The sequence below is a fragment of the Pseudomonas azerbaijanoccidentalis genome (assembly GCF_019145495.1).
GTDB classification, from domain to species: Bacteria; Pseudomonadota; Gammaproteobacteria; order Pseudomonadales; family Pseudomonadaceae; genus Aquipseudomonas; species Aquipseudomonas azerbaijanoccidentalis.
Map to the genome: position 1 here is coordinate 56,253 of NZ_JAHSTU010000007.1, position 112,833 is coordinate 169,085.

At 58.7% G+C, this 112,833-nt stretch carries 112 protein-coding genes, 1 tRNA gene and 3 pseudogenes (2 of these 116 running past the window's edge); 55 read left to right on the forward strand and 61 right to left on the reverse strand.

What is annotated here, in order from left to right:
• The 11 genes and pseudogenes from KVG88_RS21465 to KVG88_RS21515 form a co-directional block, all read left to right on the forward strand.
• Positions 1-1,100: the 3' portion of a hypothetical protein gene (locus KVG88_RS21465; RefSeq protein WP_217872700.1), read on the forward strand. The gene continues 754 nt to the left of window position 1, outside the view; the window shows 1,100 of its 1,854 coding nt (coding positions 755-1,854); its start codon lies beyond the left edge, outside the window; its stop codon occupies positions 1,098-1,100.
• Complete coding sequence (locus tag KVG88_RS21470) at positions 1,097-2,002, forward strand: hypothetical protein (protein WP_217872701.1); 906 nt, start codon at positions 1,097-1,099, stop codon at positions 2,000-2,002. The genes KVG88_RS21465 and KVG88_RS21470 overlap by 4 nt, the downstream gene beginning before the upstream one ends.
• A complete protein-coding gene (locus KVG88_RS21475; protein ID WP_217872702.1) occupies positions 1,999-2,793 on the forward strand; it encodes a DUF6339 family protein in 795 nt (264 codons plus the stop codon). Before KVG88_RS21470 ends, KVG88_RS21475 begins: the two co-directional genes overlap by 4 nt.
• Positions 2,794-3,365: 572 nt before the next feature.
• The gene (locus KVG88_RS21480; RefSeq protein ID WP_217872703.1) at positions 3,366-3,875 is read left to right on the forward strand and encodes a BRO-N domain-containing protein; all 510 of its coding nucleotides are present in this window, start codon (positions 3,366-3,368) and stop codon (positions 3,873-3,875) included.
• A gap of 290 nt (positions 3,876-4,165) precedes the next feature.
• Positions 4,166-5,358, forward strand: a pseudogene (locus tag KVG88_RS21485) (S-type pyocin domain-containing protein).
• Positions 5,359-5,368: 10 nt separating this feature from the next.
• Complete coding sequence (locus KVG88_RS21490; RefSeq protein WP_217872704.1) at positions 5,369-5,620, forward strand: pyocin S6 family toxin immunity protein; 252 nt, start codon at positions 5,369-5,371, stop codon at positions 5,618-5,620.
• Between the two features lie 13 nt (positions 5,621-5,633).
• Positions 5,634-5,888, forward strand: a complete 255-nt coding sequence (locus tag KVG88_RS21495; RefSeq protein WP_217872705.1) for a colicin E3-like toxin immunity protein — start codon at positions 5,634-5,636, stop codon at positions 5,886-5,888.
• A gap of 250 nt (positions 5,889-6,138) precedes the next feature.
• Entirely contained in the window at positions 6,139-7,110 is a 972-nt protein-coding gene (locus KVG88_RS21500; protein ID WP_217872706.1) for a hypothetical protein, read from the forward strand.
• Positions 7,111-7,229: 119 nt separating this feature from the next.
• Entirely contained in the window at positions 7,230-7,547 is a 318-nt protein-coding gene (locus tag KVG88_RS21505) for a helix-turn-helix domain-containing protein (protein WP_217872707.1), read from the forward strand.
• Between the two features lie 46 nt (positions 7,548-7,593).
• Positions 7,594-7,956: a type II toxin-antitoxin system RelE/ParE family toxin gene (locus KVG88_RS21510; protein ID WP_264084142.1), complete on the forward strand. Its 363-nt coding sequence runs from the start codon at positions 7,594-7,596 to the stop codon at positions 7,954-7,956.
• Positions 7,949-8,269, forward strand: a complete 321-nt coding sequence (locus tag KVG88_RS21515; RefSeq protein WP_217872709.1) for a helix-turn-helix domain-containing protein — start codon at positions 7,949-7,951, stop codon at positions 8,267-8,269. The genes KVG88_RS21510 and KVG88_RS21515 overlap by 8 nt, the downstream gene beginning before the upstream one ends.
• A gap of 23 nt (positions 8,270-8,292) precedes the next feature.
• On the opposite strand, the gene KVG88_RS21520 is transcribed toward KVG88_RS21515, so the two are convergent.
• On the reverse strand, positions 8,293-9,348 hold the full coding sequence (locus KVG88_RS21520; protein WP_217872710.1) for an MBL fold metallo-hydrolase: 1,056 nt from the start codon (positions 9,346-9,348) through the stop codon (positions 8,293-8,295).
• A 215-nt stretch (positions 9,349-9,563) separates the two neighbouring features.
• Between KVG88_RS21520 and KVG88_RS21525 the strand changes: the two genes are divergently transcribed.
• Together KVG88_RS21525 and KVG88_RS21530 are read left to right on the forward strand one after the other, a co-directional pair.
• Positions 9,564-10,172 (forward strand): TetR/AcrR family transcriptional regulator, encoded by a 609-nt coding sequence (locus tag KVG88_RS21525; protein WP_217872711.1) that lies wholly within the window; start codon positions 9,564-9,566, stop codon positions 10,170-10,172.
• A 158-nt stretch (positions 10,173-10,330) separates the two neighbouring features.
• Positions 10,331-11,407 carry a diguanylate cyclase gene (locus KVG88_RS21530; RefSeq protein WP_217872712.1) on the forward strand — a complete coding sequence of 359 codons (1,077 nt, stop codon included), beginning with the start codon at positions 10,331-10,333 and terminating at the stop codon, positions 11,405-11,407.
• Between the two features lie 26 nt (positions 11,408-11,433).
• Here the strand turns inward: KVG88_RS21530 and KVG88_RS21535 are convergent, their stop codons facing one another.
• Positions 11,434-11,760, reverse strand: a complete 327-nt coding sequence (locus KVG88_RS21535) for a DUF2025 family protein (protein WP_150703119.1) — start codon at positions 11,758-11,760, stop codon at positions 11,434-11,436.
• Positions 11,761-11,972: 212 nt separating this feature from the next.
• Here KVG88_RS21535 and KVG88_RS21540 point away from each other — a divergent pair, with 212 nt between their 5' ends.
• Both KVG88_RS21540 and KVG88_RS21545 read left to right on the forward strand, forming a co-directional pair.
• Positions 11,973-13,100 (forward strand): glycerophosphodiester phosphodiesterase, encoded by a 1,128-nt coding sequence (locus KVG88_RS21540; RefSeq protein ID WP_217872713.1) that lies wholly within the window; start codon positions 11,973-11,975, stop codon positions 13,098-13,100.
• A 239-nt stretch (positions 13,101-13,339) separates the two neighbouring features.
• Positions 13,340-13,645, forward strand: a complete 306-nt coding sequence (locus KVG88_RS21545) for a PepSY domain-containing protein (protein WP_150703117.1) — start codon at positions 13,340-13,342, stop codon at positions 13,643-13,645.
• A gap of 63 nt (positions 13,646-13,708) precedes the next feature.
• Here the strand turns inward: KVG88_RS21545 and KVG88_RS21550 are convergent, their stop codons facing one another.
• Complete coding sequence (locus KVG88_RS21550) at positions 13,709-14,146, reverse strand: hypothetical protein (protein ID WP_217872714.1); 438 nt, start codon at positions 14,144-14,146, stop codon at positions 13,709-13,711.
• A 349-nt stretch (positions 14,147-14,495) separates the two neighbouring features.
• Here KVG88_RS21550 and KVG88_RS21555 point away from each other — a divergent pair, with 349 nt between their 5' ends.
• The gene (locus tag KVG88_RS21555) at positions 14,496-15,518 is read left to right on the forward strand and encodes a transporter (protein WP_217872715.1); all 1,023 of its coding nucleotides are present in this window, start codon (positions 14,496-14,498) and stop codon (positions 15,516-15,518) included.
• Positions 15,519-15,713: 195 nt separating this feature from the next.
• Complete coding sequence (locus KVG88_RS21560) at positions 15,714-17,327, forward strand: inorganic phosphate transporter (protein ID WP_217872716.1); 1,614 nt, start codon at positions 15,714-15,716, stop codon at positions 17,325-17,327.
• A 36-nt stretch (positions 17,328-17,363) separates the two neighbouring features.
• Here the strand turns inward: KVG88_RS21560 and KVG88_RS21565 are convergent, their stop codons facing one another.
• Positions 17,364-18,266: a LysR family transcriptional regulator gene (locus tag KVG88_RS21565; protein WP_217872717.1), complete on the reverse strand. Its 903-nt coding sequence runs from the start codon at positions 18,264-18,266 to the stop codon at positions 17,364-17,366.
• 121 nt (positions 18,267-18,387) lie between these two features.
• On the opposite strand from KVG88_RS21565, the gene KVG88_RS21570 reads away from it, so the two are divergent.
• Positions 18,388-19,146, forward strand: a complete 759-nt coding sequence (locus KVG88_RS21570; RefSeq protein WP_150703112.1) for an SDR family NAD(P)-dependent oxidoreductase — start codon at positions 18,388-18,390, stop codon at positions 19,144-19,146.
• A gap of 105 nt (positions 19,147-19,251) precedes the next feature.
• Here KVG88_RS21570 and KVG88_RS21575 read toward each other — a convergent pair whose 3' ends face one another.
• Positions 19,252-19,689 carry a multidrug/biocide efflux PACE transporter gene (locus tag KVG88_RS21575; protein WP_217872718.1) on the reverse strand — a complete coding sequence of 146 codons (438 nt, stop codon included), beginning with the start codon at positions 19,687-19,689 and terminating at the stop codon, positions 19,252-19,254.
• Between the two features lie 90 nt (positions 19,690-19,779).
• Between KVG88_RS21575 and KVG88_RS21580 the strand changes: the two genes are divergently transcribed.
• Positions 19,780-20,634, forward strand: coding sequence for a LysR family transcriptional regulator (locus KVG88_RS21580; protein ID WP_150703110.1), 855 nt, complete (start codon positions 19,780-19,782; stop codon positions 20,632-20,634).
• A 116-nt stretch (positions 20,635-20,750) separates the two neighbouring features.
• On the opposite strand, the gene KVG88_RS21585 is transcribed toward KVG88_RS21580, so the two are convergent.
• The 3 genes from KVG88_RS21585 to KVG88_RS21595 all read right to left on the reverse strand — a co-directional run bounded on the left by KVG88_RS21585 (position 20,751) and on the right by KVG88_RS21595 (position 22,824).
• Positions 20,751-21,986 carry an RNA polymerase sigma factor gene (locus KVG88_RS21585; RefSeq protein WP_217872829.1) on the reverse strand — a complete coding sequence of 412 codons (1,236 nt, stop codon included), beginning with the start codon at positions 21,984-21,986 and terminating at the stop codon, positions 20,751-20,753.
• Positions 21,987-21,989: 3 nt separating this feature from the next.
• Positions 21,990-22,334 (reverse strand): YciI family protein, encoded by a 345-nt coding sequence (locus KVG88_RS21590; RefSeq protein ID WP_075945375.1) that lies wholly within the window; start codon positions 22,332-22,334, stop codon positions 21,990-21,992.
• Between the two features lie 64 nt (positions 22,335-22,398).
• Complete coding sequence (locus KVG88_RS21595; protein WP_217872719.1) at positions 22,399-22,824, reverse strand: YybH family protein; 426 nt, start codon at positions 22,822-22,824, stop codon at positions 22,399-22,401.
• Positions 22,825-22,965: 141 nt separating this feature from the next.
• Between KVG88_RS21595 and KVG88_RS21600 the strand changes: the two genes are divergently transcribed.
• Complete coding sequence (locus tag KVG88_RS21600) at positions 22,966-23,451, forward strand: GNAT family N-acetyltransferase (RefSeq protein WP_150703108.1); 486 nt, start codon at positions 22,966-22,968, stop codon at positions 23,449-23,451.
• Between the two features lie 121 nt (positions 23,452-23,572).
• Here KVG88_RS21600 and KVG88_RS21605 read toward each other — a convergent pair whose 3' ends face one another.
• The 3 genes from KVG88_RS21605 to KVG88_RS21615 form a co-directional block, all read right to left on the reverse strand.
• Positions 23,573-24,061: a GNAT family N-acetyltransferase gene (locus KVG88_RS21605; protein WP_217872720.1), complete on the reverse strand. Its 489-nt coding sequence runs from the start codon at positions 24,059-24,061 to the stop codon at positions 23,573-23,575.
• 99 nt (positions 24,062-24,160) lie between these two features.
• Complete coding sequence (locus KVG88_RS21610; RefSeq protein WP_150703106.1) at positions 24,161-24,646, reverse strand: GyrI-like domain-containing protein; 486 nt, start codon at positions 24,644-24,646, stop codon at positions 24,161-24,163.
• A 67-nt stretch (positions 24,647-24,713) separates the two neighbouring features.
• Positions 24,714-25,376 carry a LysE family translocator gene (locus KVG88_RS21615; protein WP_217872721.1) on the reverse strand — a complete coding sequence of 221 codons (663 nt, stop codon included), beginning with the start codon at positions 25,374-25,376 and terminating at the stop codon, positions 24,714-24,716.
• Between the two features lie 139 nt (positions 25,377-25,515).
• On the opposite strand from KVG88_RS21615, the gene alaC reads away from it, so the two are divergent.
• Positions 25,516-26,724: an alanine transaminase gene (gene alaC / locus KVG88_RS21620; RefSeq protein ID WP_150703104.1), complete on the forward strand. Its 1,209-nt coding sequence runs from the start codon at positions 25,516-25,518 to the stop codon at positions 26,722-26,724.
• Between the two features lie 158 nt (positions 26,725-26,882).
• Here alaC and KVG88_RS21625 read toward each other — a convergent pair whose 3' ends face one another.
• Both KVG88_RS21625 and KVG88_RS21630 read right to left on the reverse strand, forming a co-directional pair.
• A complete protein-coding gene (locus KVG88_RS21625; protein WP_007974485.1) occupies positions 26,883-28,235 on the reverse strand; it encodes a GntP family permease in 1,353 nt (450 codons plus the stop codon).
• A gap of 81 nt (positions 28,236-28,316) precedes the next feature.
• Complete coding sequence (locus KVG88_RS21630) at positions 28,317-28,850, reverse strand: gluconokinase (RefSeq protein WP_150703103.1); 534 nt, start codon at positions 28,848-28,850, stop codon at positions 28,317-28,319.
• A gap of 216 nt (positions 28,851-29,066) precedes the next feature.
• Here KVG88_RS21630 and gntR point away from each other — a divergent pair, with 216 nt between their 5' ends.
• The 4 genes from gntR to KVG88_RS21650 all read left to right on the forward strand — a co-directional run bounded on the left by gntR (position 29,067) and on the right by KVG88_RS21650 (position 33,164).
• The gene (gene gntR / locus KVG88_RS21635; protein WP_150703102.1) at positions 29,067-30,098 is read left to right on the forward strand and encodes an HTH-type transcriptional regulator GntR; all 1,032 of its coding nucleotides are present in this window, start codon (positions 29,067-29,069) and stop codon (positions 30,096-30,098) included.
• 134 nt (positions 30,099-30,232) lie between these two features.
• A complete protein-coding gene (locus tag KVG88_RS21640) occupies positions 30,233-30,868 on the forward strand; it encodes a glutathione S-transferase family protein (protein ID WP_150703101.1) in 636 nt (211 codons plus the stop codon).
• A gap of 141 nt (positions 30,869-31,009) precedes the next feature.
• The gene (locus KVG88_RS21645) at positions 31,010-32,434 is read left to right on the forward strand and encodes an MFS transporter (protein ID WP_217872722.1); all 1,425 of its coding nucleotides are present in this window, start codon (positions 31,010-31,012) and stop codon (positions 32,432-32,434) included.
• A gap of 166 nt (positions 32,435-32,600) precedes the next feature.
• Positions 32,601-33,164, forward strand: a complete 564-nt coding sequence (locus KVG88_RS21650) for a hypothetical protein (protein ID WP_150703099.1) — start codon at positions 32,601-32,603, stop codon at positions 33,162-33,164.
• Positions 33,165-33,221: 57 nt separating this feature from the next.
• Here the strand turns inward: KVG88_RS21650 and KVG88_RS31410 are convergent, their stop codons facing one another.
• The 7 genes and pseudogenes from KVG88_RS31410 to KVG88_RS21680 form a co-directional block, all read right to left on the reverse strand.
• On the reverse strand, positions 33,222-33,761 hold the full coding sequence (locus KVG88_RS31410; RefSeq protein WP_412071935.1) for a methyl-accepting chemotaxis protein: 540 nt from the start codon (positions 33,759-33,761) through the stop codon (positions 33,222-33,224).
• Between the two features lie 3 nt (positions 33,762-33,764).
• Positions 33,765-34,541: pseudogene (locus tag KVG88_RS31415) on the reverse strand (PAS domain-containing protein); the annotation flags it as partial.
• Positions 34,542-34,942: 401 nt separating this feature from the next.
• The gene (locus tag KVG88_RS21660; protein ID WP_217872724.1) at positions 34,943-35,590 is read right to left on the reverse strand and encodes a peptidase inhibitor family I36 protein; all 648 of its coding nucleotides are present in this window, start codon (positions 35,588-35,590) and stop codon (positions 34,943-34,945) included.
• Between the two features lie 114 nt (positions 35,591-35,704).
• Positions 35,705-36,718 (reverse strand): ABC transporter substrate-binding protein, encoded by a 1,014-nt coding sequence (locus tag KVG88_RS21665; RefSeq protein ID WP_217872725.1) that lies wholly within the window; start codon positions 36,716-36,718, stop codon positions 35,705-35,707.
• Positions 36,715-37,257 carry a sigma-70 family RNA polymerase sigma factor gene (locus tag KVG88_RS21670; RefSeq protein WP_150703095.1) on the reverse strand — a complete coding sequence of 181 codons (543 nt, stop codon included), beginning with the start codon at positions 37,255-37,257 and terminating at the stop codon, positions 36,715-36,717. Before KVG88_RS21670 ends, KVG88_RS21665 begins: the two co-directional genes overlap by 4 nt.
• A gap of 117 nt (positions 37,258-37,374) precedes the next feature.
• Positions 37,375-38,166 carry a phosphate/phosphite/phosphonate ABC transporter substrate-binding protein gene (locus KVG88_RS21675; RefSeq protein ID WP_217872726.1) on the reverse strand — a complete coding sequence of 264 codons (792 nt, stop codon included), beginning with the start codon at positions 38,164-38,166 and terminating at the stop codon, positions 37,375-37,377.
• Positions 38,167-38,218: 52 nt separating this feature from the next.
• Positions 38,219-39,160 carry a fatty acid desaturase gene (locus tag KVG88_RS21680; protein WP_217872727.1) on the reverse strand — a complete coding sequence of 314 codons (942 nt, stop codon included), beginning with the start codon at positions 39,158-39,160 and terminating at the stop codon, positions 38,219-38,221.
• Positions 39,161-39,487: 327 nt separating this feature from the next.
• Here KVG88_RS21680 and KVG88_RS21685 point away from each other — a divergent pair, with 327 nt between their 5' ends.
• Positions 39,488-39,925 carry a GNAT family N-acetyltransferase gene (locus KVG88_RS21685; protein WP_217872728.1) on the forward strand — a complete coding sequence of 146 codons (438 nt, stop codon included), beginning with the start codon at positions 39,488-39,490 and terminating at the stop codon, positions 39,923-39,925.
• A gap of 61 nt (positions 39,926-39,986) precedes the next feature.
• Complete coding sequence (locus KVG88_RS21690; RefSeq protein WP_217872729.1) at positions 39,987-40,805, forward strand: class I SAM-dependent methyltransferase; 819 nt, start codon at positions 39,987-39,989, stop codon at positions 40,803-40,805.
• Between the two features lie 86 nt (positions 40,806-40,891).
• Here KVG88_RS21690 and def read toward each other — a convergent pair whose 3' ends face one another.
• The 3 genes from def to KVG88_RS21705 form a co-directional block, all read right to left on the reverse strand.
• Positions 40,892-41,431 carry a peptide deformylase gene (gene def / locus KVG88_RS21695; protein ID WP_150703090.1) on the reverse strand — a complete coding sequence of 180 codons (540 nt, stop codon included), beginning with the start codon at positions 41,429-41,431 and terminating at the stop codon, positions 40,892-40,894.
• Between the two features lie 2 nt (positions 41,432-41,433).
• Positions 41,434-42,393, reverse strand: a complete 960-nt coding sequence (locus KVG88_RS21700; RefSeq protein WP_150703089.1) for a YihY/virulence factor BrkB family protein — start codon at positions 42,391-42,393, stop codon at positions 41,434-41,436.
• A 177-nt stretch (positions 42,394-42,570) separates the two neighbouring features.
• Positions 42,571-42,762, reverse strand: coding sequence for a CsbD family protein (locus KVG88_RS21705; RefSeq protein WP_046816634.1), 192 nt, complete (start codon positions 42,760-42,762; stop codon positions 42,571-42,573).
• Between the two features lie 203 nt (positions 42,763-42,965).
• Between KVG88_RS21705 and KVG88_RS21710 the strand changes: the two genes are divergently transcribed.
• On the forward strand, positions 42,966-43,343 hold the full coding sequence (locus tag KVG88_RS21710; RefSeq protein WP_150703088.1) for a hypothetical protein: 378 nt from the start codon (positions 42,966-42,968) through the stop codon (positions 43,341-43,343).
• A 120-nt stretch (positions 43,344-43,463) separates the two neighbouring features.
• Here KVG88_RS21710 and fadD1 read toward each other — a convergent pair whose 3' ends face one another.
• On the reverse strand, positions 43,464-45,164 hold the full coding sequence (gene fadD1 / locus KVG88_RS21715; RefSeq protein ID WP_150703087.1) for a long-chain-fatty-acid--CoA ligase FadD1: 1,701 nt from the start codon (positions 45,162-45,164) through the stop codon (positions 43,464-43,466).
• A gap of 355 nt (positions 45,165-45,519) precedes the next feature.
• Positions 45,520-47,208 carry a long-chain-fatty-acid--CoA ligase FadD2 gene (gene fadD2 / locus KVG88_RS21720; RefSeq protein ID WP_217872730.1) on the reverse strand — a complete coding sequence of 563 codons (1,689 nt, stop codon included), beginning with the start codon at positions 47,206-47,208 and terminating at the stop codon, positions 45,520-45,522.
• A 254-nt stretch (positions 47,209-47,462) separates the two neighbouring features.
• Here fadD2 and KVG88_RS21725 point away from each other — a divergent pair, with 254 nt between their 5' ends.
• Together KVG88_RS21725 and KVG88_RS21730 are read left to right on the forward strand one after the other, a co-directional pair.
• Positions 47,463-48,407 carry an alpha/beta hydrolase gene (locus KVG88_RS21725; RefSeq protein WP_150703085.1) on the forward strand — a complete coding sequence of 315 codons (945 nt, stop codon included), beginning with the start codon at positions 47,463-47,465 and terminating at the stop codon, positions 48,405-48,407.
• A gap of 42 nt (positions 48,408-48,449) precedes the next feature.
• Positions 48,450-48,920 carry a MaoC family dehydratase gene (locus tag KVG88_RS21730; protein ID WP_056852612.1) on the forward strand — a complete coding sequence of 157 codons (471 nt, stop codon included), beginning with the start codon at positions 48,450-48,452 and terminating at the stop codon, positions 48,918-48,920.
• A gap of 77 nt (positions 48,921-48,997) precedes the next feature.
• Here the strand turns inward: KVG88_RS21730 and KVG88_RS21735 are convergent, their stop codons facing one another.
• The 4 genes from KVG88_RS21735 to KVG88_RS21750 all read right to left on the reverse strand — a co-directional run bounded on the left by KVG88_RS21735 (position 48,998) and on the right by KVG88_RS21750 (position 52,675).
• Entirely contained in the window at positions 48,998-49,858 is an 861-nt protein-coding gene (locus KVG88_RS21735; protein ID WP_150703084.1) for an efflux RND transporter periplasmic adaptor subunit, read from the reverse strand.
• Between the two features lie 10 nt (positions 49,859-49,868).
• The gene (locus KVG88_RS21740) at positions 49,869-50,075 is read right to left on the reverse strand and encodes a DUF1656 domain-containing protein (protein WP_056852614.1); all 207 of its coding nucleotides are present in this window, start codon (positions 50,073-50,075) and stop codon (positions 49,869-49,871) included.
• Positions 50,062-52,050, reverse strand: a complete 1,989-nt coding sequence (locus KVG88_RS21745; RefSeq protein WP_217872731.1) for an FUSC family protein — start codon at positions 52,048-52,050, stop codon at positions 50,062-50,064. The genes KVG88_RS21740 and KVG88_RS21745 overlap by 14 nt, the downstream gene beginning before the upstream one ends.
• Before the next feature lie 157 nt (positions 52,051-52,207).
• Entirely contained in the window at positions 52,208-52,675 is a 468-nt protein-coding gene (locus KVG88_RS21750; protein ID WP_150703082.1) for a ferritin-like domain-containing protein, read from the reverse strand.
• A gap of 206 nt (positions 52,676-52,881) precedes the next feature.
• Here KVG88_RS21750 and KVG88_RS21755 point away from each other — a divergent pair, with 206 nt between their 5' ends.
• Positions 52,882-53,118, forward strand: coding sequence for a DUF3820 family protein (locus KVG88_RS21755; RefSeq protein WP_003213031.1), 237 nt, complete (start codon positions 52,882-52,884; stop codon positions 53,116-53,118).
• A 31-nt stretch (positions 53,119-53,149) separates the two neighbouring features.
• Positions 53,150-54,331 carry an aminotransferase class V-fold PLP-dependent enzyme gene (locus KVG88_RS21760; protein ID WP_217872732.1) on the forward strand — a complete coding sequence of 394 codons (1,182 nt, stop codon included), beginning with the start codon at positions 53,150-53,152 and terminating at the stop codon, positions 54,329-54,331.
• 2 nt (positions 54,332-54,333) lie between these two features.
• Here KVG88_RS21760 and KVG88_RS21765 read toward each other — a convergent pair whose 3' ends face one another.
• The 4 genes from KVG88_RS21765 to zwf form a co-directional block, all read right to left on the reverse strand.
• Positions 54,334-55,050 carry an intradiol ring-cleavage dioxygenase gene (locus tag KVG88_RS21765; RefSeq protein WP_217872733.1) on the reverse strand — a complete coding sequence of 239 codons (717 nt, stop codon included), beginning with the start codon at positions 55,048-55,050 and terminating at the stop codon, positions 54,334-54,336.
• Positions 55,051-55,370: 320 nt separating this feature from the next.
• Entirely contained in the window at positions 55,371-56,036 is a 666-nt protein-coding gene (locus KVG88_RS21770; RefSeq protein ID WP_034150098.1) for a bifunctional 4-hydroxy-2-oxoglutarate aldolase/2-dehydro-3-deoxy-phosphogluconate aldolase, read from the reverse strand.
• Between the two features lie 17 nt (positions 56,037-56,053).
• Positions 56,054-56,767, reverse strand: coding sequence for a 6-phosphogluconolactonase (gene pgl, locus KVG88_RS21775; RefSeq protein ID WP_217872734.1), 714 nt, complete (start codon positions 56,765-56,767; stop codon positions 56,054-56,056).
• Complete coding sequence (zwf, locus tag KVG88_RS21780) at positions 56,754-58,223, reverse strand: glucose-6-phosphate dehydrogenase (protein WP_150703078.1); 1,470 nt, start codon at positions 58,221-58,223, stop codon at positions 56,754-56,756. Before zwf ends, pgl begins: the two co-directional genes overlap by 14 nt.
• A gap of 228 nt (positions 58,224-58,451) precedes the next feature.
• On the opposite strand from zwf, the gene KVG88_RS21785 reads away from it, so the two are divergent.
• Positions 58,452-59,312: a MurR/RpiR family transcriptional regulator gene (locus tag KVG88_RS21785; RefSeq protein ID WP_173668879.1), complete on the forward strand. Its 861-nt coding sequence runs from the start codon at positions 58,452-58,454 to the stop codon at positions 59,310-59,312.
• 108 nt (positions 59,313-59,420) lie between these two features.
• On the opposite strand, the gene KVG88_RS21790 is transcribed toward KVG88_RS21785, so the two are convergent.
• The 11 genes from KVG88_RS21790 to edd all read right to left on the reverse strand — a co-directional run bounded on the left by KVG88_RS21790 (position 59,421) and on the right by edd (position 72,998).
• Positions 59,421-60,275 (reverse strand): D-hexose-6-phosphate mutarotase, encoded by an 855-nt coding sequence (locus KVG88_RS21790; RefSeq protein WP_217872735.1) that lies wholly within the window; start codon positions 60,273-60,275, stop codon positions 59,421-59,423.
• A gap of 113 nt (positions 60,276-60,388) precedes the next feature.
• Positions 60,389-61,735 (reverse strand): carbohydrate porin, encoded by a 1,347-nt coding sequence (locus KVG88_RS21795; protein ID WP_217872736.1) that lies wholly within the window; start codon positions 61,733-61,735, stop codon positions 60,389-60,391.
• Positions 61,736-61,955: 220 nt separating this feature from the next.
• Positions 61,956-63,116, reverse strand: coding sequence for an ABC transporter ATP-binding protein (locus KVG88_RS21800; RefSeq protein ID WP_150703075.1), 1,161 nt, complete (start codon positions 63,114-63,116; stop codon positions 61,956-61,958).
• Between the two features lie 2 nt (positions 63,117-63,118).
• On the reverse strand, positions 63,119-63,964 hold the full coding sequence (locus KVG88_RS21805) for a carbohydrate ABC transporter permease (RefSeq protein ID WP_150703074.1): 846 nt from the start codon (positions 63,962-63,964) through the stop codon (positions 63,119-63,121).
• Positions 63,957-64,865 (reverse strand): carbohydrate ABC transporter permease, encoded by a 909-nt coding sequence (locus KVG88_RS21810; RefSeq protein ID WP_150703073.1) that lies wholly within the window; start codon positions 64,863-64,865, stop codon positions 63,957-63,959. Before KVG88_RS21810 ends, KVG88_RS21805 begins: the two co-directional genes overlap by 8 nt.
• Positions 64,866-65,009: 144 nt before the next feature.
• Positions 65,010-66,302 carry an ABC transporter substrate-binding protein gene (locus KVG88_RS21815; protein WP_150703072.1) on the reverse strand — a complete coding sequence of 431 codons (1,293 nt, stop codon included), beginning with the start codon at positions 66,300-66,302 and terminating at the stop codon, positions 65,010-65,012.
• A 117-nt stretch (positions 66,303-66,419) separates the two neighbouring features.
• On the reverse strand, positions 66,420-67,679 hold the full coding sequence (locus KVG88_RS21820) for a D-mannose isomerase (protein WP_217872737.1): 1,260 nt from the start codon (positions 67,677-67,679) through the stop codon (positions 66,420-66,422).
• A 188-nt stretch (positions 67,680-67,867) separates the two neighbouring features.
• Positions 67,868-69,295: an ATP-binding protein gene (locus KVG88_RS21825; RefSeq protein ID WP_217872830.1), complete on the reverse strand. Its 1,428-nt coding sequence runs from the start codon at positions 69,293-69,295 to the stop codon at positions 67,868-67,870.
• Positions 69,296-69,326: 31 nt separating this feature from the next.
• Positions 69,327-70,058: a response regulator gene (locus KVG88_RS21830; RefSeq protein WP_056852630.1), complete on the reverse strand. Its 732-nt coding sequence runs from the start codon at positions 70,056-70,058 to the stop codon at positions 69,327-69,329.
• 166 nt (positions 70,059-70,224) lie between these two features.
• Positions 70,225-71,175, reverse strand: coding sequence for a glucokinase (locus KVG88_RS21835; protein WP_150703069.1), 951 nt, complete (start codon positions 71,173-71,175; stop codon positions 70,225-70,227).
• Complete coding sequence (gene edd / locus KVG88_RS21840) at positions 71,172-72,998, reverse strand: phosphogluconate dehydratase (RefSeq protein ID WP_217872738.1); 1,827 nt, start codon at positions 72,996-72,998, stop codon at positions 71,172-71,174. The genes KVG88_RS21835 and edd overlap by 4 nt, the downstream gene beginning before the upstream one ends.
• A gap of 220 nt (positions 72,999-73,218) precedes the next feature.
• Between edd and gap the strand changes: the two genes are divergently transcribed.
• The 10 genes and pseudogenes from gap to KVG88_RS21885 all read left to right on the forward strand — a co-directional run bounded on the left by gap (position 73,219) and on the right by KVG88_RS21885 (position 84,250).
• Positions 73,219-74,220, forward strand: coding sequence for a type I glyceraldehyde-3-phosphate dehydrogenase (gene gap / locus KVG88_RS21845; RefSeq protein WP_217872739.1), 1,002 nt, complete (start codon positions 73,219-73,221; stop codon positions 74,218-74,220).
• Between the two features lie 130 nt (positions 74,221-74,350).
• The gene (locus tag KVG88_RS21850; RefSeq protein ID WP_217872740.1) at positions 74,351-74,815 is read left to right on the forward strand and encodes a methylglyoxal synthase; all 465 of its coding nucleotides are present in this window, start codon (positions 74,351-74,353) and stop codon (positions 74,813-74,815) included.
• A gap of 77 nt (positions 74,816-74,892) precedes the next feature.
• A complete protein-coding gene (locus KVG88_RS21855; protein ID WP_217872741.1) occupies positions 74,893-75,411 on the forward strand; it encodes an RNA polymerase sigma factor in 519 nt (172 codons plus the stop codon).
• Between the two features lie 103 nt (positions 75,412-75,514).
• Positions 75,515-76,480 (forward strand): FecR family protein, encoded by a 966-nt coding sequence (locus tag KVG88_RS21860; RefSeq protein ID WP_217872742.1) that lies wholly within the window; start codon positions 75,515-75,517, stop codon positions 76,478-76,480.
• 122 nt (positions 76,481-76,602) lie between these two features.
• A complete protein-coding gene (locus KVG88_RS21865) occupies positions 76,603-79,194 on the forward strand; it encodes a TonB-dependent receptor (RefSeq protein WP_217872743.1) in 2,592 nt (863 codons plus the stop codon).
• A 116-nt stretch (positions 79,195-79,310) separates the two neighbouring features.
• Positions 79,311-79,919, forward strand: coding sequence for a biliverdin-producing heme oxygenase (locus KVG88_RS21870; RefSeq protein ID WP_217872744.1), 609 nt, complete (start codon positions 79,311-79,313; stop codon positions 79,917-79,919).
• Between the two features lie 148 nt (positions 79,920-80,067).
• Positions 80,068-80,457, forward strand: coding sequence for a YbaN family protein (locus KVG88_RS21875; protein ID WP_150703061.1), 390 nt, complete (start codon positions 80,068-80,070; stop codon positions 80,455-80,457).
• A gap of 453 nt (positions 80,458-80,910) precedes the next feature.
• Positions 80,911-81,927, forward strand: a pseudogene (locus tag KVG88_RS31420) (methyl-accepting chemotaxis protein); the annotation flags it as partial.
• Between the two features lie 102 nt (positions 81,928-82,029).
• Positions 82,030-82,785, forward strand: coding sequence for a methyl-accepting chemotaxis protein (locus KVG88_RS31425; RefSeq protein ID WP_412071280.1), 756 nt, complete (start codon positions 82,030-82,032; stop codon positions 82,783-82,785).
• Between the two features lie 115 nt (positions 82,786-82,900).
• A complete protein-coding gene (locus KVG88_RS21885) occupies positions 82,901-84,250 on the forward strand; it encodes a CoA transferase (protein ID WP_217872746.1) in 1,350 nt (449 codons plus the stop codon).
• A gap of 74 nt (positions 84,251-84,324) precedes the next feature.
• Here the strand turns inward: KVG88_RS21885 and arcD (KVG88_RS21890) are convergent, their stop codons facing one another.
• Positions 84,325-85,752 carry an arginine-ornithine antiporter gene (gene arcD / locus KVG88_RS21890; protein WP_217872747.1) on the reverse strand — a complete coding sequence of 476 codons (1,428 nt, stop codon included), beginning with the start codon at positions 85,750-85,752 and terminating at the stop codon, positions 84,325-84,327.
• 423 nt (positions 85,753-86,175) lie between these two features.
• Between arcD (KVG88_RS21890) and arcD (KVG88_RS21895) the strand changes: the two genes are divergently transcribed.
• The 12 genes from arcD (KVG88_RS21895) to KVG88_RS21950 all read left to right on the forward strand — a co-directional run bounded on the left by arcD (KVG88_RS21895) (position 86,176) and on the right by KVG88_RS21950 (position 100,810).
• Complete coding sequence (arcD, locus tag KVG88_RS21895) at positions 86,176-87,603, forward strand: arginine-ornithine antiporter (protein WP_217872748.1); 1,428 nt, start codon at positions 86,176-86,178, stop codon at positions 87,601-87,603.
• A 33-nt stretch (positions 87,604-87,636) separates the two neighbouring features.
• Complete coding sequence (gene arcA / locus KVG88_RS21900) at positions 87,637-88,893, forward strand: arginine deiminase (protein WP_217872749.1); 1,257 nt, start codon at positions 87,637-87,639, stop codon at positions 88,891-88,893.
• 69 nt (positions 88,894-88,962) lie between these two features.
• Entirely contained in the window at positions 88,963-89,973 is a 1,011-nt protein-coding gene (locus KVG88_RS21905) for an ornithine carbamoyltransferase (protein WP_217872750.1), read from the forward strand.
• Between the two features lie 190 nt (positions 89,974-90,163).
• A complete protein-coding gene (arcC, locus tag KVG88_RS21910; RefSeq protein WP_150703054.1) occupies positions 90,164-91,093 on the forward strand; it encodes a carbamate kinase in 930 nt (309 codons plus the stop codon).
• Positions 91,094-91,105: 12 nt separating this feature from the next.
• Positions 91,106-91,468, forward strand: coding sequence for a DUF5064 family protein (locus tag KVG88_RS21915; protein ID WP_150703053.1), 363 nt, complete (start codon positions 91,106-91,108; stop codon positions 91,466-91,468).
• Positions 91,469-91,668: 200 nt separating this feature from the next.
• Complete coding sequence (gene gcsR / locus KVG88_RS21920) at positions 91,669-93,177, forward strand: transcriptional regulator GcsR (protein ID WP_217872751.1); 1,509 nt, start codon at positions 91,669-91,671, stop codon at positions 93,175-93,177.
• Between the two features lie 457 nt (positions 93,178-93,634).
• On the forward strand, positions 93,635-94,018 hold the full coding sequence (gene gcvH, locus KVG88_RS21925; protein ID WP_150703051.1) for a glycine cleavage system protein GcvH: 384 nt from the start codon (positions 93,635-93,637) through the stop codon (positions 94,016-94,018).
• 11 nt (positions 94,019-94,029) lie between these two features.
• Positions 94,030-96,882 carry an aminomethyl-transferring glycine dehydrogenase gene (gcvP, locus tag KVG88_RS21930; RefSeq protein ID WP_217872752.1) on the forward strand — a complete coding sequence of 951 codons (2,853 nt, stop codon included), beginning with the start codon at positions 94,030-94,032 and terminating at the stop codon, positions 96,880-96,882.
• A gap of 189 nt (positions 96,883-97,071) precedes the next feature.
• Positions 97,072-98,448 carry an L-serine ammonia-lyase gene (locus tag KVG88_RS21935; RefSeq protein ID WP_217872753.1) on the forward strand — a complete coding sequence of 459 codons (1,377 nt, stop codon included), beginning with the start codon at positions 97,072-97,074 and terminating at the stop codon, positions 98,446-98,448.
• A gap of 36 nt (positions 98,449-98,484) precedes the next feature.
• Positions 98,485-99,609 carry a glycine cleavage system aminomethyltransferase GcvT gene (gene gcvT / locus KVG88_RS21940; protein ID WP_150703048.1) on the forward strand — a complete coding sequence of 375 codons (1,125 nt, stop codon included), beginning with the start codon at positions 98,485-98,487 and terminating at the stop codon, positions 99,607-99,609.
• A 403-nt stretch (positions 99,610-100,012) separates the two neighbouring features.
• Positions 100,013-100,225 carry a cold-shock protein gene (locus tag KVG88_RS21945; protein WP_007977299.1) on the forward strand — a complete coding sequence of 71 codons (213 nt, stop codon included), beginning with the start codon at positions 100,013-100,015 and terminating at the stop codon, positions 100,223-100,225.
• Positions 100,226-100,321: 96 nt separating this feature from the next.
• A complete protein-coding gene (locus tag KVG88_RS21950; RefSeq protein WP_150703047.1) occupies positions 100,322-100,810 on the forward strand; it encodes an RDD family protein in 489 nt (162 codons plus the stop codon).
• 88 nt (positions 100,811-100,898) lie between these two features.
• On the opposite strand, the gene nadA is transcribed toward KVG88_RS21950, so the two are convergent.
• From nadA to aspS, 16 genes are all read right to left on the reverse strand, one after another.
• Positions 100,899-101,957 carry a quinolinate synthase NadA gene (gene nadA, locus KVG88_RS21955; RefSeq protein WP_150703046.1) on the reverse strand — a complete coding sequence of 353 codons (1,059 nt, stop codon included), beginning with the start codon at positions 101,955-101,957 and terminating at the stop codon, positions 100,899-100,901.
• Positions 101,958-102,229: 272 nt separating this feature from the next.
• Positions 102,230-102,305: transfer RNA gene (locus KVG88_RS21960), tRNA-Lys, on the reverse strand.
• 63 nt (positions 102,306-102,368) lie between these two features.
• Positions 102,369-103,061, reverse strand: coding sequence for a 7-cyano-7-deazaguanine synthase QueC (queC, locus tag KVG88_RS21965; protein ID WP_217872754.1), 693 nt, complete (start codon positions 103,059-103,061; stop codon positions 102,369-102,371).
• 1 nt (position 103,062) lies between these two features.
• A complete protein-coding gene (gene queE / locus KVG88_RS21970) occupies positions 103,063-103,710 on the reverse strand; it encodes a 7-carboxy-7-deazaguanine synthase QueE (RefSeq protein ID WP_150703044.1) in 648 nt (215 codons plus the stop codon).
• 166 nt (positions 103,711-103,876) lie between these two features.
• Positions 103,877-104,707 carry a tol-pal system protein YbgF gene (ybgF, locus tag KVG88_RS21975; RefSeq protein ID WP_217872755.1) on the reverse strand — a complete coding sequence of 277 codons (831 nt, stop codon included), beginning with the start codon at positions 104,705-104,707 and terminating at the stop codon, positions 103,877-103,879.
• Positions 104,708-104,713: 6 nt separating this feature from the next.
• Positions 104,714-105,211, reverse strand: a complete 498-nt coding sequence (pal, locus tag KVG88_RS21980) for a peptidoglycan-associated lipoprotein Pal (protein WP_003178634.1) — start codon at positions 105,209-105,211, stop codon at positions 104,714-104,716.
• 52 nt (positions 105,212-105,263) lie between these two features.
• A complete protein-coding gene (tolB, locus tag KVG88_RS21985; protein ID WP_225934111.1) occupies positions 105,264-106,544 on the reverse strand; it encodes a Tol-Pal system beta propeller repeat protein TolB in 1,281 nt (426 codons plus the stop codon).
• A 17-nt stretch (positions 106,545-106,561) separates the two neighbouring features.
• Positions 106,562-107,641: a cell envelope integrity protein TolA gene (gene tolA / locus KVG88_RS21990; RefSeq protein WP_150703041.1), complete on the reverse strand. Its 1,080-nt coding sequence runs from the start codon at positions 107,639-107,641 to the stop codon at positions 106,562-106,564.
• On the reverse strand, positions 107,641-108,093 hold the full coding sequence (gene tolR, locus KVG88_RS21995; protein ID WP_161806672.1) for a protein TolR: 453 nt from the start codon (positions 108,091-108,093) through the stop codon (positions 107,641-107,643). The genes tolA and tolR overlap by 1 nt, the downstream gene beginning before the upstream one ends.
• Positions 108,094-108,116: 23 nt before the next feature.
• Positions 108,117-108,812: a protein TolQ gene (gene tolQ / locus KVG88_RS22000; protein WP_075945442.1), complete on the reverse strand. Its 696-nt coding sequence runs from the start codon at positions 108,810-108,812 to the stop codon at positions 108,117-108,119.
• Positions 108,802-109,269, reverse strand: coding sequence for a tol-pal system-associated acyl-CoA thioesterase (gene ybgC / locus KVG88_RS22005; protein ID WP_150703040.1), 468 nt, complete (start codon positions 109,267-109,269; stop codon positions 108,802-108,804). The genes tolQ and ybgC overlap by 11 nt, the downstream gene beginning before the upstream one ends.
• 127 nt (positions 109,270-109,396) lie before the next feature.
• Positions 109,397-110,458: a Holliday junction branch migration DNA helicase RuvB gene (gene ruvB, locus KVG88_RS22010; RefSeq protein ID WP_056852660.1), complete on the reverse strand. Its 1,062-nt coding sequence runs from the start codon at positions 110,456-110,458 to the stop codon at positions 109,397-109,399.
• On the reverse strand, positions 110,459-111,067 hold the full coding sequence (gene ruvA, locus KVG88_RS22015; protein WP_075945444.1) for a Holliday junction branch migration protein RuvA: 609 nt from the start codon (positions 111,065-111,067) through the stop codon (positions 110,459-110,461).
• 113 nt (positions 111,068-111,180) lie between these two features.
• A complete protein-coding gene (gene ruvC, locus KVG88_RS22020; protein ID WP_150703039.1) occupies positions 111,181-111,705 on the reverse strand; it encodes a crossover junction endodeoxyribonuclease RuvC in 525 nt (174 codons plus the stop codon).
• A gap of 148 nt (positions 111,706-111,853) precedes the next feature.
• A complete protein-coding gene (locus KVG88_RS22025) occupies positions 111,854-112,600 on the reverse strand; it encodes a YebC/PmpR family DNA-binding transcriptional regulator (RefSeq protein WP_217872756.1) in 747 nt (248 codons plus the stop codon).
• A 128-nt stretch (positions 112,601-112,728) separates the two neighbouring features.
• Positions 112,729-112,833, reverse strand: partial view of an aspartate--tRNA ligase gene (aspS, locus tag KVG88_RS22030; RefSeq protein ID WP_150703037.1) — the final stretch only. It continues 1,671 nt past the right edge of the window; the window shows 105 of its 1,776 coding nt (coding positions 1,672-1,776); its start codon lies off the right edge, out of view; the stop codon is at positions 112,729-112,731.

Genomic DNA, 112,833 nt, shown 5'->3' on the forward strand with positions numbered 1-112,833 from the left:
CTTACATCGAGGAGGGAGAAGGCACTAGGTCGGTCGATAGCTATATCCAGGAAACGATTCTCTGGAACTTCTGGCCACGACTCACGGAATCAACTCCTGAAGAAAAGAAACTCACTATTCGTGTGGAAATTGAGGAGCAGGAAGTGGTGTTGCCGGTTCCGGATAACTTCCCCCCCTTTGATCTGTTCGCGTCAGCTATGAAGGCTTATAGAGACGACTCCGATGATGTGCAAATTATCAGAAGCGAGCGCCCAAGAATGGATCTGGGCAAGCTAATCATCAAGAAAGGGCTTTGCGCCGATCGCGTGGGCGCCGCTCTAGATGAGAATTCCGAAATACCCGAGCAGGCCTGTCATATCGCCCTAATGCGGCCTGTTGAGCTGGTCGTAAAATACATTGAGGGTACTCCCTTTGCCGATGCTCGCTTTGAGTGGGCTGGGGTATTTGTATGTTCGGATGAGGATGAGGTGGAATCCGTCTTTGCAATGTCCGAACCTCCTGCACATGACGATTGGATTCCTGACAATCTTCCCGACCGCAATGCGAGGACATATGTACGGGGGGCTCTCAGGCGAATCGAACACGCCGCCAATACTTTCGCAGCTCCAGTCATCTCGGTCGCAAAAGGGAGCAATGAGCGTGGCCCTTCGCTTGCAGGTACTGCTAGCCGGTTGGGGCGGCTGCTTGATTCAGTTTCGGGAACAGGTCCGGGCAGGCCAAAGCCCTCCCCCCGCTCACCATCCGCAAAACAGGAGCTTGTCATATCTCCAGCTCGGTTTATCCGGCTTGAAATTGATAATTCAAATAGACGTTGCGCCATTTTTGAAGCGGATCTTCAAAACGACGGGACGAATGCAGCACTTGAAATATCGGCTGTATCTCATCTAATTGCAGACGGTGCCTTAGCTGACAGCGAGGACTTGCCGGCAAGTTTTGAAACCCGAGTAATCGGAATGTCGTTTAATACCGCTGACGAATTCGCTGCGGGATCAACCATCAAGGTAGGTACTGAAAGCGGCACCATTAGCATTTCGGTTCTGAGCCCACCAGAAGCAGCCGTAGGTATCAGACTTCACTTTCTGAACGAAGGTAGAGAATGAGCCGTATAGCCCTCCCGTTTCTTACACTTCCGAATGAACTGGTCGACTTCAGCGGCTGGATGATCGGGCCTCCGGGTGAACCATTGTTCCCGGCTTCCGACATATTGGAAAATTGGGATTATGAACAAGACGTCCAAGTCAATATCCATGTCCATATAGATTTCACAGAAGCAGCAGATCGATTAGGAATAGATGCTGCGGATTTAAAACTGGCAGTAGTACTTGTGGCGGGCACCGGCTCTGGTAGCTTGCCTCGGCGAGTAGATCGCCTGAAGACTGCCGTAATAGATATCGACGAACCTGCAGTTACGCTCGAGGCAACCATCCCGGGACGTACCCTTTCAGGGCAGCTTCAGCTCAGCCTGAGAATCGTTCTTGCAGCCCCAGTTGACTCTGGGAGTCTGCTATCTCCAAAGCAGCAGGGCGCCCGCCTCTGGCAGCATCATAAAAATATCCTCATCGAAGACGGTGGCGATTCGAGATTTCCTATTGAACTTGCGAGCTTTTCAGAAAGCTTCAAAGCCAGGCCCGAGCAATATGCACCCTGGCTTGTCGATTGGAACCCGACAGCGCTTGATGCGGACTTCAGCGGTAATGTAAGGCTTTATGTCAATTCTGATATCGAACGCATTTGTTCAAGGTTCGTCGAAGGTGATGCGCTGACGCTTCAGGCAATGGTAGCTGACGTGATGACACAGATAATTGAAGCCGCTATCGACGTTGAGGATGCAGCCGAACTTTATAGATATGAGGAAGGTTCAATAGGTTATCAAGCGAGAGCGTGGATGGAGATGTCGTTTCCGGGACAAAGTATGGAGAACATTAGACAATTGCGGAGCTATGCACCTGGAAAGTTTAAAGCCTTGATTCTTGCGACAGCTGATTTTGGGGATAATAAATGAAGAGTGTTCCACTTCTTCCTCGTCTGAAAGCCCACGGTGTCGCCACAATCCTCGAAAAACTCAAGAGTGAGTCTCCGTCTGCCAGAGACAGCATCGACCGTTTGAGAGAATACTCGGCGTTGAAGACCAGCGCTTCGAGTGGCGGAACTAGAGCAGATAGCGTGGCCGTTAATATAACTGCTGAACTCAGAAGAATCGCTCAAAAAGCCGGGTTCCCCACCGCCAATACCCAAGTAGCCAGAGCTCAGTTCGACCAAGACGCAGCCATTTACCTTGGCCAATTGGAGGAGTTAAAAACTGGCGAAGCATTGCGTGATGACGTATGGGCGTTCATGACAACTGTATTGGCGCCTGACATCGTCGCATGGCGTTTCACTGATAAAAATCGCGAGCGGGTGGCGAGATTTGCAGGAGGTGTTCGCAACTCTTTCCAGCGGTTATGGGTGCGGGGTACAGTTCTGGATCGAAGAGACGGGCACTCGCAGCGCTGGGAGCTGATAAAACAACTGACCGAGGATGCAATGGTTCAGATTTTCGAGCGTGCATCAATTGGCGGGAACCCTCCCTTTGCCATGGCAATAGCTGAAGGCTGGCTCCGCACGTCAAATAAGGTCGGTCGAGGTCCAATGGAGGACGTTATGCGTTCTGCCACCAAAATTCTAAGAATGAAGAATCAGATCATCGATTTGGGATATCTAACTTCCGAGGAGCTGGAGGGCGTAGTCTCAGATACATTCAATACTGCGGCTCGTGCGGTTATTAAAACAGAGGAGCCTGAGCTTGCGACTTGAACGAGTGATCGAGTGATCGAGTGATCGAGTGATAGAGGAATAGATGCTGATTGAAACTGACCTCATCTATCGAATGGAACTTTACCCCGAGGAGAGCTGATTTTTTTCGGCAACCTTTCTTAGGCTTTCGGACTGTACGGTTTAGCTCGCATTGAAATCCAAATCCGCTCGGTTCAGATGGTTTGCCTAACATACTTTGCCTGGCAAATGATGACTGATCTGGCGGGTTGACCGTGCAGCGTTGACCTAATACGATCTCACCTCGGCGCCTAAGAAACGTCTAAACCAGAGCGGTCCTCCGCACCCGACAGTCATGCGGCTTTTTTTCGTCTGCGGTTTCTCTACGCCTACGAGAAAATCCCCGTTATGTCGGGAGTGGGCGAATACAAGACCCGAAAGGGGAATATGTCCGGCCCGTCTCTGGTGGGTTTCTTAGCTCCCGACACCCTTAACGAATGCCCTAAGAAAGCAGCCAGAGGTAAAGGAAATGCCTGACTATCCAACCTTCACGATGAAGGTGAATCGCCCTGCCCACAGATCCAACCACTTGCTTCCGCTTCAGGAGGCACACCATGCCTGAATCACTCAAACCCGCCCTTTTCACCCGTCACAATGTCCATTTGCATGCCCTTCTTTTGGAGAACCAGGCTTGGTTCTGCGCGCATGATCTAGGACGACTGATAGGTAAACACCTTGATGAACGCATGACGCGCAAGCTGGATGCAGACCAGAGGCAGATGATGCTCGTCGAGGCCTACGGCACCGCCAAAGAACGTTTGATGGTGAGCGAATCAGGTGCGTATGCGTTGTTGATTTATCACTACTGCCCTGAGAATCGGGTACTGCGGGAGTGGCTGACTCATCAAGTGGTGCCTGCGCTGCGTGATGCGCAGCCGTCGCGCTTAGTGGAGCGTCCGACGTTGAGTGTGCTCGATTGGCCGAAGATGTCGCTCTGCATGTTGCATTGGCAAGATGAACCGTGGATTCGGTTGCGGGATATGCCGTGCGTGCTGGCCGATGATCCTTTCAATCGACATGAATCCTGGTGGCGGAAGGCATCACGAGTAATGCGCGGATACTGATTGCTCGCCCCTACGATAATCCGCGGTCTGAAATACAGGCAGCGGATGTTTTTGTTTCTGAGTACGAACCGTCTAATCGCACGCGTCGGTTTGGCTGAAGCTCCACCAATTAAGGTTTTGGCGCCACTTCGTAGCCCAGCGGGAGCAAGCTCCCTCGCCACAATCCAGAGAAACAGAGACATTTCCTAAAGTCATTCAAGAACCATCCTACTGCCACGCCCCGTCCCGTTCGCTAACGTCGCGCAGCCCTTCTACAGGGTTGCCGATGGACGAACACACAAGGACAGTCAGTGGCTGGCAACAAAGACATTCCCAAGGTTAAAAACCCACCTTCCGGTGACGGCCATCACGTCACCTACCGCTTCATGACGCCCAGCGAACTGGCTGAGCGCGAAGCTCGGCAAAATGCCTACGAGGCCATGCTCGCCAGGCAAGACGAATACATGCGCAATCTCCAGGTTGCCGAGGTCGGACAGAAACCGGTTCAAGTCGGATGCGTCTTCGCCAAATCCTGCAAGCTGCCGGATGCGGTCATCAATTACTCCAATCCCTCGGGGATGGTGCCGACCGACAGCCTTCAGGACTACGGCGAGATCGCCTGGCTCGGCGCTCGGGAAGTGGACGATGGCGGTCTGTTAAATCTGCAGACGGTCAGCGGCTCTACCCTTTCCCTTGGCATCGGCCGACTTGCACTTCGCGCGCCGGCTGTTGCGGCGCCGGTGGTGAGCGCAGTCAGCGCGGCCGGTTCGACTGCTTTGGCTGCCATGGTCGCTGTGTTCTGGACACCCAGTCTTGGTGACAGCGCCCTCTATAGCGAAGACCAACTCCGTGCCCTTAAACAGGCCCGCACTCGCGTGCGCCTGCATATCGAACAGCAGGCCGACGGCACCCTCAAGGGTTACGGTTTCTACACCGGCAAGAACCGCGATTGGGAAATGGTCGATGTCGTGCAGATCGGTTTGCGCGACAGCCAATACGTCGCAGACCTGGGAGAAGGCATCGAACTAATTTGGACCCCGGCTGAAGACGGTTCCGACATTCTCGGCATCCCCAAACTGGAAGCTGCTCCGCAGGCGCCGCATATCTGGGTTTACCCGCCGACGAAACAGGCTGACAGCATCATCGTGAATCCGGTTTATCCGCCTGAGTACAAGGATTTCATTCTTGTGTTTCCGGTGGGGTCGGGGGTTAGGCCGGTTTATATCGTTGTCAGTCAAATGGGGGATCATTCGTATTATGACCACCCGAAATCGCTACCCGCTTTCCCCGATGCAGTTCGAGCAAAATCAAAGTCATCTGTTCAAGGAGGTGGAAGGAAGCGCGCCCGTTGGGTTGACCGTAAAGGACGAATTAATGAGTGGGACTACAAAAGTAATGCCGTGGAAAATACGACAAACTGGGGATTCACCTTGGTGAATACAATCACATTACCGGCGAGCAAACAAAACCAGCGAAACCGGGTAGGAAAACCTCAAGAAATTAAGGAGTAAAACATGCGCTACCTATTAATCACTGGCTTTTATCCGGACGATAAGAAGGACGATTCTTTACAATTCGAATTGGACATTGATGGCAGTGAACTCAATGAAAAAGTCGCTCAACTCATTGAATCCAAGCCACTTGCTGAAATGGAACCAGGCGAGTTACTTTTGAACGAGTCTCAAGTAACGGCACTGTCCGAAATTTTAGGCGTTAGATTTCCTGAGGGCTTGGAGTACTTCATAGGAACTTGTGCCAAGCAATGAAACAGGGTGAGCTATGGGGTTGAAAATAAGACTTGAGTGGTACGACAAGGAAACCGATCTAGGCGAAGGGGAGGAGCTGTCTCAAGATTTTGGCGATGATGACTCTGTGATCGAGGCGCTTGGTATGCCAATCGAAAACAATGTAAACAACGGTGGGTTTGACGTTGGTCCGCACTGGGTCAATACGCTTCAATCCCATTTCCTCCATGTCATTCGCTTGTCTACCTATGACTACCAAGTGGCGTTTATCTATCGGGACAAATGGTAAATCAGGATGATTGCCGGGCCCCACATCCGATGGTTTTTGGGGCTGCTGCGCAGCCCAGCGGGAGCAAGCTACCCTCGCCATAGTGTCGGTGCTCGACATGGATACTGTGTCGTTGATGGGAATCGCGAACAGGCTCGCTCCTACAGGTTTAGTGGGTTACTGGAAATTTGCGGTGTGTTAAAGACAGTGAGTGCAACTCGACTCGCCTCCCGCTATTAATACCCTTCCCCCTCAAGGACCCGAGCCTGCCATGAAATTCGACCTCGCCTACTGCCTAAGCCTCGACGACAAGTTGTCGATCTATGACGTGCGCGATTTGAATTTCGACGAAACCATGGCGTTCGATTCCGCGAAAGAGCATTTCCAGTGTCCCAACGATGCCTGTCGCTTGACCTTTGATGCGGCCAATGTGCTGGGAACGTTCAACGCCAAGAACGTGAATTACGTGCGCACGCCGCACTTCAAGAACCTGCCGAGTACCCGGCATGTCGAGGGTTGTCCTTATGTCAGCCTGAAGGCACCGGCGCCGGGTGTGGACGCTGATGGGGCGGAAACGGATGACAGTCGTGAGGAGCATTTTCCTTCAGAGTTGTTGCTGACTCGCCGTGCGTATGTGCGCAAATCATCCAGCCCGGTAGCGGGTGCGGATGTTCAACGCGACGAGCCACAAATCCCCTCGCAAACCAGCGGCACTGAGCAGCCAAGCCGCGATTCGGCACCCGACAAAACCAGCATCTTCGCCCACCCCGTCGAATGCTTCGTGTCGAATTTCGACGACAAGGATTTGCTCAAGCGCATGCCGCTGAAGATTGGCGAGCACACTGCGCCCTACGGATCGTTTTTCAAAAAGATCGAATATCTGCAGGACAACAAGGGCCTGATTTACTGGGGCAAGATCAAGGAGATCAAGGATTACACCCAGAGCTTTCGCATCGATTTCGAGAAAAAAGTCTGGCTGGAGAAGAAGCCGTATTCGGTCAACGTTTACCTCAGCAAAAAGCTGATCGACACCTACCGTAAGCGCAAGGCATTCCTGGAGGAGATCAAGCACGCCATCGAGAGCGGGCGGGAACTCTATTGTTTCTTTTATGGCGTGACGCCGGAGTTGAAGCAGGTGCCGAGCAAGAAAAAACCCGAGCAGACGTTCGGGGTGTTCAGCGCCAGCATCGAGAATCTGGATCACTTTATGGTGCGGGAGGCGCCGGGGTTGGCGGGTAAATAAATCGCGCGCCGTTCGTCTGGCCAAAAACACAAATCAAAAATTGCATTTGATCCCGGCTCAAAACAACTGTACAAAAACACAGTACATTTTGACTCAACACTCTCGAGCCGGAGAACACCATGGCCTCTCAAGCGATGAAAATCACCCTGGAACGTATCGCCCTTTTCCAATTCACCCCGGCCCACTGCGCCCAGGCCCGAGCGATGCTGGGCTGGAGTGTGGAAGAGTTGTCGCGGGAGGCTTCGGTGTCTGTCGAAGCCATTGAGCGCTTCGAGGCACAACAGGATGTGCTGGATGTCACGCGGTTGACGCTGGCTTATCGGTTTGAATCGGAAGGGTTGGTGTTTTTCCCGGGGTTTGCGCCGGGGCGTGGGATGAATTTGAGAGGGTCTACGCCGAATCCGGTGGGGCGGGCGGATTTTGCGATGGTGGAGTGAGCGAAGTCATCGATTGACGTTTATTCCCATTTAGGTATATTTTCGCATGAATACAAGGAAGCCACTCCTGTGGGTTAGCAGCAGTAAGAAAGATCTGAAGCAGATGCCCGCAGATGTACAGGATGTTTTTGGTCACGCTCTCGATCTGGCGCAAAGCGGCAAGAAACATCCAGCCGCAACGCCTCTCAAGGGTTTTGGAGGTGCGGGAGTCCTTGAGTTGATTGAGGACTTCGATACGAACACCTACCGCGCCGTTTATACAGTTCGTTTTGGTAGAGCAATTTATGTTCTGCACTGTTTTCAGAAAAAGTCGACTACGGGCATTAAAACCACTCAGTGCGACATCGATCTGATCAGAATGAGACTTCAAGCAGCGCAGGATCATGCGAAAGGATCAGAAAATGATTGAAATCGAAGAAAGCAGCGGCAATGTCTATGAAGACCTTGGGATTCCCAACTCCAATGAAATGCGAGTCAAATCCCAGTTGGCCGCTAAAATTGGTGAGATCATCAAGGCTCGTCATTTGACCCAAGTTCAGGCGTCGGAAATCTTGGGACTGTCGCAGCCCAAACTTTCTGAGATGTTGCGCGGAAAGTTTCGTGGGATTAGTGAAGCCAAGATGATGGAGTGTCTGTTGCTGCTCGGGCGTGACGTGCAAATCGTAGTCAAATCGGCCCCCCGATCACGCAAAGAAGGCCGACTTGAAGTGGTCTTTAGTTAAGTCGCGCGGTTCAAGAACTCAATTCACGCGCTCTGCACAGTCGCTCGCTCACTCTCCCCTTCCACCGCCAACCACCAAGCCTCACCACGCTGCGGATGCATCAGGTTGAACGCTTCGCCCATTTGCGGTGTGGTAATCGAAACGCTGCGTTCCCAGGCCAGGGCCAGGATGCGGTCGAAGGGTTCGTACCATGCGTGGGTCGACAGGTCGAAGGTGCCGTTGTGGATGGGTAGCAGCCAGCGGCCCTTGAGGTCGATGTGGGCTTGCAGGGTTTCTTCAGGTTGCATGTGCACGTGTGGCCAATCGACGTTATAGGCGCCGGTTTCCATCAGGGTCAGGTCGAACGGGCCGTATTGTTCGCCGATGCGCTTGAAGCCGTCGAAGTAACCGCTGTCGCCGCTGAAGAAGATGCGGGTGGCGGCGTCGATCATCACCCATGAGGCCCAGAGCGTGCTGTTGCCGTCGAACAGGCCACGGCCGGAGAAGTGTTGCGACGGGGTGGCGATGAACTGGATGCCGTCGACTTCCGTACCTTGCCACCAGTCCAGTTGGCGGATTTTGCTGGCGTCGATGCCCCACTTGATCAGGGTGTCGCCCACGCCCAACGGGGTGAGGAAGTACTTGGCCTTGTCGGCCAGTTTCAGTACGGCCTGATAGTCCAGGTGGTCGTAGTGATCGTGGGACAGGATCACGGCTTCAATCGGTGGCAACTGGTCGAGGCTGATCGGCGGTTGGTGAAAGCGCTTGGGGCCGGCCCATTGCACGGGTGAGGCACGTTCGGCAAAGACCGGGTCGGTGATCCAGAATTTGTCCCGCAGTTTGAGCAACAGTGTGGAATGGCCCAGGCGATACACGCTGTGGTTCGGCGCCGCCATGAGCGCCGCTTGGGTCAACGGCTGGACCGGGACCGGCGCGGTCGGGCGGGTGTCGCGCGGTTTGTGGAACATCGCGTTCCACAAGATGCGCAAGGTTTTGCCAACGCTTAAACGCTGAATCGGCGTGTGGTTTTGGAACTGCCCTTGAGCCTGTCGGGAGGCTTCAGGCACCGCGTTAATCGCCGGAGAAGTTGAATTGGCCATAGCTGAATGACTCCAGAAAAACCGCACGTTTTAGCGATTTTCCGCTTGGGACGATAAATGGCCAAAGCACGCACGCATCAGCCGAACACTCTATTTTTGCTGGGCAGGATTAACAAAACATTACACTGCACAGTGTAGTTTCAAGGTTGCATCAAAGCGGATCACAAGTAAACTGCTGAGTGTAGTTTTCCTTTCCACTCTGCCGAAGCGTATTTATGACAGCTCCACAGCGTCTCACCGACCGAAAACGCGAAGCCATCATTCAAGCGGCGATTGCCGAATTCCGCACCAACGGTTTCGACATCACCAGCATGGACAAGATTGCCGCGACCGCTGGCGTGTCGAAGCGCACGGTTTACAACCATTTCCCCAGCAAGGAAGAGTTGTTCGCCGAAATTCTCAACCAACTGTGGGATCGCGTGCTGGCAGAACAGGAAACGCCCTACAGCCCTGACCAGCCGTTGCGTGAGCAGTTGAAAAGGATTCTGTCGGTCAAGCTGGCGACGATGGGCGATGACAATTTTCTCGATCTGGCGCGGGTGGCCATTGCCGCGGCCATTCACTCACCCGAACGCGCCCAGAGCATGGTGGCCCGCATGGGTGAACGAGAGGAAGGCCTGACCGTGTGGATTCGTGCCGCGCAGGCCGATGGCCGCTTGAAAGTGGTTGCCCCTGACTTTGCCGCTCAACAGCTCCAGGGCATGCTCAAATCCTTCGCTTTCTGGCCCCAGATTTCCATGGGCCAACCGAGCCTTTCCCCGGCGATGCAGCGCACCGTCGTTGACTCTGCGCTGGACATGTTCTTGGCCTGCTACCGGCTCTAGATCACGCCACTGCTCCACCCTGCCGCGATTAAATGGCTCCGAAGGACACTGATTATTCCCGTTGGAATAAATGACAATGTCCGCCGTTTTAACCGATGAATGGTCACTCTGAATCTTACGCAGCAATGTGTTTCAGAATGAATCTGGCGCAGGGAACTATGGAAAATCATCGCGGCAAGGGCTTGTCATTCGCCAGACGCATCTACATGCCCAGAGCCATCGGCCTGGGCATCGGGTCTTTGTGCGTCGCCGTCGCGCTGTATCCCTTGAACATGCCGATGTGGGTCTGGGTGTTGATGCTACTCAATGCCTTTGTCTGGCCGCATGTGGCCTTTCAGCTGTCGCGCCGATCGACGTTTCCCTACAAGGCCGAACGCCGCAACCTGATTTACGATTCGCTGTGCGGTGGTTTCTGGGCCGCCACCATTCAGTTAAATCCCCTGACCACTGTGACCATTCTGTCGATGATGGCGATGAACAACGTCGCCACCGGTGGCTTGCGGCTGTTTGTGCTGGGCAGTTTGAGCCAGGTGGCGGGCGTGTTGACTTCGTGGCTGCTATTCGGCATGTCGTTCAACCCGACGACCACGCCCTTGCAGGTGTGGGCCTGCCTTCCGATTTTGACCCTCTATCCATGGGCCGTTGGCATGGTTTGCTATCGACTGGCGATCAAATTGTCGGAGCATAAACGCACCCTGAGTGCGTTGAGCCGCACCGACAGTTTGACCGGCCTGCTCAACCACGGGGCCTGGAAGGACTTGCTGCAGCTAAAGTTCCAGAACTGTCGCCAGCACCAGGCACCCGCCACCATTGCGCTAATCGACATCGACCACTTCAAGGCAATCAACGATACCTACGGCCACATCATCGGGGATTCGGTGCTGCGCCAGTTGAGTGTCGAGCTCAAACGCAACCTGCGCGACAGTGCCTTGGCCGGGCGCTACGGCGGTGACGAGTTTTGCGTGATTCTGCCGAGCATACCGCTGGATCAGGCTCGGGAAGTGATGGATCGCTTGCGCAAGGTGCTGCATGAATACCGACACCGGGAAGTGCCCGAACTGCGTGTCAGCCTGAGCATTGGCCTGGCGTGTTTTCACCCGTCGTATGCCGATTCGATTGCCTGGCTCGATGACGCCGATAAGGCCCTCTACCTTGCAAAAAATACCGGCCGCAACAAAGTCAGCGTCGCCGCGAGCAGCGCCGATCTCGACACGCCAAGCGCACTTGCGGTTTAGCGTGTCAACACGCGCCCCTGCCATATTCAACCCCGCAGCAAACTCCGCACCGCCGAAATCTCCGGCACATCCCGACGTTTCATGTACACCCGCAGCGGTTCGGTGATGTTGATGCGGTCGTCGATGTTCTGCTCCAGCAGCAGCTGGATCAACTCGCGCTTGAGGGTCATGGATTGCTCGGGTCCAGTGGCCCAGACGAATTCGCTGGTAGGGATGATGCCGTCGTCCGCCACGTCCATGCCGAAAGAGTCCTCGCTGAACCGCACGATGTAGTGGCCGGTCTTGCGGTTGAGGCCGACGAAGCCTTTGAGCTGGTCGGCGGCCTGGCAGATGAGCTGGGATGTGATGCGCATGGTAAACCTCACAGGGGTGATCGTTGGTTTACACGCAGGGCGAGCGTTTCCCTCTGCCGGGGAAATATCGCTCAAGCGTACTGCAAACAAACGCACAAAAACGCTGACCAAAATCAGCTTTACGCACGTTTATGTCGGTCTCGCGATAGCGCTGGCAGCGCTCAGTTGTTAAAAGGGACGTCTTTGAAAACCATCGCGAAAGGATCTCGAGCATGCCTGCAACCTTTACCAAGAGCGCCCTGCTGCTGAGTCTGTTGCTCGGCCTCGGTCAGGCCCAGGCCGCCAGCGAGTCCGGCCCCACTGCGCTGGCCACACACCTGGGCATCCCGCACCCGGCGGTGATTGCCCACCGTGGTGCCTCGTTCGATGCCCCGGAATCCACCGTTGCCGCGTACAAACTGGCCCGTGACCTGGGTGCCGATTACCTGGAGCTGGACCTGCAACGCAGCAAGGATGGCGTGCTGTTCGCCCTGCACGACAACAATCTGCAACGCACCACCGACGTCGCCAGCAAGTTCCCCGAGCGCAAGGACAGCCCGGCCAACGCGTTCACCATGGCCGAACTGAAAACCCTCGATGCCGGCACTTGGTTCAACACCGCGTACCCGGATCGCGCACGCCCTTCCTACGCGGGGCTGAAAATCCTGACCCTCGATGAGATCATCGATATCGCCCAGGGCAACCCGCTACACAAGCCTGGCCTGTACATCGAAACCAAGGAGCCCAAGCAGTTTCCCGGCATCGAGCGCGACCTCAAGGACAAACTCCATGACCGTGGCTGGCTGAGCCCGGCCGGTTCGAAACTGGCGAAAAGCGAACTGGCGGTCGGTCAGGGCAAAGGCAAGGTGATCTTGCAGACCTTCGAAAAAAGCAGCCTCGAACTGCTGCAAAAAGAGATGCCGCACGTCCCGAAAATCCTCCTGCTGTGGGTGGGCGAAGGCAATATCGAGCCGAAATCGAAAGTGACGTTTGCCGAATCCGGCGAACAGGATAAGGCCGCTTATTACGCCAAGCAGCAGCCGAAGGACAAAGCCGAATTCCAGCGCTGGGTCGACTACGCCAAGGCCCAGGGCGCGATCGGCACTGGTCCTTCGGCGGCGCTGACCAAGGGCGGTGATCAGAGTTATGCCGACCTCGTGCAACCGTGGATGAACCAGTACACCCACGATCAGGGGTTGCTGGTGCACGTCTACACCATCGACGAGGCGGTGGATTATCAGAAGGTGATGGAGGCGGGTGTCGATGGCATTTTCACCAACCGCGCCAGCGAGTTGTTGAAGTTCTATAAACGCCCGGCGGCGGCGAGTGTTGATCAGGTGTTGAGGAACAACGGGTACTGAGGAACGCACCGGGTAGCCGCTGGCGCAGCCTGCGTTCGGCTGCGAAGTAGTCGTCAAACCTGAGCGCGAGGTATTTCTGAAGTACCGCGTTCACCGATTTTGCGACTGCTGCGCAGCCGAACGCAGGCTTCGCCAGCTGCTACATTGTAGATGTCGCCATGATGGGGAATTTTAAGGGTGGATTAAGTTACAAAAGCTAACCTGATCTCACTTAAACAGCACACACAAGGAACGAACTCATGAAGACTCTGACTGCCCTGTTCACCGCTGCAGCCCTGACCCTAACCGCTGGTTTGGCCCAGGCTGATGTTCCTGTCGACCAGATTCCGCAGTTGGTCAAGGACGGGAAGATCAAGCCACTGGAAGAGCTGAACCAGATCGTTCTGAAGCTGCACCCGGGCGCGACGATTACCGACAGCGACCTGGATAACCACTTCAACGGCTACGAGTACGAAGTCGAGTTGCGCGATGCGCAAAACGTTGAATGGGACGTGGACTTGAACGCTGCCACCGGCGAAGTCCTGAAGAACAAAAAAGACGACTGATGCACACCGCCAAAAGCCGCATGATGTCACCATCGTGCGGCTTTTTTGTGCCTGAGTGTTTGATCAGGCCGAGGTGCTGACCAGCGTCCCCGACGTACCGGAGCCAGACTCCTGCAACGCCTGCAACAACGCCGCTGTCGCGGTTTGCAAAGACGCCGAAGTGGCTGCGATTTGCGATTGTGCGGCTGCCACTTCAGCCGCCTTGGCCTCGTCGCTTTGCTGCTTGGCCTGGGCCGCTTGCAGTTGCTGCATTTGCTCCTGCATCTGCTTTTGCAGTTCGGCGATTTGCTTGCGCAGCTCTTTCACCGCATCGGACTCTTCACTGCTACTGGCGCTGCTGTCACCCGTTGCGGGAGCACCGCCGGCAGTGACTTTGGTGCTGTCGGTAGAAGATGCAGTGGCTGTCGCTGCCGTGGTGTCCTCCATGTCCGCGCTGTTGGCGGTGGAAGGCGTGGTACTTAACGTCGTTTGGGGGATCGAAATATTGGTGATGCTGACCATTGAAGTTCTCCGTCATGGATGGGTTTAACCGGTCATCGACACCTCCTGCCTGCACTTGAGATCGACTGTGTAGCGACTGTGCCTCAATTCCGATACAAACCCGCGCCTGTCGCTGAATCGTCACCAATCCGTCATCCAGCCTTGCGATGATGCGGCTCAAGTGAACCAGCCGTACTTCCACACCCAGTAGCAGCTGGCGAAGCCTGCGTTCGACTGCGCAGCAGTCATCATCCGGAACACGCGTTTTTCCAATGGCAATGGATGGCCTGACTTCACGATTGCTGCGCAGCCGAACGCAGGCTTCGCCAGCTGCTACAGAAAGCTTCAGCGCCTCTCTTTGCGAGCTCTCATGAACCACAGCATCGATCAAAGCCATCGCGATCCGGATCTGTTCGGCCTGCTTTACGGTTTCAGTTTTCGTCCCGGCGAGCGTGGTCAGGAGATCGACTCGGCCAGAGCTTTGCGCTGCTTGCAGCAACCGGAAGACGACGAGCAATTTCTCTGGCTGCACTTGAACCTCGCCCACGCCGCGTGCGAGCGCTGGATGAAAAGCCATCTGGAGTTGCCCGACGAGTTTTTCGAAGCGCTGCATGAAGGCTCGCGCTCGACGCGCATCGAGCATGTCGACTCGGCATTGCTGGCGGTGGTCAACGATGTGGTGTTCAACCTCAGTAGCATGGTCTCGTCGGATGTTTCGACACTGTGGGTGTGCGCGCGCAGTCGGTTGATCATCAGTGCGCGTCTGCAACCGCTGCACTCGGTGGACAAGTTGCGTTCGTCGGTGAAGGCCGGTGAGTGCTTTCGCTCGCCGCTGGAATTGCTGGTGCATCTGTTGCGCGATCAGGGTGAAGTGCTGACGCAGATCGTGCGCAAGACCAGCCAGAGCGTTGATCAGATCGAGGATGAGTTGCTTTCTTCGCGCCTGTCGACCAACCGTGCCGAACTGGGCGCCAACCGCCGCGTGTTGGTGCGTTTGCAACGTTTGCTGGCGTTGGAACCGGGATCGTTGTTGCGCCTGCTCAATCGTCCGCCGCCATGGCTGCAAAAGGAGGACGTGAAAGAGCTGCGCAAATCCACCGAGGAGTTTGCGCTGATCATCAACGACCTGACTGCACTTGGTGAACGGATAAAACTGCTGCAGGAAGAAATCGCCGCCAACCTCAACGAACAGAGCAACCGCACGCTGTTCACCCTGACCGTGGTGACGGTGCTGGCGTTGCCGATCAACATCATTGCCGGTTTCTTCGGCATGAACGTGGGCGGAGTGCCGCTTTCCCAGGACCCGGAGGGGTTCTGGATTCTGGTGGCGCTGGTTGCGACGTTTACGGTGATTGCCGGGCGCTGGGCGTTTCGTAAGCGGCAGGATTATTGAGAACAAAAGATCGCAGCCTTCGGCAGCTCCTACCTTAAGGCGACTTCCTGTAGGAGCTGCCGAAGGCTGCGATCTTTTGATCATTTACGGATCAACGGTTCAACAAAAAACCGAACCCCTGATCCAGGGCAGTCTCTCTGTAACATTTGGCAACGATCATGACCGACACTCCTTCCCTCCTCAGGAATGTCCGGCATGGCTACCCCCTCCTTCACCGCCGCCCCGGCGCCCACCAGTAGCGCCAAACCGCAATTCGATAAAAAACCCGGCCTGATCACCATCGTAGTATTTGTTGCCGTGTTGGCCATCGGATTGCTGTTCACCGCCTACAGCCTGATGCATGACATGCACGAACTCGGCACGGTGGTGACCACCTGGACGCCGTTTTTGCTGTTGGGCGTGGCGTTGTTGATCGCCTTGGGCTTTGAGTTCGTCAACGGTTTCCACGACACCGCCAACGCGGTGGCCACGGTGATTTACACCCACTCGCTGCCGCCGAATTTCGCGGTGGTCTGGTCCGGGTTCTTCAACTTCCTCGGGGTGCTGCTGTCCAGTGGCGCGGTGGCGTTCGGCATCATCGCGTTGCTGCCGGTGGAATTGATTCTGCAAGTCGGTTCGTCCGCCGGTTTCGCCATGATCTTCGCCCTGTTGATCGCCGCGATCCTGTGGAATCTCGGCACCTGGTGGCTGGGGCTGCCGGCGTCTTCGTCGCACACCTTGATCGGTTCGATCATTGGTGTCGGCGTGGCCAACGCATTGATGCACGGCCGCGACGGCACCAGCGGCGTGGACTGGGCGCAGGCGACCAAGATTGGTTACGCGCTGCTGCTCTCGCCGCTGGTGGGCTTTGGCTGCGCCGCGTTGCTGCTGCTGGCCCTGCGCGCGTTCGTGAAAAACCGTGCGCTGTACAAGGAACCCAAAGGCAGCACGCCACCGCCGTGGTGGATTCGCGGGCTGTTGATCCTGACCTGCACCGGTGTGTCGTTCGCCCACGGTTCCAACGACGGGCAGAAAGGCATGGGCCTGATCATGTTGATTCTGGTCGGCACCCTGCCAATGGCCTACGCGCTGAACCGCACGATGCCGGCCGATCAGGCGTTGCAGTTCGCCGCCGTGGCCGAAGTCACCCAGCAAGCCTTGGTCAAAGCCGCGCCGCAACCGGCACCGGCCGATCCGCGTCCGATCCTGTCCGAGTACGTGCGCAGCAAGGAAGCGACACCGCAACTGGTGCCTGCGCTCGCCGCGCTCACCGGCAGCATCGGCGCCGAGGTCAAGGGTTATGGGTCGCTGTCGAAAGTGCCCGCCGAAGCCGTGGGCAACGTGCGGAACGACATGTACCTGACCAGCGAAACCATTCGCCTGATGGACAAGAACAAGGTCGGTAATTTCGACGCCGACACCAGCAGCAAGCTGCAACTGTTCAAGCAGCAGATCGACAATTCCACCCGCTTCATTCCGCTGTGGGTGAAAATCGCGGTGGCGATTGCGTTGGGGCTGGGCACCATGGTCGGCTGGAAGCGCATTGTGGTGACGGTCGGCGAGAAGATCGGCAAGACTCACCTGACTTACGCGCAAGGCGCCTCGGCAGAAACCGTGGCCATGCTGACCATCGGCGCCGCCGACATGTTTGGCTTGCCGGTGTCGACCACCCATGTACTGTCGTCAGGCGTGGCCGGGACAATGGTCGCCAACGGTGGCGGCTTGCAGATGAAGACCATCCGCAACTTGCTGATGGCCTGGGTACTGACCTTGCCGGCGGCGATTCTGTTGTCGGGCAGTTTGTATTGGTTGTTTACCCAACTGTTCTGATGCACTGCCTTAAAAACTGTAGGAGCGAGCCTGCTCCTACAGGTTATTCGCCGAGCGGATCACCTCGCCCAACCAATCCATGAACGCCCTCACCCGCAACGGCAAATGCCGTTGTCGGGCATAGAGCAGCGACACTTCCATGGACGGCGCGTTGAATTGCGGCAATACCGCGACCAGTTCACCACTGCTCAAGTGACGGTGCATGCCCATTCGCGGCGCCTGGATCAAACCAAAACCGCCCAGGCACGCCGATTCATAGGCATCGGTGCTGTTGACCGTGATGCTGCCCGTCATCGCCAGCCGCTGCACCTTGTCATCGACCTCATACACAAACCCTTCCGAACGGGCGCCCAAAACGCCGACGTAGTGCACCAGCCAATGTTGCGCCAGATCGTCCAGGCTTTGCGGCATGCCAAAGCGCTGCACGTATCCGGGGCTGACGCAGTTGACCATGGCGAAGTCGCACAGATGCCGCGCGACCACCGATTGATCCGGTTGCGCGCCCACTCGCAGCACGCAATCAAAACCCTCGCTGAGCAAGTCCACACGGCGGTCAGTGCTGCTGATTTCCAGTTCAAGCAGCGGGTGGCGCGCCATGAATTCCGGCAGGCGTGGCATCACCACGCGCCGGGCCAGAATGTTCGGCATGTCGACACGAATTCGCCCCACCAACGTGGCTTCGTCCTGGCGAAACAAGCCTTCGATTTCATCCATGTGCGACAGCAGATCCTTGCTGCGCTCGTACAACACCAGACCATCCTGAGTGGCCTGGACCTTGCGCGTGGTGCGTTGCAACAGGCGTGTACCGAGCAAGGCTTCCAGCGCCTGCACATGCTCGGACACCGTCGAGCGCGGCAGGCCCAGGCTTTCGCCAGCAAGGGTGAAACTCGACATCTCGCTGACCCGGACGAAGGTGCGCAGCAGTTCCAGTTTGTTCATGGGCCTGACCTTTATTGTTCGGATTCACCGACCAGTGATTCCGATTTAGCCATGTTTATCACTCCACAGCGGATAAATAAACTTCCTCACACCCACTGCCCACTGCACTTGAGGAAGCCCCATGAACCGTAAAATCGCACTGATCACCGGCGCCAGCCGCGGCCTTGGCAAAAACGCTGCCTTGCACCTGGTTGCCCAAGGCGTCGACATCATCGGCACCTACAACAGCCGTGCCGATGAGGCGCAGGCCCTGGTCGCGGAAATTGAAAGCCTCGGCGGCCGCGCCGCCATGCTGCAACTCGATGTCGGCCAGAGTGAGCATTTCGCCGCTTTTGCCTTTGAAGTGGCAAAGGTCTTGCGCAGCCAGTTTGACCGCGAGCATTTCGACTTTCTGATCAACAACGCCGGGATCGGGATGCATGCGAACTTCGTCGACACCACCGTTGAGCAGTTCGACTTGCTGGTGAATATCCATTTCAAGGGACCGTTTTTCCTCACGCAAAACCTGCTGCCATTGCTCAATGACGGCGGGCGCATCATCAACGTTTCCAGCGGGCTGGCCCGTTTCAGTTTGCCCGGTTACGGTGCCTATGCGGCCATGAAAGGTGCGATGGAAGTGCTGACGCGTTACCAGGCCAAAGAGCTGGGTGCGCGCAACATCAGCGTCAACATCCTCGCCCCCGGTGCGATCGAAACCGATTTCGGTGGGGGCACCGTCCGGGACAACGCCGAGGTCAACAAAATGGTCGCGGGCAACACCGCGCTGGGACGCGCCGGTCGTCCGGATGATATTGGCGCCGCGATTGCGCTGCTGGTGGCACCGGGTAGCCAGTGGATCAATGGGCAGCGGATTGAGGCGTCGGGCGGGATGTTTTTGTAAGACCTAAACATTAAAAGATCAAAAGATCGCAGCCTGCGGCAGCTCCTACATTGGACCGGTATACCCGATTCTGTAGGAGCTGCCGCAGGCTGCGATCTTTTTGTTTTACTGCACGCAGGTCTGACGCACCACCACCCGCTCCCGCACTACGTCATACACCCAGTGATAAACATAGGTGTACGGCAGGAAAAACAGCAGCACACCGATGTCCAGTAAGAACGCCTGCCACAGGCTGATATTCAGCCACCAGGCAATCAATGGCACGCCAAGCGCGACCAGTCCGCCTTCGAACAACAGCGCGTGCACCACGCGGACCCAAGCATTGTGAGCAATCGCGAAACGCTTGAGCAGCCGGTCGAACAGGCCGTTGAAGACCACGTTCCACGCCAGCGCCAACGCGGCAATGACCAACGTGACGACGCCCATTTCCAGCATCGGTTTGTCCATGATCCAGGCCAGCAACGGGGTACAGATCAGAATGGCCAGTAATTCGAAGCCGATGGCCTGGAAAATACGTTCGGTAATGGATTTGTTGGCGCTCATGGCCTGACTCCCTTGGGTGACAATGGTTGCCATGATCCGTCATCACACCGATACTTCATAACCAATAACCATCGATCAAGGCGATAGTTCATGGCCTCTCATGAAGTGCTGTTGGCGTTTGTCGAAGCCGCCACCCAAGGCTCGTTTTCCGCGGCGGCACGCAAACTGGGCCGCAGTCAGTCGACCATCAGCGCGGCCGTGGCCAGCCTGGAAATCGACCTGAACCTGACGTTGTTCGACCGCAGCAGCCGCAAACCCGGCCTGACCCCGGCCGGCCACGTGATGTTGCAACGTGCTGAAGACATCCTCGCCGCCACCAGTCGCCTGGAAATGACCGCCAGTCAGCTATCGAATGGCGTTGAAGCGAAGCTTACAGTGGCGCTGTCCGACACCTACCAATCCGACCGTTTCGAAGCATCGCTCAGTGCCTTTGAACAGCGCTATCCGGACTTGGAACTCGAATGCCTGATTGCTGAATGCGATGACTTGGTGGCGCTGGTGCAAAGTGGTCGAGCGCAAATTGCCTTCGCCGAAATGCAGGACAGCTATCCGCCGGACCTGGTCAATTCGACGGTGGACGAGCGCACGGAAATCGCCCTGTTCGTGTCGCCGGAACATCCGTTGGCATCGCTCGATCACATTGATCAGGACGTGCTGCAGCAACACCGCGAATTACGTCTGGCGACCATCGTCAACCCATATGAGAGCCGGGCGAAAGGCCGCGTCTGGTCGGCGCCGAGTTATTTGATGCTGCTGGAAATGGCCCAGGGCGGTTTCGGTTGGGCGCCGTTGCCGCGCTGGCTGGTGGCGCGATTTGGGCCAGGTACTTTGCAGGAGTTGCAGGTGCGAGGCTGGCCGAAAACGGTGTCGGTGGATGCGCTGTGGTCGAGGCAGAATCCGCCGGGGCCGGCGGGGAGTTGGTTGCTTGGCAAAATGCTTGAGTGAAGGTCCTGCGGACCTTATCGCGAGCAGGCTCACTCCCACATGTTGACCGTGTCCTCACAAACAACTCGGTCAACTGTGAGAGCCAGCCTGCTGGCGATGGGCCCAGAAAAACCACACTACTCCAACGCCTTGAGCCGGCCCTCAATAAACCGCCGCTCCGGCTCTTGCTGCGTTAACTCTAGCGCCCGCTGATACGCCGCCCGCGCCTGCTCCACCCGCCCCAACTGCCGACAAAATTCCGCCCGCGCCGAATGCGCCAAGTGGTAATCCAGCAGGTCACCGCGCGCCAAAATCGCCTCGACCAAGATCAACCCTGCCAACGGTCCATCCCGTTTGGAAATCGCCGCCGCCCGGTTCAACTCGACCACCGGCGAAGGCACGGCGCGCAGCAACACGTCGTACAGCCCAACGATCTGTTCCCAATCGGTTTCATCCACCGACGGCGCTTCGGCATGCACCGCCGCGATCGCCGCTTGCAGGCAATACGGGCCGAATCGGCGACTGCTCAGCGCCCTCTCGACCAAGCTGCAACCTTCGGCAATCATCTCGCCATTCCACAAACTGCGGTCTTGATCATCCAGCAGAATCAATTCGCCGCTGGGCGAGGTTCTGGCCACGCGTCGCGACTCGTGCAGCAGCATCATCGCCAGCAAGCCCATGACTTCCGGTTCCGGCAGCAATTCCATCAGCAAGCGGCCGAGACGAATCGCCTCGCGCGTCAGGTCTTCGCGGGTCAATTGCGCCCCGATGGACGCCGAATACCCCTCGTTGAACACCAGGTAAATCACCCGCAGCACGCTGTCGAGGCGCTCGGGCAATTCCGCCAGGGAAGGCACTTGATAAGGGATTTTTGCGTCGCGGATTTTCGCCTTGGCGCGCACGATGCGTTGGGCGATGGTGGCCGGCGCCGAGAGGAAGGCCCGGGCGATTTCTTCGGTGGTCAGGTCGCAGACTTCGCGCAGGGTCAACGGCACTTGCGCATCCGCCGCCAACGCCGGGTGGCAGCAGGTGAAGATCAGGCGCAGCCGATCGTCTTCCACGTCTTCGTCACTCCAGTCGGCCTGTTCCAGCGCTTCCAGTTGCGCCAGCAACAAGGGCCGCGAGGCATTGAACCGCGCACGCCGACGCAACACGTCGATGGCCTTGAACCGCCCGGTGGACACCAGCCAGGTGCGCGGGTTATCCGGCACGCCGTCCTGTTGCCAGCGCTCGACCGCGACGAAGAAAGCCTCGTGCAGGGCCTCTTCGGCGAGGTCGAAATCGCCGAGCAAGCGAATCAACGTCGCCAAAATGCGCCGCGACTCTTCACGATAAACCTGCTCGACCCGCGCCTTGACCGCCGCCGCCACCATCACTCAGGGATTCAACTGGCGCACAGGACGCACTTCAACACTGCCGACCCGCGCCGCCGGAATGTTCCCGGCGACCTGGATGGCTTCGTTGAGGTCCTTGGCATCGATCAAGTAGAACCCGGCCAACTGCTCCTTGGTTTCGGCGAACGGGCCGTCGGTGATCGACATTTTGCCGTTGCGCATGCGCACGGTGGTGGCGGTCTGCACTGACTCCAGCGCCTCGGCGGCGACCATGCGGCCACTGCCCTGGATCGATTCCGCATACGCCATGCACTCAGAATCGTGCGGGCTCTCCGGCAGCGAATGCAGTAACTGCTCATCGCTGTAGACCAGGCATAAATACTTCATCACGCTCTCCTTATCGAACGGATCAACTATGGCCGCAGATCGGCATGGCTGGCGAGAAAAAATCTCAAGGCTTCAGGTCGAACAGCGGTGCGCCAGTCTGCATATCGAACGGCGCCGACCAGTGTTCGTGAACGATCTGCCACAGCCCCGCTTCCTGTCGATAGCACTGCGAGACACGCATCCAGCAGGCCTGGGTTTCGCCCTTGTCATTGGTGCCGCCGCAATGGGCCAGCCAGTGGGCGAAGGCGATTTCCTGGGACGGTTCGATGCTGACTTCGTGAAACTCAAAGATGTGCGGGCCGGGGCACATCTGCATGCATTCCTGCCAATGGGCGCGATAGGCGGGCTTGCCCTTGAATTGCAACGCCTTCACCGCATCAAAAGAAACGATGTCATCGGCATACAACGCCATGACCTTCTCGACATCCTTGGTCATGACGGCCTGGCGATAGTTTTCGATCAGGTTCTGAATTTGGGGTTGCGAGTTCATGGTGGTTCTCCGTGGTTTTTATGGGAAGACACCCTTAGTCGTCTGGCGATCCGGTGAATCGACAGGTGAAATAAAAATAATCCACCCAGCCAGAATCGCTAGAATCGATGGCTCTATTGATGATGGAAAAAGGACCCTCCAGTGACAGCCCGACTCGTGCCATATGAAACCCTGAACGCGCAGCAGCGCCAGCAGGTGGAGGCCATTGAAGTCCATCCGGAGCAAGTCAAGTTCTCCGGTGACATCCACGGTGCTTTGCATACCCTGTTGTCCAAGCCTGGCCCAGGCGTCAAAGGATTTGCCCTGTTGGCCGAAGACATCCCCGTGGCCTTTTTGCTGCTCAAACGCCCGCCCGTTTTGCCGGCATGGGCCGATGAACACAGCGCCACACTGCATGCGCTGCAGGTCGACCAACGCGCGCAAGGCAAAGGTTATGGCAAGGCCTGTCTGCAAGCGCTGCCAGAAGCTGCGCGCCTGGCGTGGCCGGAGATCAAAGGGTTGGAATTGTCAGTGGATGCGGATAACGAATCGGCGATTGGTTTGTATGCCAAGTATGGGTTTGTCGACAGCGGCGAGGCGTACAAGGGGCGGATCGGGTATGAGCGGCGGATGGGGTTGAAATTCTGATCGCTGACACAACGCCCGATCCCTTGTAGGAGCTGCCGCAGGCTGCGATCTTTTGATCCTGTTTTTTACAAAGCAAAATCAAAAGATCGCAGCCTGCGGCAGCTCCTACAGGGAATATCTTTTACAGTTTCAGCACCATCTCATGCCACGCCATGCCGCCATGGTCGGACGCCGACGGTTTGATGTAGGCAAAACCGAACCCGGCGTACAGCGGAATATGCCGTTCTTTGCACATCAGGTTGATGGTGACTTTGCCCATCGCGCGCATGCGCGCAATGAACTCGCCCATCAAGCGCTTCGCCAGGCCTTGGCCCTGATAATCCGGGTGAACCACCACTGACATGATCACCACGTGCGACCCTTCCGGGTCGTGGCCGATCAGCTCCTTGAACGCTTCGTCCGACATCTCTACCTGAAATGCCGCACCGGAATTGATGAAACCGGCGACCACGCCGTCCACTTCCGCGACGATGAAACCCTCGGGCCAGGTGGCGATGCGCGTGGCGATTTTTTCGCGAGTCGCCGCTTCTTCGCCTTCGTAGGCAACGGTTTCGATGGCGTAGCAACGGTCCAGGTCAGCAGGCGTGACATTGCGAATGACGGTGTTCATGGCAACTCGGAATCAGCGGGGGGAAAGGCTGGAGATGATAAATCAGCCCAAGCGCGACATCGAGAGACGAATCGTCTGACTCGCCTCTCGAAGTCAGTGTCAGGGCTTGATTGGCAGCCAGATTTCCAGTTTGCCGGTGTTGAGCTTCGGGTTGAAGTCTTCGCTGTAGCGTTCGAATTCCGGTTCCGCCAATAGCTCGCGCCCGGATTGCGGCAGCCACGTTCCATGGATGTACTGAAAGGTTTGCGGCAGCGATTCCAGCGGCCCCTTGTGTTCAAACACCACGTATTGCTGGGGCTGAATTTCTACCCAGCGGTACGTTTCCGGCAAATCGTCGAGCTTGCTGATCTCGACCCCGGCGATGTAATCGAAGCCGCCCTTGCCGTCGAAATTACAGCAGACGCCGTAGGTCACTTCGCCTTTTTGCCCTGGGACATTGCCGATATGGGGAATGAATTTTTCCCAGAGTTCGGGAATGCCTTTTACGGTTTGCTGGGTAAATGTTCCGCCAAGCCCTGCAATCAGCAGGAAGTGTCCGTGTTCAAAGCGTGGTTCGGACACCTCGACGCGTGTTTGCTCATCCATGACTCGACTCCTGGGAGGGAAAAGTGGGTTCGGCTGGGAGTATAGAAGTCAAACCCGATTCGCCCAATTACAGGGCATGCAACTGCTCGACGGCGCCTGCACCGACAAACTCGTTGTAACCCGATAGGATCACGTAGACCGCGAAATAGCAGAAGATCGCTGCCGATGCCATGTAGGAATAGCGCAGCAATTTGTCACCCAGCAACTTGCCCCCGTGGCTCGCGGCGAAGCACAGGCCAGCGGACCACAGCAGCCCGGCACAGAGGAAACCGCCGAGGAACAGCGCCGAACTCAACGCACCGCCGCCACCGGAACGCGCGATCAACGTGCCACCCACCGCAGCGAACCAGAGAATGGCGCTGGGCGACGACATGGCGAGAAAAATCCCACGGAAGAATTCCTTGCGATGGGAGTTGTGGCCGACTTCGGCGGTCTCGGCCAGCAGCGCTTCATGGTGGATCGCCGAATAAATCATCTTCGCCGCGAAGTACACCAACAGCGCCGAACCGCCAATCCACAACACCCAGCGCACGGTTTCGTATTGCAGTAAAACAGTCATGCCGGCCAAGGCCAGCACAGCGTAGATCATGTCGCCGACGCAGGTGCCCAGCCCCAGCGCAAAGCCTTGAAAATAGCCGCGCTGCATGGCCAACGTGATCATCGCGATATTGGCCACGCCGATGTCCAGGCACAGCGAAAGGCTCAGCAAAAAGCCACTGGTAAATTCCATCGAACCCTTTCCTTCGGACAAATTTGTTTACATTGAGGCTGGACAGTCTGCCACAGCTGACCGTACATTCCGCCACAGGTCACCGCAGTGACCAGCGTCGCTCGGACGGTTCCGGGCGCTTACGTTATCCGAGGCAACAATGGCCGAACAAGGTTCGCCGCGCCGCTTTGCGCGCATAGATCGACTCCCCCCTTACGTTTTCAACATCACTGCCGAGCTGAAGATGGCCGCCCGTCGTCGTGGCGAAGACATCATCGACTTGAGCATGGGCAACCCCGACGGCGCCACGCCGCCGCACATCGTCGACAAACTTGTGCAGGTCGCCCAGCGCGAAGACACCCACGGTTATTCCACGTCCAAGGGTATCCCGCGCCTGCGCCGGGCGATTTCCAACTGGTACAAGGAACGCTACGAGGTCGACATCGACCCGGAAAGCGAAGCCATTGTCACCATCGGCTCCAAGGAAGGCCTGGCGCACTTGATGCTGGCCACCCTCGACCAAGGCGACACCGTACTGGTGCCGAACCCGAGCTACCCGATTCACATCTACGGTGCCGTGATTGCCGGCGCCCAGGTGCGGTCGGTGCCGCTGGTGCCGGGCGTGGATTTCTTCGCGGAACTGGAACGGGCGATTCGCGGCTCGATCCCGAAACCGAAGATGATGATCCTCGGCTTCCCGTCCAACCCGACCGCGCAGTGCGTGGAGCTGGATTTCTTCGAACGGGTGATCGCCCTCGCCAAACAGTACGACGTACTGGTGGTGCACGACCTGGCCTACGCCGACATCGTCTACGACGGCTGGAAAGCCCCGTCGATCATGCAGGTGCCGGGCGCCAAGGACATTGCGGTGGAGTTTTTCACCCTGTCCAAGAGCTACAACATGGCGGGCTGGCGCATTGGCTTCATGGTCGGTAACCCGGAATTGGTCAACGCGTTGGCGCGGATCAAGAGTTACCACGACTACGGCACCTTCACCCCGCTGCAAGTGGCGGCCATTGCGGCGCTGGAAGGCGATCAGCAATGCGTGCGCGACATCGCCGAGCAATACCGGCAGCGGCGCAACGTGCTGGTCAAAGGCCTGCATGAATTGGGTTGGATGGTGGAAAACCCGAAAGCGTCGATGTATGTCTGGGCGAAGATTCCCGAGGCTTATGCACACCTGGGTTCGCTGGAGTTCGCCAAAAAGCTGCTGGCTGAGGCCAAGGTGTGTGTCTCGCCGGGTGTTGGCTTTGGCGAGTACGGCGATGATCACGTGCGCTTTGCGCTGATCGAAAACCAGGACCGTATTCGTCAGGCCGTGCGCGGGATTCGCGGGATGTTTCGGGCGGATGGCCTGGTCACTAAGTAAACGATGACCTGTAGGAGCTGCCGCAGGCTGCGATCTTTTGATCTTACCGTGTAGAGTCAAAAGATCGCAGCCTCGTTTCACTCGGCAGCTCCTACAGGGGTTTGCATCACCCACAAAAAAACCGCATCGCTGCGGTTTTTTTGTGCCTGCCGAATCGCTTAGACGAACAGCGACAACAACAGAATAAAGCCCAGGCCCACCACCGACAGGATGGTTTCCATCGCGGTCCAGGTCTTGAAGGTTTCGGCCACGGTCATGTTGAAGTACTGCTTGACCAGCCAGAAACCGGCGTCGTTCACGTGAGACAGGATCAACGAACCAGCACCGGTCGCCAATACCAGCAACTCACGGTTCACACCCGGAATCATCCCTACCACTGGCACCACAATGCCGGCGCCAGTGATGGTCGCCACGGTCGCCGAACCGGTCGCGATACGGATCACCGCCGCTACCAGCCATGCCAACAGGATCGGCGAGATCTGTGCGTTCACCGCCATGTGGCCGATCACGTCACCCACGCCGCTGGTCACCAGCATCTGCTTGAAGCCACCACCGGCACCGATGATCAGGATGATCGCAGCGGTTGGCGCGAGGCTCGCATCCAGCCACTTCATCATTTGGCTGGAACCGATGCCCTGCTTGTAGCCGAAGGTGTACAGCGACAGCAGCAGTGCCAGCAGCAGAGCCGAAATAGGGTGACCGATCAGGTCCATGAAGGCGCGGAAGATGTTGCCATCCGGCAGCACGACGTCGGCAAACGTCTTGAGCAGCATCAGGAACACCGGCAACAGCACGGTCACCAGAGTGATACCGAAGCTCGGCAGTTCAGCCGAATCGGTTTCGCGCGCCAGTTGGTCCACCAACTCCTGGTTCGGATGACCGGGGATGTGCTTGGCGATGAACGTACCGAAGATCGGGCCTGCAATGATCGCCGTTGGCAATGCCACGATCAGACCATAAAGAATGGTTTTACCGATGTCGGCACCGAACACGCCGATAGCCAGCAACGGACCCGGGTGCGGTGGCACCAGGCCGTGTACCGCAGACAGGCCGGCCAGCAGCGGGATACCGATCTTGATGATCGACACGCCCGTGCGGCGCGCAACGATGAACACCAACGGAATCAGCAGCACGAAGCCGATTTCGAAGAACAGCGGAATGCCCACCAGGAACGCAGCGAACATCATCGCCCACTGCACCTTGTCCTTGCCGAAGGCGCGGATCAGGGTCTGGGCAATCTGGTCTGCCCCGCCCGATTCGGCCATCATTTTGCCGAGCATGGTGCCCAACGCCAGGATGATGCCGACGAAACCGAGCACGCCACCGAAGCCGTCCTGGAACGCCTTGATGATGGTGCCGATCGGCATGCCGGAGGTCAGCCCGAGGAAGGCGGCGGCTATGATCAGGGCAAGAAAGGGGTGCAACTTGAACTTGGTAATCAGGACGATAAGCCCGATCACCGTGACCACTGCATCGAGCAGCAGGAACGTCTCGTGGGACATGCCAAACATTAGGGGTGTCTCCTGGTTGTTGTTGTTATTAAAGCGGGTTAATCAGAAGTCGTAAGGACAGCGCTGTCTTTGTAAACACAGTCATACCGCCTGTTTCAGGCCGTTCGCCTGCCACCAGACATGAGCCTGCGCAGCCAGTTGCTCGACGCTATGGGTCGAAGCATCCAGCGCCAGGGTCAATGGCTCGCCGACGGGGGATTCGAGGGTCGCAAACTGGCTATCGATCAGGGTCGACGGCATGAAATGACCCGGGCGGTGTGAAACGCGGTCAGCGGCCACTTCCGGCGTCAGCTCCAGGAACACGAAACCCAGACCCGGCAAGGCACTGCGCAGACGTTCGCGATAGATATGCTTGAGAGCCGAACAGGTCAGCACCGGGCGCTGGCCCTTGGCGTCGACACGGCGCAGTTCATCGCACAGGCTGTCGAGCCAGCCGGCACGGTCTTCATCGTTCAGGGGGATACCCGCGCTCATCTTTTCGATATTGGCGGCAGGGTGGAAAGAGTCGCCTTCAATGGCAGTGGCGCCGCTCAATTGGCACAGGGCCTCGCTGACGCACGTCTTGCCGCAACCGGCAACGCCCATGATGACCAGGGCGGTGATGGGATGATTCATGTAACACCTCAGCGCGCAGACAGCGCTACCTTTGCCAGTTATGACACTAGACCAAAAAGCAGAAGTTGCCGACGCCTTTCTTGTCATTTTAAGGGTTGCAGCATGTTCGTTCCCAACGCCAAAAAGCGAGGATCAGGCGAACCCCCGCTCACGCATTTGCAGCTGCATCGAGACAGCGCTACCTTAGTGCCTTGAATTTTGTTTGGCAAGCCGTCGATGAATCCAACTAAAAACGATAAAAATACCCGCACCACTGGCCGCCCTACTCTGAACGAAGTCGCCCGACTGGCCGGTGTCAGCCCGATTACTGCTTCGCGCGCCTTGCGCGGCGTCAGCACCGTGGCTATCGATCTGGTGGAAAAAGTCCAGAAAGCCGCGCTTGAGCTCAACTATGTGGTCAACCCTGCCGCCCGTGCCCTGGCCTCGGCCCAGAGCCATTCGGTGGTGGTTTTGGTGCCGTCGCTGTCCAACCTTTTGTTCATCGATACCCTGGAAGCCATTCATCAGGTTTTGCGTCCCAAGGGCTTCGAAGTGCTGATCGGCAACTTTCATTATTCGCGCGACGAAGAAGAAAACCTGCTGCGCAACTACATGGCCTATCAGCCGCGCGGTTTGTTGCTCACCGGTTTCGACCGCACCGAAAGCTCGCGGCGGATGATCGAAGCCAGCAACATTCCCTGCGTGTACATGATGGAGCTCGACAGTGCCGCCGGGCTCAATTGCGTCGGCTTCTCGCAGTTGGCCGCCGGTGAGACGGCCGCCGAGCATTTGCTGTCCCGCGGCCGCAAGCGCCTGGCCTACATCGGCGCACAACTGGACCAGCGCACCTTGCTGCGCGGCGAAGGTTTCCGTCGTGCCCTGCAGAAGGCCGCGCTCTATGACCCGGCCCTCGAAGTGCTGACGCCTCGCCCTTCTTCCGTAGGCCTGGGTGGCGAATTGTTCTTGCAGATGATTGCCAGCCACCCCGACGTCGATGCGATTTTCTTCGGCAACGACGACCTGGCCCAGGGCGCGTTGCTCGAAGCCATGCGCCACGGGATAAAAATCCCCGAACAAGTGGCCATCCTCGGTTTCAACGACCTGCCGGCCTCGGCGCACATGGTCCCGCGCCTGAGCAGCATCAACACCCCGCGTGAGGCGATCGGACGCCGCGCGGCCGAGCAGATGCTGACCCTGATGGCCGGCAACACCGTGGCCAAACCAGTGCAGGACATGGGCTTTGAGCTGAAGGTGCGAGAAAGCACCTGAGTTCACACGCCCCCTCGTAGGAGCTGCCGAAGGCTGCGATCTTGTGATCCTCGTTTTTAAAATCAAGATCAAAAGATCGCAGCCTTCGACAGCTCCTACAATTGTCTATAGGCCATTTTTGATGGAGCCGCGCAATGGAACACACACTGAAGATTCTCGGCAAAGCCTCGTCGATCAACGTCCGCAAGGTGCTGTGGACTTGCGAGGAACTGGGCCTGGCCTTTGAGCGCGAGGATTGGGGCAGTGGTTTTGCCTCGACCCACAGCCCGGAATTTCTCAGGTTCAATCCCAATGCACAGGTCCCGGTGCTCATTGACGAAGCCTTGGTGTTGTGGGAATCCAATACCATCTGCCGTTATCTGGCCGGCAAATATCAGCATCACCATGAGTTTTTACCTGGCGAAGCAGCCGCACGCGCCCGGGTGGAGCAATGGATGGATTGGCAGGCCACCGATCTCAATTCATCCTGGAGCTACGCGTTTATGGCGCTGGTGCGCAAGGACCCGGAATACCAGGACGCCCACCGCATCGAGGTCGGCCTGCGCGGCTGGAACCAGAAAATGGCCATCCTCGAACATCAACTCGCAACCACCAAAGCCTATGTCGCCGGCGCGCGGTTTACCTTGGCCGATATCGTCATTGGTCTGTCGATCAACCGCTGGCTGATGACGCCGATGGAGCGCCCCGATTACCCGGCCATTGATGATTACTTCAAGCGACTGGCGCAGCATCCGGGCTTCCTCAAGTACTGCTGTAACGGCGTGCCTTGAGCGGTCCCGCGCTACAAATCGCCAAAATGTAACCAGTCATTGCAATAACTCGGCGAATCTCGATGCTCAGGTGTCGAGATTCACAATCATTGATTTCCGATAGCAGGCTAAGCTTCTCCATCAACAAGAAATGGATTCGCCATGACTGCTCATTCCCCGGGTGTCGCGCAAGCCGACGACATCGACCCTGTGCGCGCCGCACAGATTTCTGCCCGCATCGATCGCCTGCCTGCCGTTTCCACCCTGTGGCGGCTGGTGGCGTTGCTGTCGATTGGTGGCTTCTTCGAACTCTATGATCTGTTTCAGACGGCCTACATCAGCCCCGGCCTGATCAGCGACGGCATCTTCGCGACCGGCAATCAGGGCGTTTTTGGGATCTCCGATCAAGCAGCGTTCGCGTCGGCAACCTTTCTCGGTTTGTTCTTAGGCGCCAGCCTGCTCAGTCCGCTGGCCGACCGCTTTGGCCGCCGTGCAATCTTTACGTTCGCCCTGATCTGGTACACCGTCGCCACCGTGCTGATGGGGGTGCAGAGTTCTGCGCTGGGGATCATCTGCATGCGCTTTCTGGTGGGAATCGGTCTGGGCATCGAGCTGGTGACCATTGATGCTTATCTATCGGAATTGATGCCCAAGCGCATGCGCAGTTCGGCGTTTGCCTTCGCGTTTTTCGTGCAGTTTTTGTCGGTGCCAGCGGTGGCGCTGATGTCTTGGTGGCTGGTGCCACAAGCGCCGTTCGGGGTCTCGGGTTGGCGCTGGGTGGTGTTGGCCAGCGCAGTGTTTGCCCTGTTCATCTGGTGGTTGCGTTCACGTTTGCCGGAGTCGCCGCGCTGGCTGGCCCAGCATGGTCGATTCGATGAAGCGGACCGGATTCTTTCCGTCATCGAAGCGCGCTGCGTGAAAGACCAAGGCAAGCCTTTGGACGAACCGGAACTGGCTGATGTGGACGTCCAGGGCAAGGGTCGTTTTGCCGATATCTGGCAACCGCCCTATCGCCGACGCGCCCTGATGCTGATTGTGTTTCACGTGTTCCAGGCCATCGGCTTCTTCGGTTTCGGTAACTGGTTGCCGGCATTGCTCAACGGCCAGGGCGTGAGCGTCACGCACAGTTTGCTGTACGCCTTCATCATCACCCTCGCCTACCCGCTGGGGCCGTTGCTGTTCGTGAAGTTCGCCAACCGCTTCGAGAACAAATGGCAGATCGTCGGTTCAGCGTTGGGCGCGATGACTTTCGGCACCTTGTTCGCCCTGCAAACCAGCGCGTTCGGCCTGATCTTTTGTGGCGTGATGATCACCTTCTGCAATGCCTGGCTGAGCTTCAGTTATCACTCGTATCAGAGCGAATTGTTCCCCACCAACATCCGCGCGCGGGCCGTGGGGTTCTGCTATTCGTTCAGCCGCTTGTCGACGGTATTCAGCAGTTTGCTGATCGGGATATTCCTTGAGCATTTCGGTACGCCGGGCGTATTGGCGTTCATTGTCAGCAGCATGCTGATCGTGATGCTGACCATCGGCTGGTTCGGCCCCCGCACCCGCAACCTGGCGTTGGAAAACATTGCCCATCGTTGAAGCCGTTGCGGTCGATCCCTGCCGCCAAGCGGCAAGGGTTGACCGCAAAAACACCGTTTTACTCATACAGATGCACCACAAGCCAATGATATAAAACGCATTTTTTACTACGGGCATACTCTTTGCTCCATGCACGGCACCACAAACACCTACAGGTCTACACATCATGTTGGTCAGTGCAAAATCAAACCTGGTAGCCCCGATCCCTAAACGCCCTGGCGAAGACCCCACCGCCGAAGCCGCCGCCGGTCTTCAAAGCGTCATGGCCCAGGCCCTGCAAAACAACGTGCAGGCGCAAACCACCCAAGCCACGACGCAAGTCCAGGAATCCGCCACCCAACAGGCCACGCAACAAGTCAGTGAGGCGGCCAAAGTCAGCGACAACGTCGATGAGGCGTTCGCCAAAACCCGCGTGAACCTGCAAGCGGTCTATGCGCCACTGCCGGACGACGTCAAGGACCGAATCGGAACCAAAGGCTCGGCCACGGACGACTTCAAGGACTACATGAGCAAAACCCCGGAGCAGCGCATGCGTGATGCGATCCTTGAGGAAATGGGGCTGACACAGGAAGAGGTCGACGCCATGCCGCCGGAGAAACAGCAGGCGATCGGTGAAGAGATTGCCCAGCGCATGGAAGACAAGATGAAGATGGCCAAGGCCGAAGAAGCCAACGAACGTAACAACAAACCGGGCGCTGAGGCCGTGGAGCAACTCGTCGCTTCGCTTTGAGGTGTTTGAAGATAAAAAAGGGTCCCTCTACCGGGACCCTTCTTTATTTTGTTGCCCTTAATTCAACTGTAAGGTCGAGTTGAATTGACTGATCGCATCCACCACGTGCCGCGACCCTTGTTGAATTTCCAGAATCACTTCCCCCGCCTCGTTCGCCAGTTCTACACCGAGCCCCGTTCGACTCAGGCTCGACTGCATACTCGACACCGCGCTCAATGACAGATCGTGGTTCTTGCGCACCACATCGACAATCTCCAGCGTCGCCTGACTGGTGCGTGCGGCAAGGCTGCGCACTTCATCGGCCACCACGGCAAACCCGCGCCCATGCTCACCGGCACGGGCCGCTTCGATCGCGGCGTTGAGGGCCAGCAGGTTGGTCTGATCGGCGATGCCGCGGATGGTCTGCACGATGGTGCCGATGATGTCTGACTGTTTGCTTACCGCATCGATACTCAACGCGGCCTGGTTCAGGTCCCGGGAAATGTCCTGGATGATCTGCACCGTTTGCTGCACCACCTCGGACCCCTTGCGCGCACAGGCGTCGTTTTGCACAGAGGTGCTGTGGGCCGATTCTGCTGCCGTTTGCAGGGTGGTCATCTGGTCGGTGATGTCGCTGGCGAACTTCACCACCTTGTACAGCCGCCCCTTGGTGTCGAACAACGGGTTGTAGGACGCTTCGAGATAAACCGTCTGACCTTGCTTGTTCTTGCGTTCGAAACGGTGCGAGTGATATTCGCCACGGTTCAACGAAGCCCAGAAAGCCTTGTAGGCTGCCGACTCGGCTTCGGTCCGATGACAGAACAGACTGTGGTGCTGCCCGAGCACTTCGTTGAGCGAGTACTGCATGGTTTTCAGGAAGTTTTCATTGGCCGCGATCACCCGCCCTTCGGGGGTGAATTCGATCACCGCCATGGAGCGGCCAATGGCTGACAACATGCTTTGGTTTTCGTGTTCCTTGTTGACCCGCTCCGTCACGTCGGTGGCGACTTTGATCACACTTTTAACTTGCCGGTCGGGACCCAACACCGGCATGTAACTGGCTTCGAGCCAGATTTCCTTACCGTTCTTGTTCAGGCGCATAAAGGTGCCGCTGACCGGTTCGCCCCGGGCCAGGTCACGCCATAACCTGGCGTACTCTTCACTGCGGTAAAACACTTCTTCGCAAAACACCCGATGGTGCTTGCCGCGAACTTCTTCAGCGCTGTAACCCATGACGCTGCAAAAGTTTTCATTGGCATCAATCACGATGCCTTCGGGGGTGAATTCAATCATTGCCATCGAGCGACTGACCGCTGCCAACTTGGCATTGGCCTCGGTCAGGGCGCAACTGAAACGTTCGATTTCCAGCAGGTCAGCCTTGTGATGTAGGTTAAACATGGTCGTATCACCCTATGCGCGGTCTTTTGAATGATTGAAAGTTGCTGATCTTTCAAATCCACTACTACGTTCCACAGAACAGGCACACGCGCCCCTCCAAAAACAGGAAGGACCAGTCAGGTGATTAATGATGTTCAATCGGAGGGTCCCTATCGCGACACTCTCATCAAGACATCCTTCTCTTGATAGCCCGCAGGCGGGCCAACCCTAACGTGCTCATAAACAAACTCCCTTTCAGGACAGCTCCATTGAAGTGTGTCGGTGCCTCGCTTACGCACTCTGGGACTAACCATGACATTGCGGTCGACATAGTTAGTTAGACGTGAGCATAGACAGGCGCGCAGGGCTTGCAAGGCCACTAGTCGGCCAGTATTGGGTACAAAAACGGTTCAGCTGGGTATTTACTTGGCGGGTGTGCCAAACATTGGCGAGAAACGGATACTGACGATCGTATCGGTGGTGGACCCGAGTGCGCGTAGTTCGTAAATTTCGGTCCATGACTGTTTTTGGTTGTCAGCCCTGAATGGGCAACATTCGTCCCCAATGCCGATTTCCTTAAGCGTACTCGTCATGATCCGGCCAACGGCGTTGGCTCCATCCACCCCATAAACCACCGTACGATAACGCTCGTTGTTGTACTTCCACGAAGACACTTGCCGAGTCATATAGACGGGCAAATTGACTGTTCCTGAAGGTAAAACTTCCAGAGAAACTTTTTGCCCCTGGTAGTCGTTGTTCTCCCAGACACAAAAGTGGCGGTAGTCGCACGTAGTCAGGCGTTCATTAGCGACACCCGGAACCGGGTAGGTGATGACGATGGCCCCCTTGTCATAGACGACTTGGGTGGAGCTGACCTGCTTCCCTCCTGGCGCTCTTGCCAGTTGTTGATCAATCTGAGGCTGAACCACCGACTTTTGTTCGTCTGTCAGCGTCGGATCGAACAATGAATAGGCGCTTTGCGCGTTCGGATTTTTTCCCGAGTAAAAATAGAACCCAGCGCCGATCAAGACGCATACCACAACAACAATGGTTAACCCTTTGGTCTTCATGGTGAACTCCGTGCCTTAAGTTCTGGAATAACTTCAAGGCACAGAATCCAAGCCTCACAAATGACCGTCTACTGTCAAAACTGACAGAGCAGACAACCGGTCGACACCCTGCTGTTAAAGACTGGCCGATACCCGCGTCGCTACTTCACCCGGCACCCAGCCCTTCCACACTTGCGGTTGCTCACGCAGAAACGCTTCGGCGACTTCGCGGGGCTTTTGCCGTTTTTCACTCATCTGCCCCAACGTGTGGTTCAGCAGGTCAATCGGCAAATCGACTTTTTCGAAGAACGCCACCAAGTCCGGATACTGCGTCTTGAACGGCGCCGACACGCCGATGGCCAGGCTGGCCGGCATCGAACGGGTGCCTTTGGGGTTTGGGTTGTTGGCATCGGCCAGGGTTTTCCAGGCTTCGGCATCGAACGGCGGCTCGTCCAGTTTCACCAGTTTGAAGCGGCCCAACAGCGGGGTTGGTGACCAGTAGTAAAACAACACCGGTTTGCCACGGCGGATCGACGACGCCACTTCGGCATCCAGCGCTGCGCCGGAACCGGTGCGGAAGTTGACGAAGCTGTCCGTCAGGGCATAGGCCTTGAGTTTCTGGCTGTTGACGATCTCCGAGGTCCAGCCTGTTGGGCTGTTGAGGAAGCGGCCACGGCTCGGGTCTTCAGGGTCGCGAAACACGTCTTTGTATTTCGCCAGGTCCGCGACGGATTTCAATTCCGGCGCCAGGGGTTTGATGCCGCGCTCCGGGTCACCCTTGATCACGTATTCCGGCACCCACCAGCCTTCGGTGGCGCCTTTGACTGTGTCGCCCAGGCCAAACACTTTACCTTCAGCGGCGGCTTTGACCCACGCGGGGCTGCGTCCGGCCCACTCTTCGCCGATCACTTGAATGTCGTTCTTGGCCAGCGCTGCTTCGAGGCTGACCGTGCTACCTGGCAATGTGTCGGTCGGGTAGCCGTAACCTTTCTCGACGATCAGCCGCAGGATCTCGGTGATCAGGCTGCCGCTTTCCCAGGTGATGTCGCCGAAGTGAATGGGCGCGGTTTTTTCCGCTGCCGGGGCCTGGTGGGCGAACAGGCTCAGGGCCAGCAGCGAACTGCCGAGCAGGGTTTTGATCGATCTCATGCGGACCTCTTGTTTTGCAGGGGGCGGTTCAGGGATTGATTGGCGCTGTGCCGAGCGCACAAGGCCTCGGAACGGGTCATGTAAACGCTGACCGAGCGCTGGGAAATGCCCAGTTCGGCGGCGATTTGCGGGTACGTCAGGCCGTCGACCCGCGACAACAGAAACGTCGCCCGAACCTTGCCGGGCAGGCGCGCCAGCGTGCGGTCGAGGCCTTGCAGGGCCTGGGTCAATTGCGCCAGTTCTTCAGGCGACGGTGATGAGGGTTGGTCAACCTGCAACAGTTGATCGAGGTGCTGGCGCTCCAGATCGCGCCGACGCCAGAGTTGATAAATCAGGCGGCGTGCGATGGTGGTCAGCAAGGCGCGCGGCTCGCGGATGGCGGCCGGCTGCGGTGCTTCGAGCAAACGCACGAAGGCCTCGGCGGCGATGTCTTCACAACCACTGCCCAGGTACTGGCGCAGGCGTGCGCACAACCAGGGGTAATGGGCGCGGAACAATCCGCCCACAGCGTGACGATGGGCAAGGTCGGTGCCGGACATAGAGGCTCCAAAGGTTAGGGGTCGCTGAATGTCCGGTCGTCCGGTGACGCGATCCTAGCAAGGAGCCTTATTCATTAATAATATTTAAAATGCATTTTTATATTCCATAAGTGCATTTCAGCGAACCTGGCCATAACCCAATTCCTCAGCATCACGCTGATAGTCGAGCACCACCTCATAGTCGACTTCCCCGGCCGGCAATACTTCCCGCAGGCCCAGGATCTGCGCCACCTCCGGCAGCTCGTCCAAGGTCTGGTTCATCACCTGCCGAATCTCTTCCGCCTGCTCTGCGCTAATGCTCGCTGCGGTGATATAGGGCAAGGTCGGACTGAAAGCACTGCGCGCCACGATCCGCAGGCCGACCACTTCGTCCGCGGCGTGGCGGGCCAGATAAGCAAAGGTGACGCTGTCGATGGCCGCCAGGTCTGCAAGGTCTTGCCGCAACCAGCGCAGGCTTTCCCGATGGCTGCCGCTGGTCCCGACCGCGGCAAAAAACTGTCCGTCCCGATGCAGCGATGCCAGGCGCTGACGCAGCAGGTTCATGCCGCTGTTGGAGTCTTCGCCGTTGATCACGCCACGGCTGCCAAAAAACGCCGGCAAGGTTCGGCGTTGATCATCGGCGCGGCTCAACAGCAGGCTGCAATGGTTGCCACCGCTGCTGTCCGGCAGCTCATATCGGGGACGACCCAGCACCCGGACTTTGCCACGCAAGGCTGTCATCAGCGGATAGCCGCAGGTTTGTGTCAGCAACAGCTGCGGGGATAACCAGAGGTCCATCAGTGACAGGCCCTCGGCGTTACGGCGGCTGGTACCCAGTCGTTCGAGGATGCGCGCCAGCCAGCGCTCGTTAGCGCGGCGGATGGTTTCGGGGGCGGTGTACATCAGCAGTTCGGCGAGGTGTTGAGTCATCGAGAATTTCCCATACAACGAATTTCCCAGTGGGAGCGGCGGTAACCAGATGTCAGTGAAACGGATGCCGTGGGCTGTCGATCGCCCTCACCCCATGCTCACGCCACAACTGGCCATAACCCTGCACCAGAAACCCGCCGCTGCGCGCAAGCCATTGCTCACGGCGCATGTGGTAGGCGCGGGGCAAGTCGTACCAGGGCAGGCCCGGCAAGTCGTGATGCACCAGATGAAAATTGAGATTGAGGAACAGCCAGCGCCACGGCCAACCCGCTTCGTTGAGCACCGTGCGCTGCTCCGGCGCCGCGTGCGGGCGATGTTCATAGTAGGAGCGAATCATCGCAATCGACAGCGCCGGAACGCTGACCAACAACAGGTAATGCCATACCGGCAACCCGCTGTAGCGCGCGATGAACAGCAGCATCAACAAGGTCAGCGCGCCATGGCTGAGCCACATCCACCAAGCCCGGCGCTCGCGTGTTTTCAGGCGTTGCAGTTCTTCCCGGGCCAACGCCAGCAAGGCGATAGGCGCACCGAGCACGAAGCGCCCGAACACGGTTTTGTTCAGCCAGTGCAGGCCCTGTTCGAACAGTGAACTGCCCTGCCAATGCGCGGCACTCAGGTAGCGACTTTCCGGATCTCGACCGGGAATGGTCAGGTCTTCATCGCGGTGGTGCAGCAGATGGCTGTCGCGATACAAGGTGTAGGGATACCAGACGGCAAACGGCGCGTAGCCGAGGATTTTGTTTACCAGCGGCCAGCGGGTCGGATGACCGTGCAGTAATTCGTGCTGCACCGACAGCCACAACACCACCACGGGGATCAACAGCAACGTGCTCAACCACAGGCCCAGTGAACCGCTGGCCAGAATCACGGTGAACCACGCGCTGTACACGCCGATCAACAGCAGCCAGGTCGGCCACTCGGTGCGGGCGGTCAGGCGCTGGCGCAGGGTTTCGATTTCTTGTTGGTGGGCACTGTCGAAGTAATGGGGCATGGCGTTGCTCGGATCGGGGACCAATCCTCTTCTGTGCAACGACGCCGGGTTTTCTTGCAGATTATTTTCAATGTCGCTCCCGCATGGCGCGGGAGCGATCGGTCAGCTTCGGCTCAATGTCCGAACACATTGACCTTTTTGGCTTTTTTGTCGGCGCGCTTTTCGATAGCGGTTTTCGCCGGCTTCTTCTTGTCCGCTTTCTTTGAATCCATACCTTTGGACATGATGCGTACTCCACTCACAGGGGATGTGAGAACAGGTATACACCTATCCATGCTGCCGCGTTCTTTTATAATCGCCGGCTTTGCGCACCGACAGTCCAGGATCATGCCCAGCACCCAATTCACCCGACTCGATGAGCCGCTTTGGCCATTGATGAATAAGTTTTACCGCGCCCATCAATCGTCGATGAAAGCGGTGCGCGACGCACAATTGTGGGTCGCCCGGCGCGATGAAATCGTCGGGGCTTTGTGTTTGCGCCCGGTCTCCGGCGGGCATTGGTTGACCGGGTTGTTGGTTGACCCTGCGTGTCGCGAGCAAGGGATTGCCGCCGCGTTGATCGCCGCCGCGGTCAAGGATTGCGAGCTGCCGGTGTGGCTGTTCTGTCACCCGGATTTGCGGGACTTTTATGAGCGGCGCGGGTTTACGTTCGATCCGCCAATGCCTTACGCGATGGTTGAGCGCTTGACTCGTTATGCGCGCAGCAAGCCGATGATCGCATTGGGCTTAGAACCGTTGGTTAGGTCTACCGACAATAATGTGTGATCGGTACGGCAGGCCTGCGTGCTAGCCTCGGCGTCGACTTCGACTTCGCACAGGACGCCCCATGAAACCTGCTCTTCTGGCTGTGACGCTGACCGCTTTGCTTGCACCTGTTTTCAGTCATGCCGCCGCGCCGACGGTGTCCGCCGAGCAATACGCCAAGGTCTTGGCCGGCAGCTGGCGGGCTCCGGAAAACGTCGCGCGTGATGGCTATCGTCATCCGCAACAGAGCTTGCAGTTTTTTGGCTTGGGGCCGAAACAGACGGTCATTGAGATCACCCCCGGCAACGGCTGGTACAGCGAATTGCTGGCGCCGTTGCTCAAGGACAACGGCCACTACATCGCGGCCGTGCAGGCGCCGACGGTCAGTGATTACGCGCGCAAGAACGAAGAGAAGCTGAAGAGCAAATTCGCTGCGTCTCCCGCCCAGTACACCAACGCCCAGGTGCTTGAGTTCGACCCGAAAGCGCCGGCGTTCGGCCAACCGGGTTCGGCGGACACCGTGCTGACCTTTCGCAACGTGCACAACTGGGTGCTGGCCGATACCGCGCCGCTGATGTTCCAGGCCTTTTTCAAAGTGCTAAAACCGGGTGGTGTGCTTGGCGTGGTGGATCACCGGGCCAAGGACGGCGCTTCGCTGGAAGACATCAAGCACAGCGGTTACCTGACCACCGATTACGTGGTGAAGCTGGCGACCGATGCCGGTTTCAAGCTTGAGGCGCACAGCGAGATCAACGCAAACCCCAAGGACACCAAGGATTATCCCGAAGGCGTATGGACCCTGCCGCCGGCGTTGACCCTGGGTGAAAAGGATCGAGCGAAATATGTGGCAATTGGTGAGTCGGACCGGATGACGCTGCGGTTCGTCAAACCCGCGAAATAAAAAGAAGAATCAAAAGATCGCAGCCTTCGGCCAGCTCCTACACGTACACCTGTAGGAGCTGCCGAAGGCTGCGATCTTTCAAAAGCTCAATCGTCAGCGTTGGGATCAAGGTCCGGGAACATCACTTCGGTGAACCCGAACTTGCTGAAATCGCTGATGCGCGATGGGTACAAGCGGCCGATCAAGTGATCGCACTCGTGCTGCACCACCCGCGCATGAAACCCTGAAGCAATGCGCACGACCGGTTCGCCCTTGGGGTCGAAACCCTCATAACGGATGTGCTGATAACGCTCCACCGCGCCACGCAAGCCCGGCACCGACAGACAACCTTCAAAGCCCTCTTCCAGGGTCGGGCTCAGCGGTGTGATCAACGGGTTGATCAGAATCGTCTGCGGTACCGCCTCGGCGTCCGGGTAACGTTCGCTGTGCTCGAAACCGAAGATCACCAGTTGCAGGTCCACACCGATCTGCGGCGCAGCCAAACCGACGCCGCCCACGCTTTCCATGGTCTGGAACATGTCGTCGATCAGTTGCCACAACTCGGGGCTGTCGAACATTTCGGCAGGCACCGGCGGGGCAATACGCAGCAGGCGTTCATCGCCCATTTTCAGGATTTCACGAATCATGGTCAGGTTTCGTCAATGGTTGGTTTGGGTTGTGAATGATCACGGCCCAGTCCCGACACATGCTGTTTTTCCTCATGGACGGGACCCAGCTCGCCGGCGACTTTTTCGCCCGGGTCTTTGCCCTCTCGCGACATGTGCTCGATCACCGCGTTCATCTCCGCGCCGAGCAGCAACACCGCAGCCGAAATGTAGAAGTACAGCAACAGGACAATGATCGCGCCGATACTGCCATACATGGCGTTGTAGTTGGCGAACTCCTTGACGTACAGACCAAAACCCAGCGACGCGATGATCCACACCACCACCGCCAACACCGAGCCCGGCGTGATGAAACGAAACTCCTGTTTGACGTCGGGCATGACGTAATAGATCAGCGCAACCGCGACCATCAGCAGAATCACGATCACCGGCCAGCGCGCGATGGTCCACAAGGTGACAATGAAATACTCAAGGCCGACTTGCGCTGCGATCCAGCTCATCACCTGTGGCCCGAGCACCATCAGCGCGGCAGCGATCAACAGCATGCCGGCAATGCCGACGGTGTAGATGATCGACAGTGGGAAACGCTTCCACGCCGGGCGGCCTTCGACCACGTCGTAAGCGGCGTTCATCGCACTCATCATCAAGCGCACACCAGCCGAAGCGGTCCACAGGGCAATCACGATACCCACCGACAGCAAGCCCCCCTTGGACTGCTGAAGCTGGTCGATCACCGGGTTCACCTGTTCCAGTGCCTGGGGCGGCAGCACCAGTTCCGATTGCAGGCGCAGCCAGGAAAAGAAGTCCGGCAGGTGCAGGAAACCAATCAGGGCGATCAGAAACAGAATGAAGGGGAACAACGAAAACAGCATTTGATAGGCCAGCGCCGAAGCATAGGTCGACATTTCATCGTCGACGAACTCGGTGACCGTGCGCACCATCACACGGTGGATGGGCAGACCTTTCATGTCCGGGAAAATCATTAGCGTCTCCATTCGCCGCAAACAGGATGGGGTTGTAGTCGTGGCGACTCAGGGGCCGTTTTCTTTCATCAAAGTAGCCTACCTGGCGACTTTGAAACAATTTCATCAATCAAGTTCAGGCTGACACAAAAACGGCCATCTGTGGATGGCCGTTTCGTGGCTTCTTCAACGGCCGGATCAGGCCTTGTCGACACCTTTTTTCACGGCATCCTTGGCCTTGCCGACCGCTTGCTGGGCCTCGCCTTTCTTTTCCTGGACCACGCCTTCGGCGCGCATCTTGTCATTGCCGGTGGCCTTGCCGACGCCTTGCTTGACGTTACCAGCGGCTTCGTTGGCCATGCCTTTCACTTTATCGCCTGTGCTGCCCATGATGAATCTCCTGCGTATATTCCAATGGGAGGAAAAGTCGTTACACAAGGTTGACCGGGGGCGTTTGCGCGGAGTTTCATTTATTTTCAGCACGACATTTCATCGTTCAATGCAGGTTGGGCTTTATGTTTGCCCGGCAACCCCCGAGAATGCGCAACGAATTGGCGCCGAGGCGCTGAAGATCCAATCCCCGCAGGAATGTTATGAAACTCGATAAAAAGCAGGCCATTGCCCGCAGAAACCAGGAACTTGGTGGTGCTGTGCTTGGTGTCAACAACTGCCACTTCACCGAACTGAACCGCAACCGCAACATCTGGTGGTTCGATATCCCGGTGTCGCGTCTGGCCGTTGGTCAGTACGAGTGGATTCACCTGCTGATGCACACCCCGGACACCGACGAACTGCTGCATTTGAAAGTGCCTACGGTGTTCCTGCGCGAGAAACTCGAGGGCCTGGTGGTGCGTAACGAAGGCAAGCGTAAAGCGGCCCTGAGCCTGGAACTGAGCGCCGACAAGGACTCCTTCCTGCAGGACATGCGCCCGTCGGGCACCAACGTCAATTTCGCGCCGTTCCGTCAATAACAAGCAAAAGATCGCAGCCTTCGGCAGCTCCTACATGGGTCGTAATTCCTGTAGGAGCTGCCGAAGGCTGCGAGCTTTCGATCTTCAACAAAAAGCCCCGCTTCTGCGGGGCTTTTTGTATTACGCGGTGGCTTTCTTCGCGTTGATCTTCTTCAACTCTTCATCGCGCAATTCACGACGCAGGATCTTGCCGACGTTGGTGGTCGGCAGCGCATCGCGGAACTCCACGGAGCGTGGCACTTTGTAGCCGGTGACGTTGGCGCGCATGTGCTCCATCACCGTCTCCTTGGTCAGGGTCACGCCCGGTTTGGCGACGATGAAAATCTTGATCGCTTCGCCCGACTTCTCGTCCGGCACACCAATGGCCGCGCATTGCAATACGCCCGGCAGGGTGGCCAGCACGTCTTCGAGCTCATTCGGGTACACGTTGAAACCGGACACCAGAATCATGTCTTTCTTGCGATCGACAATGCGCATGTAGCCATCGGGCTGGATCAGCGCGATGTCACCGGTCTTCAACCAACCTTCGCTGTCGAGGATTTCATCGGTGGCTTCCTGACGCTGCCAGTAGCCTTTCATGACCTGCGGGCCTTTCACGCACAGTTCGCCGATTTCACCCATTGGCTGCTCGACGCCGGCATCATTGATGACTTTGCACAGGGTCGACGGCACTGGAATGCCGATGGTGCCGATCTGGATGTGCTGGATCGGGTTGACCGTGGCCACCGGGCTGGTTTCGGTCATGCCGTAACCTTCGCAAATGGAGCAACCGGTGACCGCTTTCCAGCGTTCGGCGGCGGCCAATTGCAGCGCCATGCCGCCGGACAGGGTGACTTTCAGGGCGGAGAAGTCGAGCTTGCGGAAACCTTCGTTATTGCACAGGGCCACGAACAAGGTGTTGAGGCCAACGAAGCCGCTGAACTTCCACTTCGACAGTTCCTTGACCATCGCCGGCAGGTCGCGCGGGTTGCTGATCAGGATGTTGTGGTTGCCGATCAGCATCATCGCCATGCAATGAAAGGTGAACGCATAGATGTGGTACAGCGGCAGCGGCGTGATCAGGATCTCGCAACCTTCATTAAGGTTGGAACCCATCAGCGCCTTGCACTGCAACATGTTCGCGACCAGGTTGCGATGGGTCAGCATCGCGCCCTTGGCCACGCCGGTGGTGCCACCGGTGTATTGCAGCACGGCGACGTCGCTGCTGGCCGGGCTGGCTTCAGCCACTGGCTGACCATGGCCCTTGCTCAGCACATCGTTGAACTTGATGGCTTTCGGCAAGTGATACGCCGGCACCATCTTCTTCACGTACTTGATGACGCTGTTGATCAGCAGACGCTTGAGCGGCGGCAACAGGTCGGCAACTTCGGTGATGATGACGTGCTTGACGCCGGTTTTCGGCACGACGGTTTCTGCCAGGTGGGCCATGTTGGCCAGGCAGACCAGGGCCTTGGCACCGGAGTCGTTGAACTGGTGTTCCATTTCCCGTGCGGTGTACAACGGGTTGGTGTTGACCACGATCAGCCCGGCGCGGATGGCACCGAAGACGGCCACCGGGTACTGCAACACGTTAGGCAGTTGCACGGCGATTCGATCGCCCGGCTGCAAATCGGTATGCTGTTGCAGATACGCGGCAAAGGCACCGGACAATTCGTACAGTTCACCGTAGGTGATTGTCTTGCCCAGGTTGCTGAATGCCGGTTTGTTGGCGAAGCGTTGGCAGGATTGCTTCAACACTGCCTGAATATTCGGATACTCGTCTGGATTGATTTCAGCAGCAATCCCAGCTGGGTACTTATCCTTCCAAAAGTCTTCGATCATGGAAGCCCACTCCTCAGCAACGCGAATTCAGCACCGCATTTGATGCGATTATTATTGGTGTTTGGTCATTGGTGAATCTGGGCTTTTACACAGGCCGAGAAGCACAAAGCGCGCCGAGAGTAGCAGCTTTGCCAAGGGTCGCCTAGAGCCAAAAGCGGCCTCTACAGTCACATTTGTGACTCAAGAATGACAAGCGGTCATTTTAGAGCAAAAAACCTATAAAGCCCTGTAACCCGCGAAAAACGGGCCTTAAGCAAAAGATCGCAGCCTGCGGCAGCTCCTACGAAGAATGCGATCCCTGTAGGAGCTGCCGAAGGCTGCGATCTTTTGGAGTCACCTCGAACTCTACGCCCTGTTACGCGATATCACGCAACTCCCGCCGCAGAATCTTGCCCACCGGCGTCATCGGCAACGACTCACGCAAGACAATGTGCTTGGGCACTTTGTACGCCGTGAAGTTTTCCTTGCAATACGCCTTCAGCTCTTCAAGGCTGACCCCTGCTTCACGCGCCACCACGAACAACTTCACCGCCTCGCCAGAACGCTCGTCCGGCACACCGATGACCGCGCAGTTGGCGACTTTCGGGTGGGCCATGACCACGTCTTCGATCTCGTTCGGGTACACGTTGAAACCCGAGACAATGATCATGTCCTTCTTGCGGTCGACGATGCGCACAAAGCCATCCGGGTCGATCACTGCAATGTCGCCGGACTTGAACCAGCCGTCGGCATCCAGCACCTCGGCGGTGGCTTCGGGCTTCTGCCAGTAGCCTTTCATGATCTGCGGGCCTTTGATGCACAACTCGCCGCGCTCACCCAACGGCTGCTCCACACCGTCATCGTTGATCACCTTCAGCATGGTGCCCGGCACCGGCAGGCCGACCGTGCCGATGCGCGACTGGTCGCCGTACGGGTTGGTGCAGGCCACCGGCGAGGTTTCGGTCAGGCCATAGCCTTCGGTGATGCGGCAACCGGTCAACTGTTCCCAGCGTTCGGCGGTGGCCTTGACCAGCGCGGTGCCACCGGAGTTGGTGAGCTTGAGGCTGGAGAAATCAAGGGTCTTGAAGTCCGGGTGATCCATCAGCGCAACGAACAGCGTGTTGAGCCCGAGCAACGCCGAGAACCGCCAGTTTTTCAGCTCCTTGATAAAGCCGCCGATGTCCCGTGGATTGGTGATCAGCACGTTATGGTTGCCGGTCACCATCATGCACATGCAATTCGCCGTGAATGCATAGATGTGGTACAGCGGCAGCGGCGCGATCATCACTTCCTGCCCTTCGCGCAACAGAGGCTGCCCGTCAGCGGCAAACTGGCTGAGACACGCCCGCGCCTGCTGCATGTTGGCCACCAGGTTGCCGTGGGTCAGCATGGCGCCCTTGGCCAAACCGGTGGTGCCGCCGGTGTATTGCAACACGGCGATGTCATTGAGGCCGGCGTTCAGCGGCTTGATGCCCAGGCCCCGGCCCATGCGCAACGCACTTTTGAAGGAAATGGCCTGGGGCAAGGCGTACGCCGGGACCATTTTCTTGACCTTGCTGACCAGCGTGTTGACCAGCCAGCCCTTGGCAGCGGGCATGAAGTCGCCCATTTTGGCTTCGATCAGGTACTGGATATCGGTGTCGGGCAGCACTTCCTGGACTTTCTGCCCGAACATGTTCAGGTACACCAGCGCCCGGGCACCGGAGTCCTTGAACTGGTGACGCATCTCGCGCGCGGTGTATAGCGGGTTGGTGTTGACCACGATCAACCCGGCGCGCAACGCGCCGAACACGGCAATCGGATAGTGCAGGACGTTGGGCATCTGTACTGCGATGCGATCCCCCGGCGCCAGGTCGGTGTGCGCTTGCAGGTAACCGGCGAACGCGGCGCTGTAGCGTTCCAGTTCGGCGTAGGTCAGGGTGATGCCCATGTTGCTGAACGCCGGGCGGTCAGCAAATTTCTTGCAGGAACGTTCGAACACCTCGATCACCGACTTATAGGCGCCCGCATCAATGTCCAGGGGCACGCCGGCCGGGCGCTTGTCATTCCAGAAATCAGGTTGCATTGTTCTTGTCCTCTTTACCTGAGCCTATCCGGGCCGCTTTTCTGTCATTTCTTTCTGATCCTTCAAAAAGCAGAAAGCGAAAAGCGGAGCTTCACGGACACTAGCAGTTATGGCCAATCAGGCAAATATGCGCAAAGGCGTCATTGATCGTGTGAATCTTCCTGCCGTGGGGTGGGCTGATGCCGGTGACGCAATGCGCTATACAATGCATCGTGCCCGCGCCCGCGTATGGCCTCATATGGAAAGGAATCGCCATGATCCACGACACGTTCTGGCTGACCACCAGTGACCGCAGCCGCCTCTTCGTCAATCAATGGCAGCCCACAGGCAGCCTCAAGGCGGTGATTTTGCTGGCCCACGGGATGGCCGAACACAGCGGGCGTTATGCGCGTCTGGCAGAAAATTGCTGTGATCAGGGCTTCGGCGTGTATGCACCGGACTTGCGCGGACATGGCAAAACTGCCGAAAACGGGACCCTCGGTCATTTCGCTGACAACGACGGCTGGGCCAAAGTGGTGGGTGATCTGGCATGCCTGAATCAGCACATCGGCCAAGAACATCCCGGTGTGCCGATCATTTTGCTCGGCCACAGCATGGGCAGCTACATTGCCCAGGGGTATCTGCTGCATCACAGCGCCAGCCTGCACGGGGCGATTCTCAGCGGCTCGAACTTCCAGCCCTTGGCGCTCTACCGGGCCGCCCGGCAGATTGCCCGTTTCGAACGCCTGCGCCAGGGGCCCAAGGGGCGCAGCGCGCTGATCGAATGGCTGTCGTTCGGCTCGTTCAACAAAAAATTCAAACCGGCGCGCACACCATTCGACTGGCTCAGTCGCGACCCGACGGAGGTCGACCTGTACGCCCATGACCCGCTGTGCGGCTTCCGCTGCACCAATCAGCTGTGGGTCGATTTGCTCGGCGGGTTGCAGCAAATCAGCAAAGCGTCCAATCTCGCGCAGATCGATCCGGGCCTGCCATTGCTGGTGATTGGCGGTGAATGTGATCCGGTGAGTGAAGGCAAGCGTCTGAAAGATCTGGCCGACGCCCTGCGTGGAGCCGGCTGCCAGAGCCTGCAACTGACGATCTACCCGCAGGCGCGGCACGAACTGTTCAACGAAACCAACCGCGATGAAGTGACTGCCGATGTGCTGGGCTGGATCAACCAGACCTTGAGCAATCCCCGGCCACATCGAACCGAATAGTTTTTTTGTGAATTTTTTTATTCGTCACAGGAATTGAGACAGATGACCCAGGTTACCAACACCCCTTACGAAGCCCTCGAAGTCGGCCAGACCGCCAGCTTCAGCAAGACGGTCGAAGAGCGCGACATTCAGTTGTTCGCCGCGATGTCGGGCGACCACAACCCGGTGCACCTGGACGCCGAATACGCTGCCAGCACCATGTTCAAGGAACGCATCGCCCACGGCATGTTCAGCGGTGCACTGATCAGCGCCGCCGTCGCCTGCGAGCTGCCTGGGCCGGGCACTATCTACATCGGTCAGCAAATGAGCTTTCAGAAGCCGGTGAAAATTGGTGACACCCTGACGGTGCGTCTGGAGATCCTCGAAAAACTGCCGAAATTCCGCGTGCGCATTGCCACCCGCGTGTTCAATCAGCGCGATGAACTGGTGGTCGATGGCGAGGCGGAGATCCTCGCGCCCCGCAAGCAGCAGAGCGTGACGCTGACCGAGTTGCCTCCCATCAGCATTGGCTGATTTCTAGACGATCGCAGCCTGCGGAAGCTCCTACGCATGCACCTGTAGGAGCTGCCGCAGGCTGCGATCTTTTACGCTCAAGGCGCTTCCTGCACCTGCACGCTCGCCGTCATCCCCGCACTCAAGTTCAGCCCTTCGGGCACCTTGTCCAGTTTGATCCGCACCGGAATCCGCTGCGCCAGGCGCACCCAGTTAAAGGTCGGCTCCACTTCCGCCAGTAACTGGCCATCGGGGGTGGTGTTGCGATCGGTGATCCCCCGACTGATGCTTTCGACATGGCCCTGCAGGGCTTCCCCGGCGCTCATCAACCAGACTTTCACCGGATCGCCGACGTGAATCCGCGGCAGTTTGGTTTCTTCGAAGTAGGCCTGAACGTAGAAGGTCGAATCGTCGATCAACGCCATCACTGACTGGCCAGCGTTCACGTAATTGCCCTGCGCCAGGCGCAGGTTGGTGATGTGACCGTTACGGGGCGCATGAATCTGGCTGCGCGCCAGGTTGATCTCCGCGGCTTTTGCCTCGGCCTGTGCCTCACGCAATTCACCACGGGCAATGCCAGCATTGATTTGTGCGTTTTCACGCAGCTCGGCACTGATCGCTTGCGGCCCGAGGCTGGCACGACGGCTGGCTTCGCGCTCGCGCAGGCTCAGTTGTTGTTGACGGGTCTGCACCACGGCCTGGGCTTTTTCCAGTGCGGCTTCGAAACGGTCGCGGTCGATGCTCAACAGCAAATCCCCCGCCTTCACCTCTTGGTTGTCGTAAGCCTTGAGCTCGCGCACCCAGCCCGACACATCCGGCGCGATCACTACCACGTCAGCGCGAATGCGCGCATCGCGAGTCCATGGGGTGAGCATGTAGTACTGCCACAAATGCACGCCGGCAAAAATCGCCACCGCCACCAGGCACAGGGTTACCGCAACACGTACGGGGGTACGCATATTCAACTCCTTATAAAGGTCCGAGGACGACGGTGATCACGGTCAATACACAGACGTACAGGGCACAATCAAACAATGCTTCGTGCCAGACCCACCGGCCAATTGGCGTCAGCCGCAGCAACAGGCGCAACGCACCGGTCACCAGCAGCGCCAACAACACATAAATCAGAAACGGGCTGAGCAGCACGCCGCCCACCGCCCATTCACGCAAGCCCATGGTTTGCCTCCTGTTGCCGGCACCAGGCACGCCAGCTGTTTTGCAATTGCAGTACGGCGCCCTGGGCCAATTTCACCGGATCGCTAGGGGGCAAGGCGTAGAGGGTATGCAGCAAGCCCTCGCTTGCCTCGGCCAGCGCCTCGCCCCGACCGCCGGCCGGGCCTTGTTTGAGGACACTTTCCAGTTGTTCGAGGTAACGCTGTTGCGCTGCCGAAACCGGCACCTGCGCCACCGCCAGACTCATACGCAGGTGCAGCAATTCATCGCCGATATCCAGCCCGAGCAAGCCATCATCCCAGCGACTGCGCGCCGGCTCCGGCAGCTCTGGATAGTGCCGTGCCAATTGCAGCAAGCGGTCGGCCATGCGCCCGCCGAACCAGCTTTCGGCACCGGACAGATTGCGCCGGGTCAGGCGCACCAAATCGTCGAGGGTTGCCGCGAGCAATCGACGGCCATGCCACGCCGGGTTGCGCAGGATCAACAGATGAAACGCGAGCACCGCCGCGCCGACACCGATGACCATGGCCTGGGCGCTGTTGAAGAATGTCGCAACGTCGAACTTCATCTGATTGAGCGGCGCCACCAGCACAATGAAATGCAGGCAAAACGATGTGGCCGTAGCGCCAGTTTGCGGCTTGGCCATGCCCAGCGCGCCGAAAAACAACGGCACGCCCATGCCCAGGCAAAGCATGGCGAAGCTGCTCCATTGCGGCAGCAGAATCTGCCCGACGAAGAACGCCGCCGGGAGGGCGAGGAAAATACCGCGCATAAAACTCATGCCGATTTGCGCGCCATTCTCACGGCTGGCAAACAGGCTGCACACCACGCAGGTCAACAGCATTGCACCCGCCGCCGCAGGCCACGCCGTTGCCAGCCAAAAACACGCCACTACCAGAAAGGCCAGCGCACTCCGGGCACCGAATACCAGGGCCAGCGACAGGTCGCGATGAGGCGTCAGGGTTCTGGGCGGTGCAACCGTTTCACTGCCCTCTTCCACCGCGCTCAGCGCCGCAGTCGCCGCCATGGCCGTGTCCATCAGCAACGTGAAACGCACCAGGCAATAACTTTGCGCCGAGCTGATCTGCGGGTCATGGGATGCGTCGAGCAAGCGCGGACGCAAAGCTTGCAGCGTGGCGGGATCAGCGCCTTTCAGCGCTTCCTGGACCTCGTTCATCCACGGCAACAAATGCGCCGACTCCTGCGGCTCCAGTTGCTTCCACTGCCGGCGCACGGAACGGGCGATACGCAGCAGCATCAACAACTTCTGGCTCAATCCGCTGATGGCGCGTGCCCGATGCCGCCCCAGTGGCCCTTCGAACCAGGCATGTTCGCGCTGCGCGTCCACGGCGACGATTCGTCCGAGAATTTCCAGCAAACCTTTTCGCGCCTGACCATCTCCGGCCAGTGTGGCCCGCGCGGCATTCATGCCACTTTGCCAGGCCGCACGGGCCTGATCCGACAGTTGTCGTTCAACGCGCATCGGCCAGAGCAAGGCACTGCTGGCCGTGGCGCAGATAATCCCCAGGCTGATTTCGGTGCAGCGCGCCACGGCCTGATCGAACACGGTCAGCGGATGATTGATGGCAGGCAACGCGATGATCGCAACGGTGTACCCAGCCAGCACAAATGAATAAGACCAGGCACTGCGCAGCAAGGTCGAACTCGCCGTACACAGCCCGAGCCACAACGCCAACGCCAGCAAAAACAGCCAGGGTGTCTGGGCGAACAACCCCATGAATACAACCGACATGATCGTCCCGACCAGGGTCCCGCAAAGCCGCGCCAGACCTTTTTGCATGACCATTCCGGACAGCGGTTGCGCGACGATGAATGCCGTCATCAAGGCCCAGGCCGGTTGCTCCAGCCCCCAGCGCAGCGCCAGCCACAGTGCCACGCCGCCGCCGATCAAGGTCTTGATCGCAAACTGCAAGGCTTGGCGGTCAGGCGCGAACAACGCCCGGAAAGTGATAGGCACGACATGCACTCTTGAAAGGACGATTTAACGATAGTCGGCTTCGGCCGAACACTTGAAAAAACAAATTATTAGCTAGCTATCTATATCCCGTCCAGCGTTAAATTCCGTGCACAAAAAAACGCCAGACTGGCTGGCGTTTTTGACAGCTAACGCAGGCTTAAGAGCGTGCGCGCGCCTGATTGCGCAGGGCTTTCACCTGATCGTGATTGCGTTGCACGCCATGGTACTGACGCTCGACGATGTCTCGGATGCCGACCAGGTTGTGCTTATTGATTTTTTCCATCGCGTCGCGATAGGCCTTCAGCGCATGGTCTTCACCACGCTCGGCTTCATTGAGCACAGCCTCTTCGTCTTTGCCGGTGAACATCGACTTCACATCGACCCAACGACGGTGCAAATCACCGCTGACGCTGGTGGAAGTTTCCGGGTCGCCACCCATCGAACGCACAGCTGCCTGGAGTTCCGCAGCGGCACTGGCGCAATCAGCCGAACGCTGCACAAACAGGGTTTTGAGTTCAGGGTGCTTGATGTCTTCAGCGCAAGTCTTGAACCCTTCCTGACCGTCCTTGCTGGTTTCAATCAGGTCGTTGAGTACAGAGATCGCTTCTTTATTCATGTCGGTCATTTTTCAATTCCTTACGGTGGATGAAAGATGACTTAGTCGTTGCAGGGCGCATGCCAGCCCGACAAACATAAAATATTTGTTATTTTTCAAATAGTTAGGTTTATCGTTGAAATCTGTATCCGTTTTTTTTGCATGATCTGTCAATTGGCCTGCATGCAGAATGCCTGTATTTTCCAGACTCAATGATTCAAGACGACTACTGAGTGATGAACCCTGAAAAGCTCGAACTGCTGATCACCCGAGAAATGCCCTTCGGCAAATACAAGGGACGGATCATTGCTGACCTGCCCGGCCCCTACCTGAACTGGTTCGCCCGGGAAGGTTTTCCCCATGGCGAACTCGGAGGCTTGCTGGCCCTGATGCAGGAAATCGATCACAACGGCTTGTCGGAATTGCTGGAGCCCTTACGCGCCAAACATGGCAAACCGGCCCCTCGTCACTGATCCACTCCTCTTCCCCTGATCGAGTAAGCCCATGCCCGACAACACCCGCCGCGCCCGTGATGAAGCCTTTTGGCAGACCTTTGCCGACCGCTACGATCTGCAACCGGGGCCGATCAATCTGGAGAACGGTTACTTCGGACGCATGTCGCGCACGGTGGTCGAGGAGTATCAGCGCAACATCGAGCTGATCAACCGCAGCAACTCGGTGTATGTGCGCCAACGCTTCGAACAAGGCGACAGCTTGAAGATCCGCGCGCAACTGGCCGGTCTGATCGGCGTGCCCGCCGAGAGTGTCGCCCTCACGTCCAATGCGACGGACGGTTTGCAATCGTTGATCCGCAACTACAACCGCCTGCAACCGGGCGATCAAGTGCTGATCTGCGACCTGGAGTACGACACGGTCAAGGGCGCCATGCGCTGGCTGGCGCACCAACGGGGTGTCGAAGTGATCGAGATCGACCACGTCCACCCCGCCAGTTTCGACAGTTTGCTGACCACCTACCGCGAAGCGTTTGCGCGCCATCCACGACTCAAGTTGATGGCGCTGACCCACGTCACCCACCGCACCGGCCTGGTGATGCCCGTGCAAGCGATTGCCGCCGCCGCCAAAGAACATGGCATCGACGTCATCCTCGACGGCGCCCATGCGTTGGGGCAGCTGGAGTTTGATCTGGATGAGCTGGGCATCGCTTTCGCCGCGTACAACCTGCACAAGTGGATCGGTGCGCCGCTGACCCTTGGCTTCCTTTACATCGCCCCCGAGCGCCTGGCCGACATCGACCCGGACATGGGTGAGATGCATTTCCCGGTCACCGACATTCGCGCCCGCACGCCCTACAGCACACCGAACATCCCGGCATTGCTGACCTTGCCGCTGGTGCTCGAAGAGCATTGGGCCATGGGCGGTTCGGCGGCCAAGGGCGCACGTCTCAATTACCTGCGCAACCTGTGGGTGCGAGCGGTTCGTGAGCATGCGGGCATCGAAGTCATGACCCCGGACGACCCGCGGTTGTACTGCGGCATCACCTCGATGCGCTTTACCGCGCACGCCGACCAACAGGCGATGGCCGAACGACTGCTCAGCAACTACAACCTGTTCACCGTGGTGCGCAACGGCGCGGCCACTGGTCCATGCATTCGCATTACGCCGGGGCTGACCAGCACCGCGGCCGACATCAACCTGCTGGCCACGGCACTGACGGAACTGGGCTGACGTCAAACCGTGTATTTATCGAAGTCTTCCGGCTTGATCTGCGTCGACACTGCAAAGGTGTCGATGCCAATGGTCATCTGCCCGAAAAAACCGTCGTCATTGGAATCTCGACCGAGGGTATGCACATTCAGGGTCGAGGCTTCGCCACCCATGGTGGTGAAGAAGTGATCCTGCTCGTTGTTCAGTGGCTGCGCTGCACGGCCGCTGTACTGCCGACTGCCGAGCACTGAACGAGACGCCACTTCGGGAAAGTACAACTGCCCGACCCAGGCGACATGCCGCTCTTCCAGATAGTTGTGGCCCGAGGTGATCCGCACGGCCACATGGATGTGCAGCGTGCGGCCGGCGTAGAACCCCGGATAAATGGTGGTAAAGCGCACGTTCCCGGCTTTGTCGGTGAACTGTGCGCCCCGCAGGTACGTGTCGTCATAGGTTCGCGGAATCGAGCCGATGTCGCCGTCGTCGACCTCTTGGTCCGGGTTGATTTTGCTCCAGCCTGAATAGGCACCCCGTGCATTGCAGTGCCAGATATCGACCAGCGCATCGGTGACCGGTTGGCCGGTCATGGCATCGACGATGTTCAAGCGCAGGATCAACGGAATGCCATCGGCGCTTTCGCTGATGTTGCGGCGAATCAGTTTCGGATTGCGAAAATAGGGGCCGGCGATCTGTTCGGGGGACAGCAGGCAAACGGGTGTTGCTGAGATGTTGGCGTCCATGACGTTCTCTCTTCCATAAGATGAACGCAGGCTAGCACCGGCCGGTTTTCGCGATGCGGGAACTATGTATCGGCATTTGTAGCAGCTGGCGCAGCCTGCGTTCGGCTGCGCAGCAGTCGCCCATCCAGAATGCAGGTTCCTGCTGACAGACCGCGAATCTCGAATTTACGACTGCTTCGCAGCCGAACGCAGCCTTCGGCAGCTGCTACAGGGTTGTGTCGAGGCAGTCGAAAGGGTTTTCGTCAGGCAAAAAAAAACGGTGCACCGACCAAGCGCACCGTAAAGCCGTAGAACACACAACGAAGTGTCGGGTGAAGCGATCAGTCCAGCAGCGCCAATGCCTCGGCGGTGCATTCCTGAATGCGGGCCCAGTCGCCGTTCTTGATCCACTCCGGATCAAGCATCCAGCTACCGCCCACGCACATGACGTTTTTCAATGCCATGTAGCTCTTGATGTTGGCTGGACCCACGCCGCCAGTCGGGCAAAATTTCACTTCGCCGAATGGACCGCCCAGGGCCTTGATGGCCGCGACGCCGCCGCTGACTTCCGCCGGGAACAGCTTGAAGCGGCGATAACCCAGGCCATAGCCTTCCATGATGCCCGAGGCATTGCTGATGCCTGGCAACAGCGGAATCGGACTGGCGACGCTGGCTTCCAGCAGGTCACGGGTGATGCCCGGGGTGACGATGAACTGCGAGCCCGCCGCTTCGGCCGCGGCCAGCATGTTGCGGTCGAGCACGGTGCCGGCACCGGTCATCAGTTCCGGACGCTGTTCACGCAGGATCTGGATGGCCTTGAGGCCGAACTGCGAACGCAGGGTCACTTCCAGGGCGGTCAGGCCACCGGCGGCGAGGGCATCGGCCAGCGGCAGAACATCCTGCTCGCGGGCAATGGTGATCACCGGCAGGATCCGCGCCTTGGCGCAGAGGCTGTCGATCAGGGCAACTTTATCCGCCATGGAAACGGTCGGGGATGGGTTTGTCATAGCGGCTGTTCCTTGGCTCATGGGCACCAGTAAATCTCTAACGTGGGTTGCAAAAACGCGCGAATCGGTAGCGCGGCGACATCGTCACCGGCCAGTGCGGTGTTCAGGGTGGTCAGCTTGGACTGACCGGAAATCGATAGAACCTTGTGTTTGGCCGAAGCCAGCAGCGCGCGACTCATGGTCAGGCGTTGATGCGGCACGGTCGGCGCCAGCATCGGGTAGCAGCGACGAACGCCATCGGCCTTCAATGCCTCGGCAAGGTTCGGGCTGTTGGGGAACAGCGAGGCGGTGTGGCCGTCATCGCCCATGCCCAGTATCAGCACGTCGATCACCGGCAACTCGGAGAGCAAACGGTCAGCCTGCTCGGCCGCCTGTTCCAGGTTGGCACTGGCGCTGTACAGGCTCAGGAACTGCGCCTTGGCCGCCGGACCTTGCAACAGATACTTTTTCAGCAAACCGGCATTGCTGTCGGCATGCTCAACCGGCACCCAGCGTTCATCCGCCAGGCTGATGACCACGTTCGACCAATCCAGCGCCTGCTTGGCCAGGTGCTGGAAAAACGCCACCGGGCTGCGGCCACCGGAGACCACCAGGGTCGCCGTGCCTTGCGCTTCGATGGCATCGCTCAGTTGCTTGGCCACCGACAACGCCAGGCCCTCGGCCAACAGCGTCGGGCTCTTGAACTCACGGGCGCTGACGCCCTGAGGCAGTTTCAAATCAGATATCGCCATACCACGACCTCCCATCCCGCGTGATCAGTGCAATGGAGCTCATCGGCCCCCAGGACCCGGCCGCGTACGGCTTGGGCGCATCACCGGATTTTTTCCACCCGGCGATCAACTGGTCACACCACTTCCACGCGGCTTCGATTTCATCTTTACGGACAAACAGGTTCTGATTGCCGCGCATCACTTCCAGCAACAACCGCTCGTAGGCATCGGGAATCCGTGCGCTGCTCCAGGTGTCGGAAAAATTCAGCTGCAACGGACCGCTGCGCAGCTGCATGCCTTTGTCCAGGCCTTGGTCTTTGGTCATCACACGCAAGGAAATGCCTTCGTCCGGTTGCAGGCGGATAATCAGCTTGTTGCTGATTTGCAGGCGCTGCTCGGGGGCGAAGATGTAGTGCGACGGTTCCTTGAAGTGGATGACGATCTGCGACAGTTTTTGCGGCATGCGCTTGCCGGTACGCAGGTAGAACGGCACGCCGGCCCAGCGCCAGTTGCGGATGTCGGCACGCAGGGCGACGAAGGTTTCGGTGTCGCTCTGGGTGTTGGAATTCGGCTCTTCCAGGTAGCCCGGCACCGGTTTGCCTTCGCTGTAACCGGCGATGTACTGGCCACGCACCACTTGGGTGGTCAGGCCTTCCGGGCTGATCGGCGCCAGGGCCTTGAGCACTTTGACTTTCTCGTCGCGGATGCTGTCGGCGGACAGGTCCGCCGGTGGGTCCATGGCGATCAGGCAGAGCAGTTGCAGCAGGTGATTCTGGATCATGTCCCGCAGCTGGCCGGCCTTGTCGAAGTAACCCCAACGGCCTTCGATGCCAACCTTCTCGGCCACGGTGATTTCCACGTGGGAAATGTAATTCTGGTTCCACTGGGTTTCGAACAGGCTGTTGGCGAAACGCAGGGCGATCAGGTTCTGGACGGTTTCTTTGCCCAGGTAATGGTCGATGCGGTAGGTGCGGTTTTCCGGGAAGAACTGTGCCACCGCGTCGTTGACCTTGCGCGAAGACTCCAGGTCCGAACCGATGGGTTTTTCCAGCACCACGCGGGTGTTTTCCGCCAGGCCGACTTTCGCCAGGTTCTCGCAGATCGCGCCGTAAACGGCTGCCGGGGTCGCAAAGTAGGCAATGACGCGCTGCGAGCTGCCGGCCCTCTCCGCCAGGGCGACGTAGTCTTCTGATTTGAGGAAATCGACGTGCAGATAAGTCAGGCGCGTTAGAAAGCGCTCAACCACGGCTTCGTCCAGCTCTTTGGCACCGACGTAGCGGCGCAGCTCGGAGGCGATGAACGCCAGGTGCTCCTGTTCGCTGCCAGGCTCACGAGCCAGCGCGATGATCCGCGTGTCCTCGTGCAAGAGGCCGGCGCCGTCGAGTTGATAAAGGGCAGGAAACAACTTTCGCAGGGCCAGATCGCCGAGGGCGCCGAACAAGGCAAAGGTGCACGGTTCAACCGTAATCGAGAGCATGATGTTTGTTCTTTTATCAAGTTAAGCTACAAATACCTTTTTTCAAGGCATCACTCAAGGGAAAATGTAGTAATAACCACAACATTTTCGCAAAATACAGATTCCGAGTGGTGGTCGGTCGGAGCCATCAGTAGGATAGGCCACCGTTACGGGCCTCACCAAAGGCCCTTTTTGCATTAGCCGCGCGCTTATCAGCGCCGGTGAATCAAGGAAACTCATATGGACCGCGTGCGAAATTTACTGGAACAGATCCAGAGTCGCCTTGAAGAGCTCAACAAGGCCGAACGCAAAGTCGCCGAAGTGATCCTGCTCAACCCGCAGCAGGCCACTCGTTTCAGCATTGCCGCCCTCGCCCAGGCCGCTTCGGTCAGTGAGCCGACGGTCAATCGTTTCTGCCGCTCGTTCGGTGTCAGCGGCTATCCCGAGCTAAAGCTTCAGTTGGCCCAGAGCCTGGCCAGCGGCGCCGCCTATGTCAGTCGAGCGGTCGAAGCTGACGACAACCCGGAAGCGTATACCAAGAAGATTTTCGGCAGCGCCATTGCCTCCCTCGACAGCGCTTTGCAGGCGCTGGATCCCAACCTGATCAGCCGCGCCGTCGACCTGTTGATCCAGGCCCGGCAGATCCACTTTTTCGGCCTCGGCGCCTCCGCGCCAGTGGCACTGGATGCGCAGCACAAGTTCTTCCGTTTCAACCTCGCCGTGACCGCCCACGCCGATGTGCTGATGCAGCGCATGATTGCTTCGGTGGCGCACACCGGCGAATTGTTCGTCATCATCTCTTACACCGGCCGCACCCGCGAACTGGTGGAGGTGGCGCGCATTGCCCGGGAGAACGGCGCTTCGGTACTCGGCTTGACCGCGGAAAACTCACCACTGGCCAAGGCCAGCACATTGAGCCTGAACATTCCGCTGCCGGAAGACACCGACATCTACATGCCGATGACATCGCGAATCATCCAGCTGACCGTGCTCGACGTACTCGCCACGGGCATGACCTTGCGTCGCGGGGTGGATTTCCAGCCGCATTTGCGCAAGATCAAAGAGAGCTTGAATGCGAGCCGGTATCCGGTGGGTGACGAATTTAATTAGGACGCTTCGCGTAAAAGATCGCAGCCTCGTTTCACTCGACAGCTCCTACAGGTGTACACGCGCCGTTCTCTGTAGGAGCTGCCGAAGGCTGCGATCTCTTGATCTTCTTCACACCCCCACCCGCGCCTGCAAACTCAAATGCGCCCGCTCACCCGGTTTCAGGCACAAGCTGTCAGTGCCGCCGCTCGCGGCCTCCACGCAAACAAATTCGGATATCTCGTTCCAGCTCACCCCCAACAACGGCCGTGAGCCCGGATGCCACACCACGGTGTCCGCCGTGTCCCCGGTATCGATGCACAACGCCCGATCCCAGGCATGATCGTTGAGCTGCAATTCGCCGTCATGCTGGAACACCCGCTGACAACCACCGTCCACCCGTAACTCGCCTTCCTGCTGACAAATTTGCCGGTTCAACTGGTCATAACCCTGCGCGCCTTCGAGCCCAGACAGCGCTATCTCACTGACATCGCCAATACGCCAGTAAGCGTGCAAAGCCTGGCTCAGCTGGCACGGCATGTCGTCCTGATGCTCGGTACTCAGGCGCAATTCCATGCGTTCACCCAGGTGCGCATGCAGGTCCACCTGCCAGTCGCACAGCTCAAGTTGCCAGTGCAGACGCACGCCATCATCGTCGCTGCTGCTGTCGATCAACTTCCAGTCGAGCAGCCGCGCCCAGCCATGGGACGGCCAGGCGTTCTCGCTCGGGTGACGGCCATACCACGGCCAGCACACCGGCACACCACCCCGAATGGCTCCGACCTGCGGCCACTTCGCCGCACACCACAACCAGGGTTTTTGCCCCTTGGGCTGAAAGTGCAACAACTGCGCGCCCTGGCGACTGAACACGGCCTGACACAGCGGATGATCAATCACCAACACGTCGCGCTTCTGATAGCGCTCCCACGCAAACACCGGACGTTCGCGCAAGGATTTGAAGAAGCGTTGTAGCGGATGCTCAAGCATGTGCCACGGTCCTGAAATCAACGATCAGCGGGGTGCGCAGCCCCTCAAAAAAAAGCGGACAGCCTTGGCTGTCCGCAAAATGCGCACATAGAGAGGAGCTTATCGCAGTCGCGTTAGAACACCGACTGAATTTTCAGACCGGCCACCAGCGCGTTGTCGACTTCATCCACACCACCTGGGTGAGTGATGTACTGCAGGTTAGGACGCACGGTCAGCCAGTTGGTAACGTGGAAACCGTAGTTGAGCTCGTAGTTGTACTCGGTCTCACGCAGTGGCGAGAACAGCGGGTCTTCGTAGTTGCTCACCCCATTGGCAGCGTTGGTCAGCTCGGCGTTTTTCTTCACGTCATCGTTGACATGGATGCGGGCGAAACCGATGCCCAGGTCATCTTTCGGACGCGCATCAAACGGACCTTTGTACACAAACATCAACGACTGATAGTTGTCGACGACGTTGGTGTCCTTGTCGTGGAACGTCGCGTTCGCCGCAATGTTCAGACCACGGGTCGCATCGCCGTTATGGCTGGTGAGTTGCTGTTGCGCCACGAACCAGTAGCCGTGCTTGCTGCTGTGGCTGCGATAAGCGTTGCCGCTGGTGGCCGCATCGTCGCCGTTTTCATCTTCGCGAACGTCATCGGCGCTGGCGGTGCTTTTGTAGTAACCGACACGGTATTCGCCCGGCAGGTTACCCGGGTTAGGCAGCCACACCAGTTCGACCGGCAGAACGGTGCCTTTTGTACCGCTGCCACTGAGCTTGAAGCCGTTGCCGTGTTCCAGTTGCGACGGGTTCTGGTTGTAGGCACCGATCTGCGCATACCACTCCGGCGAGATGTTGTACTTCACGCGGATTGCGGCCTGGCTGACGGGCCAGTTGTACCAGATGTTGGTCGCCCAGTTACCCACCTGGGAACCGCAGAACGCCAGGTTCTGGAATTCGCATGGGAAGGTGTTGAAGTCTTCGCCCTCACCGAAGTAACCGGCCTTGACGTCGAGTTTGTTGTCGAAGAACTGGTGCTTGATCCACAACTGGGTCAGACGAACCATGTGGCCACGGCCGTAGACTTCCTGCGAGGAGCTCAACGTGCCGGCACGCGGGTCGCCGACGCGGTCATTGGAAATGTTTTCGCCGTTACGGTTGGTGAGCTGGATCTTGGCCTGGGTGTTATCCCAGCCAAACAGCTTCTCCAGGTCCAGCGCCGCCCCCAGGCCGAACTGGTCGCTGTAGCGCGCAGTCTTGTCATCGTTGAAACCGCCATGGAGGTTGCCGCCGACTTCACCGACGTAATCCATTTTGATGTCGATGCCTTGCTCGATCAGCCTGGTTCGTTCGCCACCCCAGTCGCCGGTCATCCACTCCGAGTCAGCGCTGAACGCGTCAGCCGCGTGCACACTACCGGCCAGCATCATTGCCGCGACGGCTGATAACTGGCAGATAAGCTGAGCGTTGTTGTTCTTCTTCATCCCTACATCCTCGTTTTATTGTTATTAACTTTTCTTTTTCTAACGCGGTTACATCAGTCGCGGAGAGCAACAGGCTGCTCACCGCATATCCCCCAGCAGGATCGGGTTGTTGTGGAAGCTGGCTTGCCGGCGATAGCCTCACCTCGGTTCGACGTTAAACCGAACTGTCCGCATCGCTGGCAGGCCAGCTCCCACACAACCCCATTCCCACATTTGTTCTTCAGCGCCCTTTGAATTGGGCGACGTTGGCACCGTGCGCTTCGGTTTTCGGCAGCGCGGCAACCCCCAGACGCTCACCGGTATTGGCATCGAACAGCAGCACTTTTGCCGGATCGAATTGCAGGGTCAGGGTCTCGCCCACGGCCGGCGCCACGTCCGGTGCCAAGCGGCAGCAGACCTTGGTGTCGTTGAGGTTGACGAACACCAGCGTGTCGGGACCGGTCGGTTCGGTGACCTGGACTTCAGCACGAATGCTCGGCAAGCCATTGCCCTCACCGTTCGCCAGCACGATCTGTTCAGGACGCAGGCCGAGGATTACCTCGCGATCTTCCAGTCCGGCATCCTGCATGCTCATCGGCAGCTCGCAACGCGCCTGTCCGCTGTCCAGCAGCGCGACCAGACGACCGTCCTTGCGCTGCAAGCGCAGGGGGATGAAGTTCATCGGCGGCGAACCGATGAAGCTCGCCACGAAGAGGTTGGCCGGGTTGTTGTAGATGTCTTTCGGCGTGCCGAACTGCTGGATGATCCCATCCTTCATCACCGCCACTTTGTCGCCCAGGGTCATGGCTTCGATCTGGTCGTGGGTGACGTAGACCGTGGTGGTTTTAAGGCGCTGGTGCATCAGTTTCATTTCGGTGCGCATCTCGACCCGCAGCTTGGCGTCGAGGTTGGACAGCGGTTCGTCGAACAGATAAATCTTCGGCCGCCGCGCCAGTGCACGGCCCATCGCCACGCGTTGCTGCTGGCCGCCGGAGAGTTGGCCAGGCTTGCGATTGAGCAGGTGTTCGATCTGCAACAGCTTGGCCACGCGAGCGACTTCCTCGTCGATCGCCGACTGGCTCATCTTGCGGATTTTCAGACCGAACTCGATGTTCTCGCGCACGCTCATGGTCGGGTACAGCGCGTAGGACTGGAACACCATGGCGATGTCGCGATCCTTGGGGCTCATGCCGCTGACGTCCTGATCGCCGATCATGATCGCGCCGCCAGTGATGGTCTCAAGGCCGGCGATGCAGTTCATCAGCGTCGACTTGCCGCAACCCGAAGGTCCGACGAGGATCAGGAACTCACCGTCCTTGATCGACAGTTCGATGTTCTTCAGGGTGTCCGGCAGGCCGGCGCCATAGGTCTTGTTTACATTGCGAAGTTCGAGCGTTGCCATGATTACCCCTTGACTGCGCCGGCCGTCAGGCCGCGCACGAAATACTTGCCTGCGACCACATAGACCAGCAGGGTCGGCAGCCCGGCGATCATCGCCGCTGCCATATCAACGTTGTATTCCTTGGCACCGGTGCTGGTATTGACCAGGTTGTTCAGCGCCACCGTGATCGGTTGCGAATCACCGCTGGAGAACACCACGCCGAACAGGAAGTCGTTCCAGATCTGGGTGAACTGCCAGATCAGGCAGACCATGATGATCGGCGTCGACATCGGCAGAATGATGCGGCGGAAGATGGTGAAGAAACCTGCGCCGTCGAGACGCGCAGCCTTGACCAATGCATCCGGAATGCTCACGTAGTAGTTGCGGAAGAACAGCGTGGTGAACGCCAGGCCGTAAACCACATGCACGAACACCAGCCCGGTGGTGGTGCTCGCCAGACCCATCTTGCCGAGGGTGAACGACGCCGGCAGCAGCACGGTCTGGAACGGCAGGAAGCAACCGAACAGCAGCAGGCCGAAGAACAACTGCGAACCACGGAAGCGCCACATCGACAGCACATAGCCGTTCAACGCGCCGATCGCGGTGGAGATGATCACGGCCGGAACGGTGATCTTGATCGAGTTCCAGAAGTAACCGTTGACCGTGGCCCAGGCCTTGACCCAGCCAATGCCGCTGACCACAGTCGGCCAGCTCAGCAGGTTACCGGTGCTGATGTCTTCCGGGGTCTTGAAGCTGGTCAACAGCATGACTACCAGCGGAATCAGGTAAAGCAATACGGCAAGGATCAGCACCGCGTAGATCGCGATGCGACTCAGGCTGATGGAAGGTTTGGCAGCGAGACTAGTCATGACGCTTGGTCCTCAGCTCGGAGTACAGGTAGGGCACGATGATTGCGAGAATCGCACCGAGCATCAGAATCGCACTGGCCGAGCCCATGCCCATCTGGCCGCGACTGAACGTGAAGGAGTACATGAACATCGCTGGCAGGTCGGAGGAGTAACCCGGGCCACCGGCTGTCATCGCCGCCACCAGGTCAAAACTCTTGATCGCGATGTGCGCCAGAATCATCACCGCACTGAAGAACACCGGGCGCAGGCTTGGCAGCACCACTTTCCAGTAGATCATCGGCATGCTCGCGCCATCGATCTGTGCGGCACGGATGATCGATTGGTCCACACCGCGCAGACCGGCGAGGAACATCGCCATGATGAAGCCCGAGGCTTGCCAGACCGCCGCAATCACCAGGCAATACACCACGCGGTCCGGGTCGATCAGCCAGTCCAGACGGAAGCCTTCCCAGCCCCAGTCACGCAACAATTTGTCCAGGCCCATGCCCGGGTTGAGCAGCCATTTCCAGGCCGTACCGGTGACGATCATCGAGAGCGCCATCGGGTACAGGTAAATGGTGCGGATGAAGCCTTCGCGACGGATACGCTGGTCGAGGAACACCGCCAGCAGCACACCGATGACCAGCGTGATGCCGATGAACATGCCGCCGAACAGCGCCAGGTTCTTGCTCGCCACCCACCAGCGGTCGTTATCGAACAACCGTGCGTATTGCGCCAGGCCTGCCCACTTGTAGTTCGGCAGGAATGTCGAGGTCGTGAACGACAGAACGAACGTCCACAGGATGTAGCCATAGAAGCCCACCAGAACGATGAACATGCTCGGCGCCAGCACCAGTTTTGGAAGCCAGCGTTGCAATGCATCGAACGGCGAGGCCTTGCTGAACACAGCAACAGAACTCATGGGGAAATCCAGAATAGGGAATTAGGATTACAAGTGCGTCCCCTGTGGGAGCCAGCCTGCTGGCGATTGCGCTGTGTCAGTCCACACATCAGGTGTCTGACAGTCCGCCATCGCGAGCAGGCTCGCTCCTGCAGGAGCCAAGCATTACTTGGCCGACTGGACCGCCGCGCCGAGTTTCTTGGCGGCATCAGCCGGGTCGGCTTTCGGGTCGTTGATGTAGTTGGTCACCACATCGAAGAACGCGCCCTGTACCGCCAGCGTGGTCGCCATGTTGTGCGCCATGCTCGGCTGCAGGCCACCGGACTTGGCATCGGCCAGGAAGTCCTTGGCGGCAGTCTGGGCGCAGGAATCGAAACCGTATTTTTCCATGTCCGCCAGCATGTCGTTACGCACCGGGATCGAGCCCTTGTTGATGCTGAAGACTTTCTGGAAGTTCTCACCCAGCACGACTTTGGCGATGTCCTGCTGACCGGCAGCCGTGCCCGCATCTTTTTGCTTGAACACTGCCAGGGAGTCGATGTTGTAGGTGAACGCCTTGTCGGTGCCCGGGAACGCTACGCACTGGTAGTCCTTGCCGGCGACTTTTTTGGCGGCGGTCCATTCAGACTTGGCCCAGTCACCCATGATCTGCATGCCGGCCTTGCCGTTGATGACCTTGGCCGCTTCCAGGTTCCAGTCCTGGCCTTTGCCATCGGCGTCCATGTAGGTCGCGACTTTCTTCAGCTCGGTCAGCGCCTTGACCATTTCCGGGCCGGTCAGCGCTTTGTTGTCGAGATCGACCAGGGCTTTCTTGTAGCCATCAACACCCATCACCGAAAGCACCACGGCTTCGAAGACGGTGCTGTCCTGCCAAGGCTGGCCACCGTGGGCGAGCGGAATGAAACCCGCAGCCTTGAGTTTGTCACCGGCGGCGTAGAATTCTTCGAGGGTGGTTGGCGCTTTTTCGATCCCGGCTTTCTTGAAGACTTCCGGGTTGATCCACAGCCAGTTGACGCGGTGAATGTTCACCGGCACGGCCACGTAATCGCCTTCGTACTTAACGGTATCGGAGACTTTCTTGTCGAGCAGGCTGTCCCACTTCTCCGATTTGGCCACGTCCTTCAGGACGTCGGTGTCGAGCAGACCGGTCGACGCCCACTCTTGAATATCCGGGCCTTTGATCTGTGCCACGCCAGGCGGGTTACCCGCTACGGCACGGCTTTTCAGCACGGTCATGGCCGTTGCGCCACCACCACCGGCGACTGCGCCGTCCTTCCAGGTGAAGCCGTCTTTTTCGACTTGAGCCTTCAGGACATCAACCGCCGCTTTCTCACCACCCGACGTCCACCAATGCACGACTTCCACGGAACCTTTGGATTCGGCGGCCAGGACACTGAGGGGGAGCGCAGACAGGGAAGCGAGAGAAATGACAGTAGCGAGGCGAGAAATCGCATTCATCTAGGAGTACCTTTCTTGTTGTTATGCATGCAAGTCTGGTGCTTGCGCTGCATAGGATTTTAAACAGGGGATGCCCCTTCGCAGGTAACGAAGGGACGCGCGAATGTCACCGCATGGTTACATAGAACCGCTCTGGGACACCCTTGCCAGCGCACTGGCCATACTCGGCGCCAGCGGCAGACGCGGGATCAACAAGGCTTGCCAGGCATGATAAAGGTCCGGTTTACCGGCCCAGATGTCGGCACTTGGGCGGTTTAGCGGATCGAGTTCGTGATGCCAGCTGCCATTGCAGCGGTCGATGAAATGACTGTCACAAAATTCCCAGAATAGTCGGTACCAGCGCTCATACTGCTCATCACCGGTGCGCTGCAGTAACGCACTGGCGGCGGCACTGGCTTCGCAATGGGTCCAGTGCAAACGATGGCGCACGACCGCTTTGTTGTTCCAGTCCAGCGTATAGACAATGCCCGGCGCACCGTCGACGTCCCAGCCGTGGCGACAGTTTTGTTCGAACAGTTTTTGCGCATCGGTGGCCAGCCATCCGGGCGTGAGCATGCCGGCCTGAACCCGCCCCGCCTCCAGATGCAACAGCAGCCGTGCCCATTCAAAACCGTGGCCGGGCGTGGTGCCGTAAGGACGGAAACCGTCGGCCGGGTTGTCGTGGTTGTACTCGCGCAGCGGTTGCCAGTCGCGGTCAAAATGCTCGACCACCAAGTAGTCATTGGCGGCGGCATGGCCGTGGATCACACGTTCGACAATACGCTGCGCACGGCACAGCCAGCGGTTGTCGTCGGTGACATCGGCCAGGGCGAGAAAGGCTTCGGTGGCGTGCATGTTGCTGTTGGCGCCACGATAGGCTTCCTCGGTGCTCCAGTCGCGATTGAAGGACTCGCGCATCGCGCCCTCTTCTTCGCTCCAGAAGTAGGTGTCGATAATGTCGATGGCATCATCGAGCAACGCCTGTGCGCCGGGACGTTGCGCCACCACCGCGGAACTCGCGGCCAGCGCGACAAAGGCATGCAGGTAGGCGTTCTTGCCGGTGTTGCCGTCGCGGTGTCCGGCCACTGCAAACCAGCCCCCGTGCACCGCATCGCGCAGCGGCCCGCGCAGGGCTTCGACGCCATGATCGACCAACTCGGCAAATCCCGGCAGGCCTTGAATATGGGCCATGGCGAAGCTGTGGGTCATGCGCGCGGTGTTCATGGTTTCAGCTTGCGCGTCGGCCGGCAGATGGCCGCGCTCATCGAGATTACCGAAGCCTTCAGGCAGCTTCGACGCCTTGGCGAACGCCAGCATCCGCAAGCCTTCGGCGGCGAGCCATTGCTGGTGTGCAGGTGCGTTCAGCCAACTGCTGAAGGCAGGTTGGAAGGTGTGCATGGGAGACCTTTTTTGTTGTTATGACTGAGGGGCAGCATAAACAACAGGCGGTGGCGGGCTTGTAACGAAGGGGGCGGGTTTTGTCACCGGGTTGTGACATTTGCAGCGCAGGATCAAAAGATCGCAGCCTTCGGCAGCTCCTACAGGGATCGGTGTAGGAGCTGCCGCAGGCTGCGATCTTTTGACTTTCAATCTATCGAACGGGGCAACTGCAGAGTCACTCGCAACCCGCCTTCACGCAAATTCTGCAAACTCACTTCACCGCCATGACTATGGGCAATGTTGCGGGCAATCCCCAGCCCCAACCCGTACCCCTGCTGCTGCCCCGCCAAGCGGAAGTGCGGTTCAAACACTTGCTCCAGGCGCTGCTCCGGAACGCCCGGCCCTTCGTCATCGACATGCAGCACAAACGCGCTGTCGTCATCATCGATGTGCAGGTGCGCGTTTTGCCCGTACTTGAGAGCGTTGTCGATCAAGTTGCCGATGCAACGCTTGAGCGCCAGCGGTTTGCCTGGATAGGCCGCTAGCGCCCGCCCCTGCTGGGTGACGCGGCCATTGCCGTTGGGTGCCAGATACGGCTCCACCAGACAATCGAGCACGTGGTTGAGGTCCACCGGTTCAATGTTCTCGTGGATGTCGGTGTCTTTCACGCATTGCAGCGCGCCTTTGACCAACAGCTCCAGCTCGTCCAGATCGCGGCCGAACTTGGCTTGCAGCTTTTCGTCTTCGAGCAATTCGACGCGCAGGCGCAAGCGGGTGATCGGCGTGCGCAAGTCGTGGGAAATCGCGCTGAACAATTGGCTGCGCTCGGTCAGGTAGCGGCTGATGCGCTCGCGCATGGTGTTGAAGGCGCGACCTACTTCGACCACTTCACTGCCGCCGCCCTCGGCCACTGGTTCCACATCGGCGCCCAGTGAAAGATCCCGCGCCGCCCGCGCCAGGCGCTTGAGCGGACGGCTCTGCCAATGCACCAGCAGGCCGATGAACAACAGCAAGAAACCGCTGGTGAGTACGATGAACCACACCTGCTGCGACGGCAGGCCTTGTTCTTCGAGACTGGTGTAGGGCTCGGGCAGCAACGAAGCGATGTACAGCCACTCACCCGGCGCCATTTGAATCTGTGTCACCAGCACCGGTGGGTTCACCGGTTCGAGCGTCAACGCGTAATGCGCCCAGGACCGTGGCAGCTCATCGAGCTTCAGGCCCGCATTGAAAATCCGCAGATCTTCTGGGCTCACGAAGGACACCGAGATATCCGTGTCGTGACCCAACGTCTGCCTCAGCACCTCGTCGACGGCCTTCATCACCGCCGCCTTGCGCGGCGTCGTCGGCAGCACTTCCATGCCCAGGGGTTTGTCGTTGAGCGTCACCACAAAACGCGTACCGCCCATGCTGCGCAACTGGTCGAGAACCAAAGGGCGATAGGCGACCGGCAACGAACGGAAGTAGCTGACACTGGCGGTCATCGAATGCGCCAGGCTGCGGGCGCTGGTGACCAAGCCTTCAAGTTGCGTGGCGCGCAGTTGCGAGACCCAGATCACGCTCGACAATGTCTGGGCAAACAGCACCGCGAGCAGGGTCAGCAGCAACATGCGCCCGAGCAACGAGCGTGGCATCGGCACCTTCGCCGCGATGTTGCGGAAAAATTCAGTGGCCATTGCTGGCAATCACATTGGCTGCCAGTTGGTAACCGCTGCCTCGCACGGTGCGAATCAGCCGCGGTGGTTTTTCCGTGTCGCGCAAACGCTGGCGCAAACGGCTGACCGCCATGTCGACGATACGATCGAGCGGCATCAGTTCACGGCCACGGGTGGCATTGCCGATGGTGTCGCGGTCGAGGATTTCCTGCGGGTGATCGAGGAACAGTTTCAGCAAGGCGAAATCGGCACCGGACAGAATCACCTCTTCACCGTCGATGTGAAATAAACGGTGGCTGACCATGTCCAGCCGCCAGTCATCAAAGGCCAGCACCTCACCACCAGAGCGCTCCTGGCCGAATTGCGCACGACGCAACAACGCCTTGATACGCGCCTGCAACTCGCGGGGGCTGAAAGGTTTGCCGAGGTAATCGTCCGCACCCAGTTCCAGGCCAATGACGCGGTCGGCCTCGTCGGAGCTGGCCGTGAGCATGATGATCGGCACTTGCGCCCGTCGCGGGTGCTGACGAATCCAGCGACACAAACTGAAGCCATCTTCATCCGGCAACATCACATCGAGGATCACCAGATCACTCGGTTCGTCGTTCAAGGCCTGGCGGAAACCGGCGCCATCGGGCGTGGTACGCACCTGAAACCCGGCGCGGGTCAGGTAGGTGTCCAGCAACTCGCGTATCTCTTGATCGTCATCGACCAACAAAATCGACTTGTTGACTGAGCTCACTTCGAAGGCATCCTTGTTGTTGGAATTGGGGCGGATTATGCCTGATGAACCTTGGATATTTGTTGCCTGTTCTGGCCTCATCGCTGGCAAGCCAGCTCCCACAAGGGTCATTGTCGTTCACAAAACCTGTGGGAGCTGGCTTGCCTGCGATGAAGGCGACACGGTCTCAAGCCTGCTCGAGCGCTACTCCCGCGCCAACGAGGCCCGAATACGGCGCCGTCACCAGCCACACCGGAATCCCCTTGAAGTAATCACTCATGCATCCCTTGTCGGCGAAGCAACGGGCGAAACCGCTTTCGAGGAAGAAATCGGCGAACCGTGGAATTACCCCGCCCACGATGTACACGCCGCCACGCCCACCGGTGGTCAGCACATTGTTGCCGGCGACACGGCCGAGCCAGCAGCAGAATTGTTCGAGCACTTCCAGAGCAATCGGATCGCCCGCCAGACCGGCAGCCGTGATCGCTTCCGGTGTATCCAGCACTGGCTCATGCCCGTCCACCGCACAAATCGCCCGGTAAACGCGCGGTAAGCCACCACCGCTCAACGCCGTTTCGGCGCTGACATGCCCGATCTCATTGGAGATGTGCTGCCACAACTGGGTTTCGCGCGGGCTGCTCAATGGCAGGTCAACGTGACCGCCCTCCCCGGGCAACGCAGCAAACCGGCCCTCGCCCAGGTCGAGCAAGGTGCCGACGCCCAAACCGGTGCCCGGACCAATCACCACGGCTGGACGCAACGGCTCCGGCGTACCTTCGCAGACCACGCGGAATTCGCCGGGCTGCAAACGGGTCATGCCCAACGCCATGGCCGAGAAATCGTTGACCAGCAACAACTGATCCACCTGCAAGGTCTGGCAAAAGCCCTTGCGGCTCAGGCGCCAGTGATTGTTGGTGAACTTGAATTCGTCACCGCTCACCGGGCCGGCTACCGACAGGCACACGGAGCCGATGGCACCCGGCGCCAGACCGAGCCCGCTCAAGTAGAGGCTGATCGCCTCTTCCGGGCTGGCGTGGTCGGCCGTCGCCAGCACCTGGACGCTCTCCAGTTGCTGGTTTTTCCACAACGCGAACCGTGCGTTAGTCCCACCGATGTCACCGACCAAAGCCAGTTTCAATTAAGCGTCTCCAGGGCAGAAGTGAAGGCGCTGGCCCCCTGCTCTGCGGAGCTGAAGGCCATGCGCATGAAACCAAACAGTTCGCGACCGGTGCCGATGTTGTTGCCCAACAGGCCTTTGGCCGGCGTGCGCGCTGCGAATTCTTCGGCGTCCACCTTAAGCTCCAGGGTGCCTTTGACGCCATCGACGCGGATGATATCGCCCTCTTGCACGCGCGCCAAAGCGCCACCGACATAAGCTTCGGGGCTGACGTGAATCGCCGCCGGGATTTTCCCCGACGCGCCGGACATGCGTCCGTCGGTCACCAGCGCAACCTTGAAGCCGCGATCCTGCAGCACGCCGAGGAACGGCGTCATCTTGTGCAGCTCCGGCATGCCGTTGGAGCGCGGGCCCTGGAAGCGCATCACGGCGACAAAATCCTTCTCCAGCAAACCGGCCTTGAAGGCATCGGCCAGGTCCTGCTGATCCTGGAACACCATGGCCGGCGCTTCGACGATCTGGTTTTCCAGCGCAACGGCGGAAACCTTCATCACGCCACGACCGAGGTTGCCTTCCATCACTCGCAGGCCGCCCTCAGGCGAGAACGCACGAGCGACCGGACGCAGGATAGATTCATCGAGACTTTCGGTGATGCCTTCACGCCAGACCAGCTCGCCGTTATCGAGGAACGGCTCCTGGGTATAGCGGCTCAAGCCATGGCCGAGCACGGTGTTGACGTTTTCGTGGAGCAGCCCGGCTTCCAGCAGTTCGCGGATCAGGAACGACATGCCGCCCGCGGCCTGGAAGTGGTTGATGTCGGCTTTGCCATTCGGGTAGACATGGCTGAGGGTCGGTACCACTTCGGAGAGGTCGGCCATGTCCTGCCAGGTCAACTGAATACCCGCCGCCATGGCAATCGCCGGCATGTGCAGGGTGTGGTTGGTCGAGCCGCCGGTGGCGTGCAGCGCCACAATGGAGTTGACAAGCGAACGCTCGTCGACGATTTCACCGATCGGCATGTAGTTGCCGTTCTGCTTGGTCAGGCGCGTGACTTGATGCGCCGCTTCACGGGTCAGGGCGTCGCGCAACGGCGTGTTCGGGTTGACGAAAGAGGCGCCCGGCAAGTGCAGGCCCATGACTTCCATCAGCAACTGGTTGGTGTTGGCGGTGCCATAGAACGTGCAGGTGCCAGGGCTGTGGTAGGAATTCATTTCCGACTCCAGCAGCTCTTCGCGGCTGGCCTTGCCTTCGGCGTAGCGCTGGCGCACGTCGGCTTTCTGCTTGTTGGAAATGCCCGAGACCATCGGCCCGCCCGGCACGAAAATCATCGGCAGATGACCGAAACGCAATGCGCCCATCATCAGGCCCGGGACGATCTTGTCGCAGATGCCGAGCATCAGAGCGCCGTCGAACATGTTGTGGGACAGCGCCACGGCGGTGGACAGCGCGATCACTTCACGGCTCGGCAGGCTCAGTTCCATGCCGGGCTCGCCCTGGGTCACGCCATCGCACATGGCCGGGGTGCCACCGGCAAACTGGCCGACGGAGCCAATTTCGCGCAGGGCTTTCTTGATCAGTTCAGGGAAGACTTCGTACGGCTGGTGTGCCGAGAGCATGTCGTTATATGACGAAACAATCGCAATGTTGGCGGAGTTCATCATCCGCAGACTGTTCTTGTCGTCGCTGCCGCAACCGGCCACGCCGTGGGCGAAGTTGGCGCATTGCAGCTTGCCGCGCATCGGACCGTCGCTGGCCGCACCGCGAATCAATGCAAGGTAAGCCTCACGCGTGGCGCGACTGCGGGCGATAAGCCGTTCGGTGACCTCAAGGACGCGGGGATGCATGTGTAGAACTCCAGGCTAACGGATGTGGCGACCTGATTGTCTATGCTGATCAAGGGCCGGTGTCGATGGGATGACAGACGGTTTTCTTGATCGGTTGGACCAGTTGATTCAGGTCACTCGTTGTAGATTGAACAAAATATTGCCATCAAAAAGGCTTGTTTTCTATTTTTTTGCGAATAATCTTGTAATTCCAACAACAAAACGACGGTAGCGCAGACATATGACTCTTCGAATCGCAATCAATGGCTTTGGCCGCATCGGCCGTAATGTTCTGCGCGCACTCTATACACAGGGCTACCGTCAGGACTTGCAGATCGTTGCCATCAACGATCTGGGAGACAGCGCAATCAACGCGCACTTGCTCAAGTACGACACCGTTCACGGCACGTTCGATGCCGATGTCCAGCACGATCAGGAAAGCCTGACCGTCAACGGTGACCGCATTGCCGTCAGCGCCATTCGCAACCCGGCCGACCTGCCCTGGGCCGCGGAAAAGATTGATGTGGTGTTCGAATGCACCGGCCTGTTCACCGACCGGTCCAAAGCCGCCGCGCATATTACGGCCGGCGCACGCAAAGTGATTATCTCGGCCCCGGCCAAAGGCGCCGACGCCACCGTGGTCTATGGTGTGAACCACGACATTCTGCGCCAGTCGCACCAAATTATTTCCAACGCGTCGTGCACCACTAACTGCCTGGCCCCGGTGGCCCAGGTGCTGCACCGCGAGCTGGGCATCGAAAGCGGTTTGATGACCACGATCCACGCCTACACCAACGACCAGAACCTGACCGACGTCTACCACACCGACCCGTACCGCGCCCGTTCGGCCACCCAGAACATGATCCCGAGCAAGACCGGCGCTGCTGAAGCAGTGGGCCTGGTATTGCCGGAACTGGCCGGCAAACTGACCGGCATGGCGGTCCGTGTTCCGGTGATCAACGTGTCGCTGGTGGACCTGACCGTACAGCTGAAAAAAGAAGCCAGTGCCGAAGAAGTCAACGCACTGCTCAAGCAAGCCAGCCAGCACTCGAAGATCCTCGGCTACAACACCTTGCCGCTGGTCTCCAGCGACTTCAACCACAACCCGCTGTCGTCGATTTTCGACGCCAACCACACCAAGGTCAGCGGCAAGCTGCTCAAGGTACTGGCCTGGTACGACAACGAATGGGGCTTCTCCAACCGCATGCTCGATAACTGCCTGGCGCTGTGCAACGCCGAATAGGGCATTGACCCGCCCCTGTAGGAGCTGCCGAAGGCTGCGATCTTTTGATCTTGATCCTGTAAAAATCAACATCAAAAGATCGCGGCCTTCGGCAGCTCCTACGGGTATTTGCGACACCGAGGAGCATGCAATGATCGGTATCAGCTTTACGCAAAAAACCCTGGCGGCGCGCAAGCGCATCGCTCTGGTTGCCCACGACCACTGCAAAGTGTTTTTGCTCGACTGGGCCGCACGACACAAAGACACACTGGCGCAACACAACCTGGTCGCCACCGGCACTACGGGGTTGTTGTTGCAACAACGTCTCGACCTGCCGGTGGAGAGCATGATCAGTGGCCCGCTGGGCGGTGACCAACAGCTCGGAGCGCGCATCGCCGAGCAGCGGGTCGACATGCTGGTGTTCTTTTGGGACCCGTTCGAACCACAGCCACACGACCCGGACATCAAAGCTTTATTGCGGGTTGCAGCGGTCTGGAACATTCCGGTGGCGTGCAACGAATGCAGCGCTGATTACTTGCTTAGCAGCCCGATGATGGATCAGGCGCACGCGCATCGTATTCCGGATTACGCGACCTATTTGCAGGGCCGCGCGTAAACCTTCACAAATCTGCACTTGACCATTCGTGTGGATGATAAGCATTATCATTCGCTCGAAATGGATCAGGTCCTCCCGTGAGTCAATCGCGCTTCAACGACGTCTTCATCACCCAGCGAGTATCCCTGCTGCGTACGCTGGAGCGGATGGTCAACAATCACAGCACCGCCGAAGACCTCTTGCAGGAGACCTACCTGCGAGTCACGCGCGCGCTCAGTGAACGGGCCATTCATCACCTGGAACCCTTTGTTTTCCAGACCGCCCGCAACCTGGCGCTGGACCACTTGCGTGCGCGACGCATCCATTCACGCACCATGGTCGAAGACGTGCCGCTGGACGTGGTGCAAAGCGTTGCCGCCCCCGCCAGCAGCGCCGAAGACGCCGCCCATGCCGAACAATTGCTCGAGCGTCTGAACGTGCGTCTGAGTCAACTCAGCCCCCGCCAGCAACAAATTTTTATCCTCAGCCGCCTGCACGGTCACAGTTATCTGGAGATCGCCGAAAAACTCGGCGTGTCGCTAAGCACTGTGCAGAAAGAGCTGAAACTGATCATGACGATCTGCATCGGTGTTGCCGAACGGGCAAACGGCCGCTAAGTCGGCCGCATCTCGACGGCTTTGACCATCAGGGCTACCCTTGCCGCTCTTTTCAGCTTCACTCAAAAAAACAGCCGTGCGTAGACACAGCCGAGGAAACACCGTGACGGACACCCACCGCTCCCCTTCGCCCTCACCGGCGCAGGACACTGCAGACGCGATGGACCAGGCCCTGGACTGGCTGATCGTGCTGGACAGCCCGAGCGAAGAACAGACTCGCCAGTTCCATGAGTGGCTTGTCGCCGACCCGGCACATGCCGACGCGTTCGCCAAGGCCCAGGCGATCTGGAACGGTCCGCAAGTCACGCAATGCGCGCAAAGTCTGGCGGCGCAGCCCGCGAAGGTCACGGTGCTGGCGCGCCTGCGTCCGCACTGGAAACCGTTGGCCACCGCCGCTGTGTTGATCCTCGGCCTGTTCAGCTTCAGCAATCTGCCCATGCGTTTGCAGGCCGATCACCTGACCGTGGTCGGCGAGCGTCAGCGCCTGCAACTGGAGGACGGTTCGAACGTCCTGCTGAACACCAACTCGGCATTTTCCAGCACCATCAACGACAAGCAACGCGAAGCCCGCCTGTACCAAGGCGAGGCGTTTTTCGAGGTTCAGCCCCATCGAGGCCAGCCGTTGGAAATCAACGCAGGCCTGGTGACCGCCAGCGTTCGGGATACGGCATTCGCCGTGCGCTACCTCGATGGCGTGACTCAGGTTCGCGTGCAACGCGGCGATGTCGATTTGCGTGCCACCCGTGACGACGCCCGCGTGCGGCTGACGGCCGGGGAAAGTATCCGCATCGGCCCCAACGGTTTCGACCGCCCGGCCAAACTCGATCCTGCCACCGACCTGGCCTGGGTCCAGGGGCGTCTGGTGTTTGAAAACTGCCCGCTGAGCCAGGTACTCGCCGAGCTGCGTCGTTACTATCCGGGCTGGATCATCAATAACAACGAGCAGTTGGCCGATGTTGCCGTGACCGGAAATTACCGTCTCGATCAGCCGCTGGACGTGGTTCGGTCCCTGGCCCACATCACCTCGGCGCAGTTGAAGGAATTTCCGGCGCTGGTGATTTTGAACTGAATGAGAATTATTTTTACTCGATAGCTGTTTCCCGTACGTCTCGTTATAGCCAATGCAATTGATTCGCATCTCACTATGCCAATCAGCACCTATAAAGATTCGTGCGACACGGAGCGCTATCGATGTCCTCTCGCCTTACCCGCCAGTCCTCTTCACCTTCCCGCGTGCTGTCGCTGCTGACCGCTGCCATCCTGATGACCGGTGCTGCGCCACTGATGGCGGCGACCGCCGCCGAACAACAGACCCGCAAAATGGGCGACTACGCGTTCACCATCGCGCCTCAGCCGCTGGTCTCGGCACTCAATGCCTTCACCGCCGTGACTGGCTGGCAGGTGGGTTTGCCGGCAGAGCTGGCTGAAGGTGTGGCGTCGCCGGGCGTGCGCGGATCGCTGCCGCCAGAAAAAGCCCTGGATCGCCTGTTGGTGGGGACCAACCTGAGCTACCGCAAACTGGGCAACAACAACATCGTGCTGGAGCGTCGCAGCAATGGCAGCGCGCTTAATCTGCAGCAGACGACTATCAGTGCCACCCGCCAGGAACAGTCGGTGAACAGCGTGCCCAGCACTGTGACCGTTCACACTCGCGAAGAACTGGACCGCAACAACGTCAACACCATCAAGGACCTGGTGCGTTACGAACCGGGCGTTTCGGTGGGCGGTACCGGTACGCGTGGCGGCATCAGCGGCTACAACATCCGTGGCATCGACGGTAACCGGGTGCTGACCCAGGTTGACGGCGTTGAAATTCCCAACGGTTTCTTCAACGGCCCTTACGCCAAGACCCAGCGCAATTACGTCGACCCGGAAATCGTCAAACGCGTCGAGATCCTTCGCGGTCCGGCCTCGGTGCTCTACGGCAGCAACGCCATCGGTGGCGCGGTCAGCTATTTCACCCTCGACCCGGACGACATCATCAAGCCTGGCCAGGACGTTGGCGCACGCTTGAAGACCGGCTACAGCTCGGCTGACGAGAGTTGGCTCAAATCCGCCACCGTGGCCGGTCGCGCCGACCAGTTCGACGGTCTGCTGCACTACAGCCAGCGCGACGGGCATGAAACCGAATCCTATGGCAGCAATAACAGCACCGGCCTGACCCGGACCGCCGCCAACCCGGAAGACGTGCGCACCACCAACGTATTGGCCAAGGTCGGTTGGAACTACAAGGACGATGCACGCCTGGGCCTGACCTACGAAAAGTACAAGGACGATCGCGATACCGATCAGAAAAGTGCCTACGGCGGTCCGTTCTTCGCCGGCGCCCCGACCATTCCGGCCAGCGTGTTGCCTGGCGGCATGTACCAGTGGCGCACTGGTAACGACACCATCACCCGCGAGCGTTTCGGCGTGGAACACAGCTTCGCCCTGGACAGCCTGCTGACGGACAACGTCAAGTGGAGCCTGAACCACCAGATTGCCAAGACTGACCAGAGCACCGACGAATTCTATTTCCCGATCACTCGCCAGGTACTGCGCACCCGCGACACCGTCTACGAAGAAAAGCAGTGGGTCTTCGACTTACAACTGGATAAATCCTTCAGCATCGCCGACACCGAGCACCTGCTGACCTACGGCACCACTCTGAAACAGCAGAAGGTCACCGGCTCGCGCAGCGGCAACGGCACCTGCCTGGCGGTCGGTCGTGGCTGCACCGCCATCGGCGCCACCAGCACTGCCGATGTGTTGAGAAAGTCCAGCGACTTCCCGGACCCCACCATCAACACCTACAGCGTGTTTGCTCAGGACCAGATCAGCTGGAACAACTGGACCTTCCTGCCAGGCCTGCGCTACGACTACACCAAGCTCAAGCCCGACGTCACCCAGGAGTTCCTCAACACCGTATCGGCCGACGGTCGCGGTACCGTCAGCGACGACAACAAGACCTGGCACAAAGTCTCGCCCAAGTTCGGCCTGACCTATGCCTTCAACGACCATTACACCTGGTACGGCCAGTACGCCGAAGGTTTCCGTACCCCGACTGCCAAGGCGCTGTACGGTCGTTTCGAAAACACTGCTACCGGCTACCGAGTGGAACCGAATCCGGATCTGGAACCGGAAAAAAGCCAAAGCTACGAGACGGGCTTGCGCGGCAACTTCGAGCAGGGTTCATTCGAAATGGCCGTGTTCTACAACAAGTACCGCGACTTCATTAATGAAGACGCTGTCACCCCTGGCTATGACGAACCAACCTTTCAGAGCGCCAACATCAAGCACGCCACCATCAAGGGTGCGGAAATCAAGGGTCGCCTGAACCTCGACGCCTTTGGCGCACCACAAGGCCTCTACACCCAGGGCTCGGTGGCGTACGCCTACGGTCGCAACAACGACAACGGCGAACCGATCAACAGCGTCAACCCGCTGACCGGCGTGTTCGGTCTGGGTTACGACCAGGACAACTACGGCAGCCTGCTGAGCTGGACCCTGGTGAAAAAGAAAGACCGCGTCGACGACAGCAACTTCAAGTCGCCGGATGGTGTCAGCAGCCAGTTCAAGACGCCTGGCTTCGGCATTCTCGACCTGACCGGGTTCTACAAAGTCACCAACGACGTCACCCTCAGCGGCGGCATCTACAACCTGACCGACAAGAAGTACTGGCTGTGGGATGACGTGCGCGGCTACGACAGCGTTGGCGAAGCTTCGGTGACGCAACCGGCCAACCTTGATCGCCTGACCCAGCCGGGTCGCAACTTCGCAGTCAACCTGATCTGGGATATCTGACCCGACTCACCTCACTGCGCGTTTTTTTCACAGCCGCGCAGTGAGGTTTTTTTACTGTTCGGCCGGTGCTGATTCGTCTCGTTACCAAGCGCCTCTTTTTCCTCCAAGGATTCGTCATGACTACTCAGGACACCGCTCAACGCCCAAGCCTGCGTTCACAACGCTTGAACCAGGTCACAAACGAGCCCCACACCAAACTCGATGCCCTGGTCAAAGCCCACGCGCCGTTTGAGACCCAGGCCAACTTCGCCCGTTTCGTGGTGGCGCAGTACCTGTTCCAGTCGGAACTGGTGTCGCTGTACAACGATGCCGAACTGATCGCCATCGTCCCGGACCTGTCCGCTCGCTGCCGTGCCGAAGCGGCCAAGGCTGACCTGGCGGACCTGGACACGGAAGTCCCGGCACCGGTCGCCGGTGCAGTCAACAACCCAAGCAAAGCCGAAGCGCTGGGTTGGCTCTTCGTTTCCGAGGGTTCGAAACTGGGTGCGGCGTTCCTGATCAAGCGTGCCGTGGGCCTGGGTTTGAGTGAAACCTTCGGCGCCCGTCACTTGGGCGAACCGGCCGGTGGTCGCGCGCAAGGCTGGAAAAGCTTCGTCAAAACCCTCGATGAACTGGACCTCAGCGCCGAGGAAGAAGCCGATCTGGATAAAGGCGCCATCGACGCCTTCAACCGCTTCACGGTGTTGTTGGAGCAGGCTTACGCCACCACCCCGGAACTTGCCTGACACCTACCTCGGATACCCCTGTAGGAGCTGCCGCAGGCTGCGATCTTTTGATCCTGATCTTCTTGAGGTCGTAAAAAAGATCAAAAGATCGCAGCTCGTGGCAGCTCCTACAGTTCCGATCAAGCTTCACATCTGCTTTCCAGAGCCCATGCCTGCCTCCTCTAAAATCGCCCGCCTCCTCTTCGGCCTGCTGGCTTATGTCAGCCTGGGCATTGGCCTGATCGCCATTGTCATTCCCGGCCTGCCCACCACCGAATTCATCCTGCTGGCCGCCTGGGCCGCCACCAAGAGTTCGCCACGCCTGAGTGCCTGGCTGGAAAACCACCGACTGTTCGGCCCCATCCTCAGTAACTGGCGCAACGGCCGAATCATCGCGCGCCGGGCAAAAATCAGCGCCACTGTCAGCATGCTGTTATGTGCCGGTCTCATGCTGGTGATGCTCGACCATGGCTGGCCGATCTATCTGGCAATCGTCGGGATGGGCCTGGGCAATCTGTGGATCTGGTCGCGCCCGGAATCACTGGCGCAACAGCCGTAATTTCCTCCGTTTTCAATCGCCTTTTCGGCACATTTACCTGCGCAAACGTTCAACCATGACCGCTCGTCGGCAAGCCCCTCATGCAATCTCTCATCCCCGCCGATGTGGATTGAATGGCGCTAAATGGATTTGGCGAATCGAGCCGCTTTGGCTCACAGCCAACCATTCATCCATTCGCGAGCTCGCCCCATGTTCGACTCACTGTCCATCCGCCTGAAAATTGTCCTGCTCTCCGGCCTGTGCCTGTTCGGCGTCGTCACGTTGATCGTGGGCATGAACTTCTACCAGACCAATCAGAACGATGAACTGGTCAGCGATTCCAGCAGCAGAATGCTCACCGACAGCGTGCAAAACCTGCTCCAGGCCAAAGCCGCCGAGCAAGCCGTGCGGGTGCAGAAAACATTCGGTGAAACCCAGACCGTGGTGACCGCCCTCGCGGACCAGATCCTCGACATGCGCACCCAGGCCACCCAGCGTTCGCTTGAAGCCGGTGCGCTGCGTGAGGACCTGAACAAGGCCCTGAAAACAGCTTTCGAGCGCAACAGCAAAGTGTTGGGCATCTGGCTGGCGTTCGAGCCCAATGGCCTGGACGGCAAGGACAGCGAATTCGCCAATGACGCCGCCCGCCAGTCCAACGAGGCCGGGCGCTTCGCTACATACTGGAGCCGTGCCGGGGGTGAAGCCCTCAACACGATCATGGTCGAAGAGGACATGACCAAAACCACCCTCAACCTCAGCGGCACACCATACAACGTCTGGTACACCTGCCCGCGTGACAGCAAACGCACCTGCCTGCTCGACCCGTATGCCGATACTGTCGGCGGCAAAGAAGTATTGATGACCACCATTTCGGTGCCGCTGCTGGTGGAAGGTAAATCCATCGGCGTAGTCGGTATCGACATCGCCCTCGACGTCCTGCAAGCCGCGGCGGTCGACTCCCAGCGTGAACTGTTCAACAGCGCCGGGCACATGCTGATCGTCTCCGGCACGGGCGTGCTGGCAGCCTACAGCGTCGACGCCAGCAAAGTGGGCAAGAACATCGGCGACACCCTGGGCGCAGAGGGCAAGGATGCCTTGCAATCACTCAGTGCCGGCACACCGAAAATCCTCCAGCAGGGTGACCTGATCCGCGCGGTGTACCCGGTCAGCCCGATCGCCGATTCCAAGGCCTGGGGCGTGGTAATCGACCTGCCCAAGCAAGTGTTGCTGGCCGACTCGGTCAAGCTGCAAGCGGTGCTCGACGATGCCCAGCAAAGTGGCACGATCCAAGCTGTGGTCGTGGCGATCATTGCCGGCCTGATCGGCTTGCTGCTGATCTGGCTCACCGCTTCGGGCGTGACCCGGCCGATCAATAGCGTCGCCGACATGCTCAAGGCGATTGCCAGCGGCGACGGGGATCTGACTCAGCGCCTGCACTACAGCAAGAAGGATGAACTGGGCGAGCTGGTCAGCTGGTTCAACCGCTTCCTCGACAAGTTGCAACCAACCATCGCGCAGATCAAGCAAAGCATCACCGACGCACGCGGCACCGCTGACCAGTCTTCGGAAATCGCTCGCCAGACCAGTGAAGGCATGCAGGTGCAATTCCGTGAAATCGACCAGGTGGCCACCGCGTCCAACGAAATGAGCGCCACCGCCCACGACGTCGCCAACAGCGCCTCGAATGCCGCCAGCGCCGCCAAAGGCGCTGATCAGTCGGCCCGCGATGGCATGCAGATCATCGAGCGCAGCACTCGCGACATCAATCAACTGGCCGACGAAGTCAGCAAAGCGGTGACGGAAGTCGAAGCGTTGGCGGTCAACAGCGAGCAAATTGGTTCGGTGCTGGAAGTGATCCGCAGCATCGCCGAACAAACCAACCTGCTGGCACTCAACGCGGCAATTGAAGCCGCCCGAGCCGGTGAAAGCGGTCGCGGCTTTGCAGTGGTGGCCGATGAAGTACGCAACCTGGCCAAGCGCACCCAGGACTCGGTGGAAGAAATTCGCCTGGTGATCGAACGTATTCAGAGCGGCACACGTGGCGTGGTTGCCACCATGCATTCAAGCCAGACCCAGGCCCACAGCAACGCCGGGCAGATCCAGCAAGCGGTGCAGGCCTTGAGCAAAATCAGCGACGCGGTGACAGTGATCAGTGACATGAACCTGCAAATCGCCAGCGCCGCCGAACAGCAAAGCGCCGTGGCCGAAGAGGTCAATCGCAACGTTTCGGCGATCCGTACCGTCACCGAAACCTTGACCGGCCAGGCCACTGAATCGGCGCAGATCAGCAGCCAACTGAATTCGCTGACGACCCAGCAGATGAAATTGATGGATCAATTCCGCGTGTGATTTTTAAAAGATCGCAGCCTTCGGCAGCTCCTACACCAATCAATGTAGGAGCTGCCGAAGGCTGCGATCTTTTGATCTTATGATCTATGCTGCCCCCTCTTTCGGAGGGCCTTCGATGACTGATTTACTCACGTCCATTCAAGCCGCACTCGGCTTGCCGCAAACACCCATCCCGTTCACCGCCACAGGCGCCCTGCCCTCGACGTTCGCCGTCACTGACCTTGCCTGCGCCAGCATGGCCGCTGCCGGCCAGGCCGTCAGTGAACTGCTGCACCAGCAAACCGGACGTTTACCCGGCATAGAAGTCGACCGCCGTCTGGCCTCGTTCTGGTTCTCCAGTTCGATCCGCCCGGTAGGCTGGAACGTGCCGCCACTCTGGGACCCGATCGCCGGTGACTACGCCGCCAAGGATGGCTGGATCCGCTTGCACACCAACGCCCCGCATCACCGCGCGGCGGCTGAGTCCGTACTGGGCGCCAGTGTGGACCGTGCCGCGATGGCGAGCAAAGTGGCGCGATGGTCCAAGAGTGATCTGGAGCAAGCTGTGGTCGATGCCGGTGGCTGCGCCGCTGAAATGCGCACCTGGGAACAGTGGCAGGCGCATCCGCAAGGTCGGGCCGTCAACGCCGAGCCATTGATTCAGTTCGGCCATCACGGCAGTCACAACGCCAAGCCGTGGCAAGGCTCGGTCGCGCAACCACTGGCCGGGATCAAGGTGCTGGATCTGACCCGAGTACTCGCCGGCCCCGTCGCCAGCCGTTTTCTCGCCGGTCTTGGCGCTGACGTTTTGCGTATCGACCCGCCGACGTGGAACGAACCAGGCGTGGTGCCGGAAATGACGTTGGGCAAACGCTGCGCTCGCCTGGACCTGAACGAAAAGGCCGACCGCGTACTGTTCGACAGCCTGCTCAAAGAAGCCGACATTCTGCTCCACGGTTATCGCGCGGATGCGCTGGAGCGTCTTGGTTATGGCGCCAGCGAACGGCTAAAACTGGCCCCTGGTCTGCTCGATGTCAGCCTCAATGCCTATGGCTGGAGCGGTCCGTGGCAGAACCGTCGTGGCTTCGACAGTCTGGTGCAGATGAGCAGCGGCATTGCCGATGCCGGCATGCACTGGAAACACGCGAACGCACCGACGCCATTGCCGGTTCAGGCGCTCGATCACGCCACTGGGTATTTGATGGCCGCCAGCGCGATCAAGCTGTTGGCAGACCGCTTGAGCAGCGGTCAGGGTGGGTCGGCGCGATTGTCGTTGGCGCGTACGGCGAAGTTGTTGATCGACAATGGCCGAGGCAGCGACGAAGCGCTGCGCGCAGAAGATGAACACGATCAGGGCATGCTGGTTGAACAAACGCCCTGGGGGCCTGCGCACAGGTTGCATGTGCCGCTGAAGATCAGCGGGACGCCGGTGCAGTGGTCGCTGGCGGCCTCTGAATTGGGTTCACATCGCGCGCAGTGGTGGTGACGGGAAGATAGCCATCGCGAGCAGGCTCACTCCTACAGGGACTGCGTAAAAGCTGCCGAACGCCAGCACCAACCTCACAGACTGAGCAATCCACTGTACAGCCCATAAGCCGCCAACCCGGCACCACTGAGGACACAGGTAAATATGCCCTTCTCGATAGTAGTGAAAACCGGCTTGCCCTGTTCATGCCGGGCCTTGGCGAACAGGATCACACCCGGCGCATACAACAACGCCGAGAGCAGCAAATACTTCAAGCCGCCGGCGTACAACAACCACACCGCATAGCTCAGGGCGACGCCACCAATCAGCAGATCCTTGGTGCGTTCTGCGGACACGTGTTCGTAGGTTTCACCGCGACCGCTCAACAACACTGCATAAGCCGCTGACCAAAGGTACGGCACCAGAATCATCGACGAGGCGAGGTAGATCAGGCTGGTATAGGTGCTGGCGGCGAACAGGATGATCAACAGGAAAAGCTGAATCATCACATTGGTCATCCACAGCGCATTGACCGGCACGTGGTTGGCGTTTTCCTTGGTCAGGAACGCCGGCATGGTCTTGTCTTTGGCCGTGGCAAACAGGATCTCGGCACACAGCAGCGCCCACGAGAGCAAAGCGCCCAACAGTGAAATCGCCAGCCCGACGCTGATCAACAATGCGCCCCACGGTCCGACGATATGCTCCAGCACCGCCGCCAGCGACGGGTTCTGCAAGGTCGCCAATTCCGGTTGGCTCATGATCCCCAGCGACAGCACGTTAACCAGTACCAGCAGCGCCAGCACGCCAATGAAACCAATGACCGTCGCCCGGCCGACGTCCGAACGTTTCTCGGCTCGCGCTGAATAAACACTGGCGCCCTCAATGCCGATGAACACAAACACGGTGACCAGCATCATGTTGCGCACCTGGTCCATCACGCTGCCGAAACTCGGGTTGCTGCGCCCCCAAATGTCCCGGGTGAAAACGTCTGCCTTGAAGGCCACCGCCGCAATCACGATGAACATGATCAGCGGCACGATCTTGGCGACCGTGGTCAGCAGGTTGATGAACGCCGCCTCCTTGATCCCGCGCATCACCACAAAATGCACGGTCCACAACAACACCGACGCACAGGCAATGGCAATCGGCGTGTTGCCTTCGCCAAACACCGGCACGAAAAAACCCAGGGTGCTGAACAGCAAGACGAAGTAGCCGACGTTGCCCAGCCAGGCACTGATCCAGTAACCCCAGGCTGACGAGAACCCCATGTAATCGCCGAAACCGGCCTTGGCGTAGGCGTACACCCCCGAATCGAGTTCCGGTTTGCGATTGGCCAGGGTCTGGAACACGAATGCCAGGGTCAGCATGCCAACGGCAGTGATCGCCCAGCCAATCAATATCGCACCGGCATCGGCCTTGGCGGCCATGTTCTGTGGCAGGGAAAAGATCCCCCCGCCAATCATCGATCCCACGACCAGCGCGATCAACGCGCTCAGGCGAAGCTTGTTCGGGGACTGCGACATTGTTGCGCCTCCAATGGCTGGGCAGAAACCGGGTTAATTACCGTTAACTAAATGGGTAAAGCGTAATAACGTTTATTAGATAACGCCAATTTATGGCTTTTTATTAACGATTCATGAAATCACCCCCTTTCATATAATCAATTGCTTTATCCGTGAACTTTAATAAAACAATTGCTTACTGAAAAACCACCCGGAAAATTTGCGTCTCAAAGAAAACCAACTAGCGTCATAAAGCCGTGCAATAAGATTCATTCCCAGTAGAAATTAAGAGGCCTCTAGGACGGGCCTTTCAGAAAACAGACCGGTGCCTGTGAACAGCCCGAAAGTCGTTTTTAATGTGGCCGTGCACTGATCTAAGTCAGCTGATTGAGTTGTAAACAGAACTACGCTGTGAACCCTCTTCACCTGCAATGGAGTCATGCAATGTCTGAAGCTCCCGGAAAACTTCGACTCGGCGCATTGGTTGCCCTGGTTGTCGGTTCAATGATCGGTGGAGGGATTTTTTCTTTGCCGCAAAACATGGCTGCCAGTGCTGACGTCGGCGCCATTCTGATTGGTTGGGCCATCACCGCCGTCGGCATGCTGACCCTCGCTTTCGTGTTCCAGACCCTCGCCAACCGCAAGCCTGACCTCGACGGCGGTGTGTACGCCTACGCGAAGGCAGGTTTCGGCGATTACATGGGCTTTTCTTCGGCCTGGGGTTACTGGATCAGCGCCTGGTTGGGCAACGTCGGTTATTTCGTCTTGCTGTTCAGCACCCTGGGTTACTTCTTCCCGATTTTTGGTGAAGGCAACACGGTGGCGGCGGTGATCGGCGCCTCGGTGCTGCTTTGGGCTGTTCACCTGCTGGTGCTACGCGGGATCAAGGAAGCCGCCTTCATCAACCTGGTGACCACCGTAGCCAAGATTGTGCCGCTGGTGCTGTTCATCCTGATTGCCCTGTTCGCCTTCAAACTGGACATCTTCACCGCTGACATCTGGGGCCTGAAAAACCCCGACCTGGGCAGCGTGATGGACCAGGTGCGCAACATGATGCTGGTCACCGTGTGGGTGTTCATCGGCATCGAAGGCGCGAGCATTTTCTCGGCCCGTGCGGAAAAACGCAGTGATGTGGGTAAAGCCACGGTGATCGGTTTTGTCAGCGTGCTGCTCATTCTGGTGCTGGTGAACGTGCTGTCGCTGGGCATCCTGACCCAACCGGAACTGGCCAAGCTGCAGAACCCGTCGATGGCTGCCGTGCTGGAGCACGTAGTGGGCAAGTGGGGGGCGGTGCTGATCAGCGTCGGCCTGATCATCTCGCTGCTCGGCGCACTGTTGTCGTGGGTGTTGCTGTGCGCCGAAATCATGTTCGCCGCCGCCAAGGACCACACCATGCCGGCGTTCCTGCGCAAGGAAAACGCCAATCAGGTGCCGGTCAATGCGCTGTGGCTGACCAACGCCATGGTCCAGATTTTCCTGGTCATCACGCTGTTTTCCGCCAGTACGTACCTGTCGCTGATCTACCTCGCCACCTCGATGATCCTCGTGCCTTACCTGTGGTCGGCAGCCTATGCCCTGCTGCTGGCGGTACGCGGCGAAACCTATGAAGGTGCGGCGGGTGACCGGCAGAAGGATCTGATCATCGGCGGCGTCGCGTTGATCTACGCGATCTGGCTGCTCTATGCCGGCGGCATCAAGTACTTGCTGCTCTCGGCCCTGCTCTATGCCCCCGGCGCGATCCTGTTCGCCAAGGCCAAGCTGGAACTCAACAAACCGGTTTTCACCAACGTCGAGAAGCTGATTTTCGTAGCGGTGATCGTATGCGCACTGGTGGCGGCCTACGGTCTCTATGACGGCTTCCTGACCCTGTAATTCGCTTGTTTTGTCATCTGGAGGTTCACTGAAATGACCACGGAAAAAGTTAAGTACGGCGTCCATTCCGAAGCCGGCAAACTGCGCAAAGTCATGGTTTGCTCCCCAGGCCTGGCCCATCAGCGGCTGACCCCGAACAACTGCGACGAACTGCTGTTTGATGATGTGTTGTGGGTAGCCCAGGCCAAGCGCGACCATTTCGATTTCGTCACCAAGATGCGTGAACGCAATGTCGATGTGCTGGAAATGCACAACCTGCTCACCGACATCGTCGCCATTCCCGAAGCGCTCGACTGGATCCTAGAGCGCAAAATCACCGCCAACTCGGTCGGCCTCGGCCTGATCAACGAAACCAGTTCATGGCTGCGCAGCCTGGAGCCACGTCACATTGCCGAGTTCCTGGTGGGCGGTGTTTCCGGCGATGATCTGCCCGACAGTTTCGGCGGCAAGGCCATCGAAATGTTTCGCGACTTCCTGGGGCGCACCAGTTTCATCCTGCCGCCGCTGCCCAACACCCAGTTCACCCGCGACACTACGTGCTGGATTTACGGCGGCGTGACACTCAACCCGATGTACTGGCCGGCACGCCGTCAGGAAACCTTGCTGACGACCGCCATCTACAAATTCCACCCCGAGTTCACCAACGCCGATTTCGAGATCTGGTACGGCGACCCGGACAAGGACCACGGCAACTCCACCCTTGAGGGCGGTGACGTGATGCCGATCGGCAACGGCGTGGTGTTGATCGGCATGGGCGAGCGTTCGTCGCGCCAGGCCATTGCCCAACTGGCGGTCGAACTGTTCAAGAAAAAAGCGGTGGAAAAAGTCATCGTCGCCGGTCTGCCGAAATCCCGTGCGGCGATGCACCTGGACACCGTGTTCAGCTTCTGCGATCGCGACCTCGTCACGATCTTCCCGGAAGTGGTCAACCAGATCGTCGCCTTCACCCTGCGTCCGGACGAGAGCAAACCCGGTGGCATCGACATCCGCCGAGAGGACACCAACTTCCTCGACACCGTGGCCAACGCCCTCAACCTCAAGGCCTTGCGGGTCGTCGAAACCGGCGGCAACAGCTTCGCCGCCGAACGCGAGCAATGGGATGACGGCAACAACGTGGTGGCCATGGAACCGGGCGTGGTCATCGGCTACGACCGCAATACCTACACCAACACCCTGCTGCGCAAGGCCGGGGTGGAAGTGATCACCATCAGCGCCGGCGAACTCGGACGCGGTCGCGGCGGCGGCCATTGCATGACCTGCCCGATCATCCGCGATCCGATTGACTACTAACCTATTAACTTCAGCCCGCCCTTACCGAGTGCGGGCTGAAGGGATAACCGACACCTTAGGAGATCCAAAATGGCGTTCAATATTCATAACCGCAATCTGCTGAGCCTGGAACACCACACCCCTCGCGAATTGCGCTACCTGCTAGACCTGTCCCGCGATCTCAAGCGCGCCAAATACACCGGCACCGAACAGCAGCATCTGAAGGGCAACAACATTGCGCTGATCTTCGAAAAAACCTCGACCCGCACTCGCTGCGCGTTCGAAGTCGCGGCCTATGACCAGGGTGCCAACGTCACCTACATCGATCCCAACTCTTCGCAAATCGGCCACAAGGAAAGCATGAAAGACACCGCCCGCGTACTGGGGCGCATGTACGACGCGATCGAATACCGGGGTTTCAAACAGGAAATCGTCGAAGAGCTGGCCAAGTTTGCCGGCGTCCCGGTGTTCAACGGTTTGACCGATGAATACCACCCGACGCAAATGATCGCCGACGTGCTGACCATGCGTGAGCACGCCGACAAACCGATCCATGAAATCAGCTACGCCTACCTCGGTGACGCCCGCAACAACATGGGCAATTCGCTGCTGCTGATCGGCGCCAAGCTCGGCATGGACGTGCGGATCTGCGCGCCGAAAGCGCTGTGGCCAGCGGATGACCTGGTGGCCCGTTGCAAACAATACGGTGAAGACAGCGGTGCCCGGATCACCCTCACCGAAGACCCGAAAGCCGCGGTCAAAGGCGTGGACTTCATCCACACCGATGTCTGGGTGTCGATGGGCGAACCGGTGGAAGCCTGGGCCGAGCGCATTCAGCAACTGCTGCCGTATCAGGTCAACGCCGAACTGATGAAAGCCACCGGCAACCCGCGCACCAAGTTCATGCACTGCCTGCCGGCCTTCCACAACAGCGACACCAAAATCGGCAAGCAGATTGCCGAGCAGTACCCGCACCTGAAGAACGGCATCGAAGTGACCGATGACGTCTTCGAGTCGCCGGCCTGCATCGCCTTCGAGCAAGCGGAAAACCGCATGCACACCATCAAGGCGATTCTTGTGTCGACCCTGGCTGACCTGTAACGGCCCACTCGGCTCCCACTGACGGAACAGGGTCAATGTGGGAGCTGGCCTGCCAGCGATTGCAATGTGTCAGTCACCATCATCATGGATTGATCGATCGCAATCGCTAGCAGGCTAGCTCCCACAAGGGGCCAGTTCCGACAGTGCGATCAAGTCGTTTGCCTTTCCTCTGTTTAGAAGGACATGCACCATGCGTATCGTCGTAGCTCTGGGCGGTAACGCCCTGCTCCGCCGGGGTGAACCGATGACCGCTGACAACCAGCGCGCCAACATCCGGATCGCCACCGAGCAGATCGCCAAAATTCACGCCGGCAACCAACTGGTCATCGCCCACGGCAATGGCCCGCAAGTCGGCCTGCTGTCGCTGCAAGCGGCGGCGTACACCTCGGTTTCGCCCTACCCGCTGGACGTGCTTGGCGCCGAAACCGAAGGCATGATCGGCTACATCATCGAACAGGAACTGGGCAACCTGCTGGATTTCGAAGTGCCGTTCGCCACCCTGCTGACCCAGGTCGAAGTCGATGCCAATGACCCGGCGTTCCAGAATCCCACCAAACCCATCGGCCCGGTGTACGCCAAAGCCGAGGCGGAAAAACTGGCCGCTGAAAAAGGCTGGGCCATCGCCCCCGACGGCGACAAATACCGCCGCGTGGTCGCCAGCCCCAAACCGAAACGCATCTTCGAAATCCGCCCGATCAAGTGGTTGCTGGAAAAAGGCAGCATCGTGATTTGCGCGGGCGGTGGCGGCATTCCGACCCTGTACACCTCCCCCGGCAAGCTCGAAGGTGTCGAAGCGGTTATCGACAAAGACCTGTGCTCGGCGCTGCTGGCCGAACAACTTGAAGCCGATCTGCTGGTGATCGCCACCGACGTCAGCGCCGCGTTCATCGATTTTGGCAAACCCACCCAGAAATCCATCGCCCAGGCTCACCCGGACGAAATGGAAAAACTCGGCTTTGCCGCGGGCTCCATGGGACCGAAGGTGCAGGCAGCCTGCGAATTCGCGCGCCATACTGGGAAAGTCGCGGTGATCGGTTCACTCGCCGACATCGAAGCGATCGTCCAGGGCAAGGCTGGCACGCGCATCAGCACGGCGACACCTGGCATTACTTACTCATAAGGAGAGACGTCTATGGCACAGTTTGATCCAGGTCACTTGCACATCGAACGTCATGCGCTGACCCCGGATGATGTCAGCTACAACATTCACCTGGACTATGAAGTCAGCAAGAATGACAAAGGTGAAAAAGGCATTCAGTTCACCATGCATGGCAACATTCAGGGCAAGGACATGTCAGAACCCTTCTTTCTGCCCAAGGAGGAGGCTTACAACTTCGCCAGGGATGTCACAAGAATCGCCGAAAAGTACGGAATACCGAAGTCACACAGCCAGATCGGCTCCGTCCACAAACATTACGATTTGATGTTTGAAGACATCCGGGAGCAGTTGAATATGAAATCCGGCGACCCGGTAAACCCCGAGCACTTTGAATAACCTCTTCCCACTGTAGGAGCGAGCCTGCTCGCGATAGCGATTTGTCATCCATCATTGATGTTGCCTGACACGACGCCATCGCGAGCAGGCTCGCTCCTACAGGGGATCTTCGCGCCATTGAAGTCCGTGCAACATTTCACCATTCGCCCGCCCCAAGGCATACTTGCCACCCTCCGCAATCCAGAACCCGAAAGCGCCCCATGCGTATCCACGTCAGCTTCATCGACCGCGTCGGCATCACCCAGGAAGTCCTGGCCTTGCTCGGTGGGCGCAATCTCAATCTGGATGCGGTGGAAATGGTTCCGCCCAACGTCTACATCGACGCCCCGACCCTGAGTCCGGAAGTCCTTGAAGAGCTGCGCGATGCACTGTTCAGCGTGCGTGGCGTGCAAGCGGTGACGGTGGTCGACATCCTGCCCGGCCAGCGCCGGCACTTGCAGCTCGATGCATTGCTGGCGGCCATGACCGACCCGGTGCTGGCACTGGACAGCGCTGGCAAAGTGTTACTGGCCAACCCGGCATTGATTGCCCTGTACGGGCGCGAACCAGCCGGTGAAAGCATCGCCGAACTGTTTGCCGACCCGGGCTTGCTCGACGCCTTGCTCGAACACGGCTTTCGCTTGCCGCTGCGGGAAATCACGGTCAACGGCCAGACCCTGTTGCTGGACGCCACGCCCATCACCGATGCCGGCGCCCTGCTGACGCTGTATCAACCCAATCGCATTGGCGAACGACTGTCGGCGCTGCACCACGATCACGCCGAAGGCTTCGATGCGCTGTTGGGCGAATCGCCGGTGATCCGCACGCTCAAGGTTCGCGCCCAACGGGTGGCGGCACTCGATGCGCCGCTGTTGATCCAGGGTGAAACGGGCACTGGCAAGGAGTTGGTCGCCCGGGCCTGTCACGCCATCAGTGCGCGGCACAATTCTCCGTTTCTAGCGTTGAACTGTGCGGCATTGCCGGAGAACCTCGCCGAAAGCGAACTGTTCGGCTATGCCCCCGGTGCCTTCACCGGTGCGCAACGCGGTGGCAAACCGGGGCTGATGGAACTGGCCAACCAGGGCACGGTGTTTCTCGACGAAATCGGTGAGATGTCGCCGTACTTGCAAGCCAAATTGCTGCGTTTTCTCAACGACGGCAGCTTCCGTCGCGTGGGCGGTGATCGCGAGGTAAAGGTCAACGTACGGATTCTCAGCGCGACCCACCGCGACCTGGAAAAAATGGTCAGCGAAGGTCAGTTCCGTGAAGACCTGTTCTATCGCCTCAATGTGCTCAATGTCGAAGTGCCGCCGCTGCGCGAACGCGGCCAGGACATCCTGTTGCTGGCGCGCTATTTCATGCAGCAGGCCTGCGCGCAGATCCAGCGCCCGGTCTGCCGCCTGGCACCGGGCACCTATCCCGCCCTGCTCGGCAACCGCTGGCCGGGCAATGTGCGACAACTGCAAAACGTGATCTTCCGCGCCGCGGCCATTTGCGAAAGCAGCCTGGTGGACATCGGCGACCTCGACATCGCCGGCACCTCGGTGGCGCGCCAGAGCGATCACGACGTCGACAGCCTGGAACAGGCCATGGACGAGTTCGAGAAAACCCTGCTGGAAAAACTCTACGTCAGCTACCCCTCGACCCGCCAACTGGCCAGCCGCCTGCAAACCTCCCACACGGCGATTGCGCATCGGTTGCGCAAGTACGGGATTCCCAACAAGGCTTGAAGCCTTGCGTCCACAGATGGTGGGCTGTGTACACCAACCTGTGTAGGAGCTGCCGCAGGCTGCGATCTTTTGACTTTGATCTTATGGTGCCTGCGACAAGATCGCAGCCTGCGGCAGCTCCTACGGAACGGGTTGTCAATTCGAAAACTCCTACACCGGTTTAAAAACGACCTCCACCTGTACTGAAAGCGCTACAGCGGAACGATATCGCTACACCCCTCTGTGATCACGACTGTGCAAGGCTTTGATCCACCTCAGCTTTTATCGACGACAGATGCCGTATCGATTTCGCTACACACAGCCCATTCCCGCGATTTGCCAAACTACTTAAATCATTGATTCGTATAGTAAAAACAACATTGGCCGCGTTCTTGCTATGTACTCCGTCATAACCAGGGCATCGCCCAAGCATTCAAATCGCGTCCACCAGACGAGTCTGGCCCCCTTAGGAGTTTCCATGAGCGAATTGCGTTTTACTGAAGATCACGAATGGCTGCGCACCGAAGCTGACGGCAGCGTCACAGTCGGTATCACCGCTTTCGCACAGAACGCCCTGGGCGACGTGGTTTTCGTACAACTGCCTGAGCTGCAGTCCTACGACAAAGGCGCGGAAGCCGCCACCGTGGAATCGGTTAAAGCCGCGAGCGGTGTGTACATGCCACTCGACGGCGAAGTACTGGAAGTGAACCCGGCGCTGGACAGCAGCCCTGAACTGGTCAACGAAGATCCGCTGGGCGAAGGCTGGTTCTTCCGCTTCCAGCCTGCCGATGCTGCGGCTGTCGGCCAACTGCTGGATCAAGACGCCTACGACCGCCTGATCAAAGCCCAAGCCGAAGCCTGAGGAGCACTGACATGACCCAGATTACCCTGACCACCGCCAACGAATTCATCGCCCGTCACATCGGCCCGCGCGCCGGTGACGAGCAAGCCATGCTCAACAGCCTCGGCTTCGATTCCCTGGAAGCGCTGAGCGCCAGCGTGATTCCGGACAGCATCAAGGGCACCAGCGTACTGGGCCTGGAAGACGGTCTAAGCGAAGCCGATGCCCTGGCCTTGATCAAATCCATCGCCGGCAAAAACCAGCTGTTCAAGACCTTCATTGGCCAGGGTTACTACGGCACCCACACGCCGTCGCCGATCCTGCGTAACCTGCTGGAAAACCCGGCCTGGTACACCGCTTACACCCCGTACCAACCAGAAATTTCCCAGGGCCGTCTCGAAGCGCTGCTGAATTTCCAGACCCTGATCAGCGACCTCACCGGCCTGCCGATCGCCAACGCCTCGCTGCTCGACGAAGCCACCGCCGCTGCCGAAGCCATGACCTTCTGCAAACGTCTGAGCAAGAACAAAGGCAGCCACCAGTTCTTCGCCTCCGTGCATTGCCACCCGCAAACCCTTGACGTGCTGCGCACCCGTGCCGAGCCGCTGGGCATCGACGTAGTCGTCGGCGACGAGCGTGAACTGAGCGACGTGACGCCATTTTTCGGCGCCTTGCTGCAATATCCGGCCAGCAACGGTGACGTGTTCGACTACCGCGAACTGACCGAGCGCTTCCACGCTGCGAACGCGCTGGTGGCCGTGGCCGCTGACCTGCTGGCCCTGACCGTGCTGACCCCGCCGGGCGAGTTCGGCGCCGACGTGGCCATCGGCAGCGCGCAACGCTTCGGCGTGCCGCTGGGCTTTGGTGGCCCGCACGCGGCTTACTTCTCCACCAAGGATGCGTTCAAGCGCGACATGCCGGGCCGTCTGGTCGGTGTCTCCGTGGACCGTTTCGGCAAGCCGGCCCTGCGCCTGGCCATGCAGACTCGTGAACAACACATCCGTCGTGAGAAAGCCACGTCCAACATCTGCACCGCGCAAGTATTGCTGGCCAACATCGCCAGCATGTACGCCGTGTACCACGGCCCTAAAGGCCTGACGCAGATTGCCAACCGCGTGCATCACCTGACCGCGATCCTCGCCAAGGGCTTGACTGCACTGGGCCTGAACGTCGAACAGGAAAACTTCTTCGACACCCTGACCGTGGCCACCGGTGCCGACACCGCCAAGCTGCACGAACAGGCACGCGCCCGGCAGATCAACCTGCGCGTAGTCGACACAGAGCGTCTGGGCCTGTCCCTCGACGAAACCAGCACCCAGGCCGACGTTGAAACCCTGTGGGCCTTGCTGGCCAACGGCAAGACCCTGCCGGATTTCGCAGCGCTGGCTACCAGCGTTGAAAGCACCATCCCTGCCGCACTGGTACGCCAGTCGCCAATCCTCAGCCACCCGGTGTTCAACCGTTATCACTCGGAAACCGAGCTGATGCGCTACCTGCGCAAGCTGGCGGACAAGGACCTGGCGCTGGACCGCACCATGATCCCGCTGGGCTCGTGCACCATGAAACTCAACGCCGCCAGCGAAATGATCCCGGTCACCTGGGCTGAGTTCGGTGCCCTGCACCCGTTCGCCCCGGCCGAGCAAAGCGCCGGTTACCAGCAACTGACCGACGAACTGGAAGCGATGCTCTGCGCCGCCACCGGTTACGACTCGATCTCGCTGCAACCGAACGCCGGCTCCCAAGGTGAATACGCCGGTCTGTTGGCGATTCGTGCCTACCACCAGAGCCGTGGCGAAGACCGTCGCGACATCTGCCTGATCCCGTCGTCGGCCCACGGCACCAACCCGGCTACCGCTCAAATGGCTGGCATGCGCGTTGTCGTCACCGCTTGCGACGCCCGTGGCAACGTTGATATCGAAGACCTGCGCGCCAAGGCCATCGAGCACCGCGAACACCTCGCCGCGCTGATGATCACCTACCCGTCGACCCACGGCGTGTTCGAAGAAGGCATCCGCGAAATCTGCGGCATCGTTCATGACAATGGCGGCCAGGTGTACATCGATGGCGCCAACATGAACGCCATGGTCGGCCTCTGCGCGCCGGGCAAGTTCGGCGGCGACGTGTCGCACCTGAACCTGCACAAAACCTTCTGCATCCCGCATGGCGGTGGCGGCCCGGGCGTTGGCCCGATCGGCGTGAAATCGCACCTGACGCCGTTCCTCCCTGGCCACGCCCAGATGGAGCGCAAGGAAGGCGCGGTCTGCGCAGCACCGTTCGGCAGCGCAAGCATTCTGCCGATCACCTGGATGTACATTCGCATGATGGGTGGCGCAGGCTTGAAGCGCGCTTCGCAGCTGGCAATCCTCAACGCCAACTACATTTCCCGTCGTCTGGAAGAGCACTACCCAGTGCTGTACACCGGCAGCAACGGCCTGGTGGCGCACGAATGCATCCTCGACCTGCGTCCGCTGAAAGACAGCAGCGGCATCAGCGTCGATGACGTGGCCAAGCGCCTGATCGACTTCGGTTTCCACGCCCCGACCATGTCGTTCCCGGTCGCCGGCACGCTGATGATCGAGCCGACCGAAAGCGAATCCAAGGAAGAACTCGACCGTTTCTGCGACGCCATGATCCGCATCCGCGAAGAAATCCGCGCAGTGGAAAACGGCACGCTGGACAAGGACGACAACCCACTGAAAAACGCTCCGCATACGGCCGCTGAGCTGGTGGGCGAGTGGTCGCACCCGTACAGCCGCGAGCAAGCCGTTTACCCGGTTGCCTCGCTGATCGAAGGCAAGTACTGGCCACCGGTCGGTCGCGTCGACAACGTCTTCGGCGATCGCAACCTGGTTTGCGCCTGCCCGTCGATCGAAAGCTACGCTTAAACGAATGAGGGGGCGGTTTTACTCGCCCCCACTTTCCAGAACACCACCTCCCCCTGTAGGAGCTGCCGCAGGCTGCGATCTTTTGATCTTCATCAAAAGCAAGATCAAAAGATCGCAGCCTGCGGCAACTCCTACAGGGCGCATCTCCCGTGATAGTTACGCCTATAACAAGAAACCGGAGAACAACTCATGTCGTTAAGCGTGTTCGACCTGTTCAAGATTGGTATCGGCCCCTCCAGTTCCCACACCGTCGGCCCGATGCGTGCGGCTGCGCGCTTCGTTGAAGGCTTGCGCCGTGAAGAACTGCTGGCAGCAACCACCTGCGTCAAGGTCGAGCTGTACGGCTCGCTCGGCGCCACCGGCAAGGGCCACGGTAGCGATAAAGCCGTGCTGCTCGGCCTGGAAGGCGAACACCCGGACACTGTGGACACCGAAACCGTCGCCGCCCGCCTGCAAACCATTCGCGCCAGCGGGCACCTGAACCTGCTCGGCGAACACAGCATTGCGTTCAACGAGAAAGAACACCTGGCGATGATTCGCAAACCGTTGGCCTATCACCCCAACGGCATGATTTTCCGTGCGTTCGACGCCGCAGGCCTGCAAATCCGCAGCCGCGAGTACTACTCGGTGGGCGGCGGTTTTGTCGTGGATGAAGACGCTGCCGGTGCAGACCGTATCGTCGAAGACGCCACGCCACTGACCTTCCCGTTCAAAAGCGCCAAGGATTTGCTCGGTCATTGCGTCAAGTATGGGCTGTCGATCAGCCAGGTCATGTTGACCAATGAAAGCGCCTGGCGCCCGGAAGCGGAAACCCGCGCCGGCCTGCTGAACATCTGGCAAGTGATGCAGGACTGCGTGGCGGCGGGTTGCCGTAACGAAGGCATCCTGCCCGGTGGTTTGAAAGTCAAACGCCGGGCCGCTGCGCTGCATCGGCAATTGTGCAAGAACCCGGAGTCGTCGCTGCGCGATCCGCTGTCGGTGCTCGACTGGGTCAACCTCTACGCCTTGGCGGTCAATGAGGAAAACGCTAACGGCGGCCGCGTGGTGACAGCGCCCACTAATGGTGCAGCGGGGATCATTCCCGCGGTCCTCCACTACTACATGCGCTTCATCCCGGGCTCGAATGACGACGGCGTCGTGCGCTTCCTGCTGACGGCGGCAGCCATCGGCATTCTGTACAAGGAAAACGCCTCGATCTCCGGCGCCGAAGTCGGTTGCCAGGGCGAGGTGGGCGTCGCTTGTTCGATGGCGGCCGGGGCGTTGTGCGAAGTCCTCGGCGGCACCGTGCAGCAAGTGGAAAACGCCGCGGAAATCGGCATGGAACACAACCTTGGCCTGACCTGCGACCCGATTGGCGGGCTGGTGCAAGTGCCTTGCATCGAGCGCAACGCCATGGGTTCGGTCAAGGCCATCAATGCCGTGCGCATGGCCATGCGCGGCGACGGGCAACACTTCGTCTCCCTCGACAAGGTCATCCGCACCATGCGCCAGACCGGCGCCGACATGAAAAGCAAATACAAGGAAACCGCCCGTGGCGGTTTGGCGGTCAACATTATCGAGTGCTGATGCGCGCTCATCTGCACCCTTCTTCAGGAGCTGAATATGTCCACCGAACAACTGTTGAAAACCCCGTTGCACGCCCTGCACATCGAACTCGGCGCGCGCATGGTGCCGTTCGCCGGCTACGACATGCCTGTGCAATACCCGCTGGGCGTGATGAAAGAACACCAGCACACCCGCGACCAGGCTGGCCTGTTCGATGTGTCGCACATGGGCCAGATTCGCCTGACCGGCGCCAATGCCGCCAAGGCCCTGGAAACCCTGGTGCCGGTGGACATCATCGACCTGCCCGTGGGCATGCAGCGCTATGCCATGTTCACCAACGAAACCGGCGGCATCCTCGACGACCTGATGGTTGCCAACCTGGGTAACGACGAGCTGTTCCTGGTGGTCAACGCTGCCTGCAAGGATCAAGACCTGGCGCACCTGCGCAAGCACATTGGCGAGCAGTGCAGCATCGAGCCGCTGTTCGAAGAACGCGCCTTGCTCGCCCTGCAAGGCCCGGCGGCAGTCACGGTACTGGCACGCCTGGCACCCGAAGTGGCCAAGATGACTTTCATGCAGTTCGCTCAAGTCAAACTGCTGGGCGTGGACTGTTTTGTCAGCCGCTCGGGTTACACCGGTGAGGACGGTTTCGAAATCTCCGTACCGGCCGCCAATGCCGAAGCCCTCGCCCGCGCCCTGCTGGCAGAACCGGAAGTGGCAGCCATCGGCCTCGGCGCGCGCGACTCCCTGCGCCTGGAAGCCGGCCTGTGCTTGTACGGCCACGACATGAACACCGACACCACGCCGATCGAAGCCAGCCTGTTGTGGGCCATCTCCAAGCCGCGCCGGGCGGATGGCGCACGTGCTGGCGGCTTCCCGGGCGCTGAAAACGTATTCGCCCAGCAACAAGGCGGTGTCAGCCGCAAACGCGTGGGTCTGCTGCCACAAGAACGCACCCCGGTGCGCGAAGGGGCAGAGATCGTCAACGAAGCCGGCGAAATCATCGGCAGCGTCTGCAGCGGTGGTTTCGGGCCGACGTTGGGTGGTCCGCTGGCCATGGGTTACGTCGATAGCGCTTATATCGCTATCGATACCCCGGTGTGGGCGATTGTCCGTGGGAAAAAGGTGCCTTTGCTTGTAAGCAAAATGCCATTTGTTCCGCAACGCTACTATCGCGGCTGATTGACTGTTCCTATAAGTAACGCAGTTGCGTTTACAACGCACTAATGTGTAACGCAACTGCCATAAAATAGTGCATCGTTTGGCTGTAAGCTTCGATTATGAACTTTGCTTATAACGATCGAAAACAATTGAACAGCGCTATCGCATAAGCCAGCACTAGTTGGCATATCAAGCACACCAACGTGAGCAAATACGGGCCTTTCACAGGGCTTGTTTTTTCTCCCGTAGTTGGCGTAGAGTTTGTTCACTGTGTTTGCATGGGTCGCTTGGAATCGTGACCTGGGCAGTAGCCTACAAGTTAGCTACATCCCGTTCGACGTCTTCTTACTCTCCTGCAACCAGCCCCAGTTCTCTTTCATGAGAAGGAGACTGTCATTAATTTTTGCGTCAAAGGAAATAAGAAATGTCCCAACGTCAGAGCGGTACCGTCAAGTGGTTTAACGACGAGAAAGGTTTTGGTTTTATCACTCCTGAAAGCGGTCCGGATCTGTTCGTGCATTTCCGCGCCATCCAGGGCAACGGCTTCAAGAGCCTGAAAGAAGGCCAGAAAGTAACTTTCATCGCCGTGCAAGGCCAGAAAGGCATGCAGGCTGACGAAGTACAAGCAGAAGCCTAATCTTCTGTAACGAAAAAGCCCCTGATGCTGACATCAGGGGCTTTTTTGTGCGCGCAAATCCGTAAAATGGCTTTCTTTTTCCGCCGGGAACCTGCCATGCCGAAACACCTGCTTACCCCCCAGGGCGAATTTCCTGCCGCTGGCCTGGGTCGTCGCCTGGCAGCGATGTTCTATGACTTCCTGCTGTGCACCGCACTGCTGATCGTCACCAGCGGCGTTTACAAGATGATCCAAATGGCAATCATCGGCGAAGAAAGAATGCGCACCCTGACCGAAGCGGGAGCGCTGGACGGTGATCCTTTGCTTTCCACGGTCCTGCTGTTTGTGCTGTTTGGTTTCTTCGCCAAGTTCTGGACCTACTCGGGGCAGACCCTGGGCATGCAGGTCTGGTGCATCCGCGTTCAGAATGCCGACGGCTCATCCATCAGCCTGTGGCAGGCGCTGCTGCGCTTTGTGGTGTCGATCGCGTCGCTGCTATGCGTTGGGCTGGGATTCTTCTGGTCGCTGTTCGACAAGCAGAAACGCAGCTGGCATGACATGTATTCCAATACCCGGCTAGTGCGCATTCCGAAGAAACAAAAGTAACGCCCACAAAAAAGATCGCAGCCTTCGGCAGCTCCTACACCAATCCCTGAAGGAGCTGCCGAAGGCTGCGATCTTTTGCTTTTTGCTCTTAAGCGTTACCCGCCAGCTTCATCCGCGCCGCCTGGGTGAAATCAAGCATGCGCTTCAACGGGCGAATCGCCTGAGGGATCAACGCCGGGTCGACAAAGATCTCGTTCGTCCCTTCCTTCAAGCTCTTCAGCGTGCGCTCAAGCGTGTTCATCGCCATCCACGGGCAGTGCGCGCAACTGCGGCATGCAGCGCCGTTACCAGCCGTTGGAGCTTCGATGAAGACCTTGTCGGGACACAGCTGCTGCATCTTGTAGAAAATGCCGCGATCAGTCGCGACGATCAGCGTCTTGTTCGGCAACGACTGTGCAGCGGCAATCAACTGACTGGTCGACCCCACAGCGTCCGCCAGCTCGATCACCGAGGTCGGCGACTCCGGGTGCACCAGAATCGCTGCATCCGGGTAAAGCGCCTTCATGTCTTCAAGCTGCTTGGACTTGAACTCTTCGTGAACGATGCAGGCACCGTCCCACAGCAGCATGTCGGCGCCGGTCTGGCGCTGAATGTAGGTACCCAGATGCTTGTCCGGGCCCCAGATAATCGTTTCGCCGTTGTCCATCAGGCTTTCGACGATTTCCAGTGCGCAACTGGAAGTCACGACCCAGTCCGCCCGGGCTTTGACCGCCGCGGACGTGTTGGCGTAGACCACCACCGTACGCTCCGGATGCTGGTCACAGAACGCGGAAAACTCGTCGACCGGACAACCCAGGTCCAGCGAGCACGTCGCTTCCAGGGTTGGCATCAGGATGCGTTTTTCAGGGGTGAGGATTTTCGCAGTTTCGCCCATGAACCTCACACCGGCGACGACAACGGTCTTAGCCGAGTGATCTCTGCCGAAACGAGCCATCTCCAGCGAGTCGGAGACACAACCGCCAGTTTCTTCGGCCAGGGCCTGAATGACGGGGTCGCAATAGAAGTGAGCCACCAGCACCGCGTCCTGAGCCTTGAGCTCGGCGGCGATGGCAGCACGGTAATGGGCTTCCTCTTCGGCGGTCAGCGGCTTGGGCTGCTTGGCGTCGAGGTGAGCTTGAACCAGAAGGCGTTCGGAAATCTGCGTCATGTTCGCAAGACCTGCAGGCGCATTCGCGCGAAAGTCGAGTATACACCCGGCTCCGGACCCTTCTGGGTACCGCCGGGAAAGTGAGTATTCATCAGGCACGGACAGCGTTGAAGCTGCGCAAGGCTACAGAATATCCCGTGGATGCAAAAGATGATTCTGACCTGCGTCATGCAGTGCCGCCCAGGGCCTGGGCAAACACAAATCGCGGGCAAAAAAAAATCCGGAAATCCTCACTTGCGTGGGCCTTCCAGACTTTTAAAACTGCTTGAAAATGGTGGGTCGTGTGGGATTCGAACCTACGACCAATTGGTTAAAAGCCAACTGCTCTACCAACTGAGCTAACGACCCGCTGTGTGGTGGCGCGTATAATACTGATTTTTAAGGACTATTCAACACCTATTTTGAAATAAATCAAAAATAAGGGGTTGGGTCGCTGATTCCGGCCGCCGCAAAGCCTTCCGCGCGCAGTCGGCAGCTGTCGCATTTACCGCACGCACGGCCTTCATCATCGGCCTGATAGCAGGAAACGGTCAGGCCGTAATTGACGCCAAGCTGGGTACCGGCCTGGACGATCTGCGCTTTGCTGAGGTTTTGCAGTGGCGCCTGAATGCGAAATCCGTTGCCCTCTACACCCGCCTTGGTTGCCAGATTGGCCATGCGCTCGAAAGACTCGATGAACTCGGGACGGCAGTCCGGGTAGCCGGAGTAGTCCACGGCGTTGACGCCGATAAAGATATCGCGTGCGCCAAGCACTTCAGCCCAGCCCAGCGCGAGGGACAGGAAAACCGTGTTGCGTGCAGGCACGTAGGTGACGGGAATACCTTCGCCCAACTCTTCCGGAATATCGATGCTGCTGTCGGTCAGTGCCGAGCCGCCCATGCCATTGAAGTTGAGGCCGATGACCTTGTGTTCGACCACACCCAAATCCCGGGCGACACGTTCGGCGGCGTACAGCTCAGCGTGAGAACGCTGACCGTAGTCGAAGCTCATGGTGTAGCAGCTGTAGCCTTCAGCGCGAGCCATGGCCACGACGGTTGCCGAGTCCAGGCCACCGGACAGCAGGATGACTGCACGTTTTTCCACGGTGTTCAGTTGTTCAGTCATTTCAGCGCCCCGGCTCGTCATTCCAAAGATATTTATGCAGCTGCAATTGCAGGCGCACCGGCAGGTTGTCCGCCACCACCCAGTCGGCCAGATCCCGAGCATTCAGGTCATGATGGCTAGGCGAAAACAGGACTTCGCCAGCACGTTTTTCCAGACCGTACTGGATCAGTTTGGATACCGACCAGTCATAGTCTTCGCGCGAACAGATGACAAACTTCACCTGATCATTCGGCGTCAGCAGCTCAATGTTTTCGTAGCGATTGCGGTGCGCTTCCTTCGACCCTGGAGTCTTCAAGTCGACAACGCGACTGACCCGGGAATCTACCGCCGAGATGTCGATTGAGCCACTGGTTTCCAGTGACACTTCGTAACCGGCGTCGCACAAGCGCTGAAGCAAGGGGATGGCGTTGGGTTGCGCCAGGGGCTCGCCGCCCGTGACACAGACATAACGCGGACGGAAACCGGCAACCTGCTCGAGGATATCGTCGAGTGTGCGGATGGTCCCGCCAGTGAAGGCGTAGGCGCTGTCACAGTATTGGCAACGCAGAGGGCAACCGGTCAGGCGCACAAAAACTGTGGGCAGGCCAGCCGTCCGCGTTTCACCCTGCAACGAGTAAAAAACTTCGGTAATTCTCAATGTGTCTTGCATAGTCGCCACGGGCGTAACAGCTAAACAGGCTGTCCGCCTCCGTCAGGCACTTCAAGGAACCCCGGCAATGCGCAGATCCCAAAAAGCGTGTTTCATAAAAAGGGCGTGAATTCTAACGAAAAAACCCGCGGCAAGCGCGGGTTTCTTCGAAACGGTTCAAACTGCCTTACATTTTCTGCAGATCGCGCTGAGCTAACTGAGCGGCGGAAGTGCCCGGATATTGCGACACAACCTGTTGCAAAATGCCTTTTACCCGGTCGGTATGACCCAGGCGGCGTTCAACATCAGCAAGCTTGTACAGCGAATCAGGCACTTTGGCGTGCTTTGGGTAAAGCTGCGAAACCTTGGCAAAAGCCTGGCCTGCGCCCTGCAGGTCACCCTTTGCCAGGTTCACTTCACCCAACCAGTACTGGGCATTGCCCGCGTATTGGCTGTTCGGGTATTTGCGCAGGAATGCGGCAAAGGCCTGGCTGGCCTTGTCGAAATCCTTGGCTTTGATCAGGTCGAAGGCCGCGTCGTAATAGAGCTTTTCCTTCGCCGGATCCGCCGGTTCGCTACCAGCGGCCGGTGCCTGGGCGGCAGCTGCCCCTGCACCTGCTGCAGCGGGGGCATTCAACTCGCCACCGCCGGAAGAATTCTCAGGAGTCGCGGCTGGTGCAACGCCGGTTCCTATGCGCCGATCAAGATCCTGATATCGCTCCAGGTTTTCCTGCTTCATGCGCGCTACATCATTTTGCAGAACTTCAATCGCACCTTGTTGGCGCTCGATCTGTTGCTGCATTGATTGCAGTTGGTTGAACAGCTCGCCCTGTGCCGAGACAGGGGCCGAAACCCCTCCCCCGGCATAGGCGCCGTTCGTACCGTAACCTGCAGGCGGATAACTGCTCCCGCTATTGTTATAGCCGGAGTCGTTATCGACCACAGGAACCGCAGCCCACGCCGCAAGCGGCGCGAGACTGAGAGCCAGAACAGTTACAGCACGACGGCACGTTCGCATGACGAATTACTTACGCAGTTCGACGCGACGGTTTTGAGCCCAGGACTGCTCGTCGTTGCCGGTAGCAACTGGACGCTCTTCGCCGTAGGAAACCAGTTCCAGCTGAGCTGGGGAAACACCTTGCAGTACCAGGTAGCGTTGAACGGCTTTCGCACGACGCTCGCCCAGTGCCATGTTGTACTCACGAGTACCACGTTCGTCGGTGTTGCCTTCCAGAACAACGCGAGCGCCGTTTGCTTTCAGGTCTTTGGCGTGAACGTCCAGAGCGCGCATGGCTTCTGGCTTCAGGTCCGAGCTGTCGTATTCGAAGTAGAAAGTGGTGATAGCGCGCAGAGCAGCTTCTTCGCTCAGGGAACCGTCAACTGCACCAGTGTTTGCGCCGTAACCAGCGTTTGGATCTACAGCGCCTTCACCGGCATTGTCGCCGCCTTTGGACGAGCAACCTACAGCTACAGCCATGGCCAGAGCCAGCGCAGCAAATTTACCAAACTTCAGCATTTCCATCGTGAAACTCCTAATGAACCCCAGTGTGTTAAGTAAAACGTATAGCGCCGCGTCAGTTCAGGTAAGGGGACCAGGAAGGTTCTCTGACTTCGCCTTGTGCGGTAGGAAGCGGGAGCCTTACGCGTCCATTGATGGACACGAGCATCAAGACTCCCCGGCCCTGCTGGCGGGTGGCGTAGATTACCATGGTGCCGTTGGGCGCAACAGTAGGCGACTCGTCCAGAGTGCTATCAGTGAGGATTTTTACGCTACCGCGCTGCAAATCCTGAGCCGCCACTTTGAAATTGGTGAAACCGTCCTGGCGGTGAATCATTACCAGGGTCTTTTCGTCAGCCGAAAGCTTAGGGTTGGCGTTGTAGTTACCTACGAACGTCACACGCTCCGCACCGCCACCACCCGCGCTGGTTTTGTAGATCTGCGGTTTGCCGCCACGGTCGGACGTGAAGTAGATGGTCGAACCATCCTTGCCCCAGAACGGTTCGGTGTTGATGCCAGGACCGTTGGTGACTCGGGTGATCTGACGCGAACCGAGGTTCATCACGTAGATGTCCGGGTTGCCGTCCTTGGACAGCACGAACGCCAGGCGATTGCCATCCGGCGACCAGGCAGGCGCGCCGTTCAGGCCTTCGAAGTTGGTGATCTGCTCACGGCGACCGGTGTCGATGTTCTGCATGAAGATGCGTGGACGCTTCTGTTCGAACGAGACGTAGGCGATGCGCTTGCCATCCGGTGCGAAACGCGGCGAGAGGATTGGCTCGCGCGATTGCAGCAGGGTCACGGCGCGGGCACCGTCATAGTCCGAACGTTGCAGCGTGTAGCGCGTGTTCTTCTCGGAAAAACGCTCGGCCGTCACGTACAGCAGACGAGTCGAGAACGCACCTTTGATGCCGGTGAGTTTTTCGAACGATTGGTCAGCGATGTAGTGCGACATGTCGCGCAGCTGATCAACACCGCCCGACACGCTGCCGGTCAGCACTTGCTGTTCGGTGGCGACGTTGAACAGTGCGTATTGCACCTGCAGGCGACCGCCTGCTGGGGCAATGCTGCCGACCATGACGTACTGGGCGCCCAGCGCCTTGAAGTCACGGAAGATGATTTCGCTGGCCTGGCTCGGCTGGCTGATCATGTTCTGCTTTGGAATCGGCGAGTAGTAACCCGAGTTACGCAGGTCATTACCGATGATTTCAGCCATGTCGTCCGGCAGCACGCTACCGCCCTGGTTACCAAACGGCACAACCGCGATCGGAGTAGCCCGATCACTGCCGCTGGTGACCAGAATGTTTTTCTCATCTGCCATCGCCAAACCTGCCATGCAGCAGATAGCGATCAGCATTCCTCGAAGAAGGTTTCTCACAAGGCTAGATCCTCAGGTGTGAATGTCATCTTGAATGAACGATACGGAGCGAAATCACTCGGCTTCATTCCCTGCATTTCTGTCAAACGTCCAATATTCTTCACCGCTGCCACAGCCGATGCGTCGAACGGACCGTCGCCACTGGACTTGGACACGCTGACCGAGGTCACTGTGCCGTCCGGCAACATGCCGATTTGCAACACAACCGTCATGCCTTTGCGGGCCGAAGGTGGACGAGCCCAACCTTCTGCTGCACGAGCGCGAATCAGGTCATCGAAACTGCCGGCGACTTCATCGCCCTGCTCATCGGCCAAGGCCTGCTGACGCTGCGGCGTGTCGGAAAGCAAATCTGCCAGGGCCTGGGCCTTTTTGTCTTCGGCGGATTTACGTGCCGCGTCCTGCGCTTTCTTCTTCGCAGCATCGGCAGCAGCTTTCTTCTTCGCTTCGTCGGCGACTTTCTTCTTCGCCTCTTCCGCTTCAGCTTTCTTCTTGGCGTCTTCCGCGGCTTTCTTTTTCGCGTCTTCGACGATCTTTTTCTTCGCTTCTTCAGCGGCCGCTTTCTTGGCCTCTTCTTCAGCAGCTTTCTTGGCTTCTTCTTCAGCTTTCTTCTTGGCTATATCAGCCAATTGTTTCTCTTCTGCCTTCTTGGCTTCGGCGGTCTTCTTCGCTTCATCGGCTTTCTTGGCTTCATCTGCCTTTTTCGCCTCTTCCGCTTTCTTCGACTCGTCGGCCTTCTTGGCTTCCTCGGCCTTTTGAGCCGCTTCTTCTTTCTTTTGTTCCGCAGCTTTCACCGCTTCCTGCTCGACCTTTTTCTGCTCCATCTGCTCGACTTCGGTCTGGCGCGCGGCGGATTTCTTCGCCTCACCCGCAATCTTCTGATTGGTCTGGGTGGTCGCCTGACTTTTCGATTTCAGCTGGTACAAGGTCGCCTGGACAATCGGCTTGGCCGGCGGCAACTCCGGGGTAAAGGCGAAACTGACAAACAGCATGCCGAACACCAGCACGTGCAAGCCAATCGCCCAGACACTAGGCCAGAAGTAGCTTTCCGAGGCGGACGGCTCTCGCATTTGCTGCATCAGGGTGCCTCGGTAATCAAGCCGACATTACCGACGCCGGCTTTCTGCAACCCGCCCATCGCGCCCATGACGGAGCCGTAGTCGACAGTCTTGTCGCCACGAATGAACACTTGGGTACGCTTGCCACCTTCAGTACCGGCACGAATGATCTTGGTCACGGCGTCGGTCATCTGCGGCAAGGTCATGGCCCTGTCCTGCTGCTTTTCTGTGTCGACTTCGCTGCCAAGGTTCCAGTAGTAGGTCTTGTCAGCCTTGATCGAAATGGTCAGGACCTGGGTGTTGTTGTCCTGCGGCAAGGCTTCGCTGGAAACCTTGGGCAGATCAACTTTCACGCCCTGATTGAGCATTGGCGCGGTCACCATGAAGATGACCAGCAGTACCAGCATCACGTCGATGTAAGGCACCACGTTCATCTCGGCAACCGGCTTGCGCTTTTTGCGAGCTCGAGCGATTAAAGCCATTGGAAATTACCTGCTTATTCTTCGCTGGTGTGCACTTTGCGGTGCAGGATCGCCTGGAATTCATCGGCGAAGGTGTAGTAACGGCCGATCAGCGTTTCGCTGCGAGCGGCGAAACGGTTGTAGGCAATTACCGCAGGAATGGCGGCGAACAGACCGATCGCGGTGGCGATCAGTGCTTCGGCGATACCCGGGGCCACAGTGGCCAGGGTCGCTTGCTGCGCGGTCGCCAGACCACGGAAGGAGTTCATGATGCCCCACACGGTACCGAACAGACCGATGTACGGGCTCACGGAACCGACGGTGGCGAGGAATGGCAGGCTTTGCTCAAGCTTTTCTTCTTCGCGGGAAATGGCAACGCGCATGGCACGGGCCACGCCTTCCATGACCGCTTCAGGATCAACGCCTGGCTGCTGGCGCAGACGGGAGAACTCCTTGAAACCGGCGCGGAAGATTTGCTCGACGCCCGAATCAGGGTCCGGGTTGCTGCCGGCCTGGCGGTAGAGTTTGGACAGGTCGATACCCGACCAGAAGCGCTCTTCAAAGCTCTCCAGGGCACGTCGACCGGCACGCAGCAGGTTGCTGCGCTGAAAGATCATGATCCATGAGGTCACCGATGCGGCTACCAGGGTCAGCATTACCAGTTGCACCACGATACTGGCATTGCTGACCAGGCTCCACATGGAGGAATGGTCGACGACGTTAGCTTCCACGCTTTATCTCCTGCTTTGAGTGTTTACCCGCGCCGCTTACGTCGGCAAAGGCCGCTCGTAGAGCTTCGGGAATGGCCCGGGGTTTTAAACTGTCAGTGCGCACACAGGCCACCAAAAACTGCCCTTCGCAGAGCAGCACATCATCCGTGGCCCGCCTGACCTGCTGTTTGAAGCGCAGGCTGGCACGGTTCAATTCGATTACTTCAGCGCTTACCAGCAGTTCGTCGTCCAGTCGCGCCGGCGCGTGGTAGCGCGCTTCGCTGGAATGCACGACGAACAACAGGTCCTCCCCTGCCAGCTGCGATTGGGCAAAGCCCAGCTCTCGTAGCCGCTCGGTTCGAGCCCGTTCCATAAACTTGAGGTAATTAACGTAATACACGATGCCGCCCGCATCGGTGTCCTCGTAATAAACGCGACAACGATGTGCGAAAGGCTCAAGCCCGTTTTGCGCGCGCATACTCTAGTGCTTACTCCTCAGGTTGCCAATCCGGCCAGGCAACTGTTTTTCATTGTTCTGCGGCTTTCTCGCGAAAGTACGGTCCTAGGACAGCACAATGCCCGAAAAATCAGCCCGCAAATGTTAATTAATCGTCTACGGCATCAAGGAACTCGTCTACCACGGGCATCTCGCCCAATCGTGACGGAATGTTTAAACCGAAGTGCAGGTAGGCGTGACGTGTCACCACCCGCCCGCGCGGCGTGCGCATGATATAGCCCTGCTGGATCAGATACGGCTCCAGCACATCTTCGATGGTATGGCGCTCTTCACTGATCGCCGCCGCCAGGCTGTCCACCCCGACAGGCCCGCCATCAAACTTCTCGATCATGGTCAACAGCAGACGCCGGTCCTGGTGATCGAAGCCACGCTCGTCGACATCCAGCAGGTTCAGCGCCAGATCGGCAATCGGCTTGGTGATGTGGCCTTTGGCGCGCACTTCGGCGAAGTCACGTACCCGACGCAGCAATCGGTTGGCGATTCGAGGGGTGCCACGGGCACGCCGGGCGATTTCGAAGGCACCCTCCGGGTCCAGCGGCAAACCAAGGATGCTTGCCGAGCGGCTGACAATCGTCGACAGGTCGGCGTTGTTGTAGAACTCCAGACGCTGGACGATCCCGAAACGGTCTCGCAACGGGTTGGTCAGCATCCCGGCCCGCGTCGTTGCGCCAACCAGGGTGAATGGCGGCAGATCGAGCTTGATCGAGCGTGCGGCCGGACCTTCACCGATCATGATGTCGAGCTGGAAATCCTCCATCGCCGGATACAGCACTTCCTCGACAATCGGTGACAAGCGATGGATTTCATCGATGAACAATACGTCGTGCGGCTCCAGGTTGGTCAGCAGCGCCGCCAGATCACCGGGACGCTCAAGGACCGGCCCCGAGGTGCTTTTGATCGAGACGCCCATTTCCTGGGCGATGATGTTGGCCAGCGTGGTTTTACCCAGGCCCGGCGGACCAAAGATCAGCGTGTGATCCAGGGATTCGTTACGGCCACGGGCGGCCTGGATGAACAACTCCATTTGCTCGCGAACGGTCGGCTGGCCAATGTATTCAGCCAGGCTGACAGGGCGGATGGCCCGGTCCTGGACTTCCTCGCGGTCACGGGGCCCACCCGTGGCGGCGATCAGACGATCAGCTTCAATCACTTAGATCATTCCCTTCAGGGCACGACGAATCATGTCTTCACTGCTCAAGTCTTTCTCCTTGATCGCGGAAATCGCTTTGCTGGCTTCCTGCGGCTTGTAGCCCAGGGAGATCAGCGCGCTGACCGCGTCGTTTTCGGCAGTATTGACCGGTGCAGGGCCGTCCGGCTGGTTCGGCACCAGGGCGAACATCGCCGGCACGGTTTCCCAGGCCTTGAAGCGATCCTTGAGTTCAACCAACAGGCGTTCGGCGGTTTTCTTGCCCACTCCCGGCACCTTGGTCAGCGCCGAGGTGTCCTGGGACTGTACGCAACGCACCAGTTCGTCGACTTCCAGGCTCGACATCAAGGCCAGGGCCAGTTTCGGCCCCACACCATTGAGACGAATCAACTCGCGAAAAAAGTCTCGCTCACGTTTGCCGACAAAGCCATAGAGTAACTGCGCGTCTTCGCGTACGACCAAATGGGTGTGCAAGGTCAGCGGCTCACCGACCGACGGCAGGCGATAAAGCGTGGTCATCGGTACTTCCAGCTCATACCCCAGACCGTTTACATCCAGAATCAGGTGCGGCGGCTGTTTTTCAGCCAGGGTGCCGCGCAAGCGTCCAATCACGTTACAGATCCTTGAGCGTTGGCCAGCCCGAGGCCAGCGACTGACAGAGCAAGGGATCGGGCCGACAATACAGGCGCGAAACCCTCATTCCAGAAAAATGATTGCTGATGCTATCAGAGACGCAGGCGCCCGCCACGACTGCGTGCCGTCCCTAAGCCGTGGGGCAGGAGACTGGAACGGGTGTGAGCGTGGCAAATGGCGATGGCCAGGGCATCCGAGGCATCGATTTGTGGCTTGCTGGTCAGCTTCAGCATATGCATGACCATCATTTGTACCTGCTCTTTGTTAGCGGCGCCGGTGCCGACAACGGCCTGTTTGACCTGGGTCGCGGAATACTCGGCGATCTCCAGGCTTTCTTCAGCCCCCGCCACGATGGCGGCGCCACGGGCCTGGCCCAGTTTCAGGGCGGAGTCGGCGTTACGGGCCATGAATACCTTTTCGATGCCCATGGTGACCGGCTTGTACAGCTGGATAATCTCGCGCACACCGCGGTAGACGATCTGCAGGCGCTCGGGCAACTCGCCGGCGCCGGTACGGATGCAACCGGAAGCCACGTACTCGCAGCCACGCCCGGTATCACGAACCACGCCATAACCGGTGATACGCGAACCGGGGTCGATACCAAGAATTAAAGTCATAACGCCTGCGCAAACTTGATGCGATCACTGAGGGTACTGTAGGAGCTGCCGAAGGCTGCGATCTTTTAGCGTTTAAAATCAAAAGATCGCAGCCTTCGGCAGCTCCTACAGGAGAGCGTACCGAAACCTGCGATCTTTTTAGCGATCATCAACCGAGCTGCGCGGCGACCGACTCCGGAATATCCGCGTTGGAGTAAACGTTCTGCACGTCGTCCAGATCTTCGAGCATGTCGATCAGCTTGAGGACTTTCTCGGCGCCTTCCAGATCCAGTTCGGCGCTGGTGGTCGGCAGCATGACGATCTCAGCGTCGTCGCCCTTGAAGCCTGCGGCTTCCAGCACATTACGCACCGAGTAGAACCCGGCAAACGAGGTGAACACGTCGATGGAACCGTCTTCGTTGGTCACCACGTCATCGGCGTCAGCTTCCATGGCGGCTTCGATAAGGGCGTCTTCATCGACGCCAGCGGCGAAGGAAATCTGCCCCTTGCGCTCGAACAGGTAGGCCACCGAACCGTCGGTGCCCAAGTTGCCGCCGCACTTGCTGAACGCGTGGCGAACGGCAGCCGCGGTGCGGTTACGGTTGTCGGTCATGCACTCGACCATCACCGCTACGCCGCCCGGGCCGTAACCTTCGTAGGTCAGCTCGACCATATCGTCGGTATCAGCCGCACCGGCACCACGGGCGACTGCCCGGTCGATGATGTCGCGACTCATGTTCGCGCCAAGGGCTTTGTCCAACGCCAGGCGCAGACGCGGGTTGGAACCTGGATCACCGCCACCCTGACGGGCCGCGACAGTCAGCTCACGAATCCACTTGGTGAAGATCTTGCCTTTTTTGGCATCCTGACGTTCTTTGCGGTGCTTGATGTTTGCCCACTTGGAATGACCTGCCATATCTCGCTCCGAATTCTCTTTGAAACATTGCCCGCCGCGCTGAGTCGCGCCGGCCGGCAAACAAAAATCTTGAACAGCATCATCTATAAAGAAAGGGCGCATCCTCAGATGCGCCCTTCAAGCCAGCCTTACTCGGCTTTAGGCGTTTCGCGCAGACGAATGTGCAATTCGCGCAATGCCTTGGCGTCCACCTGGCCCGGAGCCTGCGTCATGACGTCTGCCGCGCTCTGGGT

Excerpts from the sequence above, each read along its gene's own strand:
- KVG88_RS21795 (WP_217872736.1), bottom strand. The coding sequence starts at position 61,735 with ATGAAGAAGAACAACAACGCTCAGCTTATCTGCCAGTTATCAGCCGTC.
- KVG88_RS21640 (WP_150703101.1), top strand. The coding sequence starts at position 30,233 with ATGGAACACACACTGAAGATTCTCGGCAAAGCCTCGTCGATCAACGTC.
- KVG88_RS21555 (WP_217872715.1), top strand. The coding sequence starts at position 14,496 with ATGAACCACAGCATCGATCAAAGCCATCGCGATCCGGATCTGTTCGGC.
- KVG88_RS21515 (WP_217872709.1), top strand. The coding sequence starts at position 7,949 with ATGATTGAAATCGAAGAAAGCAGCGGCAATGTCTATGAAGACCTTGGG.
- KVG88_RS21605 (WP_217872720.1), bottom strand. The coding sequence starts at position 24,061 with ATGAACACCGTCATTCGCAATGTCACGCCTGCTGACCTGGACCGTTGC.
- gcvH (WP_150703051.1), top strand. The coding sequence starts at position 93,635 with ATGAGCGAATTGCGTTTTACTGAAGATCACGAATGGCTGCGCACCGAA.
- KVG88_RS21790 (WP_217872735.1), bottom strand. The coding sequence starts at position 60,275 with ATGCTTGAGCATCCGCTACAACGCTTCTTCAAATCCTTGCGCGAACGT.
- ruvC (WP_150703039.1), bottom strand. The coding sequence starts at position 111,705 with ATGACTTTAATTCTTGGTATCGACCCCGGTTCGCGTATCACCGGTTAT.
- KVG88_RS21740 (WP_056852614.1), bottom strand. The coding sequence starts at position 50,075 with ATGGGCTTGCGTGAATGGGCGGTGGGCGGCGTGCTGCTCAGCCCGTTT.
- KVG88_RS21675 (WP_217872726.1), bottom strand. The coding sequence starts at position 38,166 with ATGACTCAACACCTCGCCGAACTGCTGATGTACACCGCCCCCGAAACC.
- KVG88_RS21710 (WP_150703088.1), top strand. The coding sequence starts at position 42,966 with ATGAAACTCGATAAAAAGCAGGCCATTGCCCGCAGAAACCAGGAACTT.
- KVG88_RS21530 (WP_217872712.1), top strand. The coding sequence starts at position 10,331 with ATGGAAAATCATCGCGGCAAGGGCTTGTCATTCGCCAGACGCATCTAC.
- KVG88_RS21595 (WP_217872719.1), bottom strand. The coding sequence starts at position 22,824 with ATGAACTCGCAACCCCAAATTCAGAACCTGATCGAAAACTATCGCCAG.
- KVG88_RS21765 (WP_217872733.1), bottom strand. The coding sequence starts at position 55,050 with ATGGACGCCAACATCTCAGCAACACCCGTTTGCCTGCTGTCCCCCGAA.
- KVG88_RS21535 (WP_150703119.1), bottom strand. The coding sequence starts at position 11,760 with ATGCGCATCACATCCCAGCTCATCTGCCAGGCCGCCGACCAGCTCAAA.
- KVG88_RS31410 (WP_412071935.1), bottom strand. The coding sequence starts at position 33,761 with ATGACCACCCTGCAAACGGCAGCAGAATCGGCCCACAGCACCTCTGTG.
- gcsR (WP_217872751.1), top strand. The coding sequence starts at position 91,669 with ATGCGTATCCACGTCAGCTTCATCGACCGCGTCGGCATCACCCAGGAA.
- def (WP_150703090.1), bottom strand. The coding sequence starts at position 41,431 with ATGATTCGTGAAATCCTGAAAATGGGCGATGAACGCCTGCTGCGTATT.
- KVG88_RS31425 (WP_412071280.1), top strand. The coding sequence starts at position 82,030 with ATGCAGGTGCAATTCCGTGAAATCGACCAGGTGGCCACCGCGTCCAAC.
- arcD (WP_217872748.1), top strand. The coding sequence starts at position 86,176 with ATGTCTGAAGCTCCCGGAAAACTTCGACTCGGCGCATTGGTTGCCCTG.
- gcvP (WP_217872752.1), top strand. The coding sequence starts at position 94,030 with ATGACCCAGATTACCCTGACCACCGCCAACGAATTCATCGCCCGTCAC.
- KVG88_RS21805 (WP_150703074.1), bottom strand. The coding sequence starts at position 63,964 with ATGACTAGTCTCGCTGCCAAACCTTCCATCAGCCTGAGTCGCATCGCG.
- pal (WP_003178634.1), bottom strand. The coding sequence starts at position 105,211 with ATGGAAATGCTGAAGTTTGGTAAATTTGCTGCGCTGGCTCTGGCCATG.
- KVG88_RS21935 (WP_217872753.1), top strand. The coding sequence starts at position 97,072 with ATGTCGTTAAGCGTGTTCGACCTGTTCAAGATTGGTATCGGCCCCTCC.
- KVG88_RS21690 (WP_217872729.1), top strand. The coding sequence starts at position 39,987 with ATGAAACCTGCTCTTCTGGCTGTGACGCTGACCGCTTTGCTTGCACCT.
- KVG88_RS21480 (WP_217872703.1), top strand. The coding sequence starts at position 3,366 with ATGCCTGAATCACTCAAACCCGCCCTTTTCACCCGTCACAATGTCCAT.
- KVG88_RS21760 (WP_217872732.1), top strand. The coding sequence starts at position 53,150 with ATGCCCGACAACACCCGCCGCGCCCGTGATGAAGCCTTTTGGCAGACC.
- KVG88_RS21610 (WP_150703106.1), bottom strand. The coding sequence starts at position 24,646 with ATGGATGAGCAAACACGCGTCGAGGTGTCCGAACCACGCTTTGAACAC.
- KVG88_RS21495 (WP_217872705.1), top strand. The coding sequence starts at position 5,634 with ATGGGGTTGAAAATAAGACTTGAGTGGTACGACAAGGAAACCGATCTA.
- KVG88_RS21680 (WP_217872727.1), bottom strand. The coding sequence starts at position 39,160 with ATGCCCCATTACTTCGACAGTGCCCACCAACAAGAAATCGAAACCCTG.
- KVG88_RS21875 (WP_150703061.1), top strand. The coding sequence starts at position 80,068 with ATGCCTGCCTCCTCTAAAATCGCCCGCCTCCTCTTCGGCCTGCTGGCT.
- KVG88_RS21560 (WP_217872716.1), top strand. The coding sequence starts at position 15,714 with ATGGCTACCCCCTCCTTCACCGCCGCCCCGGCGCCCACCAGTAGCGCC.
- KVG88_RS21825 (WP_217872830.1), bottom strand. The coding sequence starts at position 69,295 with ATGCCACGCTCGTTGCTCGGGCGCATGTTGCTGCTGACCCTGCTCGCG.
- tolB (WP_225934111.1), bottom strand. The coding sequence starts at position 106,544 with ATGCTGATCGCTATCTGCTGCATGGCAGGTTTGGCGATGGCAGATGAG.
- KVG88_RS21905 (WP_217872750.1), top strand. The coding sequence starts at position 88,963 with ATGGCGTTCAATATTCATAACCGCAATCTGCTGAGCCTGGAACACCAC.
- queC (WP_217872754.1), bottom strand. The coding sequence starts at position 103,061 with ATGACTGAACAACTGAACACCGTGGAAAAACGTGCAGTCATCCTGCTG.
- KVG88_RS21750 (WP_150703082.1), bottom strand. The coding sequence starts at position 52,675 with ATGACCGACATGAATAAAGAAGCGATCTCTGTACTCAACGACCTGATT.
- KVG88_RS21915 (WP_150703053.1), top strand. The coding sequence starts at position 91,106 with ATGGCACAGTTTGATCCAGGTCACTTGCACATCGAACGTCATGCGCTG.
- gap (WP_217872739.1), top strand. The coding sequence starts at position 73,219 with ATGACTCTTCGAATCGCAATCAATGGCTTTGGCCGCATCGGCCGTAAT.
- arcC (WP_150703054.1), top strand. The coding sequence starts at position 90,164 with ATGCGTATCGTCGTAGCTCTGGGCGGTAACGCCCTGCTCCGCCGGGGT.
- KVG88_RS21810 (WP_150703073.1), bottom strand. The coding sequence starts at position 64,865 with ATGAGTTCTGTTGCTGTGTTCAGCAAGGCCTCGCCGTTCGATGCATTG.
- alaC (WP_150703104.1), top strand. The coding sequence starts at position 25,516 with ATGGCCGAACAAGGTTCGCCGCGCCGCTTTGCGCGCATAGATCGACTC.
- KVG88_RS21585 (WP_217872829.1), bottom strand. The coding sequence starts at position 21,986 with ATGGTGGCGGCGGCGGTCAAGGCGCGGGTCGAGCAGGTTTATCGTGAA.
- KVG88_RS21630 (WP_150703103.1), bottom strand. The coding sequence starts at position 28,850 with ATGAATCATCCCATCACCGCCCTGGTCATCATGGGCGTTGCCGGTTGC.
- KVG88_RS21615 (WP_217872721.1), bottom strand. The coding sequence starts at position 25,376 with ATGGAATTTACCAGTGGCTTTTTGCTGAGCCTTTCGCTGTGCCTGGAC.
- KVG88_RS21550 (WP_217872714.1), bottom strand. The coding sequence starts at position 14,146 with ATGGTCAGCATCACCAATATTTCGATCCCCCAAACGACGTTAAGTACC.
- KVG88_RS21470 (WP_217872701.1), top strand. The coding sequence starts at position 1,097 with ATGAGCCGTATAGCCCTCCCGTTTCTTACACTTCCGAATGAACTGGTC.
- KVG88_RS21700 (WP_150703089.1), bottom strand. The coding sequence starts at position 42,393 with ATGATTTTCCCGGACATGAAAGGTCTGCCCATCCACCGTGTGATGGTG.
- KVG88_RS21525 (WP_217872711.1), top strand. The coding sequence starts at position 9,564 with ATGACAGCTCCACAGCGTCTCACCGACCGAAAACGCGAAGCCATCATT.
- fadD2 (WP_217872730.1), bottom strand. The coding sequence starts at position 47,208 with ATGCAACCTGATTTCTGGAATGACAAGCGCCCGGCCGGCGTGCCCCTG.
- edd (WP_217872738.1), bottom strand. The coding sequence starts at position 72,998 with ATGCATCCCCGCGTCCTTGAGGTCACCGAACGGCTTATCGCCCGCAGT.
- KVG88_RS21950 (WP_150703047.1), top strand. The coding sequence starts at position 100,322 with ATGCCGAAACACCTGCTTACCCCCCAGGGCGAATTTCCTGCCGCTGGC.
- KVG88_RS21490 (WP_217872704.1), top strand. The coding sequence starts at position 5,369 with ATGCGCTACCTATTAATCACTGGCTTTTATCCGGACGATAAGAAGGAC.
- KVG88_RS21755 (WP_003213031.1), top strand. The coding sequence starts at position 52,882 with ATGAACCCTGAAAAGCTCGAACTGCTGATCACCCGAGAAATGCCCTTC.
- KVG88_RS21865 (WP_217872743.1), top strand. The coding sequence starts at position 76,603 with ATGTCCTCTCGCCTTACCCGCCAGTCCTCTTCACCTTCCCGCGTGCTG.
- KVG88_RS21580 (WP_150703110.1), top strand. The coding sequence starts at position 19,780 with ATGGCCTCTCATGAAGTGCTGTTGGCGTTTGTCGAAGCCGCCACCCAA.
- KVG88_RS21730 (WP_056852612.1), top strand. The coding sequence starts at position 48,450 with ATGACCCAGGTTACCAACACCCCTTACGAAGCCCTCGAAGTCGGCCAG.
- fadD1 (WP_150703087.1), bottom strand. The coding sequence starts at position 45,164 with ATGATCGAAGACTTTTGGAAGGATAAGTACCCAGCTGGGATTGCTGCT.
- KVG88_RS21565 (WP_217872717.1), bottom strand. The coding sequence starts at position 18,266 with ATGAACAAACTGGAACTGCTGCGCACCTTCGTCCGGGTCAGCGAGATG.
- gntR (WP_150703102.1), top strand. The coding sequence starts at position 29,067 with ATGAATCCAACTAAAAACGATAAAAATACCCGCACCACTGGCCGCCCT.
- KVG88_RS21570 (WP_150703112.1), top strand. The coding sequence starts at position 18,388 with ATGAACCGTAAAATCGCACTGATCACCGGCGCCAGCCGCGGCCTTGGC.
- KVG88_RS21645 (WP_217872722.1), top strand. The coding sequence starts at position 31,010 with ATGACTGCTCATTCCCCGGGTGTCGCGCAAGCCGACGACATCGACCCT.
- KVG88_RS21945 (WP_007977299.1), top strand. The coding sequence starts at position 100,013 with ATGTCCCAACGTCAGAGCGGTACCGTCAAGTGGTTTAACGACGAGAAA.
- KVG88_RS21665 (WP_217872725.1), bottom strand. The coding sequence starts at position 36,718 with ATGAGATCGATCAAAACCCTGCTCGGCAGTTCGCTGCTGGCCCTGAGC.
- KVG88_RS21885 (WP_217872746.1), top strand. The coding sequence starts at position 82,901 with ATGACTGATTTACTCACGTCCATTCAAGCCGCACTCGGCTTGCCGCAA.
- ybgC (WP_150703040.1), bottom strand. The coding sequence starts at position 109,269 with ATGCGCGCGCAAAACGGGCTTGAGCCTTTCGCACATCGTTGTCGCGTT.
- ybgF (WP_217872755.1), bottom strand. The coding sequence starts at position 104,707 with ATGCGAACGTGCCGTCGTGCTGTAACTGTTCTGGCTCTCAGTCTCGCG.
- KVG88_RS21800 (WP_150703075.1), bottom strand. The coding sequence starts at position 63,116 with ATGGCAACGCTCGAACTTCGCAATGTAAACAAGACCTATGGCGCCGGC.
- KVG88_RS21520 (WP_217872710.1), bottom strand. The coding sequence starts at position 9,348 with ATGGCCAATTCAACTTCTCCGGCGATTAACGCGGTGCCTGAAGCCTCC.
- KVG88_RS21870 (WP_217872744.1), top strand. The coding sequence starts at position 79,311 with ATGACTACTCAGGACACCGCTCAACGCCCAAGCCTGCGTTCACAACGC.
- tolA (WP_150703041.1), bottom strand. The coding sequence starts at position 107,641 with ATGCAGCAAATGCGAGAGCCGTCCGCCTCGGAAAGCTACTTCTGGCCT.
- nadA (WP_150703046.1), bottom strand. The coding sequence starts at position 101,957 with ATGACGCAGATTTCCGAACGCCTTCTGGTTCAAGCTCACCTCGACGCC.
- KVG88_RS21735 (WP_150703084.1), bottom strand. The coding sequence starts at position 49,858 with ATGCGTACCCCCGTACGTGTTGCGGTAACCCTGTGCCTGGTGGCGGTG.
- arcD (WP_217872747.1), bottom strand. The coding sequence starts at position 85,752 with ATGTCGCAGTCCCCGAACAAGCTTCGCCTGAGCGCGTTGATCGCGCTG.
- gcvT (WP_150703048.1), top strand. The coding sequence starts at position 98,485 with ATGTCCACCGAACAACTGTTGAAAACCCCGTTGCACGCCCTGCACATC.
- KVG88_RS21705 (WP_046816634.1), bottom strand. The coding sequence starts at position 42,762 with ATGGGCAGCACAGGCGATAAAGTGAAAGGCATGGCCAACGAAGCCGCT.
- KVG88_RS21625 (WP_007974485.1), bottom strand. The coding sequence starts at position 28,235 with ATGTTTGGCATGTCCCACGAGACGTTCCTGCTGCTCGATGCAGTGGTC.
- KVG88_RS21475 (WP_217872702.1), top strand. The coding sequence starts at position 1,999 with ATGAAGAGTGTTCCACTTCTTCCTCGTCTGAAAGCCCACGGTGTCGCC.
- pgl (WP_217872734.1), bottom strand. The coding sequence starts at position 56,767 with ATGGCGATATCTGATTTGAAACTGCCTCAGGGCGTCAGCGCCCGTGAG.
- KVG88_RS21545 (WP_150703117.1), top strand. The coding sequence starts at position 13,340 with ATGAAGACTCTGACTGCCCTGTTCACCGCTGCAGCCCTGACCCTAACC.
- KVG88_RS22025 (WP_217872756.1), bottom strand. The coding sequence starts at position 112,600 with ATGGCAGGTCATTCCAAGTGGGCAAACATCAAGCACCGCAAAGAACGT.
- KVG88_RS21820 (WP_217872737.1), bottom strand. The coding sequence starts at position 67,679 with ATGCACACCTTCCAACCTGCCTTCAGCAGTTGGCTGAACGCACCTGCA.
- KVG88_RS21540 (WP_217872713.1), top strand. The coding sequence starts at position 11,973 with ATGCCTGCAACCTTTACCAAGAGCGCCCTGCTGCTGAGTCTGTTGCTC.
- queE (WP_150703044.1), bottom strand. The coding sequence starts at position 103,710 with ATGCAAGACACATTGAGAATTACCGAAGTTTTTTACTCGTTGCAGGGT.
- KVG88_RS21850 (WP_217872740.1), top strand. The coding sequence starts at position 74,351 with ATGATCGGTATCAGCTTTACGCAAAAAACCCTGGCGGCGCGCAAGCGC.
- KVG88_RS21770 (WP_034150098.1), bottom strand. The coding sequence starts at position 56,036 with ATGACAAACCCATCCCCGACCGTTTCCATGGCGGATAAAGTTGCCCTG.
- KVG88_RS21660 (WP_217872724.1), bottom strand. The coding sequence starts at position 35,590 with ATGAAGACCAAAGGGTTAACCATTGTTGTTGTGGTATGCGTCTTGATC.
- KVG88_RS21575 (WP_217872718.1), bottom strand. The coding sequence starts at position 19,689 with ATGAGCGCCAACAAATCCATTACCGAACGTATTTTCCAGGCCATCGGC.
- KVG88_RS21505 (WP_217872707.1), top strand. The coding sequence starts at position 7,230 with ATGGCCTCTCAAGCGATGAAAATCACCCTGGAACGTATCGCCCTTTTC.
- KVG88_RS21510 (WP_264084142.1), top strand. The coding sequence starts at position 7,594 with ATGAATACAAGGAAGCCACTCCTGTGGGTTAGCAGCAGTAAGAAAGAT.
- arcA (WP_217872749.1), top strand. The coding sequence starts at position 87,637 with ATGACCACGGAAAAAGTTAAGTACGGCGTCCATTCCGAAGCCGGCAAA.
- KVG88_RS21815 (WP_150703072.1), bottom strand. The coding sequence starts at position 66,302 with ATGAATGCGATTTCTCGCCTCGCTACTGTCATTTCTCTCGCTTCCCTG.
- KVG88_RS21500 (WP_217872706.1), top strand. The coding sequence starts at position 6,139 with ATGAAATTCGACCTCGCCTACTGCCTAAGCCTCGACGACAAGTTGTCG.
- KVG88_RS21725 (WP_150703085.1), top strand. The coding sequence starts at position 47,463 with ATGATCCACGACACGTTCTGGCTGACCACCAGTGACCGCAGCCGCCTC.
- KVG88_RS21685 (WP_217872728.1), top strand. The coding sequence starts at position 39,488 with ATGCCCAGCACCCAATTCACCCGACTCGATGAGCCGCTTTGGCCATTG.
- KVG88_RS21650 (WP_150703099.1), top strand. The coding sequence starts at position 32,601 with ATGTTGGTCAGTGCAAAATCAAACCTGGTAGCCCCGATCCCTAAACGC.
- KVG88_RS21670 (WP_150703095.1), bottom strand. The coding sequence starts at position 37,257 with ATGTCCGGCACCGACCTTGCCCATCGTCACGCTGTGGGCGGATTGTTC.
- zwf (WP_150703078.1), bottom strand. The coding sequence starts at position 58,223 with ATGCTCTCGATTACGGTTGAACCGTGCACCTTTGCCTTGTTCGGCGCC.
- KVG88_RS21590 (WP_075945375.1), bottom strand. The coding sequence starts at position 22,334 with ATGAAGTATTTATGCCTGGTCTACAGCGATGAGCAGTTACTGCATTCG.